Here is a 115,343-nt window from a genome sequence, read left to right as displayed (position 1 = left end):
GCGCTTGATTCAAGATAGCGATGCATCCCTGACCTCCTCTGCTGCAAGCGTCGTTTTGAGATCGGCACAGGCGGCATTAAGCAGTGCAAGCATCCGGTCAATCTCGTCCGCCGCTACATTCAGTGCAGGCATAAACCTGAGCGTATGCTCTCGTGGCGCATTGATCAGTACCCCTGCCGCAAGCATATGCTCCACCAGAGCAGCAGCCGGCAGACTCCCTGTATCCATGGCAAGCAGCAGCCCCTCTCCCCTGACCTCACCCAGCCCATATTTGCCGGATATCTGCGTCAACCCACTGCTCAGTCTCCGGCCCATAACCCTGACATGATGCAGAAAACCCGGAGCAAGCAACGCATTGACCACCGCAAGCCCCACTGCAGTCATCAGCGGGTTTCCGTTGAACGTACCCCCCTGATCACCCGGCTCAAAACAGGAGACCTCCTTTTTAATGGCTAAACCCGCCAGCGGGACACCGCCTCCCAACCCCTTGCCAAGGGTCATGATATCGGGCTCAACACCACTATGTTCATAGGCAAAGAGCGTCCCCGTCCTGCCCATACCGGTCTGCACCTCGTCAAAGATCAGCAGCACTCCGTGTTCATCAGCCAGACGCCGCAATGCACGCAGATAGTCTTCCGGCATCGGATGCACGCCAGACTCTCCCTGTACCAGCTCCAGCATAATGGCAACGGTATTTCTGCCGATGGCAGCCTCCACGGCATCGATATCATGCCGTGCAACCTTGATAAAACCCGGCATTTTCGGTGCATACAACTCCTCCCACCCAGACTTTCCCGAAGCGCACATCGTGGCTAGCGTCCGCCCGTGAAAGCCATGCTGCAGCGTGATGATTTCAAATGCGCCTAGCTTATACATTGCCCCCCACTTGCGTGCCAGCTTGATCGCGCCCTCATTCGCCTCAGCCCCGCTATTGGTGAAAAAGAGCTGATCAAAGCAACTGTGAGCGGCGATCATATCTGCAAGCTCTATCATCGGTGCATTGAAATAGCCGGGGCCCGGATGAATCAGTTGAGCCGCCTGACGGGCCAAAGCTTCGGCCACAATATCCGGCGCGTGACCGAGACAATTCACCGCCCATCCCTGCACAAAATCAAGGTAGGGCTTATCATGGCTGTCCCACAACCATGAGCCTTTTCCCCGCACAAAACAGACATCCGGACGTCTGGCTACAGGCATCACAGACGGGTGCGGATTATCATAGTTTTTCATAGCTACCTCCATTGGCAGTGACATTTGATAGTGATATTCAAGGCATAAAAAAAGGGTCACAGACAGCTGCCTGTGACCCTTTAAAGAACTGGAACCGGTATCAGTTTACGATGTAAACAGACACTTCTTTATTGCACAGACAGATTGATAGCGGCGACGTCGGATATCGGCACCGTTTACCTGCATATAGATGCGGTTGATGATCTGTTCTGTGTACATGCGCGAAGGATTATCTAAAAGCCACACAGGCGTCAAGAGCTCCGCTACTGATTGCCTGCCTATCGGATAGCATACCGCCACTTACAGATTCAGGGTATATAACCCGTACATAAGCATGATAATCACAATGGTCATCAAAAAATCACGACCCGGTTTATCGTGTGAATGTTTACGCTTGGTGAACATGGCAACCTCCAGTCAGTTGATGAACATAAGGCAGCGCCATTTAACCGGTCAGTATCGCCCACGGCTGTGGGCTGGCTCACTATTCTTGTTTTTAACTTCAATGATTTAGATCCTGAACTGATTGCTACGCAGGGTACCGATAGCGACACATCTCATCGGGCAACAGGAGAGTCCGTCAATGAATCGTAAACGCCTTCATTTTTTGCCCCGTATCAGGAGAAGATATTCATCCTCTCGTGATTTCCCGGTCAATCCCGCTAGCTTGCCGCACCGATGCGGCTTATAGCTATAAATAAACAGGGGTTCATTCTGAATGATCATGCGCACCACAAACAGCGAGGCCGGTGAACCGCACACAGCCAAATGTTCTCCCCTGCTTGGACAGCAACCGAACTTCGATCAGCATACACCCCTGATCACCCGCTTTCCGCAACCTCCGGCGGCAGATGAGATCCCCGCACTCATCCCCTCCCCTTTTTCTAATACCCCCCACCCACTAGCCAGACAGGCCAGCCTGATCCTCCAGCAACGGTTGAACAGCAAGGATCTGCAAGCCACGATGAGATCAGAGTGCGGAAAGATGTTCGGAGTTCTGGTCGTGCGCGACAGGCATGGAGAGATCGGTTTCCTCAGTGCATTTTCCGGCATGTTGTTCGGCCACTGGCAGTGGCCCGGCTTTGTACCACCGCTGTTTGAACAGGCAGAACAGGACAGTTTTTTACCCGCCGGCAGAGCCGGACTGGCGGATATGACCCGGAAACTGCAGCAGCTTGAGTCATCTGCCCTGCGTTACGAACTGGGGCAAAAAATCGCAAGCATACAGCAACAGCGTGAGCATGCCCTGACGTTACTGCGACAACGCCACAGTGAGGCAAAATCGCTGCGAAAACAGCAACGACTGACACTGCTTATGCAGCAGGACGATGCCCTGCACCGTAAAGAGATGGCTGCCCTTGCGCTGGCCAGCCAGCATCATAAACGCGAAGCAACCAATGCCAGAGCTCACTGGGATGAAAAACTGCAGGGGCTGCAACAGCAGCTCGAGCTGCATGAGCAGCAGATCAGGCAATTACGGAATGCGCGCTCAGAGAGCTCACGGGTGCTGCATAAACAGGTCTTTGCGACCTATCGCCTGGGCAACCTGTTGCATGAGCAACAGCCCATCAGCCACTTTTATACCGATGCCAGACCGCCGGCAGGCTCAGGCGACTGCGCCGGCCCCAAACTGATTCATTATGCACGTCAGCAGCGGCTACAGCCGCTGGCCATGGCCGAGTTCTGGTGGGGAGCCTCCCCCGCAACCGGCGTCAGGCATCATGGTCACTATTATCCGGCATGCAGGGGAAAGTGCCGTCCTATATTGCCGTTTATGTTGCGCGGTCTGGATGTCGAGCCGGAGCCCTGCCACGGTCGGGCCATGACAACATCCGGGATAGAGATTGTGTATGAGGATGATCAGTTACTGGTGGTCAATAAACCGGCCGGATTGATGTCGACGCCGGGCAGGGAGATTGAAGAGTCGCTCTTCTCCCGACTGGCCCAACGCTACCCCCAAATACCCGAACTGACGCTGGTACACAGACTGGATATGGATACATCAGGCCTGTTGCTGGTGGCAAAAGATCTGCGCACGCACAAGCGGCTGCAGAAGCAGTTTATCGAACGCAGCGTGGAAAAGTGCTATGAAGCGGTGCTGGTGAAGCGCTTACCGGCACAGCCAGATCAGGGGCGTATCGAACTACCGCTGCGCGTGGATCTGGATGATCGGCCGCGCCAGATGGTCTGCTACCAACACGGCAAACCGGCTACGACACGCTGGCAGATTATTGCACGGGAAAATAACAGGACCCGCATCTGGTTTTATCCGGAAACAGGGCGCACGCATCAGTTGCGCGTACATGCCTCGCACCGCGATGGACTTAATGCGGCGATTGTCGGTGACGGTCTCTATGGCCTGCCGGCAGAGCGGCTGATGCTGCATGCCCGACGTCTCTGCTTTACCCACCCGGTCAGTCGTGAGCCAATGGTGTTTGAACTGCCGGCGCCATTTTAAGCGTCTGGCTTACGCCTGTAAGGTTTTCAACCGTTCAACCACCTTGTCAGTCGTGGCTTTGCTTATCATGTAGTTATCGACAAGCACCAATGGCGCATGAGCGCACTGGCTGCGGCAATCGCCCGCGCAAACCTTCAGCCCCATCTCCTCAAGCTCTGCCGCCAGAGCTCGGCCGCCGGAATCGCTGCATTGCGGTCCGTGACAGACTTCTATCGTCGGTGTGTTAACGGTAGTTGATGCACTACTCATGATTCCCTCTCCAAGCGGTGTAAACATTCTGTTGGTTTGCCCGCACACCAAAGCCGGGCAAGCATGGAAAAGGGCCGCCCGTGAAGACAGCCCTTTTAATTGATCTGCTAATCGTATCGCGGTTTTAGTTGCAGCAATCCTCTTCGCCGCAGCACTCGCCGCCATGCACATGACCGTGCTCCAGCTCTTCTTCCGTTGCCTCACGAATAGCTTCCACTGTCACATCGAAGTGCAAACGCATGCCAGCCAGCGGGTGATTGCCGTCCACGGTCACATTATCGCCGTCAATTTCAGTAATGCGTACATACTGGAGCTCGTCTTCATCGGGCATCTCGGCCTCGAACTCCATACCCACCTCGATGTTATCCACGCCTTCAAACATTTCAGCGGATACGACCTCAACCAATGACGGGTCGATCTCTCCATAGGCATCGGCAGCATCCAGCGTCACCTTCAGCTTGTCACCAACGCTCTTGCCTTCAAGTGCAAGTTCCAGTCCCGGCACAATATTCTCTTCACCATGCAGGTAAAGCAGAGCATCTCCGTCGTCGGATGAATCGAGCACCTCTCCGGCATCATTGCTCATGCTAAACTGAAGTGAAACGACTTTATGATTGCAGATCTGCATCAATATCTCCTTGAACCGGCGACTTCTCTCTGCTCACCGAATTCTGATGCGCGGCAACCTACGCATACAAAACCGGATGACAAATGTAAGTCATAGACAGTCAGCGGGTTCGACCCACTGCACCATGCTTTCGGTGCCCTCTGCCGAGGGTATTTGTTTGAAATAAAACGCATTAATCGTTGCCACTATTAAGGCAGAATATATACATACGCAAACAACCAAGGTTGTAATGTACACTGTGACTTCGCTTTAGCACATACTGACAGGCAGCTAAAGAGGTCGGTCACCCAGTCCACACTCGTCGAAACCGCCGTATTGGACATTTCCGCCCCCACCTCTAAAGTTTGTAAGCAAAGAAGCTTAAGGACTTAGGACAGATGGCTCGAAAAACCAGAAAGAAGACACCACCGCCAAGAAAGGTAATTCATCGCCCTCCGCAACCGCCACAGACACAGATCAATGCCATCGCCCAGCGTCTGAACAGCGGTGATCTGGAAACGGCCGAAAAGCTGGCACAATCATTAGCCAGATCGTTTCCCGGTCACGCGCATTCGTGGACAATGCTGGGCATCGTCCTAGCACAAATGGGCAGAGTGGCCGAATCACTTACACCCCTGCAAAAAGCCGTCAACCTGATGCCGGGTGATTCTGGCCCCCATTCCAACTTGGGTAACGCACTCTTACAACTTGGCAGATTACAGGAGGCCGAAGCCTGCTATCGCAAGGCCATTGCAGTGAATCCCAACGACCCTGATTCCCACTATAAACTGGGCAATGTACTGAGCAGTCTGGAACGGCTACCGGAGGCCGAAGTCATTTACCGCCGTCTCCTTACACTGCTACCAGAAAATGATGCGGCAAAACTGGCATATGTACAGTGTGTTGCACTGATGCGATTTAAAAGTTACGGCCCCTTTCTCTATAAAACAGTCGCGCAGGCGCTCAATGACGCCTGGCTTCGTCCGACAGATCTGGTCGGTGTCGCCTGTAATCTGTTGACAATAAACCCGTTGATCGCGCCCTACCTACAGCAAACTGATATGCCACATCATCAAGTCCGCCCGATCAATCAACTCTGCGAAGGCAATACGCTGGCGGAGATCGGCAACGATCCTTTGTACAAAGCGCTGTTACGGTCGGTGCCCGTCTACGACGAAAATCTCGAACAGTGGTTAACAGATGCACGACAGATGCTGCTTAACGCCGCCAACGCAACAACAAATCCGCTCCAAACATCCTGGTTTTCATTTTTCGGTCCTCTGGCTGAACAGTGCTTTATCAACGATTACCTGTTCTATTGCAGTGCCGATGAGATACAAACAGCAAGCGCATTGAAAGACGCCCTGATTACGACACTTGAGAAAGAACCAGAAGAGGTATCCCCGCTCCGGCTTATCGCGGTTGCCAGCTATTTTCCGCTTTACTCAATAGCAGGCTCGCATAAGCTGCTTGAGCGGCAGTGGCCCGATGCCATTCAAAGATTGCTCATCCAGCAGATCAAAGAGCCCCGGGAAGAGATAGCGTTGCGCCCTTCCATCACTTCGCTGACCCCCGTAGAGAATGAGGTGTCACTGGCGGTTCAGGCACAATACGAGGAGAGCCCCTACCCGCGCTGGGTTAAGCTGCCGGCAGCCATTGAGCCTGTAGCCATCAATACCTACCTTCACAGTCTCTTCCCCGGAGTGGTTATTGAACCCATCGAGAACATGATGCAGCCGGATCTGCTTGTTGCCGGCTGCGGTACAGGTCAGCACCCGATTGAAACGGCCCGATTAATCCGCAACGCCAGTGTCCTGGCTGTGGACCTGAGTCTGGCCAGCCTCAGTTATGCCGAGCGCAAAGCCCGGGAGATGGGCATTCAAAACATCGAGTTTGCCCGTGCGGACATTCTGAAGCTGGGTTCATTGGATCGAACCTTCGATATCATCGAATCCGTCGGTGTATTGCATCATCTCGATAGGCCGGAGGAGGGTTGGAAAGTGCTTGTATCCATGCTGCGTCCGAACGGTGTCATGCGCCTTGGTTTCTACAGCGAGGTTGCACGGCGACACGTCGTCAAGGCACGCGAACTGATCGCCCAAAGAAATTTTGCCGCCACGGCAGACGGCATCAGAAAGGCCAGGCCCTACCTGCGCGAAGTTGATCGTAATCAGACACTCGGCTGTGCCGTACGTTCCACCGATTTTTACAGTCTCAGCGCATGCAGGGACCTGCTATTTCATGTGCAGGAGCACCGCCTAACGCTAGCGCAGATCCAGCAATTCATTGACGAGAACGGTCTGACCTTCCTTGGCTTCACGGCCGAACCAATGACGATCCGCGCCTATCATACGCGTTTCCCCGACGACCCGACAGCCACCAACCTGGAGAACTGGGCCATATACGAGCAGGAGAATCCGGATGCTTTTTTTGACATGTACCAGTTCTGGCTTCAAAAGCGTCCTTGATCGCTGCTGTTTGCCGGAAGATGCTTCCGGGATGTCTCAACACGGACACCTTGTAGAAGGATAAAACTTGACCTGCGACGCGTGAGAAACTAAATAAAGGTTAACGGTTTTTTCTTATTGAAGGAGATGGTGCTGCCTTCGTGACACTACCAGCCTTCGATAGAGGAGGATGTCATGAAAACCATGCGAACCATCGCCATCTTCACGCTCTCCGTTCTACTCGCCGGCTGTGCCAACACCGGCACCTTAAGCCAAAAGGATCAAATCGTGCTGGCTGCCACCATTGCAGGCGCCGCCGCAGGTGTTCCGATCGGCAATGCTGCCAGCACCGCAGCCAATGCGGGACTTTACGGGGGCCTGATTGGCGCAGCTGCGGGGTTTGTCGTCGGAGAAACCGCAGTGCAATACCTGGATCGGCAGGAAAAAGCCGTACGTCTGAGTAAGGATGCGACAGCGGGCAATATCGTGGTTCAGCGCGAAACGCCGCAAGCACTGAAGCTGACCCTCTCCCGTGATGCCGCTTTCGCCTCAGGCTCCAACGAGCTGAGCGAACAGGGCAAGCAGACACTCGATGACGTTGCCACCCTGCTCAAACGGTATAAAAAAACCAGACTTACCATTACCGGCCACACCGACAGCACAGGAACAGCCCTGTTCAATCAAAGCCTGTCGGAGCGACGCGCGCTGGCTGTTGCTTCCTACATGATCAGCAAGGGTGTCTCGGCTGACCGCATCGCATCATCTGGCATGGGTGAAAGCAGCCCGGCATACCCCAACGACAGTGCCGCAAACCGCGCCAAAAATCGTCGTGTCGAGATCCTGATCACCACGCCCGATCAGGCCTGACGACACTCTATTCATTTACGCCGTATGGGTAACACCCAGTCCGATCGCGGGTAGTGGCAGGTATAACCGCCGGGATAATGTAACAGATAATCCTGATGCTCCGATTCGGCCTCCCAGAAATCACCTGCCGGCTCAACCTGGGTAACCACCCTGCCCGGCCATATACCGCTTGCTTCAATATCGGCAATCGTGTCGAGCGCGGTCTCTTTTTGCGTCTCATTCACATAATAGATCGCAGAGCGATACGATGATCCCCTATCGTTACCCTGACGGTTGGGCGTCGTGGGATCATGGATCTGGAAGAAGAACTCCAGCAGTTTTCGGTAGGAAAGCAGTTCAGGGTCAAAGATAACCTCAATGGCTTCGGCATGCGTTCCGTGGTTGCGGTAGGTGGCGTTGGATACATCGCCGCCGCTATAGCCCACCCGGGTGGAGACAACTCCGTGAAGTCTGCGTATCAGATCCTGCATGCCCCAGAAACATCCGCCGGCGAGAATGGCGCGCTCCTGTGCCATTCAGCTATCCTCCACCTGATCAAGATATGCCCCATACCCCTGCGCCGCCATCTCATCGCGAGGCACAAAACGCAGCGAAGCCGAATTGATACAGTAACGTAAGCCACCGTGCTCTTTCGGACCATCCGGAAACACGTGCCCCAGGTGACTGTCACCATAGTGACTCCGCACCTCGGTACGGATCATGCCGTGGCTGCTATCGCGCAATTCATCCACATGCGCAGGCTCGATTGGTTTGGTGAAACTTGGCCAGCCACAACCTGATTCATACTTGTCGGTTGAGGCAAACAACGGCTCGCCGGAGACGATATCTACATAGATTCCCGGCTCCCTGTTATGCAGATATTCACCAGTGCCGGGGGGCTCGGTTCCATTTTGCTGCGAAACCCGAAACTGCTCGGGCGATAATCCGGCGATGGCATCTGGTGACTTTTGATATCTCATGGTTTCGTATCATCCTATAAAAAAGCGGTATCTGTCCAGAGCAGAGGCATTTAAGCATGTCCCGCCTCCGGCATCTTTGAGAATATCCTTCATGCCTGAGTTAAATTAGCCTTACCACCTGACATGCGTCATATCGGATATCACGAGCGCTTGAAACAACTGGATCAATTCCTTGTTGCAAGCCAACACCTCTGGCAACCGCACCCGTTCAAAACCGAACGGCCGGCATGGTGTGAATCCCGGCCGGAGCTGACCCGGGCACTGTTGGATCTGGATGAAGCGACACTGGCGCATTATGCCTCCGACAATGAAGCACTGACCTCATTCCTCTCCGGTTTCGTGCCTGAGTTAAGCGTGATCCCTTCGCTCACAACGTTACCCGCAACAAAACAACATCATCGACTCGCAACAGAGCCGCGCTTTAGTGCCGGCATTCCCGGCAGAAAATGGCAGCAGATCAGATCGCTTTATTGCAGCATGGAGAAACCGCAACAACCCATCACCGAATGGTGTGGCGGCAAAGGCTATCTTGGCCGTCTGTTATCCGAAGCGTGGCAACAACAGGTGACCACACTGGAGTATAACCGGGAGCTGGTAGAAGCAGGCAGAGCGCTTGCGGGCAAATTCAATGTAAACCAGCAGTTCAAACATGTGGATGTATTAACCGTTCAGACCGGTGAATACCTGAGTAACCAACACACTATTGCGCTGCATGCCTGCGGTGACCTCCATCGTCAGCTGATCCGCCAGATTATCCGGACAAACGCGCCGGGTTTCACCCTCGTGCCATGCTGTTATCACCTGGGGCGCGATCAGGCTTACACGCCGTTTAATCGTGAGCTGACACTAAAACTCTCCAGAGAAGCCCTGCGTTTGGCCGTCAATGAAACCGTTACCGCCCACCACAATGAGATCAGAAAAAGGAATCAGGACATGGCGTGGAAACTGGGCTTTCAGCTACTCAGGGCGGAGCTTGTCGGCAGCAGTGATTACCACAACTTCAGACCTGTCCCGAGAGCGTGGTTACAGGAGGGTTTTCACTCCTACTGCCGGAAACTGTGTGAGCGCGAGCAACTCATGCTGCCCCACAAAGTGGATTGGCATGGGTTGGAAAGCAGAGCGTGGAAGCGTCAGTTTGAGGTGATGCGCCTGCAACTGCTGCGTCACTGCTTCAGGCGTGTTCTGGAGCTGTGGCTGATCATGGATATGGCGGTTTATCTGGAACGTAGTGGCTATACGGTGAATGTGAGCACGTTTTGCACCAGATCATTAACCCCGCGCAATATCATGATTGAAGGGGTGCTTTAAGCCCCGGTTACCCAGTCTCTGGTTGCAAACCTGAACATGAGTAAAAGTCCCCTGCTTGCGCAGGGGGCTTTTTTGATGACCGTCGCTTCTGTCAGGTCAACTGCCTGATCAGCTGCGATGAACCCGACTGTTTTCTGTTGATGATCTGATCGATGAAGTTCGGCTGTTTCACACTTGTTTTCTGATCTATCAGCACAGAAACAGCGGCAACCGAGCTGGATGACTCACGCACGTCGGCCAACTGCCCGCATGTCCTGCGCAGATTCTGACTCAGTGATTTGGAAAGAGTCTGCAGGAATGCAATGCCGATGCCGGGACGCTTCTCTAAAATATGTTCGAAGCTTTCGCGTGTGATCTTCAGCAACGTGCAAGGTGTACGGGCAATCACGGTGGCATGGCGAGGGAAGTTCTCTACCAGTGCCATCTCACCGACCAGGCGTCCACGGGACAGCGTTGAAACAGAGACCATTCTGCCGTTTTGCGACTCCTTGAGGAGTTCAAGTGTGCCGGAAACGACAAAACACATATAGTCGCTGTTGTCACCCTCACTAAACAGGCGCTGCTGCTCATCCAGACGGGTGATTCTCATATGCGCGGCAAGTGCGCCGACCTCTATAGTGTCAAACTTGTCAAACAACGGAATAGCGCCTGTCATCTCGATAATTTCATCGATCAAAGATTCAGGCTGCTTAAACGGACCGAACAAAGTGTCTGAAGCGAAAACGTAATCCTGACTCTGACTGCTGTCAGCCATCATATTCTCGTCTTTCTGCTCTATAATATCTGAAATCATGGAAGCAAGCTGCATAATAATATCTCCTGACTTTAATAATGCTGATATTACTAATGCAAGGAACCGGCCAAATACTATTTTTTAATAAACTACTTTAAATACAATAAGTTACGGATATTTCACGGGATGGATATTTTTGCCTGTGGGAAAAATATTCCCTGCAGACCGGGATCTTTTTTCCACAACGGGAATCAGGGCCCCTCCGCCAGCTCAATGCAGTTACGGCCACGGGACTTGGCACGGTAAAGCGCGGCATCGGCACGGCCTATTGCCTGAGTCAGCGTCTCTCCGGTTACATCAACGCAGGCAACGCCGAAGCTGGCCGTAACTTTGATGGCCAGATCGTCGAGCGTAACCTCCAGCTGCCCTATCGCGCCCCTGTAACGCTCCGTCAGTGCAGCGGCATCCTGCAGGCTGGTCTGCGGCAGCAGAACGATAAACTCTTCGCCGCCAATGCGTCCAATCGTATCCACAGTCCGGGTCATGCCGCGCAGTGTTTCGACCACAGCAACGAGTACGGCGTCACCGGTAGCATGTCCATAGTTGTCGTTGATCGATTTAAACAGATCAAGGTCGATCATCACAACAGCAAGTGGCGTGTTATAACGTCTGGCCCGGTCAAACTCTGTTTCGCCGGATTCAAAGCAGGCCCGGCGATTTAGCGCTCCTGTCAGCGCATCCGTCCGTGCCAAATGCTCTGTATCTCTCATCGCCTGTTCCAGTGCTGCCGTGCGTTCTAATACTACCCGCTCAAGCGTTTCCTGCTCCTGCTCCAGATGTTCGATATGCATTAGCTCCATCGTCTCCTTCTCATTCATCAGCCGGTTAATACGATCGGCCAGTGCAAACGAAAGCAGTACTCCCTCAATAAAAAAACCCAATGCAGGTGCAAAGCTGGTAGCGAAATCAGACGGGATGACAGCGGTATTGCGCAGCATGGCAATAAGCATAGCCAGGCTCCAGACACTCCATCCGGCCACATAAAATCGGGCATCCAGCCTGCCCCTTCGATATTGCCACAGCCCTATCAGCGGATAAAAGATCGTTAGAAATGCACACAGAAAAACAAGTTTCAGCGCATAATCGCGCCATCCGAAAAGATAACAGAGCAGCGCAAGCCCGCCTGCGATAAAAACCGCCTGCAGCACCCGGTCGATGAAGCGGGAGTCGCGCGTGCACAGAAACATACGCGTAAACTGGGTCGCCAACAGCAGCGTCAGTAGCGGGAATAAAAGCGGCGAAAAATCAGAAAACCAGGTCATGGACGGCCATAAGTAACGATAGCCCAGACCGGTAAGGGTGATCAGACTCATCACGGCCGCCATCACGTAGGAGGTATACCAGATATATTCAGGCATACGTGTGGAGTAACCGATCAGCAGATTATAGAGCACCAGCAGAATACCAATGCCGACAAAGCCTCCGATAACAAAATAACGTTTGGCATAGTGCAGGTAGAAAGCATTCGGCGTCCACAGACGCAGTTGTGTCTCGGCCAGGCCCGGCAGTTGATAGGAGAAATGAACCCAAATGCGCTGCTTTACACCGGGCGGCGTATTCACAGGATAAAGATTACTCTCCGCCGCAACAGCACGCTGTGCAAACGCGACGTGATCGCCGCCGGTAAGCGGCTTTGCCCCGTCCATGTAAAAGGAGACATGATCCCACTGCGGATAAATAGCCTCCAGATACCACGACAGCGGTGTATTGCCGCTGTTTTTTACGTCGATACGCAGCCAGAAGTCGGAGCTGCTGACACCGAAATTACTCTTGCCCTGCGGCAGCGGCGCAAATTTTGCGGCCAACGGTTCACTTCGCACCTGCTCAAGGGTGTAGTCATGCTTTGCATCTTCCAGGTAGCGGACTTCCGCCTGCGTGCTTACCCCCTCCATATCAGATGAGAGATCGATCAACGGCTCAGCCTGGCATAGTGCGCTGACAAACTGTGTAGCAAGCAGCAGCAGGCACATTGTCAGGGTATGATTTCTTGTGGCTCGGGGCTCAGAGCTTATGTTGAACATGCTCACCCTCTGCAGCGCTTACGCGCCATACAGTATCCAGCCATTTCCATGCTTTTACTCATCCTTTTCAGCGAAGTTCTGCTTTACCAGAAACAAAACCACGAAATATGCAAAACCTCTTCATCCACCGGGTTGAAGCGAGCGTAATCTACAGCAAGGGACACCACAACGACTGTAAAATAATATCCTCCTGCTTTCACAGGTGGTTTTAATATACGGACCACAACAGATCGGCACCTATCTCTATCGCCCTGGAACTGACTTCTACAGCTTCAAGTCGCAATAGCTGTGCATACTTATAACTCCATTGCTGCAACACAATCGCGGCCATAGATGCGATACTGCTGCTTGCCTGATGTCTTGGCCAAATACATTGCGGTATCGGCCTGTTTGACTATTTCATTGCAACTACTACTGTCGTCCGACCCAATGGTGATACCAATACTACAACCAATATCGCAGGCAATACCGGCTGCCAGAGTTGGTACGCTGAACCGATTCAGAATTTTCTCGGCTACCTGAATAATTGCTGTATCACTCAACAGCTTTTCCAGAATGATGACAAACTCATCACCGCCAATCCGAGCCACAGTGTCGGCATCGCGAACAAGCTCTGTCAGACTGTTTGCAATGATACAGAGCAGAGCATCGCCGACATCGTGACCATGGTTATCATTTACCGCCTTGAACCCGTCAATATCGATAAACATCAATCCCACTTTATCTTTGTTGCGACTAGCATGAGCAAGTGCATGTTCCAGCCGGTCGATGAACAGGGTCCGATTGGGCAGCCCTGTCAGCTGATCATGATGGGCCATATGCGACAAGCGCAGCTCGATATCCTTCTGCTCGGAAATGTCATTAAAAATACTGACATAGTTGGTGATCTCACCGGCATCATTACATACAGCAGAGATCGACAGGCGTTCGGGATAGACACCGCCATCTTTACGCTTGTTCCATATCTCGCCTGCCCACGCGCCATCGCTGAGCAGAGAATCCCACAAATTGCGGTAGAACTCCGCTGACTGGCGCCCTGATGACAGAATACGCGGATTTCTACCAATCACCTCATCACGAGAGTAGCCGGTGATGACGCAAAAGGCCGGATTAACCAGCAGGATATTGGCCTGATGATCACAAATCATAATAGCATTGGAATCGCTCTCCATCACCTTGGCGGCTAAACTAAGGTCCCGTTCAATACGTTTCTGGCGTGTGATATCGCGACCGGCATGAATAATCTGGCAGACGTTATTCTCCCCGTACTGCATCATCGACACGGTAATCAGCACCGGGATGCTATGCCCGTCTTTGTGCAGGAATTTGCGCTCGATACTTTTGATTTCGCCCTCATCAGCAAGCCGTTTCTCTTCCCCCGCACTCAGCTCTATACCACCGTCGATCAATGCGTCCAGAGGCTTATCTTTCAACTCATGCTGCTGATAACCAAGCGTTGCCAGCACAGCCGGGTTGGTGAGCTGAATTTTATGCTCACTGTCCGTAACAAAAAGCATCTCACCCATGGAGCTCATGATGGTTTCAAAATATTCACGCGATACGGTGGAGTTTTTTAGCGCATCCGTCATGTGGTTGAATGAGTCGCCCAGCATGCCGATTTCACTCTTGTTGCGCATATTGATGCGGGTCTCCAGATTTCCGGCTGCTATATCGGCTGTTGCTTCAGCAACCTGCTCAAGTGGAATCAGAATCTGCCTGCGGATAAACAGGAACAGCAGCAGCCCGATCAACAGTGCGACTGAAATGCCGAATACGATGGTATCATGCAGTGCCCTGGAAATGCGCTGCTGGGCATGGGCAACTGAAGTGGTGATACGCAAGATACCGCGAACCTTTGATTGATCGTAACCATGACAGCCCATGCATGCGTTACGTGCTCTGATCGGCAGCAGAAAGGTCAGCTTGCCGCTGGCCTCATCAAGCTTGCTGAATTCATTACCCGCTACGGCTTTGGCAAAAGCTGCCGGATCCAGATCGGTGATTTTTTTCGCAGGTTTGAGTGCACGGCTGAAACGATTCTCATCCAGATAACTGTTCACCGCATCCAGGGTTTTACCATCCAGAAATGCCTGATAATGGTTCTTGCGGATGACCTGAACAATGAGCAGTTCCGGACTTTTAGAAACGCGTTCGATCCAGTCGGTTGCGTACTCGGCATTACCGGAGAGCATCAGCGTTTGCAGGCTGCGGGATAGTCCGTCAGCCATGAATGCAGCACGTTCCACCTCCTCCTGATAGATTGATGCTTTCTGCTTGCTGAATAACAGATATTGGCTGCTGGCAAATGCTACCAGCAGAACCAGAATCAGCGTGAGCTGAAAGCGGGTATTAAGCCGGTTGGACCAGCTTATTTTGTTTTTAGTGTTGTACGCACTCTTCGCCAACCATGATCCCCTTGTTCCTCTGAGTTGTTATCTATCGGCAATGGTAAGGTAATCATGAATACATTCAGCCCTTATCCTTCCAATACACAAATTATGAGCTGATCGTGTAGGCGGCTATTTTGCTTATATGCGTATAGGAGCGGTTTGATTCTTCATGCCATTGATTAAAGGCCTGCTGAATGGCGGCCAGCTCCTTTTTTGACGTTGGATTATCCTTGATGTCGAGGCCGCTGTTTTGTAAACAGCGAATCACATCTTTGCCAAGATAAAAGCTATCCTTGCCCACATTACGCAGGAACCGCTGACCTGTGTTACCACCGAGCCTTGCACCGCGCTTCTTCAGCAGCTCGAGCAACCCGATCAGATCCGATGCAGGCCAGTCGGCAATAAAGCGACCAAAGCTGCCGGTCTCCAGCGCGATATCCTCAATGAACTGCGCATTGACCCTGACCGAACCGATCTTCTGGCGATTTCGTGCGATGCGCGTATCCGCGCAAATCTCTTCCCAATCCTCCGGCTGCAAACTGAGAACCCTGTTCACATCAAAGCCATGGAACACATCTTCAAAGCCCTGCCACTTTTGATTGATCACCCGCCAGACAAAACCGGCCTGAAAAATGCAGCGTGTCATTTCAGCCAGGAAGCGGCTCTCATCCAGCGACGCCACCGCTTCCACGCTGCTGGCTTCAGGCAGCAACTGCTCCAGCACATCCACGCCACTCTTGTGTTCCGCCGCACGCAGGTAGATCTCTTCAAACTTCAACACAGCCCCTTTCCCCTTGTTTCTTTAATCAACCTCTAAACTGAAGTTGCCTTCCATCAATTTCCACCCATGAGTTCAGAGTATAGGTATAATTCCGTACATGAATCTGGGAAACCCGACCGACACGAAAAAGCCCCCTGCTTTCGCAGGAGGCTTTGATTATCGGATCAGGCTGATAATTAACTCTGGCTGCTTTCGAATTCCTGCATCCAGGCAACCAGCGCATCCACGCCCTCTTCCGGCATCGCGTTGTAGATGCTGGCACGCATACCGCCGACGGAGCGATGTCCCTTCAGGGTAGCCAGGCCGCGCTCTGCCGCACCGGCAAGGAAAGCAGCGTCCAGATCGGCATTAGCCAGTGTGAACGGTACATTCATCCATGAACGTGCATTGATAGCGACCGGGCTGCCGTAGAAATCGGTTGCATCAATTGCAGCATACAACTTGTCGGCCTTGCGCTTGTTGACCACAGCCATCGCCTCAAGTCCGCCCTGCTCCTTGATCCACTCGAAGACGAGACCCGACACATACCAGCTGTAGGTCGCAGGCGTATTGTACATGGAATCGTTTTCGGCATGCGTGGCGTAATTGAACATCGTAGGCGTAATGTCCGACGCCTTGCCCAGCAGATCTTCACGAATAATCACAATGCACAGGCCGGCAGGGCCGATATTCTTCTGTGCGCCGGCATAGATCATGCCGAATCTGGAGACATCAATCGGACGCGAAAGGATGGTGGAAGACAAGTCCGCAATCAGAGGCACGTCGCCCGTCTCCGGAATATAATCGAACTCAACGCCGCCAATGGTCTCGTTCGGCGTGTAGTGTACATAGGCCGCATCGGGATTGAGCTTCAGCTCAGCCTGAGTCGGCACGGTGGTAAAACCGTTACCCGAAGTATCTGCCGCGATATTTACGCTACAGTAGCGCTTTGCCTCGGCAATCGCCTTCTTCGACCACATGCCGGTATTGATATAATCGGCACTCTTCTTCTCGCCCAGCAGATTCAGCGGAATCGCTGCGAACTGGGACGAAGCGCCGCCCTGCAGAAAGAGCACCTTGTAGTTATCGGGGATCGACATCACGTCGCGCAGATCTTTCTCCGCTTTTGACGCGATCGACATATACTCTTTACCGCGATGGCTCATCTCCATCACCGACATACCCGAACCGTTCCAATCCAGCATCTCGGCTTGCGCGCGCTCGATTACGGCGGTCGGCAGCATTGCCGGACCTGCACTGAAGTTAAACTTTCTAGCCATGGTTACATCCTTTTTGGGGCATATTCCGGGGAGACACGATCTGTTTCCCCTCCGATTTTTTTCAACGCGGAGAAGATACTCCGGCAATAACGATTCCTCAATGCGCGAAAAAACTTTCCCCACTTCCATTTTACAGCAACCGCTATTGCCCATGCCTCGCCATGCTTGTTATCCTGTGCCGGAATGCGGGGATCAGTAGTTACCACCTCAAGGATAAAACACCGAATGAACGTCCAACCCAATGTAACGAGAAGCGCATCAGCACCATTACCAACAACAGAATCAGCACAGGTCGACAAGACACAAACGGATGCCCGATATGTTGAGACCGTAATTATCGGTTCAGGGTTTTCAGGCTTGCTGGCGGCCATCCGTTTACAACAACAGCATTGTCATGATTTCATCCTGCTGGAGAGAAGCGCTGAGTTGGGCGGCACCTGGCAGATCAACACCTATCCCGGTGCCGAGGTGGATATTCCAACCAGCCTCTACTCCATCTCCTTTATCCCCTACCCGTTCAAAAAAACATTCGCCCCGCAAAGCGAACTACTCGCATATATGAACCATATCATCGAGAAGTTCGACTTAAGAAAACAGGCAAAAACGAACCAGACGGTCACCAAACTCACCTATGACGAGAGCGAGAGTTTGTGGCGTGTGGAGACGGCGTCGGGCGAGCGCTACAACGCCCGTTTTATTATCGACACCAGTGGTGTGCTGGCGAATCCGCATATTCCCGATATTAAGGGGGCAAAAACCTTTAAGGGTGCGAAATTCCACGCCGGCCACTGGGATCATAGTGTCTCGTATGAGGGTAAACGTGTCGGGGTTATCGGCTCGGGGTGTTCAGGGGCCCAGATTGTGCCGGCCATTGCCGACAAGGTTTCCAGATTAACCCTGTTCATGGGCAAGGCACAGTGGGTGCTTCCGCGTTCAGACCGGCATTACAGTGCTATAGAGCGTTTCGTTCGTACGCTGCCGGGCATCCGCCACCTCATCCGTCTGCTCGTCTTTATCTTTTATGACATCAGGTTTATTGCCTTCCGCCGCTACCCCGGGATATCAATAATCAGTCGGCTGATGAAAAGCTATTACCGGAGAAGGCAGCAAAAGCATCTCGATAAATATATTAAGGACGACAAGCTACGTCAGCACATGATGCCCGATTACGAGTTGGGCTGCCGGCGGGTCATACCGTCAAACAACTATCTCCCCGCTCTCGCCAAAGAAAATGTCGATGTGGATATCAGCGGCATTGAATGCATCACGCCCACAGGCATCAAGACAAAAGACGGTAAAGAGATACCTCTGGATATCATCGTCTACGCCACGGGATATTATGCCTATTCGAATATGAAAAAGGCGCTGACGTTTCAGGTCTATGGTCTGGGTGGCCGCAACCTCAATAGCGAATGGGAAAATGAGGCCGTCTCTTATAAAGGCATCACCGTTGCAGGTTATCCCAACTATTTTAAAGTGAACGGCCCGAACACAGGCTCCGGTCACAGCTCGCAAATATCCTATATGCAGGTGGCGACCGATTATATCACTCAGGCCATCGCTGCTGTGAAGCAGGATAAAAGTATCAAGGCCATCGATGCCAAACAGGAGCTTCAGGATAGATACGTCGCCGAAATGCGCCAAAAGATGCAAAAAACGGTCTGGCAAAATGCCACTGTCACCGCCTTCTATAGAAAAAACATGTCTGAGGAGGTCACCAGCCTGTCGCCGGAACCTGTGACCGGGTTTATCTTTTCACGTAAATGGTTTCATTTGAGTGATTATAACCTGTTAAAGTGAGCTGGTTTCGAGGTCAGGCTGCTACACGAAAGGCTTGAAAAATCACAAGGTATTGAGCGCGAGAAACAGATCGATAGTAGAGCTGCCTCTGTCCCCGGATATCTTTTTTCTGGCATGGTGCTTTCAACTGGGTATACTGTGTCTCGTAAGATATTTGTTTATTGTGTTTTTTAGGCTGATTTAGTACTCCTTGATTGATCTTAATATTAACACTTATAAATACATATTATGCACAAATAATTAATTAAGGATGTTACAAAATGGCAACAGGTACAGTTAAATGGTTCAACGATACTAAAGGTTTCGGCTTCATCTCTCAGGATGATGGTGGCGATGATGTATTCGTACACTTCTCTTCAATTCAGGGTGACGGCTTCAAGTCTCTGGCTGAAGGTCAGCTCGTTGAGTTTGATGTTGAGAATGGCGCAAAAGGCCCACAGGCCTCTAACGTTTTCCCTCAGTAAGGTAAAAACGTTTCGTTCAAACACCCCGCCTGACAGCGGGGTGTTTTTTTTGCTCTATGAACAATGCAGAGAAGCACCTTAAGTCCAAATCTGCTGGATTTAAGTTCAGGTATTTAGAGGGTCACCCGGTATGAATATTAATGTTGGAAATATGTCTTTCAGCACCAGCGATGAAGAGTTGCGCGAACTCTTCTCCAGGTTCGGCACAGTTGCGAGTGCAACAGTGGTAACAAATAATGAAACCAATCAAAGCCGCGGCTTTGGCTTTGTCGAGATGCCCGATGACAACGAAGGAAACAAAGCCATCAGGTCACTCAACGGCAAAGCATTCGCCGGCCGGAAGCTGCGCGTAAACGAGATCAGGTCAGCTGAATAAAAGTGATCGGGTCGTTATGACAGATCAGGACAGATGGTTCACAGCGGCATCCGGCGGTGATGTTGAGGCGTTGAAGCAGGCGCTGAATATCGGTGCTGATGTAAACGCAAGAGATGCAGCGCAAAACACCGCCCTGCATCTGGCTACAATACATGCACATGCAGATGCGATGCGACTGCTGATAGAACATGGCGCTGATCTGGATGCACAGAACAGTGATCTATCAACACCGCTACATCTGACCGCCAAAAACATGGAAACCATTCGCATATTATTAGAGGCCGGAGCCGATCCCAATATCACGGATAAAGACTGGACCTATCCCTATTACTTCGCCTTTTACGGCTCCATGTCACGCGAACTCGCCGAGCTCTATATCAGGCACGGCGCCAAATTGATGATCTTCCCGGATTAAACAAACGAATCAGCCTTTGCCTGGCCGTTCCGAACGCAATCGAGTCCGGCCCATTGATTCCTTAATGAATCGCACCGACCAGAAACTGCTCCTGAAGGCCCGAAGCATTCGCGTCTTCACCCGCCGTTTCACAGATATCAGCGTACTGATTCGAGGTTCTGCGCAAATGCAGGCAAACAATACGTGACAACGCCTTTAAAAAGACAATGCCTGTCTGTGGGTCCGCTTCCAGAATCTGGTCGAAATGTTCACGTTTGAGTACCAGCGTAGTTGTGGCCTCTTTGGCAATCACAGTCGCCGAACGGGAATAGGTATCGATCATTGCCATTTCACCGATACTGGAGCCCCGCGAGATCGTCGATACCGATACCAGCTTGCCACCCACCGAATCCTTGAACACCTCCATACGACCGGAGATGATAAAGCACATATAGTCACCCGCTTCGCCCTCGAAAAACAGGCACTGCCCCTTCGCCATATGAACAATCTGCATATGCGGCACAATCACTCTGAGTTGTGAGGGGTCGAAGCTGTTGAATAGAGGAACCACCGTTGTCATATCAACGATCTCATCGAGGGTCTTTTTACTGTAATTAAACGGGCCGAACAATCGTTCTCCCCCGGAGATAGTGCTATCGAGCTCTATAAGCTCTTCTGAATCCAATACGGAATGCAGAGTCCGGCAATTCTGTTTTTCCATCGTTCACCTCACAGTAGTCCCCACATGCTTCAACACTAATAATGGGCACGGCAAAACTGTACGGTTTCAGTTATCCAAAACATGAGCCTGATCACAAAGCCGCAAACTTTCGCAGAGAGGGACAAATGCCGTTTGATTCCCCCTTATAGGTTTGCCGAATAGAGTTATTCACTACAGGAAATAGCTGCGGATGCAGCGGCTGTAGTGAATCGCTCGTATGAGGAGCAAGCGGCGCTGCCCCGCCGCGCGATAGGCTCAATATTGAATGAGTTGGTCGCTTTGATTCGGCACATCCATATGCCTCACCCTTGCGGGCGAGCTTTTAGCTCGTCCAATTCATCAATCCAGATAAATTGTGATTCGGCACATCCATGTGCTTCATCCTTGCGGGCGAGCTTTTAGCTCGTCCAATTCATCAATCCAGATGAATTGTGATTCGGCACTTCCATGTGCCTCACCCTGAGGGCTGCCTGATGCAGTCCAAATTAGCTATCCTGCAGATTTGTCTTTCACCTCTTTTTTTGATTCAAGCCTCATGGCTTTCACCCTCCGGGCGGCTAATCGCCGTCCAAACGGCTCCTGCCTTTTTGTGCCGCAAAAGAAAGGGGGATGCTCTGCTTTAGCAGAGTAGTATGTAGCTATAAAAAGTATCTGTCGCTTACAGGGGATCAAGGTCTCACCTGCTTTGGTGTTCTTTAAGATATCTTCGGAGGGAGCCCACTTACCTTTTTCATCACCCTATCAATCTCATCAATTACTCTCGATTAAAGCACCCTCCATAGTTTTGATTAAGTCCTATCGCGCGGCGGGACAGCGCCACTTGCTCCTGTCTTGGGCTTTTTTGGTTTCTTTGGTTTTTTAGGTTTTATCGGACGCATATCTAAACGGGATTCGGGCAGAGCATGAACAGGCTCTAAGCCTTCCATGGTTTTTCGCGTAATGAGTTGCTGAATAACGCGCTCGACCGCAGCCAGCTCGTCAAACTCATCGGCGCAAACGAGCGATACCGCCTGACCACTGACACCGGCACGGCCGGTACGCCCTATGCGATGAATGTAATCTTGCGCCACATGCGGTAAATCATAATTCACCACCTGGGGTAGCTGCGGTATATCCAGGCCTCTGGCAGCCAGATCGGTGGCGACTAAAACCTGAACCTGACTGTTTTTAAATTCGCTCAACGCCCTGGTTCGTGCACCCTGGCTTTTGTCGCCATGAATGGCGGCGGCGCTGATAGCTTGTTGTTCAAGGAAACGTACCAGCCTGTCAGCCGCCTGCTTTGTTTTGCAGAAAACCAATACCTGCTGCCAGTCATTGTCCTTGATTAATTTTTTAAGCAAAGCATTTTTTTGTTGTTTATCAACCGGATATAAGCAGTGCTCGATGGTTGTTGCCGTGCTGTTCGCCGGATTCACGCAGATTTCAACAGGGTGATGCACAATGGTTTTCGCCAGCGCTCGAATTTCATCAGAATAAGTTGCGGAGAACATCAGGTTCTGACGCTTCACCGGTAACAGCGCCAGGATTTTTTTCAGCTCGTCCATAAAGCCCATATCCAGCATGCGATCTGCTTCATCCAGCACCAGGATTTCAAGCTGATTAAACCTCACAGCATTTTGTTGATGTAAATCGAGCAAACGCCCCGGTGTTGCCACCAGAATATCGACGCCTTTACGCAGCTTCATCATCTGAGGGTTTATTTTAACACCGCCAAAGACCACAGCAGAGCGTAGCGGCAGGCGCACGCCATAACGCACCACACTATCACCGACCTGCCCAGCCAACTCCCTCGTTGGCACCAGAATAAGCGCGCGCACCTGATTCGCCCGAACTCGTGGCCCTTGCGCCAGAAGATGCAACATGGGCAGGGTAAAGCCGGCGGTCTTGCCGGTGCCGGTTTGTGCGGCGGCCATCACATCCCTGCCTTTTAAAATTGCCGGGATGGATTCGAGCTGAACAGGTGTGGGCTTTGTATAGGTTACCGTGATGGTTTCAAGGATGGGGGCGGACAGGCCCAAAGAGGCGAAAGTCATAATGTACCTTCGTGGCCCGATCTCGTTTCGCGCATTTTGACTACCTGGTTACCTTGAGTTACTAGCTGGCTTGAGCAACAACATCGCCGAGATGGATATAGGTCTCAATGCCTGCTTTGGTGTTCTTCAGGATATCTTCGGAGGGAGCCCACTTGCCCTTTTCGCCGCATAACACAACGGTGCTGCCACCAAAGAGAAAATAGCCTTTTTCATCGCCTTTTTTAAACGGCCCGGATTCATCAAAGGATTGTACGATTTTACCCACACAGGTAGCGCCGACTTCAATATAGGCCAGCTTGCCGAAATGTTCGGTGTCCAGGATCGAGACACGTCTTTCGTTTTTGATGAAAATATCCTGTCTAAACTTTAAAGCCAGTGGATTGACTGAATGCAGATCGCCGGGAACAGTGAACGCTTTAAGCGTTTTGCCGCTATCTGGATAGTGGTAGCGATGATAGTCCACAGGGCATAACCTTGCGATCATCAGCGGGCCTCCGATAAAATCTTTGGCTAATTCATTATCACCGATAAGCTCAACAGCGCGTAACATCGATCCTTTAACCGGGACATTGAGATCATCGCTCATGCTTGCATGGCCGAAGTATCGTGCCTCGGCAAAAGCCCCCATCTCATCGTCATTTGTTGTGAACGTTCTTTGTCCTTCCTGAAACTTGCGAATAAAGAACTCGTTAAATGAGTGATAGGATGTTTCAATCGGATTCTCTTTGAACGATCCCTTCTGATACTGATCAATGGCGATATTGAAGTTTTTAAGAAAGGGCGCGACCTTTTTCGCCGACTTTAAGCTATCCTGAGATTTTCCGTATAGTCTGCTGAGCATTTTGCTTGCAATGACAGGTCCCAGGAGCCGCCCTATGGGGTTGCCATAGGCAAACTTCACCATGCCGTCACCGTAGACCTTTTCGATCTCCATTTTGTTCCGGTAACGGTTAAATACCTGAATTTCAAAGCCTTGACTCATTGTAGGAGGCCCCTTCTCTTTTTATACTTCAATGATGATATCATCTGAATCAAAGCGAGCAAAGAATGATGCCTCGATTCTCGATCCCCCGCTAGCAGGTTGCCGAGACAAGTATAAAATCACGAGCTGGAGCGTGTAAGCGCGACCGTGATTTTATGCGCTGGATCGGGGACCCGCAGGGCAAGCTGCTCTCCGGGGCGTTTTTCTTGGTTCGTTCTTTGTACGCACAAAGAATGAACACAGCAGAAAAAACTGCTGTTATGCTCTTTTTTCATCAGCCAAAGCTTTGCCATAACGATATGTTAATAAAATAAAAAGTTATCGGTGCTGACCTGTCGTTCATTTCTTTTGCACAAAAGAAACGAACCAAAGAAAGGTGCCCGGCAATCTGCTTCTTCCTGCGTATTTATCACTCGATGGGGCGAAACCTTTTTCGCCGCGTCCCATTGAGTAATAAATACTCCGGCGCATCTTGGAACGGGTTTAAAGATCAATCTATAACTACCCTGAAAGCAGAAAAGAGGCAGAGTCCTTTTATGCTTCTTCAAGCGCCATGGATGCCATGTTCATCGTGCTCTCAAATGATTCTGCACCGGCAATAAACAGACCATTATGGCAGAACATCGCATCATCAATACCGGTGAGCTCCTGAAGCTCTTTACCGGACAAACCCGCCCATGCCTGAGGCAGCGATTTCCTGTCTTCGAAAGAACCCGGCTCAACAGGTACGGTTTGAATTCTCCATTCGCCGGTCTGAGACGGGTAAACCACATAGAGCGCCTCTTCAGAGAGAGCGTGAACCGTTCTTTTCCACGGAACATATTTTTCCAATACAATCACTCTTGGATCTGCTGCATCATCAATCGCTTTCGCCACAATGGCTTTCGCACTGATGCCACCGCGAGCTGCTGCAATGAATCGTGTTAACACGCGCGATGCAAATTCAACCGCTTCATCAAAGCATGCATCAACATGGCTATCTTCCTGCCAGGTCGGGTTAAACATGCCAATCGTATGGCTAAGGCTGATGCCTTGTTGCACACCTTCTACATGACCACAATCGACGGCATCAATCGTTGATACCAGACCGGCATCCACAGCATTGGCTACATCCTGGTCACCCTGGCATATATCTGCGCCATATTTCTGCCAGATCAGACCAAACGACGAGTATGGAATACCATTTTCGCGCTCTCCTGCACCACCACGTTGATGATGATCAAAGCGGCCTCGCTCCGGGTCATATTCAAGACCAACATCAATGACGATATCGGCCTTTGCGATCAGCGCTGAATCACGTGTGCGAACAAGCGTAAAAGAAGGGAGTATCATCCCAATTGCAGCGACACTGAAAACATCATCGGCATGAAAGTTACCGTTATGCGTTGCTATCGTTTTATCATTCATTTGTTTTGTTCCATGTTAGAAAGAGATAAGGGTGTCGCGGGTTTAACGTTAATCTGTTGGACGCCTTTGAAGCTGGTTTATCGGCGTACTCTATACGGAAACCGGGAACAGTGTGAGTCTCCCCTTTTCCTCCGCCTTCAAACAATGCATGCCCACCGACACCCGGCTACTACTCAACACGGACCCATGCCCCTGTTGAGCCGGTTGCCAGATTGCACATGGATACATAAGAATCCGCAAAATCCGTCGGAGGTCACATATGAAATCCCAAAGCCGTCCACTGCTCACATTGGCTTGCATGTTTATCTTGTTATTGCACGGCTGCGCGCTTACCCACCATCCGGTAGAAAAAGCCGCCATTGGCAAGCCCTGCAGCAGTGCGGAGATGGAACGTCTTATCGACCAGCCGGGGCCGATTACGCTGGAAACCATCAACAGTGCAGACTGGTCCGCTCCGCTCTCCGGCCTGTTGAATCTGAACAGCCCGGCAGCCGTGCAGGCCGGAGTGACCGACCGGGATGAACCTGTTCACATTTATGCACACCTGCTGAAGCATCCGCAGTACGGTAATTATCTGGTGGATACCGGCGTCTCGCGCAAGGTGCTGAATGATCCCGGCAAGGCAGGGTTAAACTGGATAGTTCAAAAAGCGATGCACATCGATAAAATGCACATCAACAAAAGCACCGGTGAGATACTGCACGACACCAAACTATCCGGCGTATTTTTTTCGCATCTGCACCTCGACCATATTATCGGCATGCCCGACATAGCCAACGATGTACCACTGTATATCGGCGCATCGGAATCCACACACACAACCTTTAAGCATATGTTTGTGCAGGGTGCCACCGACCAGCTGTTCCAAGACAAACAACCGTTCCAGGAGTGGCCGTTTCAACCGGATTCACAACACCGGTTTGAAGGCATCGTAGATGTATTTGGAGACGGCTCACTGTTTGCTATCAGCGTGTCGGGTCACACCGCAGGCAGCACCGCTTATCTTGTCCGCACCACGCACGGTCCGGTGCTGCTGGCCGGCGACACATGCATTACCCGCTGGGGCTGGGATCATACAGTCGAGCCCGGTGATTTCACCGAAGACCATGCGCACAACCTGCAAAACCTGAAGCGCCTAAAAGACCTGGTCGCCCGGCATCCTCAAATTGACGTCCGTCTGGGGCATCAACCATAAAGCACCGAACGGGGGTCAGTTATTATTAGTTTGCTGCTATGCTTATAAAACTTCGGACTAAAGAACTGCCCTCACTCCTGCGGCTATTATGGGCTTTCAAACAACTCAATAACTCATGCCTGACCCCGACTCTGACCCCGACTCTGACCCCGACTCATGCCTGACCCCGACAATATTATCTCTTACAAATAAGTTAGTTAGCATAGCCCTACCCCTTTGATCTTACTCATTCATTAATTCATCTGTCTTGAAGTATGATCGTACATATAATGCAATCTGATCTGCTGTTGGTTTCAGCGTTTTAAAGCGCTCAACATACAGTGTGTGTATCCAGTCGTACGAAGACTGTTGGAGTTTTTCAACAGTAGGGTATTTATCGTCCATTTCTTGAGCCTTCTCCTCCAGCAGTTTTCCAATCATTGTTAAGTTCTCAGCCACAAGATATTGATAAGATTGAATTTGTGTCACTAATTGCAATGGAAGCAAAGGGTTTTCCAATAAATCATTAAGGTTCTTCTCAAAATCTGAGAACTCTTTTGGAATGTGGAGCTCCCCATAAGCATATTTATGCCAGCGTGCAGCCCTAACTCTTAAATCTATTGGCTCGTTATTTTGTTCAATAGAAGAATCATCTTTTAAATGACTATCCATCAATATGAGATTTTCTTCTGCATACTCTTTTGAAAACATGCTGACAGGACATTCATTGCGATTGTATGGGCGACCTTTTGGATCATTTTTTATATCAAAAAAAATCTCTGCATAATCATCATACATCCGGCAAGCATTAACATAGAATATTTTTTCGAAAGAATAATCATCCCGTAACTCAATTTCCGTTTTTCCTGAGAATATCTTAAGAACTTTAGCCATCTCTTCTAATTGCAATTTAAATACTTCAGTTCGAATTGGCTGCAATATAGTACGGCGAGCACGCCTGTAAGTAAGTATTGTAACTATTGAAATAATTAACCAAAATACAATTTGAAAAGAAACCTTAACAATTTCTAACCAGTCCATCATCCCTCCCAAACATATACCATCTCAAGCTGTCACATCGAAACATTGATGCCCCTTAGGGTCAGGCCTATACCTTGTAGTTTTTCTATAAAGTATAGGCCTGACCCTGCGATTTACGATCACCGGAAACTTGGCCTACGGCCAAGTTTCCGGTGTATGATTTTGTTATGCCTTTTTTAAAGATTTGGTTCCTGATAAAATATTCAACATTGTTTTTGCTTTTTGCAGAACATCATCAAATGTAAGAATTTCAAGATTACCACGAAACATAGTATTTCGATGTAGCAGTTTCTGCTTAAGCTTTTTATCGAGCTTGTTTGATCTCCCAATAACCACAAAGCCTACAGGTCTTGTAATGCCGGGGAGTGATTCCCTTGCGTATGGATGGTTTCGTTCAATCCATTGCAACCAATCCATAACTTGTTGCTCTGCATGTGTTAAATATTGAGAAGGATCTCCATTCTTGTTAAACACTTGTAGATTGCTTGATTCAATTTCCAGTACATCTATTATCCCGGAATAACGCTCTAGAGCATAATCCGTTTCATATTCTGACCCCAATCTATATTTTGGAATAATTTTCTGATATTCTAGACCAAAAAGTATTGGATTATTAGTCAGGCATGATTGAAGTTTGTTTTCATTTCTCTTTTTTGCTTTTAGCAATTCATCAAGTTCATTAATTGCTAATTCAAGAATACTAATTAACTGATTTGCTTTATTTAGTTTTCCAAGTTCTTTTTGAACAGCTGCCCGAATTAATGTAAGTTCTGATGGATGTCGTGGTTCATTTAGCAAAATGTCATTTAAATAGTGGATTGTTTCTATTTTTCTCCCTGGTGATTTTGTGAGCTTGAGTCTCATTTTTCCCCCTTTCCCATCGGGGGCTTCAAAACCTTCAATCATCATATCACGGTAGTGTCTTGATAGCTCCTCTGCCAATTCCTCTATATTAGGATAAACTGGCACCTCTTCAATAGAGGCAATTGCCAAGGTGTTTTTTATTTCCTCGCTGATTTCTTTTTCGTCTGTTGATTCTATAATGATATCGATAAGATGACCCAACTCTAATGTTGCTCTGCTGACGTTAAACGAATATCCGATTACGTGGAAAACAGGAGCTCCATTTTTAACGTTGTAGATCAACTCCCTGGCAGCTTTTATGATCCCACTTTGAGAAAACAAGTTGTAGATTTCCTCGGTATCTTCTTTACCTTTGTAACGTTTTTTTACCCTTGTGAGGTAGTTAGACACGTTTTCATCATCTTTGGTGAAATCAGGATTTGAAGACGTGAACGGGATCTCTATAAAATCTCGTTTAGTCCATTTATCAATCCGGGCAGTTTTAGAATTCATTTTGAATTTGTGGTTGAAAACATTTTAAGGGCATAACGTCAAAATCAGCCGCCGCTATCAGCGGTCGGCTGATTTTTCTGGTTATGTGGCTTGGACTTGGGTGCGCCCAAGTTATTAATTGATTCCTGGACGGACAGGATAGCTGACTCTAAATCTCCAATGCTTTCGTTCGACGCTTTCTCAATGTCACCTATTCTTTTCAGTTGGTTCTCAAGCGTAGCAAGGGGTTTAGGGAGATCACTTTTTTCGATCTCAACGGTAGAAGTTACTAATATTGGAATAAATATCGAAACCAAAAGACCTAAAAGTGTAATACCGAGAGCAACTTGAGTCAGGCCGAGTTGCTTCTTCATTGATGAAACTTCCTCTTCATGCCTCAGCTCTTCATCGGTCTTGAAATCATTTTTCTCTAAGATACGCAGGGTTTCAGAGACAAATATTTTCTTTCTAGAGTATTTGAATATTAATGGCTTAAGGTCATTATCCAAAAACTCACACCTTGTGTATTTGGTGTCAGACCAGACTTCTCCTAAACTATTAAGACTTAAGTCTCCAACAAAATACGCCAGCTTTTCCTCTTCTAGATATTGAAATAGAGCAACCACCGTAAGTAATTTCTTCGAAATATCCTCGTCTATCTCTCTTATCCAATCCAGCCCATTTTGAGCCAATGCGTCATCACGAACCTGAATGGAAACATCACGCTCACTCTCTAGCTCTATGTAGCAGTGATCAGGAAGATGAGTCTTTCCATAGAATGAGTCTAGAATGTTGCCCAAAATGTTGAGTGAGCCCACTTTATCCTCAAGCTCTATCATTCTTCGCACTAACTGCTTCTCAAGATTGCTAAAAGCTCTCATCTCTATCCTTGATCACATAACAGTGTTGATACGAGGAAATAATTCCTTGTTTTATTTGCATATATAATTGGACATAATTCCCTCCTATTCATTAGACTCTTGGGGTCGCTCTTGGGGTCAGGTCTTGCATCTTGAATTACCTTTTCCCAGTTTGAACCGAGAGTAGACCACAAACAGAGGTTCCACAACAATCGCAAAAAAGCCCCCTGCTTTCGCAGAGGGCTTTGATCTGGTGAAGCTTCGAAGTGTTACTTGAGCTGATCGAGGTTGCGGACTGCACCCTTATCGGCTGAAGTGGTCAGCGCGGCATAGGCCAGCAGGGCTTTGGAGACCGGGCGCTGGCGATCAACCGGCTTCCAGGCATCCGCGCCCTTGGCATCCATGGCTACACGGCGGTTGGCCAGATCCTCGAATGAGATAAGCAGATTGATCGTGCGATTCGGGATATCGATCTCAATGGTATCGCCATCCTCGACCAGGCCGATGGCACCGCCTTCGGCGGCTTCAGGTGAAGCATGGCCGATGGAGAGGCCGGAAGTGCCGCCGGAAAAGCGACCGTCGGTCAGTAGTGCGCAGACCTTGCCCATGCCCTTCGACTTCAGGTAGGACGTCGGGTAAAGCATCTCCTGCATGCCCGGCCCACCCTTCGGACCTTCATAGCGGATGATGACGATATCGCCGGGGACGATCTTGTCGTTGAGGATGGCGGTCACCGAATCGTCCTGCGATTCGAACACGCGAGCGCGACCGGTAAACTTCCAGATCGATTCATCCACGCCGGCGGTCTTCACGATGCAACCGTTCTCGGCAATGTTTCCATAAAGCACGGCAATGCCGCCCTCTTTCGAGTAGGCATTTTCAAGACTGCGGATACAACCGGCTTCGCGATCGGTATCCAGCGATTTCCAGCGCTCTGACTGAGAGAATGCCGTTTGCGTGGGAATACCACCGGGTGCAGCCAGATACATCTGGCGCGGTGCGACATTCGCCTCATTCATCACATCATTGGCATCCAGACCCGCACCGAGTGTGGCTGCATGCACGGTCGGTACATCGCGATGGATCAGCCCTGCCCGATCAAGCTCGGCAAGGATGCCGATCACGCCACCGGCGCGATGTACATCTTCCATGTGGTAGTGCTGAACAGCCGGTGCAACCTTGCACAGATTCGGCACCTTGCGGGAGAGGCGATCAATATCGGCCATGGTGAAATCAACACCGGCCTCCTGCGCGCAGGCCAGCAGATGCAATACGGTGTTGGAGGAGCCGCCCATGGCGATATCGAGTGCCATCGCATTCTCGAATGCTTCAAAAGTGGCAATCGAGCGCGGCAATGCAGAGAGATCCTCCTGCTTATAGTAGCGCTCGCACAGCGCTACAGCCGTGCGCCCTGCTTCCAGAAACAGCTCCTTACGATCGGCATGCGTTGCCAGCAGTGAGCCGTTACCCGGCAGGCTCAAACCAAGCGCTTCGGTCAGGCAGTTCATCGAGTTTGCGGTAAACATGCCGGAGCAGGAGCCGCAGGTTGGACAGGCCGAGCGCTCGACTGCCGCCACATCTTCATCCGACTCATTGGGATCGGCCGCCATCACCATGGCATCCACCAGATCCAGATGCTTTTCACGATTATTGATCGTGACCTTGCCCGCTTCCATCGGGCCGCCGGAGACAAATACAGCCGGGATATTCAGCCTGAGTGCTGCCATCAGCATGCCCGGTGTGATCTTGTCGCAGTTGGAGATGCAGACCATCGCATCGGCGGTATGTGCGTTACACATATACTCGACCGAATCGGCAATCAGATCGCGGGACGGCAAGCTATAGAGCATGCCGCCGTGGCCCATGGCGATACCGTCATCGATAGCGATGGTATTAAATTCTTTGGCAACACCGCCGGCAGCCTCGATCTCGCGCGCTACCAGCTGGCCCATATCTTTCAGGTGCACATGACCCGGTACAAACTGGGTGAATGAGTTAACCACGGCGATGATCGGCTTTTCAAAATCGCCGTCTTTCATGCCGGTTGCGCGCCAGAGCGAGCGGGCTCCGGCCATATTGCGGCCATGGGTGGATGTGCGGGAACGATATGCAGGCATAAAAACTCTCCGGTAAGGTCTTGGGCGAAGCGTAACTCCGAGCGTGCCCGTATGCACGCGCAGACAGACGAACCGGTTATAACCGCAATGGGCGCAAGATTGACAAGGGCGGAGTACCGCCGGAAACTTTCGCCATGACTACTCAGGCGCTGCTGACGCAGCTATACGAAACCCCGGAAGCCGACATCATCACTGAAATCAAACAGCTGAAAGCCGAACTGGGTGATCAGGTACTGATTCTGGGCCATCACTACCAGCGTGAAGAGGTCTTTGCCTTTGCCGATGTCTCGGGCGATTCGCTGAAGCTATCCCAGCAGGCTGCGGCAACCGACGCGCCTTACATCATCTTCTGCGGCGTCCACTTCATGGCTGAAACCGCCGACATCCTCACCTCGGATGCGCAGACGGTGATTCTGCCGGATCTGGCTGCCGGCTGCTCGATGGCCGATATGGCCAACGATGAACAGGTCAACCGCTCCTGGCAGGAGCTGGCCACGGTAATTAACCCCGATGAGTGCGTTACACCGGTTACCTATATCAACTCCACAGCCGCGCTGAAAGCCTTCTGCGGCGAACATGGCGGCATTGTCTGCACCTCCGGTAATGCACAGCGTGTGATGGAGTGGGCCTGGAGCAACCGCGAAAAGATCCTCTTCTTCCCCGATCAGCATCTGGGTGAGAACACCGCGCTGGCCATGGGTATGGATGAAGCGGATATGATTATCTGGGACCCGTTCCAGCCGCTCGGCGGCAATACGCCTGAAGCGATTGAGGCGGCCAAACTGATTTTGTGGAAGGGATTCTGCTCTGTGCATCAGCTGTTCAAGGCGGAGCATGCGGAAACCATGCGCAACAATCATGCCGGCATCCGGATTCTGGCCCATCCGGAGTGCTCGCGCGAAGTGTGTGAAACAGCCGATTTTGTCGGCTCCACCGAGCGCATTATCGAGCATGTGGCACAAGCTGAAGCCGGCCAGAGCTTTGCCATCGCCACCGAGCTGAATCTGGTCAACCGGCTGCGCATTGAGTATCCGGATAAACCGATCTGGTTCCTCTCGCCGATGATCTGCATGTGCTCAACCATGTTCCGCACCGACCCGCAGCATCTCTGTGCGGCACTCCGCTCGATTCGCGACGGGAATATCACACACCAGATTGAAGTGCCGCACCAGCAGAAACGCTGGGCCAAACTGTCGCTGGAAAGGATGTTGAACCTTGGATAAGCAAACGACTACATCGATAGCGGCGATCGCCGCGCTGCTGATCTGGGCAACCCCCCTCTTTGCAGCAGATACAAACACCGACACCACACGCCGCAACATCGACACCTTCAAACAGAGTAATCTGAGCATCTACGCACCGAAGACCATTGAGCGGGCTGAGGCCTATCTGGGTGCGGCCATGCTGGCCAGCCAGCAGCAGAAGGCGGATGATGAATCTGCAGCACTGGCTCAGGCAGAAGCTTCACTGACTGAAGCCAGGGAGACAGCAACCGACTTTCATCAGCGGTTCAAGTCACTGCTGGAGATGCGTCAGGCAGCCACTTCAATCACAAAAATCATTGCCTCATCCGGTCAGCCCGATGATGCAGCATCCTTTGCACAGATCATGGATCAGGCCAACAAGGCCGTAGCGCAGGCAATCGCCACCCATGAGCAGGGTGACCTGAATCAGACCCAGCGCTTTGCAAACGATGCGCTGACCGACTATCGCAAGGTGCTCAATCAGGCGATGCCGCAGCTGGCTGACATGGCCGACAGCGAGGTCGCTAAAGCAGCCCATGCCGGCGCCAAACAATATTCACCCGTGATGTACGGTATCGCCAAACAAAAAGCCGCTGCCCTGCGCGCCTATGTCGATGGCATCAATCACACAGCTCCGGCTCACCCTGAAGTGGCCTTGTATCTGGCACAGGAGGCCCGGCATATCGCCCAGCAGGTAAAAGTATGGCGCAGAGACACCGGCAGTCATGAAGCTATCATCCTGAAGCAGCGCGATTTCAGGTTCAAACTTGCCACGCTGCTGGATATCGATACCGACTCGAATAATCCGATGCTCTCCCGCACCCAGCCGGCAAAAATCATTGCAGCCGTGCGTGAGATGAAGCAGACCCTCGCTACAGAGCGCAAGGCCCGCAAAGCAGAGCGCGTGCAACTTAAACAGCAGTATGAAACGGAGCTAAAGGCTCGTCTTGCCGAAGAGACAAGTCAGCTCTCCAAAGCCCAGCAGAGTCAGATGAGCAATATCAAGGAGGCCTTCCAGGCCAAGCTTGAGCGGGAAACTTATGAGCAGAAGCGCCAGCAGCGCTTGCGCGCACTGTTCAAACCGAATCAGGTAGAGCTGTTGGCCAATCTGGACGGTTCCATACTGATGCGCCTGAGTGCACTGAAATTCGCCAGCGGCAGCAGCAAAATAAACGCCAAATATTATGATATGCTCGGTCAGGTCAAAGAGGCTTTCGCCATCTATGCCGACCGCAAGATTCGTATCGAGGGCCACACCGACAATAAGGGTGACGTCAAAGTTAATCAGCGACTCTCACTCAAGCGCGCCGAAGCCGTGCGCGACTTCCTGATCGCCGCCGGAGCCGACGGTTCACGCCTGAAGGCACTCGGTTACGGCGAGGTGCGTCCGATTGCCAGTAATGAATTCGATCGTGGCCGCGCAATGAACCGGCGCATTGATGTGGTCATTGAGGCACCGGCCGGCAAGTAGCTGCGGGTATAATAATCCGTGACTGAACTCGAATGCATTGACGATCTGCCTGAACCACTGCGCACGCATGTACACAAGCTGCTCAGCGATTATCAGCATGACTCCCCCTACAAGCGCGCACTGGTAATCGAAACCATGCGGCTTATCAGCAGTGATATCGGCAATGCCGACATCAAGATGCTGGCCCGGACATTGACCGAACTGCGCAAGGGACTGAATGTATTCAAGCCCTACCAGTCCTGGCGCAAGGTCTCGATATTCGGCTCGGCGCGGACCCAGCCGACCCACCCCCGCTACATTCAGACGCGCGAGTGCGCGCGTGCTCTCAAAGAGGCCGGTTTCATGATCATCACCGGCGGTGGCGGCGGCCTGATGCAGGCGGCCAATGAGGGTGCCAGCGAACAGAACTCATTCGCCATCAATATCAACCTGCCGATGGAGCAGCAGGCCAACCCGGTCATGGACGGCTCGCCGCGTCACTTCTACTGCCAGTATTTCTTCACCCGCAAACTCTTCTTCCTCAAGGAGAGCGATGCCGTCGTGCTGACTCCGGGTGGTTTCGGTACGCTCGATGAAGCCTTTGAAACGCTGACGCTGCTGCAAACCGGTCGCAACCCACCCATTCCGGTCGTGCTGCTGGAAGCGCCGGGAGACGATTACTGGGGCCCGCTGACCCGCTCATGGATGCGCAGGCTTGCGCACGATCAATTGATCGACGCCGACGACCACCACCTGCTATATCATACCGATAATATCCACTCGGTCGTTGAATACATCAGCGACTATTACACGAATTATCACAGCTTCCGCTATGTCGGACAGTGCATCCTGCTGCGCATGCTCAATCCGCTGAGTGATGATGTCATGCAGCAACTCAATGCCGAATTCAGCGATGTATTAAGCCAGGGATGCATCGAACAGGTATTCGGCTGGCCCCGCTCCGATGATGCATGCTATAGCCATCTGCCACGCCTGCGCATGCACCTGGATCGCAGGCGGATGAATGCACTACCGCAGATTATCCGGCGCATGAATGCGCTCTATCGGGATCATCTGGCAGACGAGGGACAGGATTAAAAAAAGAAAGCAAAACTCTTTTATTAACATTATCTTGGATGCTTTTATTACAGCTCTTTATCAACCCTTGAACATGGCTTTTATTACTACTCTCCCAGCTTAATCCGAACGGGTATCCTGAAGTTGCTTCTGAAGCTTTTGCAGTGCCGCCTGCGTCTGCTCCAGCTCCTTGATTAAACCGTCGCGGCTTGGCGGCTGACGCAATGAAGCCAGTCGCTCCTGCTTGGCCTCTTCCAGATTGTTGATCACCACGGCAATAAACAGATTGATAATGACAAATGTACCGAGCACAACAAAGGATACGAAATAGATCCAGCTGTAGACATTCATCTCCATCGCCGTGTACATCACATCCGTCCAGTCCTCCAGTGTAACAATGCGAAAGAGCGTCAGCAGCGAGATACCGAGGTTACGCCAGTGCACCGGATCATGCTCATGGAAGAGCTGCTGGCCGGCCACGGCATAGATATAGAAGATCACACCCATCAGCAGCATGATATTGCCCATGCTCGGAATCGAGCGCATCAGCGTGGCCACAATCAGGCGTAGCTCGGGAATCGCAGTAATCAGACGCAGCACCCGCAACAGGCGTGCAAGACGCGCCAGCATGGCCAGCTCACCGGTACTCGGCAGCAGTGCCAGCACAATGATGGTAAAATCGAAGAGGTTCCAGCCGCTACCGAAATAGAGTTTCAGTCTGGGTGCTACGGCATAGATTTTCAGTGCCGCTTCGATGATAAAAATGCCCAGTACCAGGCGATTACCCCATGTGATCCAGTGGCCATAATCAGCAAGCATCTCTTCCGATGTCTCCAGACCGATCAGTACGGCGCTGAGCAAAATGATGCCGATAATAAAATATTCAAACATCCGGTGCTCTACTACTCGTTGTGCTAACTGTTGCATGATTTTGGTACTCCTATGCATTTTCGGGCGCGCATTGTGATAATGCTTCGGGAATGAAGCAACAGAGTCTGCATCTGCAAGCCGGTTAATATGCCACCGGCAGAGCACAAACATCGATCATAGCCGCCCACTCCTGTTGCCATTGAACAGTTGACTGAGCTGCACATGCCCGCAAGCCTGCCGCATCACTTTTTCGGGAGAACATCATGGGATACAATGTATACGGCGTCGGTAACGCCATTATGGATATGCAGGTTCGCTGCGAGGATAACTTCCTGGCTTCCACCGGCATTGATAAAGGCATTATGACGCTGGTCGATGAAGAGCGGCAGAAACAGGTACTGGCCGCATTGACCGGCCATGATGTGAACTACTGCTCCGGCGGTTCTGCTGCCAACACCATCGTCGGCATTGCCGATATGGGCGGCACAACGGCCTATGCATGCAAAACCGGTACAGATGCATTCGGCAGCCGGTATCTCGACGAGATGAAGCAGCTGGGTGTGGCGATCGAAGTAGCTCAGAGCACAGGCCAGACCGGCTCGTGTGTCGTACTGATCACGCCCGATGCACAGCGCACCATGCTGACCAATCTGGGCATCTCCGCTGCCCTGAACGCCGATGACATCTGTGAGGCGGAGATCGCCAAAGCGGAATACGTCTATGTCGAAGGCTATCTGTTTGCCGGTGATTCCACCCGTGAAGCGGCCCTCAAGGCGATTGAGCTGGCCAAGGCCAATAACGTAAAGGTGGCGCTGACCATCTCCGACCCCTTCCTGATAGATATCTGCCGTGACCAGTTTCAGGCACTGATTGAGGGGCCGGTAGACCTGCTCTTCTGCAATGAAGAGGAGGCGCGTTCGCTGACCGGTCTGGAAGATCCGATTGATTGCGCCCATGCCATTCACAAGCACTGCGCCAATGTCGCACTGACACTGGGCAAGAACGGTTCGATCATTATGCATCAGGGCGAGGCCTACCCGATTGAAGGCGTCAGCGTTGATGCTATCGATACCACCGGTGCCGGTGATATGTATGCCGCCGGCGTACTCTATGGCATCACCAACGGCCTTAACTGGCAGCAGGCGGGTCATCTGGGCTCACATGCCGCCGCACGCGTGGTATCGCAACTCGGCGCCCGCCTGCCCAACCCGCTGACTCAGGCTGAAATCCGCGATCTGCTGGCCTGAACTGGCTGCTGACGTTAATCTACCCTTACCATTTTACGGAGGTTTCAATGAAAATCATATTGACCGCAATCGCTTCAATGCTGCTGCTCTTCACCCTCTCCGCCTGCTCACCCGAGCCAGGCACGGAGGCCTGGTGCAACAAGATCAAGGAAAAACCCAAGGCTGACTGGAGCAGCAATGATGCTGCGACCTATGCCAAATACTGCGTGATGGGCCAGTACAAAAAGTAAACCCCCGCGCTCTACGATCAAGGCCGGCCCCGCTCACGCAGGGCCGGCTTTTTGCTTTTACCAGAAGTAACATCAACTGTTTACAGCCTCAGCCTGTAATGTTGAAGTTTGACTACGGAATGCTCACTTGAACTGATTGCCCGACAGAGTTTTTCGCGGGTGAGATATGGAGTCGTTGGGAGGCAGTGTTGTTGTGGTCTCAAGCACCCGGATTTTGGAAAAAAACTGTATTTTAGTATTCTATCCGTGTACCCTTTGAAGCAGGATAAAGTTGCTAACTTGTAGTGGTGTAATCCGGTCAGTTAGTCTTTTCCCACAACGTTTAACACTCCTGAAGAAAAGGATGCAAACATGAAATTAAACATGATCTTCGCCACAGCACTGCTATGCCTCTATACATCGACCGCATGGGCACTTATTCCTCCAACAGCACCGGAAATCGACGGCGGCTTGTCACTGCAGGCAATCGGTCTGCTGGCTGGCGTGCTGATGCTGATGAAGCCGAAAAAATAACAGTCTCAACCGATCTACAGTGATAAACCCGTGATCAGCGCCGCCCCCCCTGCCGGGGGGAACAGCATATGTGCGCAGCACGGAGCCCGGACCTATTTCACGCTGATCTTGTGGTTGGTCGTATTTGCCGAGCTCAGCGGCCTCGATATCCTACTGCAGGCATACCTGACGCCGTTCAAACTGCGCGGCGGCCTACTCTCTAGCATCGGCTACTTCAATCTGTTTCCCGCCTACATTGTGAAAGGCTTTTTTGGCTTCGCCATTATTCTGCTGGCCCGGTTTGGCAACTATCGCGAGCTAATTCTGGGAACGCATCAGAAGAGAAAGGTGTACGTTGCAATACATGGCGTACTACTGGCAGCCATATACTTCCTGCTCGACTATATAAGCGGAGCATCACCGACCGACAACGCCCTGTCCGGCCTCTCAGGCCTGCTGTTGATAGCAATAGCCGCAGCCATGGCAACCGCCATGCTCCTGCTTGCTCCGTTACAATTCTGGCTACGCTTTGTACGCGAACAACGATGGGAGCTGTTTGCGGTCATCGTTTGTCTACTGCTCTATAAAATAGCCACCATCTGGTTCGGACAATACGATAAAATCATAGCCGGTATATTGTTTACACCAACCGTCCAGCTTGCCGGCTGGATTGATCACCTGCTCGGCTATGAGCTGGCGGTCGATATTTCGACCACCATTGTCACCGTTGGTACATTCAGCGTCATAATTGCACCCGGTTGTCTGGGCTATCAGGGCATAGGGTTGATTTTACTGTTTCTGGGCGGTTACATCTATATCATCAGGGCACAGCTGATTTTTCCAAATGTCCTGCTGGTAATACCACTGGCCATTGTTGTTATCTGGCTGCTCAATACGCTGCGCATTGCGCTGCTGATGGCGATCGGTTCCTCATGGTCACCCGAAATCGCGATTCAAGGTTTCCATTCAGCGGCCGGATGGTGGAACTTCACCATTGTAGGCCTATTATCCATTGTTGCGATCAAACGAACAGGGTGGTTCACTAATCGGCCGACGACAAAGATTCTACATCTGGACGATGAAAACAGATTGCTGGTGCCACAGCTGGCACTGATTGCAGCCTCCCTTGCCACGCTGCTGTTCACCGCATCATTCGACTGGTTGTATCCTGTTCGTGTAGTGATTGTCGGTGCTATCCTGTTTCACTATCGTCGGATCATCCGCCCCTGGATGATCCGGCCGCATCCGCTCGCAATTGGCACAGGCATCATAGTATCTGTGATCTGGATTATGATGGTCCCTGCATCGGCAGAAGAGGCACAGGCATTTACCCACACGCTCTTCTCCGCCTCTCTGTTCGCTGCCGCCGGCTGGCTTCTGTTCAGAATCATCGGAGCCGTTATTATCGTGCCACTGGCCGAAGAGATGGCCTTTCGCGGCTTTTTACTGACCTATTGCGAACATGCTCTTGCCCGCTTTTCCACGCCCACCCGACAGATCTGTGCCACCTTGATCTCATCGATTGCCTTTGGTGCACTGCATGGCTCGCTGCTGGCCGGCACACTGGCAGGCATCGCTTTTGCCGCAGCTCGCTACTTCAGAGGAGAGATGATAGATGCCATTATCGCTCATATGACCGCCAATCTGTTACTCGCCGCATATGTCCTTGCCTTTGCGCAGTGGTCCTACTGGTAGCAGAAGAGAGGTGCGTGCTTTAGCGCTCCAGCACTGCAATGCGATTGCGCAGAGACTCCACCTCTTCGAGTAACTCCAGCGCCAGCGCTGCACCGGCGAGATTCAACCCGAGATCCGACTCAAGCCGCTGAATAATACGCACCCGACGCAGACAGCGACCGCTAAACTGCCAGTGTCCGTCCTCACTGCCGACCGGCTCGATCACGCCCTCTTCCACCAGTGCCAGTATCCACTCGGCAGGCATATCGCAGGCACGGCTGAGTTCAGCCAGTGTAAAGCAGTCGTTCTCTTCAACAATGATGCCGGTTAGTACCGTTAAGTTATTCATCGCCTACACCCCCAGCCCGGCTCTCGGGTTGAATGCCAGTTTGCTTTCCATCTCTTTGTATAGCGCTCTGGCCTGCTCACTATCGGCCGGCGGAGCCACCACACTAAGGACAACATAGATATCACCCGCAGGATTGCCCGGGATGCCCCGCCCCTTCAGGCGCAGTTTATTGCCACTGTTTGAACCGGCAGGAATCTTCACCCCTACCGTTCCATTCGGAGTTGGCGTATTTACCGTAGCGCCAAGCGCAGCCTCCCAGGGGGTCACCGGCAGTTGCATATGCAGATCACGTCCCTCCGGGCGATAGAGCGGATGCGGGTTAAAATGGATTTCCAGATAGAGATCTCCCTTGCCCCCTTGCCCCATACCAGCTGCCCCCTGCTCCTTGAGCCGAAGCTGCTGCCCCTCCTTGATCCCCTTGGGAATTTTTACATGAATCGTATGATTGCTGACATGAACCCGCCCGTGCTCATCCAGTTCAGGGGACTGCAGCGTGATGCTGCGCGTTGCACCGTGGAAGGCATCCTCCAGATCGACCATTACCTTGGCATGGTGATCCTGGCCGCGCGCGCTAAAACGGGCTCCGCCAGCCTGGCCGCCATAGCCCTGACCGAATAACTGCTGGAAGAAATCACTAAAACCACTGCCGCCTGCACCGGTAAATCCGCCACCCTGAAACTCAAAACCGCTGTCCCAGTTCGGAGGCGGCTGAAAATCATGGCCGGCCTGCATATTCGGATCCAGTCGATCATATGCCGCCCGCTTTTCCGGATCCTTGAGTACCTCATAGGCCTCGCCTACCTCTTTAAACCGCGCTTCGGCATCCGCTTCCTTGCTGACATCAGGGTGATATTTGCGTGCCAGCTTGCGATGAGCACGCTTGATCTCATCCTGCGTCGCATCGCGCTTTAAGCCCATAATCTTGTAGTAATCCTTATATTCCACGGCAGCTCCATCCTTGTGAAACCCTGCAGAGTCAGCAGAGTCGTTTCATATCACACAAATCCCGGTTATAGCTTTGGTAGATTCGATTATAGACCAAGCCGGCGACATCGCTAACTACTTATCCTGTTTCACCCGGCATACACCCTGTCGAGATCAGTCGGCATGCAGGCCAAAATAGATCAATGCCATATCAACATCACCGTCATTAATCAGCGCATGCATCTCTCCGGGCTCAACCATAAAGCAGCTGCCGGCACCAATATCGACAGGACGCTCCTCCACAATCAACTGACCCTGCCCGCTCAGCACATAGAACACTTCAAACAGACGATCATGTTTATGCATCTCAACAGACTCACCGGGCTTAAACAGCGCATGCGACAGGCGTACGGATGCCGGCAGATCACCCTCCCCCAGCAATATCTTGCGCATGATGCCCGAGGTATGATTCACCGGCCCCGCATCGATTTCCGCCAGTTGCACCAGTTTCATTTCACCCTCTCTCTATCCGGTTTAAACACAGCCGAAGACAGCATTTCTGACAACCGCTAGGCTTGGCGCATGTATGATACCTTTGATGAAGAAAATTATGAACCGGTAGAACGGCTGAATAAAAGCCAGCAGAAGCGTGAGATCAAGGAGTTGCATGAGCTGGCCGTAAAGCTCTCCAAACTCGATATCCTGCCACTGGAGCGTATGCAACTGCCGCCGGAGCTGTTCAAGGCGCTGGTCGACGTACAGAGCATGAAACACGGTGCGGCCAAACGACAGTTTAAATTTATTGTTAAGCTGCTGCGCCAGAATGATACCGAATCACTGGTAGAAACCATTGCCGGCCTCGAAGCCAAAAAGGAGGAAGAGGATAAAAACTTCCACCGTATCGAGCGCTGGCGTGAGCGGTTAATGACCGACGGACAGACCGCCATCACCGAGTTCATGGCCTTATACCCCCATGCCGATGCCGGTCAGATTCGCCAGTTGGTGCGAAATGCTTCTCGCGAGCTGCAGGCTGGCAAACCGCCGAAATCGCATCGCAGCCTGTTTCGCCTGCTCAGGGAAACCATCTCGACAGAATAAGCATCAATCACAATCCCGCCCTTGAATCGGGCGACGTGCGTCCCTATCTATGAACCTGATTAATCCCATCCCCGTTAGTATTGAGGAGAACAGATGACAACAACCAAAGAGACCCGTGCTTTTCAGACGGAGGTCAAACAGCTGCTGGATCTGATGATTCACTCGCTCTACTCCAACAAAGAGATATTCCTGCGCGAATTGATCTCCAATGCCTCCGATGCCGCCGACAAGTTGCGCTTTGAAGCAACTACGGATGATGCGCTGTTTGAAGGCGATTCCGACCTGCATGTATATATCGACGTAAACAAGGAAAACCGCACCATCACCATCCGCGATAACGGTATCGGTATGAGTCGCGACGAAGTGATCGAGCATATCGGCACCATTGCCCGCTCCGGCACCAAGGAGTTTTTCGGACGCCTCTCCGGCGATCAGGAGCAGGATGCCCATCTGATCGGCCAGTTCGGCGTCGGTTTTTACTCCGCCTTCCTGGTTGCCGATCGTGTCACACTGACCACCCGCCGTGCAGGTCTTGAGCATGAGCATGGCGTACGCTGGGAGAGTGCCGGCGACGGCGAGTATGAGCTGGAAACCATCCACAGGGATGGCCGCGGCACCGAAATCACGCTGCACCTGCGTGAAGAAGCCGACGAGTTCCTGGACAGCTGGCGCCTGAAATCGATCATCCATAAATATGCCGATCACATCCCGTTCCCGATCCGCATGCTAGGTACCCCGCTGCCGGCAGCTGAAGGGGAAGAAGAGAAACCGGCTGAAATCGAAACGATCAACCAGGCATCGGCACTATGGACCCGTTCCAAGTCCGACATCACCGATGAAGAGTACAACAACTTCTACAAGCATATCGGCCATGATTTTGAAGACCCGCTGGCAAACCTGCATCAGCGACTGGAAGGTAAATACGAGTACACACTGCTGCTCTACCTGCCAAAGCGCGCACCATTCGATCTCTGGCAGGCGGAAGCCAAACATGGCGTCAAACTCTACGTGCGCCGTGTGTTCATCATGGAAGCCACCGAAGACCTGCTGCCACGCTATCTGCGCTTTGTACGCGGCGTCATGGATACCAACGATCTGCCGCTGAACGTATCGCGCGAAATCCTGCAGCAGAGCCCTGCCATGGATGCAATGAAAAAGGGTGCAACCAAACGCGTTCTCGGCCTGCTTGAAGAGATGGCTGACAAGGCTGGTCAGAGCGATGGTGAAAACCAAGATGCCGCAGCCAATACCGACTTTGCCGACTTCTGGGCTGAATTCGGCAACTGCCTGAAAGAGGGTGTCATCGAGGATGCAGGCAACCGCGAGCGTATTGCCAAGCTGCTGCGCTTCTCCTCCACCACGAGCGATGAGCAGAGTGTATCGCTGAGCGATTACTGCGCACGCATGGTTGAGGGACAGGATACCATTTACTACATCACCGCCGAATCGCTGGCTGCAGCCAAACACAGTCCGCATCTGGAGGTATTCCGCAAGAAGGGTATCGAAGTCATCCTGCTGCACGATCGCATCGATGAGTGGCTGACCAGCCACCTCAACGAATTCGACGGCAAAAAACTGCAGTCGATTGCCAAGGGCGAACTGGACCTCTCCGGTATCGGTGAGAATGCCGAGCAGGAGCAGAAAGAGCACGAGGAGAAGGTCAAGGCTGCTGAACCGGCTGTGAAGAAAATCACCGAAGCGCTGGGCGACAAGGTCAAGGAAGTTCGCGTGACCGATCGGCTGACCGAATCACCCGCCTGCCTGGTTTCCGATCAGTTTGATATGAGCTCCAATATGGAGCGCATCCTCAAGCAGGCCGGCCAGAATATACCGGATATGAAACCAATTCTGGAAATCAATCCGGATCATGAACTGGTCATTCGTCTGGCTAAAATGCGTTCGAAAGAGAAGATCGCAGACTACGCCAGTATCCTGTTCGATCAGGCTATTCTGGCCGAAGGCGCACTGCCGGAAGATCCGGCCGGCTTCGTACGCAAAATGAATGCGCTGCTAGCGCAGTAAAGTCCGCATGTGACGGATCGCCTCATCCGTGATGAGGCGATCCGTCCATTTATTGCGAACGCTATCCCCGGATTTATCTCTGCTTACTCCCGATCAGCTCACAGCTACTCATCCATCTCCCCTGCTCCGCCACGTTGCTTTCACCGTTGACACAGAGTGTGATAATGTTTGCAACCTGTGGATGGGATTTCGGGGGCGGGTATGGGAGAACAGATAAACAGATGGTTTAAACCGATAATCGTACTGCTGTGCGGCTTCGCCTGCACTGCACTCGCAGCAGAACAGCCTCAGCAGAACGACTGGGTACAGTCAGGCTGGCAGGAGCTGGAGATTCAACATCCACAACAGGCTCTTCTGCGCTGGCAGCAGGGCGTCAACAATCAGGCGGACTCCCGCCTCTTTGCCGTGCTCGGCGTCTATCAACAAGCGGAGAATGCCTGGCAGCAACTGCATCAAATCGGTTCGGCTCAACAGACCTTTATCATTCATGTCCGCCAGCGCTACTACCTGCTCAGCGCCAGAGATGTAGCGCTCGCCTGGCCCCTGCGTCAGCAACAGCTGGCTGATCTGAAAGAGGCCGCCGGTATCACTGCAACCCTGCTTGCCACTTCAGCCAAATCACTCAAGCACGACACCCGGATAACAGATGAAGCCGTGCCTGAAGCTGCATCGCCGCCCGTATCAACATCTGCACCCGACTGGCTGATCAGAGGCTGGCAACAACTCGATAGTTATGATGTGGATCAGGCTCTGCAAACCTGGCAGATCGGCCTGAATGACCTTCCCGACAATCGCTTGCTGGTCAGTCTCGGCGTATTTGCCAAACAGGAAAATGCCGTTGCCAAAATCAAACAGATTGGCCGCCGGCAACAGCTGCTCATTGCCATACGACACATTGGCAAGCCGCTCTATTACGTGCTGAGCATGCGTGATGTACCCACCGATACCGAGAGCCGTCAGGCCTCGCTGGCAGACCTTAAAAAGGCTGCCCATATCAACAGCAGGCTGCTGGCATTGGCATCGGTGAACTTCAAGAACCGACTGATACCGGAACATTATCCGGAGGTACTGACTTCAGAGCCAACCACCCGCATAGCCACCCCTGATAAGCGTCATGAGGATTCACAACCGTCGACAGAAAAGCCGTTAACCACTGAGAACTATCCGCCCATCAACAGGGTGGAGGTGACCGGCAACCAACAGGTATCCACCGATACAATCATCCTCGAACTCAGGGATTTTTTCGATATGAGGAATTCGCCCGCCAATCAGACCCTGATCAAGCGACGTGTGAGCGATCTCTATCACGATACCGGACTGCATCACGCCCGCATCGATATTCCGGCAGGTATTCTCGATGATACGGTAAGAATCTCCATCCACGAGGATGCCCGCCAGTAAGAGTTACTCCTCTTACAGCTCCAGCGTAAGACTACCCGGATACTCCAGCGTCTCCTTTACCGTCACCAGAAAACGTACGGCTTCGGAGCCGTCAATCAGCCGGTGATCGTAAGAGAGTGCCAGATACATCATCGGACGAATGACCACACTATTATTCTCCGCCACAGGTCGCTGCTGAATCGTGTGCATACCGAGAATACCGCTCTGCGGCGGATTCAGGATCGGAGTGGATAGCATCGAGCCGTAGATACCGCCGTTGGTGATCGAAAAAGTGCCGCCTTTCAGATCATCCGGCATCAGACCGCCACTGCGCGCCCTGCCCGCCAGATCGGCGATACCCTTTTCAATATCCGCCAATCCGAGCAGATGTGCATCACGCAATACCGGCACAACCAGCCCTTTATCGGTACTCACCGCGATGCCGACATCGACGTAATTATGGTAAGCGATCTCATCGCCATCGATGAATGCATTGAGCGCCGGATGCTTCGTCAGCCCCTGACATACAGCCCGCACAAAGAAGGACATAAAACCGAGCTTAACACCGTGCTGCTCCTGAAATGCCGCACCATAACGGCTACGCAGATCCATCACCGCCTGCAAATTCACTTCATTAAACGTGGTCAGCATCGCCGCCGTGTTCTGGGCCTCTTTCAGACGCGTGGCAATACGACGGCGCAATCCGCTCATGGGTACACGTTGTTCGCTACGCTCGCTATCGGACGTCGGAGCCGGTTTCTCCGCTTGTTTGGTACCGACCGCCGGCTCGGCTTCAGCTGGCGATGAAGGCGTTACTTTCGCCTTGCCGGCAGGGGCTTTTTCAGCCCTGGCTGCCGGCGCAGGGGCTTTTTCGGCCCTGGTTTCCGGCGCAGGAGCAGCAGGCATCTCCTGCTGCCCGGCATCCGTTTTTACTGTTGCAGGCTTGATGCTGTCATCAACAATAGCGATCACCTCGCCCGGCTCTACAGTGGAGTCTGCCTGTTTGATAATCTGCTTGAGCACGCCGCTATCGAGCGCCGTGATCTCCATGGTGATTTTGTCGCTCTCAATCTCAGCCAGCACATCATCCACGGCAACATCATCACCCTCCTGCTTGAGCCAGCTGATCAGCGTGGCCTCGGTTTCCGACTCGCCCAGACTGGGTACCTTAATCTCAATATCCATCGATCACTCCAATCACACTTCGTTTTCCTCTGAATGTAGCCGCACACAGCCTCATCAAACCAGCATACCTTCAACACTCTTGCCGAGCGCCTGATCCAGCAGCACGGAGAGCTCCATTTGATGGCGCTTGATAGAGCCCACCGCCGGCGCCGCAGCCTCGGGACGGGTCACGGCATACACTTTCTGTTCAGTCAACAACAGTTTTCTGATCTGGTTGTTCATATACAGCCATGCACCCTGATTTTCAGGCTCCTCCTGAACCCAGCACACTTCCCTGACACCTTCATATTGCGCCAGCGCCGATCGTAATTGATTGACAGGGAACGGGTAGAGCCGCTCGATACGGATGATGGCGATATCACTGATGCCACGTTCGTTACGCGCCGCAAGCAGGTCATAGTAGACCTTGCCTGTGCACAGCAGCACGCGTCGGGTCGCCGCCGGAACAATCTCCTGCTCAGGCAACACCGGCTGAAAGGTGCCGGCAGTAAACTCATCCAGCGACGAGAAAGAGAGCTTCTGGCGCAACATGCTCTTCGGCGCCATCATGATCAGCGGCTTACGCACTTTCGATAACAACTGACGTCTGAACAGGTGAAACAACTGCGCCGGCGTCGATGGGTAAACCACCTGCATATTGTTCTCTGCGCACAACTGCAGATAGCGCTCCATCCGGGCCGATGAATGCTCAGCTCCCTGCCCTTCATAGCCATGCGGCAACCACAACACCAGCCCTGACAAGCGCTTCCACTTCGATTCGCCGGCTGCAATAAACTGATCGATCACCACCTGCGCCACATTGGCGAAATCACCGTACTGGGCTTCCCATATGACCAATGCCCTCGGTTCGGCCACCGAATAGCCGTACTCATAGCCCAGAACCGCCATCTCCGAAAGCATGCTGTCCACGACAATGAAATGTGACAGCGTCCCGTTCTCCACCTGCCGGAGGGGAATCATGCTCTTGCCCGTCTGCTGATCGTAAACCACGGCATGACGATGAAAAAAAGTGCCGCGTCCCGAATCTTCACCGGATATACGTACCCAGCCACCCTCATAAACCAGTGAGGCATAGGCCATACTTTCAGCGCAGCCCCAGTCTACCGCTTCCAGTCCGTCCATCATCCCTATACGTGCTTCGTAAATCTTTTCCACCCGCGGATGCAGCGAGAATTCAGCCGGCAGGCGATGCACCTTGCGCACCAGCATGCCAAGCAGATCAGCGCTCACACCGGTATCCGGCTCATCCATCCCCTCGGATAAAAATCCTTCCCAACGCCCCTGCAGACTGTTCAGAACATTCGGTGCCGGACGGTTTTTGGCACGTCTGACCTTATCCATGCAATCACGGTACGCCTCCACCATGGCATCGGCGCCCTCTGCAGTCAGAACACCTGCGGCGATCAGGCGATCGCGATACACCTGCTCGACAGTTGGATGCTCGGCAATACGCCGGTACATCAGCGGCTGAGTGACTTCCGGTGAATCGGTCTCATTATGACCGTGCCGTCGATAGCAGATCAGGTCGATGACAATGTCTTCGTGAAATGTATTGCGGTAATCGACGGCAATTTCCACAGCCTGACAGCAGGCCTCCGGGTCATCGCCATTCACATGCAGAATCGGTGCATGAATAATTTTGGCGATATCCGTGCAGTAGGTCGTGGAACGTGCGTCATGCGGATTAACGGTGAAGCCGATCTGATTGTTCACAACAATATGGATTGTGCCGCCGATACGAAACCCGTTGAGTTTGGATAGCTCCAGCGACTCAGCTACCACGCCCTGGCCGGCAAATGCAGCATCGCCATGCACCAGTACGCCCATTACCTCGCGCCGAGCCTTGTCACCGCGACGGCACTGACGCGCCCGCACACTGCCCAGGACTACCGGTGTAATGATCTCCAGATGCGACGGATTGAACCCCAGCGACAGATGCACCACACCGCCCGGCGTTCGCACATCGGATGAAAAACCCATATGATATTTCACATCACCCTGTCCGTGCGCCTCCTCCTTCAGTTGAGAGCCCTCAAATTCGGTGAAGATCTCAGCCAGCGACTTGCCCATGATATTGGCCAGTACATTCAGACGGCCCCGATGCGCCATACCAAGGATAATCTCACGGGTACCATTGCTGCCGGCATTCTGAATCAGCGCATCCAGCATCGGAATCAGGCTTTCGCCACCCTCCAGCGAAAACCGTTTCTGCCCGACATAGCGGGTATGCAGAAAACGCTCAAACTCTTCGGCATGCATAATACGGCCGAAAATATGGCGACGGGTATCATCATCCTCATCCGGCCTGAAGGCATTACGCTCCAGGCGGGACTGAATCCAGTGCTTACGCGCAGAATCGGTGATATGTCTGAATTCCGGCCCGATACAACCGCAATAACTCTTTTTCAGATGCGACAGAATATCGCGCAACGGCCTGTTGCGCTCTCCGATCAGATCACCGGCCGGAAACACCTGATCCAGATCAGCTTCTGACAGACCGTAATAGGCCAGCTCCATTTCCGGAGTGACTGGACGGGGATTCAAATGCAGGGGGTCCAGATTCGCATGCAGGTGCCCGTGTACCCGATAGGCATGGATCAGATACATCGCTCGAGACGGGTACTCTACATCCCCCTCACGCAGTGGCTGCTGCTGAGCCGCACTGGCAGCGGGCGCCATGCGCGTGAGCATCTGCTGATGTGCAGGTGGAGCGTCGTCACCCTGCTCTTCGGCCAGTGAAGCAAAATAGGCGCCCCACTCTGCCGGCAGCGACCCCGGATCCTGCCGGTATTGATCAAGTAACTGCTCCAAATAACTGCTTCCGGCGGCAAACAACTCATCCGGCAATGCAGTCTGCTCCGACTCTGAACGGCTCACGCCACCTCCTAAGGATCCTGCTATAGCCATTTCTAATCCTGTTTAATCGCCTTGACCAGCATCATGACAGCAGATGCATTCTGTCACACATCATCGCTTCGTAAAAAGTCATCAACGCACCGATATATGAACTTTCACACCTCATCATACTTTATTCACTGATATGCCAGCCGGTACCAGAGCAGACCAAGATACTCATGCAATCCGTCGCCTGAATCCGACAGCACATTCCAGCGGGGCAGATAGCTGCGCAGATCATACGCCTGTCGCCCGGCCCTGTAGGAGCACGGGGCGGCTATCACGTGCATGCCCAGCGATTCAAATACCCGGACAGATCTGGGCATATGCCACGCTGTAGTCACCAGAATGATCCGATGTATACCGGCTTTTTTCATCATATCCCTGATATAGAGACCATTTTCCCAGGTCGTACGAGCCCGGTTTTCTGAATGAATATGTTCAGGGTCAACGCCAAAGCGGATCAGCATCCGCGCCATGATCAACCCTTCCGGTTCCGCCTGACCCGGCTTGAACGCTCCGCCTGTTGCATAGACATCCAGATTACTTTTCAGCGCCAGATCTGCGGCATAGAGCGTGCGCATCAGTCCATCATCATGCAGAGAATCCTGACCACCATATTCCGGCGCCCGTGGATACAGCCCCCCACCGAGTACGACAATCGCACTATCGTCTGCTTTCATCTGTTGTAATTGTGATATATCAAGCGCCGGATAGCGCTGCTCCAGAGGGTTGAGCAGCAAATCGCGAACAGGTGCAGTAGAGAGCAACCACAGCAGGGCCAATGCCAGTATAACGATGGCCCGTCCCCAGGATCGTTTCCAGAAAACAAGCCCTGTGGCTGCCAGCACTATCAACCCGCCGGGCGGCAACAGCAGCTCGGTAATCATCTTGCTGAGTAACAGGTTCAATACGGGTTCAGCTCATGAATCCGGATAAAGTGGCGTTTTAGTTGATGGTATCATCTTTTTCATCATAGTGATCATCATCGGTAATCCAGTGGTACGGTGCAGTAATAACATCCATCGTCGTCACCATAGCCGATCGCACCAGACTGCAAGATGTCAGTAGTAGCAAAGAAAAAACCATCATCACAGCCAAACGCATAGGCAAATACCTCTTCCCTTACCCGGATGAGTGAGACCATCCGGGTTATTCAATACGGCTACCCTAGCCTGCATATATAACAAATAAAGCGATATTAAATCAGCTTCAACATGCCCTTGAGCACCATATCCGTATGGCTGACGATACCGATAATTTCACCGCTGCCATTGACAACCGGAGCGCGCGAGAGTCCCAGGCGGGCAAACAGCCTGCTGGCATGACGAATATTCATCTCCGGATTTACCGTCACTGCCGGCTTGGTCATGATCTCGTAGACACTGACACGGTCGGGCGATTTGTTCACGGCCAGCACATGCCGGGCGATATCGGCCAGCACGACAATCCCGTATTCATCATTGCCATCCCGTTTGTCCACAATGACGCATTTGGTTTCAACATGACGCATATGCACCAGCACATCGCGCACGGTACTCAGGCCGTCCACCACATCGTATTTTTCCTTCATCACATCGACTACACGGATAATCTTGCGTTCGTCTGTCATAGAATCTCCTCCACATCATCTTCAATGGCCTTGATCTGTCTGGCCAGACCAATGGTATCTTCCACATCCAGCTGGAAAGCCACCCCGCTGCCCGGGTTATCATCAAATCCGCCGATCATGGCAATATGCTCCAGCACCTCCCGGCTCAGGTGCTCCTCAACAATGAACATCAGCATATCACGTTGCGACTCCAGGTTCAGCCCGAAGAACGTTTTTTTCGGCGACAACCCTTCACCCCGCGCCGAACCAATTACGGTTGCACCGGTAGCACCCACTTCACGCGCTGCAAGCATGATACTCTTGGTCTGTCCTTCATCCACCAATGCAATAATCAGTTTAAAATGCATATCACTCTCCTCCTACACAATTCATCACTTCTGTCTGCGAATCAGCCAGGCCGAAAACTGGGCATAGGCAAGCACGGCCATTATGGGAAACACGCTGGCAAAGGCGATCAGACCGAACCCGTCGATTACCGGACTGCGTCCGGGCACGGTACTGGCCAGCCCCAGACCGAGTGCTGCCAACAGTGGTACGGTGACGGTTGACGTCGTAACGCCGCCTGAGTCAAAAGCCAGAGGGACTATCATTTTCGGGGCCATCATGGTTTGTAACAATACCACAACATAGGCCACGACAATATATGTCCACAACGAGGTACCGCTGACAATGCGGAAACAGCCGATGGATACGCCGATCGCCACACCGGTTGCCACAGCCATCCGCAATCCGAAAGCGGAGATGGCGCCACCGGAAATCTCTTCCGCCTTGATCGAGACGGCAATCAGCGCAGGCTCGGCAACCGTCGTCGCAAAACCGATTGAGAACCCGAAAATATAGACCCAGAAATAATCATTCCACAGATACGTCGGCGTCTGGCCGGGCTCATAGAGGAAGGCGGGGTTGGTCAGCTGACGCGCCATCGCATCCCCGAGCGGAAAGATCGCCTCCTTCAGTCCCACCAGAAACAGGGTCAGTCCGAGCACAACCATAAACAGACCGATCAAAATACGATCGAGATTCGCCAGCGGCTTTTTGAGTACCACATACTGAAAAAAGAACAGTGTGCCGATGATCGGAGCGACATCATCGAGCGTGTTGCGGAAAGTATCGAAAATATCCAGCAATAGTGACATCATCCGAGCACGACCAGCCCGTAGATCATGACGAAGACCATCGGCAACAATGAAGCCAGTGCGATCAGCCCGAAACCGTCCAGCACGGGATTGCGCCCCTCAATGGCCGAAGCCAGACCCACACCCAGAGCCGCAACCAGCGGTACGGTAATCGTCGATGTGGTTACGCCGCCTGCATCATAAGCGATACCGATAATCTCTTCGGGCGCAAAAGGAGTCATGATTTCAATTAACAGATAGCCGCTGACTATCAACCAGGGCAGCGGCCAACCGCGCAGAATACGCATCACACCGATCAGGATGGCCAGGCCGACCGACAGTGCCACACTGAGCCTCAGCCCGTTGGCGTATCCATCGCGTGCAAGCTGGTCGCTTCCGATCAGGCCGGCAGACGCTGCAATATCGGCAGCCTTGCCGGCAATGGCAATCAGCGCAGGCTCGGCAACCGTGGTACCAAAACCGAGCAAAAAGGAGAACAACAGCAACCAGAACACGCTGCCCTTATAGGCGAATGCGCTGGCCAGATTCTCACCCAGCGGGAATAGCGCACTCTCCAGTCCCCGTACAAACAGGGCCAACCCCGCAAGCACACAGAGAAAACCGACAATCATGCCGCCCAGATGCGGAATCGGCTGTTGCAGAACCAGTGTCTGAAACACAACAATAACAACCAGAATGGGAGAAATATCCCGCAGAGCCCCCAGAAGCGGACGCACCATCAGTCGCAACGACACCAGAATAGCGTTCATTTATTCACCACACCGCCTTATGGTCGGGAATTCCACATATAAGGACTCTATTCGGCAGCGCACCATGCGCAAGCCACAAACTGACCGTGACATTCTGCCCTGACAACGTATAAGCTTCGCTCATCCTGAAAGACGGTACCACCAAGGTGGACCGAAGCGGAAAGGAAGCGATGACCAGACAAAAACAGATTACTGCAGCGACGCTATTGCGCGCCAAGCAGCATAACGAAAAAACCGTATGGCTGACGGCTTATGATGCCGTAAGTGCCCAAATTGCCGAAACGGCCGGATGCGACGTCCTGCTCGTTGGCGACTCGCTGGGCATGGTCTGTCTCGGTTATGACTCCACGATTCCCGTTACCCTGGACCAGATGATCCACCATACCGCTGCTGTCGTACGCGGTCGCAGCCATGCATGGGTAGTATGTGATCTCCCCTTCGGTACCTACCAGCAATCAAAAGAGCAGGCCTTTGCCAGCAGCGTGCGCGTACTGCAGGAGACCGGCTGCGACGCCGTCAAAATCGAGGGTGGCGAACATATGGCCGAAACCATCCGCTTTCTGTCCGATCGTGGTATCGCTGTCGTGGCGCATATCGGACTGACACCGCAGTCTGTGAAGAAATTCGGCTCCTACGGCAAGCGCGGCAAGAGTGAAGGCGAGCGGTTGCAACTGCTCAAGGATGCCGAATCTGTATGCAATGCCGGTGCAGTAAGTCTTGTACTGGAAAATATACCAACCGATCTGGCCGGTGAAATAACAGGCACGCTCCCGGTTCCGACGGTAGGCATAGGTGCAGGCAGCGACTGTAATGCACAGGTGCTGGTGTGGAATGACCTGCTCGGCATATCCGCATCCAATCCCCCGTTTGCTCCGGCTTACGCCAATCTGCGCCAGATCATGAGCGATGCCGTCAGTCGCTGGGCCGATGATGTGAAGTCCGGTCGGTTTCCCGAATGAGAATCGCACACACCCCTGCTGAAATCCGGCGTCAGCTGAAGTCGCTGCGCGCCAGTAAAACCATCGCCTTTGTGCCGACCATGGGCTGCCTGCATGCAGGCCACATGAGCCTGATCCGCAAGGCAAAACAGCTTGCCGATATCGTTGTCGTCAGTATCTATGTAAATCCGCTGCAGTTCGGTCCGAATGAGGATCTGGATAACTATCCGCGCACCTTTGATGCCGATGCCAAACTGTGTGCCGATGCCGGTGTCGATTTTCTCTTCAACCCGGCCACACTTTACCCGGCAAGCGGTCCGAAAATAACCCTCAAAGCCACACAGCTCTCCGAACACCTGTGCGGTAAAGCCCGTCCCGGCCACTTCGATGGCGTGGTCACGGTGGTCAATATCCTGTTCAATATCGTACAGCCGGATATCGCCCTGTTCGGTGAAAAGGACTGGCAACAACTGGCCATCATCCGCCGCATGGTCAGTGATCTGCAAATGGCTGTGGAAGTACTCGGCGTTGAAACCGTACGCGAACCCGACGGGCTGGCCATGAGCAGTCGCAACCGTTATTTATCCGAAACTGATCGCAACCGGGCTGTTGCCCTGTCAAAGGCCCTGCGTGCCATGCAGCAACTGGCAACTGCCGGCGAGAGTGATATTGGTGTGCTAAAAGATCGGGCCAACGCCATCCTCGCCGCTGCCGATATCAGTGCCGAATATCTGGATGTTCGCAACCCGAACTCTTTGAAAAATAAAAACCGGCTGAACAGTCGACCGGCGCGCGCGTTTATCGCCGCCAGAGTCGGCAGTGCACGCCTGATCGACAATATACCGCTCCATCAAACGGAGGAATCCCAATGAAACTGACCATGCTGAAATCCAAGGTACACCGCGCCACAGTGACCCACGCCGAGCTCGACTACGAGGGTTCATGCGCCATCGACCAGGACCTGCTGGATGCAGCCAATATCCTGCAATTTGAGCAGCTGCATATCTACAATGTGGCCAATGGTGAGCGCTTTACCACCTATGCCATCACCGCACCACGCGGTTCGGGCACAATCGGCGTGAACGGCGCTGCCGCACACAAGGCAAGCCCCGGTGATCTGCTGATCATCTGCACCTATGCCGAACTGGACGCGGCAGAAGCGGCTCATTTTAACCCGACGCTGGTTTATGTGGATCACGACAACAGCATTACCCACACCAGTCACGGTCACCTTGCTGCAGCGTGAGTGTGCGCTACGCAATCGCCAATGTCCCGGTCAAGCTGAACGAAACAGATGAATCGGTCATCCGATATCTGGCAGCGCACCTGAAGCTGGATGCAGCCGCGATCATCACTGCGGTTTGTGTCCGCCGGGCTCTTGATGCACGCAGAAAAAACGAGATTCATTTTGTCTGCACCTATGAAGTTGAGCTGAATCAGCCGCTTGACCCCCTACCCGGCAACTGCCGGCTGATCGAGCACTCCGCACTGACACCAACCACTCCGGAGATATTCACACGCAGACATGACGGCAAGCAACACGCTATTGTCATCGGAGCAGGGCCGGCCGGCCTGTTTGCCGCCCTGTCACTGGCCGAAGCCGGCATCCGCGTCACGCTGCTGGAGCGTGGCAAACCGGTGGAGACGCGCATGCGCGATATCGGTCGCCTGCGCTCACGTGGCGAGCTGAACAGCGAGAGCAATATCTGCTTCGGCGAAGGCGGTGCAGGCACCTATACCGATGGCAAACTCTACACCCGCATCAAGCACCCCTATTTGCGCTGGGTATTGCATACCTTTGTCCGCTTCGGTGCCAGAGCCGATATTCTTGTGGATGCCCATCCTCATCTGGGCACGGACAAACTGGTGCGCATCGTGCGCAACATGCGCGAGCACCTGTCCGGACTGGGTGTCGATTACCGCTTTGAAAGCCGCGTGGATGATCTGCTGATCAGCGCAGGCGCAGTGACCGGTGTGCGTATTACAAATGGCGAAGAGATAGATGCCGACCACGTGGTTCTGGCTACCGGCCATTCGGCCCGCGATACCTTTGAACGTTTGCAGCAACTGGGCATACGCATGGAAGCCAAAGCCTTTGCCGTGGGCCTGCGCGCCGAACACCCACAGTCACTGATCAACAGCATCCAGTTCGGCGCCCATGCTGCAGAGCCTGCACTCGGTGCTGCCGAATACAGCTTGACCCATCAGGCGGCAGATCCACATCTGGGCCATCGCGGCATCTACTCTTTCTGCATGTGTCCGGGCGGCTTGATTGTACCCTCACCAACCGAAGCCGGCGGCATGGCCGTCAACGGCATGAGCAATGCCAAACGCGGCGGTCAGTGGGCCAACTCCGGCATTGTCGTGCAGGTCACGCCCGATGATATCTCCCGTCACGGTATTCCGGATGACCCGTTAATGGGCATTGCTTTCCAGCGCCAGCTGGAGCAGGTCACCTTTCAGGCAGCCGGCGGACAATATGCCGCTCCCGCCATGCGCCTGACCGACTTCGTTAACAGACAGGCGACAGGCAGACTCGCCCCCACCCGCTTCAAACCGCAAGCCATTGCATCCGATCTCCACGCCCTGCTGCCCGTATGGGTAGCAACGCCGCTGGCTGAAGGGTTACGGGGATTTGATCGCAAGATGCGCGGCTTTATCACCGATGAAGCCAATCTGCTGGCCAGTGAAACCCGCACCTCTTCACCTATCCGCATCGAACGCGGTGATGACATGCAAAGCGTCAGCATCAGCGGCCTCTATCCGGTCGGTGAAGGCGCAGGCTATGCCGGCGGCATTGTCTCGGCTGCCGTCGATGGCCTGAAAGCGGCAGCTGCCATTATTGAGCAGCATCACAGATAAAGCCTGATTTGCTGTCACGATTCGTCGCATGAAACTCACACCACACCTGTTCATCGCCCTGATTGTACTCCTCTCCGGCTATAGCGAGGCTTTCGCCAGAGGCGGGCACAAACTCCACGTGCAGGCCAGCGCCTATAACTCGCTCAAATCGCAGACCAACGGCAATCCGTCCGTCGGTGCCTGGGGTGATCACATCAAACCGGGCATGAAGATTATAGCAGTCTCCCGCGACCTGATTAAAATGGGACTCCGGCACAATACACGTGTAAAAATAGACGGCCTACCCGGCTATTATCTGGTCAAAGACAAGATGCACAAACGCTGGCGCCGCAAGATAGACATCTATATGGGTCGCGATGTCAAAGCCGCCCGACGCTGGGGCAAACGCGACATAATCATCCGCTGGTAAACACGCCATCAGGTGATCTTTTGCAAACCGGATTATTGCCCTGCACGCTGTTGACTCTACCAGTAGGCAAACAGGTTTCACCCTATGTATAACCTCATGAAATCAAACAGTTGTCAATCAGACCAAATCAGGCGGACGTAACTGCGTACAGCACGTCAGTAATCCCCTGTGTTCAATTTATACTGAAGATAGAAGGACTCTTCTGTCTAATAAAGAAAGGATTTATTTCTTTTTCTTTTTTCTTTTTTTGGATTTGTCAGTTTTGGCCGCTTTTTTACCTGCATTTTTGCTGGTTTTTTTTGCATCCTTCTCCGCAGCTCTGGCCAGTTTTTTTGCCTCTTCCCGAGCTTTTCTGGCGTCCTTTTTGACATCCTTCCCAGCCTGCATGGCCTCTTTTGCCGCCTTCCGTGCACACTTGTCCGCGTCCCGCCTGGCAGCTTTGTCAGCATCCTTCAAGCGTTCAGCGGCGGCCACTGTTGCCGCTGCGCGAATTTCACCAAAACCAGGCACCCGACACAGCTTTTTCACACCGCACTTGCGCAGCATCTTGACCGAATCAATACCATACTCAGAAAGTCGTGCAGCCGTGCTTTCTCCGATACCTGAAATATCCGTCAGTAAATGTTTCATTGAATCCTCCGCTCCACAGAGTGTTTACGCCCAAACAGCAGCATGGCTCTATAACTGCGAATATACCCCTGTAACTAACGAATATTCAAGGGCTACATAGTCACCTCCTCTCCTTTTTGCCTGCTTCGGCACCTGCCCGGTCCTGTCCTGATGTAATTTATAACACAGCATATCTACGACGGTCTGTTATACTTGCCCAAGCGCCGATGCAGGAGAGAGAGATGAACAAACTTCGCCTACTCACCATTTATTCCGTCATGACACTCCTGTTACTCACCGCCGGCTGCGCCTCATTCAAGCAAGCCTATGATCTTTCGCAGGTAAAATTCAAACTCGACCATATATCTGCAGTGCGGGTAGCCGGAATTGATCTGATGCATATCGATTCACCGGATCAGTTGAATGTGTATCAGATGGCACGCGCCACACTGGCCGTATCAAGAAACAACCTGCCACTTGATCTGACGCTGCATTTAACAAGCGAAAATCCGCTGGCCAATCGTATCGCCACCACGCTGAGTCGCATGGACTGGACTCTGATTCTCGATGGCCGTGAAACCATCAGCGGTACGCTGGAGGAGGATATATCACTGCCCGCCGGACAGGTACTCGATATCCCGCTGCACCTTAAACTGAATATGCTTGAGTTCTTTGACGCTGAAAATGCAATGGAACTACTGGATATGGCCCTGGCATTTGCCGGTGAAAATGGTCGGATTCCACAAGGTGTTGCGCTGAAAATCCGGCCGGTTATCAACACACCCTTCGGCCCCATGCATTACGGCAAACCACTGCTCATTAAACCCGATATTCCAAAAAAAGCGCAAACATACTCATTCTGATCCCTGCCCTGTCCATCAGGAAATATAATCACCCCACTATGAAGTGCGAGTGAGGCGAAGCTGCATCTTATTCGACCCTAAAAATTGCTCGTAATCAAGAATATGACCACGAATATATATACATCCGGCTCACTGTTATGCATGATTTCAGGCAACAATCCACATATCAGGGGACGTCAATGAAGCGGTTTGCAAAGCCGGGGCAGAATGAAGCACTACTGGCCCTTATCGGCGCACTGGACTCGCGAGCTGCCTATCACAGAGATCATGTTTCGCGCAGTAATCAGCATGCGTTTGTCGTCAAGCTGCTGAAGCGCTTTAATATCGAACCTGAAGTGAAGCAACAAATCTGCAATGCAACATTGATCCATGATATCGGGATGATCAGTGTGCCCGATTATATTCTACTCAAACCCGGCCGACTGAACCTGGATGAACGCAAGGTCGTGGAACATGCCCCGCAAATGGCGGGGAATATTCTGGCCATGGTTCCATCACTTGCTGCTGAGCGCGAAATGATTATTCACCAAAACGAGTGGTGGGACGGAAACGGTTACCCTGGAAAGTTGAAAGGCCGTGAAATTCCAATCGGCTCACGCTTTATCGCTATCGCTCAGGCCGTGGATGCCATGACATGTGATCGCGCCTACCGGCGAGCCCGTCCCATCTCCTATTGCCTGCAGGAATTGCGTCTCAATGCAGGCGTTCAGTTCGATCCCACCATCGCTCAGGTGGCCGCCACCCTGCTGTGTAATCGGGAAGACAGCGCGGACAATTGAGGAGGACAAAAACAGTAATCCTCAGCCTGATGAGCGTGGACTCTACCTGCTACGCCTGTGCAGGTCGGAATATCAGACAGGAGAGTGGCGGTAGTGTCAGACTGACCGAGTATGGCTGATTCATCCAGGGCTTCTCTTCTGCTGCAACACCACCGGCATTACCCTGATTGCTGCCGCCATAGGTTTTGGCATCACTATTCATGATTTCATTGTAATGGCCGGCCAGGGGCACACCAAGGCGGTAATGATCACGGGGAACCGGAGTAAGGTTGAGCACAACCACCACCGGCCCTCCATTTTTATCGCGGCGGATATAGCTCAACACTGACTGCTCCGCATCATTACAATCAATCCACTGAAAACCGGCACCATCGAAATCCACCTCATGCAGGGCCGGCACGTCCCTGTACAGATGATTAAGGTCCCGCATCATCAGTTGCAAACCACGGTGCGGCATAAAGTTGGCCTGATCCCATGACAACGACACATCGAAATTCCATTCCGGCCACTGACCGAATTCCAGGCCGTTGAACTGCAGTTTCTTGCCCGGATGGGTATACATATAGGTGTATAACAGACGCAGATTAGCGAATTTCTGCCAATCATCCCCCGGCATTTTTTGCGGCATCGAACCCTTGCCATGCACTACTTCATCATGTGAAAATGGCAGGATAAAATTCTCAGTAAAGGCGTAGACCATGGAAAAAGTCAGCGCGTGGTGATGATAAGAGCGGTAAATCGGCTCATTCTCGAAATAGGAGAGGGTATCGTTCATCCAGCCCATATTCCATTTCATGGTAAAGCCCAGCCCCCCCAGATAGACAGGCCGCGACACCATCGGCCATGAGGTGGACTCTTCAGCCATGGTCACAGCACCCGGAAAACGCTCATGTATCAGACAGTTGAACTGTTTGATAAATTCAACCGCCTCCAGATTTTCACGGCCACCGTATTTATTGGGCATCCACTCGCCCTCTTCACGTGAATAATCCAGATACAGCATCGATGCCACGGCATCCACACGCAGTCCATCCAGATGATATTCATCCAGCCAGAACAGCGCCGAGGCAATCAGGAAATTACGCACCTCATTACGACCGAAGTTGAAGATATAGGTGCCCCAATCCTTGTGCTCGCCAAGTCTCGGGTCTTCATGCTCATACAACGGCGTACCGTCAAAGCGCGCCAGTCCGTGCGCATCCTTGGGAAAGTGCGCCGGCACCCAGTCAAGAAACACACCGATGTTATTCTGATGACAATAATCGACAAAATAGCGGAATTCATCGGGCGTGCCGAATCGGCTGGTCGGAGCAAAATAACCGACCGTCTGATAACCCCAGGAGCCGTCAAACGGGTGTTCGGTGACCGGCATCAGTTCGATATGTGTATAACCCATCCACTGACAATATTCGACCAGCTGATGGGCAAGTTCCCGGTAGTTCATATACTCGCTGCCATCATCAGCCTGACGACGCCACGACCCCAGATGTACTTCATAAATACTCATCGGCTTGTCGGCTGCCTGAAGCACCGCTCTGTTATCTACCCATGCATCATCAGACCAGGTATAAGCTTTGGCATTATGCACAACACTGGCAGTAGCCGGACGCAGCTCCATCTGCTGAGCATACGGGTCTGCCTTTTCAAATACCTCTCCGTGCTGCGAACGGAGTTCAAACTTGTAGGTTTCTCCTTCGCACAGGCCGGGAATGAAGAGCTCCCACACGCCGGATCCGCCGCGCACACGCATCTGGTGTTCGCGCCCGTCCCAGTGATTGAAATTACCTACAACAGAGACACGTCGTGCCGACGGCGCCCATACAGCAAAGCTGACGCCCGACACACCTCCATGCTCGCGCACATGTGCACCCATAATCCGGTATTTTTCGAAATGGTTGCCCTCACCGATCAGATGCAGGTCCATCTCACCGAGAATCGGGGCAAAGCGATAGACATCCTCCTCTTCCCAGCTGTGACCGTCGGCCTGTTCTATACGCAATCGATAATTCCGGTCCAGATCACCGCTCTTCCATTGCTTTTCAAAAAAATCGGTACCCTCGATACGAGCCATCGGCATGGCTTTACCACCCTCAGGCAGCAGCCACATTTTTTCCGCTCGAGGTTTGAATGCCCGCACCACCACGCCGCTACCTTCAGGATGCCGTCCCAGATAAGCGAACGGATCATAACTACGGGCTTCCAGAACCGCCCATGCTTCATCACTAAGGTTGATCTTTTTCATACATTCCTCTCATTGGGCTGTATTTTCTAGTGCTACGGCGTGCGGCAAATCTCAGGTAATCACGGTGGGCTTGTCCCGACCTGTACGATCAATCAGGCCCGACAGGCGTGAGGCTGCAACAATCATATCTGCCAGCGCATCCTGCGCATCCAGCCCGTGCTTGCTGCTGTCCGCTTCATACGACTCCAGATACAGACGAATCGTTGCACCACTGGTGCCCGTACCGGAGAGACGAAAAATCATGCGCGAGCCATCCTCAAACAGCACACGTACACCCTGATTACGGCTGACACTGCCATCCACCGGGTCGGTATAGGAAAAGTCATCACATGCACTGATTCTGCGTCCGGCCAACATCGTCCCCGGTAGTGTAGCAAACTGATCACGTACCTGCTCCAGTACGGCCTCGGCGGCAACGGAATCAACACCTTCATAGTCATGGCGCGAGTAATAGTTGCGCCCGAACTGCTGCCAGTGCTTTTTCAGAATATCAGCAACCGGTTCGTTGCGGACAGCCAGAATATTCAGCCAGAACAGCACAGCCCACAAACCATCTTTTTCACGCACATGATTCGATCCTGTGCCGAATGACTCCTCACCGCACAGGGTAACCTTCCCCGCATCCATCAGGTTACCGAAAAACTTCCACCCGGTCGGCGTCTCAAAGCAGGGCAAACCCATGGACGCCGCCACACGATCTGCCGCAGCCGAGGTCGGCATCGAGCGGGCCACCCCGGCAATGCCGCCGGCATAGCCGGGAGCAAGCGTTGCATTGGCAGCCAGCACTGCCAGCGAATCACTCGGCGTCACAAAGAAATGGTCGCCCAGAATCATATTGCGGTCGCCATCACCATCAGAGGCAGCACCAAATGCCGGCGCATCATCACCATACATGATCTCCACCAACTCATGCGCATAGGTCAGGTTCGGATCTGGATGACCACCACCGAAATCCTCTTTCGGCTCGCCATTCATCACAGTACCGGCCGGTGCACCGAGCAGCCCCTCGAGAATCGCTGTTGCGTAAGGGCCTGTAACGGCGTGCATGGCATCAAACTTCATGCTGAAACCGGAGGCCAGCAGCTTGCTAATCGCGTCGAAATCAAACAGTGACTGCATCAGTGCGGCATAATCGGATACAGGATCAATCACCTCCACCTGCATGCCTGCCAGTACAAAAGAGCCGGTTTGATCCAGATCCACGTCATCACAATCGGCAATCTTGTAGTGATCAATATCCAGCGTGCGCGCATACATCGCTTCGGTAATCTGTTCGGGTGCAGGGCCGCCATTGCCGATGTTGTATTTGATACCAAAATCTTCATCCGGGCCGGCCGGATTATGACTGGCTGAGAGAATCAGCCCTCCATAGGCCTGATGCTTCCTGATCACGCAGGAAGCTGCCGGAGTTGACAGAATGCCGCCCTGGCCGACCAACACTTTACCAAAGCCGTTGGCTGCAGCCATCTTCAAAATAATCTGGATGGCTTCGCGATTGTAAAAGCGACCATCGCCACCAACAACCAGCGTCTGACCATGAAAATCGCCGATCGAGTCAAATACTGCCTGTACAAAATTTGCCAGATAGTGTGGCTGCTGAAACACATTCACTTTCTTGCGCAAGCCGGACGTACCCGGCCTCTGCCCGTCGAATGGCTTGGTATATACAGTTTGCATTAGCATAATGACTATATCCTCCCCTGCTCCGCGGCCATACTAGCGCGAAGACGCCATGAAATCACTACATGGCAGAACACAAATTTTGCTGCTAGTATGCGTTCACGATATGAAAACCACCACAGGGGGGGGATGCAACAATGGCACCGCAAACCGACAATAGTATGGGCCCGCAAATGGAACGAAATATCAGTAAGCTCACAGCCAACACGGTGGCTCTGGTTCTGGCTGGTGGCCGCGGATCAAGACTGAAAGATCTGACCAACTGGCGCGCCAAACCGGCTGTACCGTTTGGCGGCAAGTTTCGCATCATCGATTTCCCGATGTCCAACTGCATCAACTCCGGCATTCGCCGCATCTCTGTCCTCACCCAGTACAAATCGCACTCCCTTCAACGCCATCTGCAACGCGGCTGGAGCTTCATGTCCGGTCAGTTCGGCGAGTTTGTCGAAGTTCTGCCCGCCCAGCAGCGCAAGGGCGAAGGCTGGTACGCAGGCACCGCCGATGCCGTTTACCAGAATCTGGATATTATCCGCCACTACAACCCCGAATATGTCGTCATCCTCGCCGGTGATCATATTTACAAGATGGATTACGGTAAAATGATCGCGGCTCATGTCGCCAAGGGTGCCGATATTACTGTTGGTTGTATTCCTGTTCCGCTGGAAGAAGCCAAGGCATTCGGTGTGATGGGCATTGACGATGATTCCCGTATTACTGAATTTGCCGAAAAGCCATCAAACCCCAAGCCGATACCCGGCGATGAGGGCCAGGCTCTGGCCTCCATGGGCATCTATGTCTTCTCCAAGCAATACCTGCGTGACCGGCTTGTTGCCGACGCGATAAATAAAGCATCCACACATGATTTCGGTCATGATCTGATCCCCCATTCCATCAAACATGCCAACGCATTTGCCTTCCCGTTTATGGCCGGCAATACCAGCGCATCGGGATACTGGCGCGATGTCGGAACCATTGATGCCTATTGGGAAGCCAATATTAACCTGTGCGACATCGCGCCTGAGCTGAACCTGTATGACAAAAACTGGCCGATATGGACCCATCAGGAGCAGCTGCCGCCGGCCAAGTTCGCTTTTGATGATGATGAGCGCCGCGGTCATGCCATTGATTCTCTGGTATCAGGCGGCTGCCTCGTGACCGGTGCTACCATCCGGCATTCGCTGCTGTTCTCCAGCGTTCGCGTTCATTCGCATACGCTGGTCGAGGATTCCGTGATTCTACCGGATGTGGAAATCAGGCATAACTGCCGCATCAAACGCTGCGTCATCGGCAAGAGCACGATCATTCCCGAAGGAACCGTGATTGGTGAAGATCCGGTTGAGGATGCCAAACGTTTCCATGTATCGGAAGGTGGCATTGTACTTGTCACGCCTGAAATGCTCGGGCAGAACATGCATGAAGCATAATCCACATAATCCACCTGCTGTCAGGGGTTGCTGTTGAACCCTGACCAGCCACATAATTCGACAAACACCAGCGCTGATGACATTGTCCATGAGGGCGACCACGAAGGTGGAGCGCAAGGAGAGACTATGAGTCGACCACTTTCTGTGATTTTTTACTGGCATATGCATCAGCCGTTTTATCGCGATGCCGATTCAGGGCGCTATCATCTGCCGTGGGTCTACCTGCATGCCATCAAGGATTACACCGATATGGCGGAGATCATCTCGCAACTGCCGGGCGCCCGCGCTGTAATCAATTATGTGCCCTCGCTAACAGCGCAGATTGAAGATTATGCAGCACATCTGCGCGATTTTCTTAACGGCGACCAGGACCAGTTGAATGACCCGCTACTTGCGGCACTGGCAGACCAGCATGGTCAGTACGATGCGGCAGGCCGCGCCTTTTTGCTGGAGAGCTGCTTTCGTCTGAATCACGAGCGCAATATGCATCGCTACCCTGCCTATTCACTGCTCTGGCAGATGGCTGAACATGCAAAAAGCCACGATGCAACCGGTTATCTGGGTAACAGTTATTTCACTGATCTGGTCACCTGGTATCATCTTGCATGGCTGGGTGAAACAGTACGGCAGCACAACTTTGTCGCCCGCCGCCTGATCGAAAAAGCCAAGGACTTTACCTATCAGGACAGACGCGACCTGATCACGCTGATTGCATCCCTGCTGGATAAAATCCCGGCCACCCACCGCAAGCTGGTGGAAGATGGCAAAATTGAACTGACCACGACCCCTTACGCACATCCGATTATTCCGCTGATGCTGGATTTCAACACCGCACATGAAACAGTAGCGGATGCCCTGCTGCCGGCTGAACCCTACCCCGGCGGCCGTGAACGGGCTGAAGAGCATATTGCCATGGCCCGTACCCATCATGAACAGGTCTTTGGCCAAACTCCAAGTGGCTGCTGGCCGGCCGAAGGGGCTGTCTCCGATGCAACGCTGGGCCTACTCGGCAAAGCCGACTTCCAGTGGTGCGCCACGGGCGAAGCCGTACTGCATCATTCGCTGAAATACAATCTGCGCGAGCAACAGGGCAACCGCGATCTCTATCACCCCTGGCTGGTTGGCAAAGGCAAAGAGCAGATCACCTGTTTCTTCCGCGATGACCGTCTGTCAGACCTGCTCGGCTTTGAATATTCGCGCTGGCACACCCAGGATGCGGTAAATAACTTCATGCACGAACTGGCCGGCATCCATCACCGTACCCAAGGCATGGATGCACCGGTTGTTACCATCATTATGGATGGTGAAAATGCATGGGAGCATTATCACGAAAATGCACTGCCATTTCTGACCAGGCTCTATCAGTCAATTGCTGAAAATGATGATTATAATCTGACTACATGCAGTGATTATCTGGCAGCGCACCCGACAACAGACAAACTGGATCATCTGGTATCGGGATCATGGGTATATGGCAATCTCTCCACATGGATTGGTGACACAGCCAAAACGCGCGGCTGGGAATTATTGATCGAAGCAAAACATGCCTATGACAAACATATCGACGCCCTGAGCCCCGAGCAGCAGGAAGCGGCAAAAGAGCAGCTGCGTATTTGTGAAGGCTCGGACTGGTGCTGGTGGTTTGGTGATTATAATCCGGGGGCTGCCGTACGTGATTTTGACAGTCTCTACAGACGCCATCTCGGCAAACTCTATCAACTGCTGGGTTGTCCGGTTCCTGTATCGCTACATGCTTCCATTTCACATGGCGGCGGCGATGCTGAAGGCGGCGGTACCATGCGCAGAGGCGGCGCAGATTCCTGAGTGCCACATGTCATCCACCCTTCCCACCAGGATGTGAGGCCATGCGTGGCTGATAGAGCTAAATAAAGGACACGATTATGGTTACATGGATTGACCGCCGTAAATCGGCAGTGCTTTTGCACATTACGTCCCTGCCCGGCCCGTTTCATAAAGGTGTCCTGGGCAAGGAAGCGTTCGCCTTTATTGATGCCATCGCAGCAGCCGGTTTCAGCGTCTGGCAGTTTCTGCCGCTGGGACCGACGCACGGGCATGGCTCACCATACGAGTCGCTCTCTTCATTTGCCGGCAACCCGGAACTGCTGGATTTGCGCGAGTTCACCAGCAAAGGCTGGCTCGATGAGACGGATCTGGATGATGAACTGACGGCTGAACGCCATGCCGAACTGCGCACAAAAGCATCACTGAATTTCTGGCAGCAGGCGGCAGCCGATACGCAGCTGCAGCAGGATGTGCAAGCCTTCTGCCAGCAACATAGCAGCTGGCTGGAGGATTACTCACTCTTCTCCACGCTGAAATCGATCCTGGCTGATCGCGCCTGGTGGCACTGGCCGCAAACCTTGCGGGATCAGGACACCGAGGCACTGGCCACAACGCGCGCCTGTAATACCGTGCGAATTCAACAGGTTATATTCGAGCAGTTCATGTTCGACTGTCAGTGGAAAGCCATCAAATCCTATGCTGAAGTCAGCGGGATAGAATTATTCGGAGATCTGCCCATCTATGTAGCTCATGACTCTGCAGATGTCTGGGCCGCCAAACAGATGTTCACCGTTTCTGACATCGGACTGTGCGATGAAGTTGCCGGCGTACCACCGGATTACTTCTCTGCTACCGGGCAGCGCTGGGGTAATCCGCTCTATCGCTGGGATAAAATGGTTGAAGATCATTTCGCATGGTGGGTTGAACGTGTCAGACACCAGATGGAGCGCATGCACCTGTTGCGTATCGACCATTTTCGCGGTCTGGAAGCCTACTGGGCTATTCCGGGCGAAAGTGGTGACGGCATCATCGGCGAATGGCGCAAAGCGCCCGGCCGTGCACTGCTGGAAACTCTGCAGCAGCAACTGGGAGCGCTGCCGCTGGTAGCGGAAGATCTGGGTATTATCACCGATGAAGTGACAACCCTGAGAAAGGATTTTGGTCTGCCCGGCATGAAAATATTGCAGTTTGCGTTTGGCGGCGATGATCATAATCCCTATCTGCCTTGTAATCATGACGTCGACAGCGTTGTCTATACCGGCACCCATGACAACGATACGACCGTAGGCTGGTTTAACCATGCAGACGAGCATATACGCCAGCATGCACTTCAAGTGCTGGACACCAGGCCTGCCGACATTGCCTGGGCCATGATAGAAGCGGCCCTTGCTTCGCCGGCCATGCTTGCCGTCATTCCGATGCAGGATCTGCTGGAGCTGGACAGTGATGCAAAATTCAACACGCCAGGCACACTGGAGAACAACTGGTGCTGGCGCCTGGACAGTATTCCGGATGCAGAAAACGGTTGCTGGCAAAAAGCAGCCCGGCTCAACCGCAAATACGACCGCAGCACAGACTAACATCCCGATGACCGGGACGTGACTCCCGTCATATTTCACCCGCGCGCCCTTAAGCATAGTGGCGGCATGAATATTCGAGATATACGCACTGTTATCCTGCTGGCCAGCCTCACGACGTTCTCTGCCTGCGCCCAATTCAACGGCGGAAGCAGCTTCAGCGACTGGTTTCGCCCGCCACCTCCCCCTGCCACCGCAGTCGCAACACCTCCTCCCAGCCCCTTTCTTGCAGATCTCTCCGAGGGAGAGATCGCGTCGGTAAAGGCCGAGGCCATGCGTGTCTACGGCCCCTCCTGGCAGCGTATTAGCGAGCGCTCCCGCTATGTGAGGCAGCCACTGGTTGAGACACTGGCGCGCTACGGTGCGCCGATTGCACTGCAGATGATCCCGGTCGTGGAGTCCGGATATAACCCCTATGCTAGATCGGAAGTCGGCGCTACAGGCCTGTGGCAGTTAATGCCTGAAACGGCGACCGACCTGCGCATCAGGAGCAACAAACTGGTGGACGGTCGACGCGACATTGAGGCCAGCACACGCGGTGCCGCCCATTTTTTATTAAAGCAATACGCCCGTTTCGGCAGCTGGCCGCTGGCATTCGCCGCCTATCATCTCGGCCCGAGCGGCGTACAGCGCCGGATCGATCGACACCCGTGGCACAACGGCGACGGACTCAGGCGGTTGCCACTGCCGCCCATCACCAAAACCTATATCCGTCATATTCTCGGCCTGATTGCACTGCAACGAGATGGTCAGCTACTGCTGCCCCCACCTTACCCGACCAGCACCGTGGTGATTCACTCACCGGTGGATCTGGAGCGACTGCACAACGTTGCCGGCATGCGGAAAAACCAGCTGTTCCGCTTCAATCCGAAACTGGCCCGCATGCAATATTATCACGACAGGCCGAAACAGCTGAGCTTGCGTATTACACAAAAGGGAGCAAAACGCGTGCATCACATCATCCCGTCTGCGGCGTCGAACAAATTGTATATCCGCGTACAACGCGGGGAATCCATCGCTCAGATCAGCAGACACTATCGTGTGTCCGTCTACGTATTAAAAAAAGAGAATCCGGAGCTGGTAGCCAGGGGACTCAGGCAGGGCATGCGACTGAATATACCGGTGAAAGATCTGAGCCGTGCCAAAATCACAGCCAATCCGCTGATCAAGAAGCCATCACCTGAGTTGGCAGAAATCACAACCGTCGCCACAGCTGATCTGTAACACTTATTTATCCTCACCATAAAACAGCGTCGGATTCAGCTGCCAGAGGATGGACCAGCCGTTGTCGCAGCGCTCCAGGCAAACCACGCCGCCATTGCGAAAACGAACCACCTCACGCCCGGGGTCTGCACAGAGCATCAACCCGGCCAGACGCTGCAGGTGCGGCAGGTGCCCGATGAGCAACAGATCCTCGTCCATCGCGTTCAAACGATCCGCCCAGATGGATAGATCATCATCGGGCGACAAACCCGCCGCCTGTGTAACAGGAATATTACCCCATGCTTCGCTAAACATCTCCGCCGTCTGCTGCGCACGCAATTTTCCGCTGTGCAAAATCCGCGCCGGCCGTGGCTTCTCAAACAGGCCGAGAAACCCGGCTATGCGGGTCACATCCTCCCGTCCCTGAGCAGAGAGCGGTCGGGCCGCATCCTGATCTTTCTCTTTTGCCAACCCGTGTTGCACCAGATATACCCGCATAACTCCCCCCCCCTATCATCACTCACCACGAAAGGCATACAAACAAATAACGACAAGCCTGTCGGATCACCCTTTCGACCATTACGCTCATCTTTGTGGTGAAAGCTTGTCAATAATGACCTTGCACGGAGTTTAGTACAGAGTAGCGGGCACACCAACAGGACACAGACGGAGTTACCATGGTTCAGATCAAATCAGCAGCAGATATCGAGGCAATGAAACCCGCCTGCCGGCATGCCGCCGATACACTGGTGATGATCGAACCCTACATCCAGCCCGGGATCACTACCGATGAGATCAATGATCTGGTTCACGCGTTTACAATTGAGGCCGGCGGCATCCCTGCCCCGCTCAATTATCACGGTTTCCCGAAGTCGGTATGCACCTCGGTCAATCACGTTGTATGCCACGGCATCCCCGGCGACAAAAAGATTCTCGAAGGCGATATCATCAACGTCGATGTCACCACCATCATCAATGGCTGGCATGGCGATACCAGCAAAACCTTTTATGTCGGCGAGCCGAAAATCAAGGCACGGAAAGTAACCGAGGTGGCACGGCGCGCACTGGAGATCGGTATTGCGGTTGTGCGCCCCGGCGCCACGCTGGGCGATATCGGTCATGCCATTCAAACCTATGTGGAAGGCGAAAAATGTTCCGTCGTGAAAGAGTACTGCGGTCACGGTATCGGTCGGGTATTTCACGAAGATCCGCAGGTACTGCACTATGGCAAACCCGGCGCCGGAATGATGCTGAAACCGGGCATGGTTTTCACTATCGAACCGATGGTCAATTTCGGTAAAGCTGCGGTCAAGGTTCTGGCAGACCACTGGACAGTGGTCACGCGTGACAAATCGCTCTCGGCGCAGTTCGAACACACACTTGCAGTGACCGACACCGGCTACGAAATTCTCACCGTTCCCAGCACAGAAGCATAGGTATTCCTCACTTAACAAACCTTCGAACGGGCTTCATCCGCCGTTTTATTGCGTTGTGAGGCTTTACTCCAATCATGCAGAACCAGACCCGGGCAACTCGACCTGTTCGCCCGCAACGCCATAAACCCCTATTCAGGGTGCTGCAGCATTCAGAGGGCATTCGCGTTAGAGTTTGCCGATGAACAACAACGCACCCGTTACCGATATGGAGACTCCACGGCCGATCACATCAATGCCGCGCTACCGGCCCGAACTGACTACGGCCGAGCAGTTGCCAATGAGCCGGGCCGAGATGGATGCACTCGGTTGGGATGCCTGCGACATCATCATTGTCACCGGCGATGCCTATGTGGATCACCCGAGTTTCGGCATGGGCGTGATAGGGCGTGTGCTGGAGGCGCAGGGTTTCCGGGTCGGCATTATCGCCCAACCGGACTGGAAATCGGCCGATGATTTTCGCGCGCTCGGCAGACCGAATCTCTTTTTCGGTGTCACCGCCGGCAATATGGACTCAATGGTCAACCACTACACCTCCGAGCGCCGTATCCGCTCGGACGATGCCTATACTCCGGGCGGTGTAGCCGGTAAACGACCGGATAGGGCTGTTACCGTCTATGCCCAGCGCTGTCGTGAAGCATGTAAGGGTGTACCGGTGATTATCGGTAGTATCGAAGCCTCACTGCGTCGCATCGCCCAATACGATTACTGGTCGGACACCGTACGTCGCTCGGTACTGCCCGATTCCAAGGCCGACCTGCTGGTCTTCGGCAATGGCGAGCGTCAGATCATCGAGATTGCCCACCGACTGGCAAACGGCGAGTCGATCCGGGATATAAACGATATTCGCGGCACCGCCCTGATGCGTAACAGCGTACCCGATGGTTGGCATGAAATTGATTCCACCGAGGTGGACACACCCGGTAAACTGGTCGAACATCCCGACCCGTATGCCATGAAGGAGGCGAATACGTCGCGCTGTGCGGAGCAAAACAGCGCAACAGAAGCACAACCAATACGACTGATGTCCCGCAGCCTGAACAGTAAGAATACGGTGATTCGTCTACCGTCGTTTGAAACTGTAAAAGCCGACCCGGTGCTCTATGCACATGCCTCACGCCTGCTACATCTGGAGACCAATCCGGGCAATGCACGCGCACTCATGCAGCGTCACGGCACACGTGAGGTATGGCTCAATCCACCGGCCATACCCTTGACGACTGACGAGATGGATTACGTCTTCGGTCTGCCCTACTCACGCATACCGCATCATGCCTACAGCAAGCAGCGTATTCCTGCTTACGATATGATCAAACATTCGGTGAATATCATGCGCGGCTGCTTCGGCGGCTGTACATTCTGCTCGATCACCGAGCATGAGGGGCGCATCATCCAGAGCCGCTCTGAAAATTCTATCATCCACGAAATCGAGCAGATTCGGGATAAAACACCCGGCTTTGCCGGCACAATCTCAGACCTCGGCGGCCCCACGGCCAATATGTACCGTCTGGCCTGCAAATCAACCGAGATTGAAGCAGCCTGCCGCAAGCCCTCATGTGTGTTTCCGGATATCTGCAAAAACCTGAATACCGATCATACGCCCCTGATCAGGCTTTACCGGCGTGCGCGGAGCCTGCGCGGTATCAAGCGCATCTTTATCGCATCGGGCCTGCGTTACGACTTGGCCGTAACTTCACCTGAATATATCGAGGAGTTGGCCACCCACCATGTCGGTGGCTACCTGAAGATTGCGCCCGAACACACCGAAGACGGACCGCTGGAGAAAATGATGAAGCCGGGCATAGGCAGCTTCGACCGCTTTAAACAGATGTTTGAGGCCGCCTCGCTAAAGGCCGGCAAGAAGCAATATCTGATCCCCTATTTTATCGCCGCGCACCCCGGCACAACGGATGAGGATATGCTCAATCTGGCCATGTGGCTGAAAGCCAACAGTTTCAGGCCCGATCAGGTGCAGGCATTCCTGCCCTCTCCGATGGCAACAGCATCGGCAATGTATTATTCGGGCAAAAACCCGTTACGAAAAATCAGTCAGCAGAGTGAATCGGTATTCACGCCGAAGCGGAAAAAACAGCGGGAACTGCACAAGGCCTTCCTGCGTTATCATGACCCGGAAAACTGGCCGATATTGCGCGATGCCCTGATCAAAATGGGCAGAGCGGAGCTGATCGGCAATGATGTCACATCATTGGTGCCGCCGGCCCGTGGCGGCACAAGCGGCACGGGCCGGGACACACGCAAGCGCAACCCGATCACTCGTCCCGCCAGATCAGAATTGCGCGGCAGGAAAGTGACGCCCCGAAGGCGCAAGCCCAAACAGTAGAATGCATGCGGAGTTAGTACTCACAGCGTGACTCCCTCTCTTTGAGCGGATCTGTACCACCTATTTATTGGTAAACAGCGGGCGCGGGAACGGGTAGTTCACCTTGCCGCTGGCATTGTCTCTGGTTGCAGGTTTTGTCGTACTTTTGTCTTCATGAATACGAATCATCATAGCGAATCTCCTGTCTTTTTCTGCAGCGGCATCATGACCGGCTGGCTTTGAAGACTAAGCCCCGGAAAGAGGCAGATCAGTGACAGGCAGCACAGCTTCCTGTTCAGCCATCACTCTCTTTTGCAACGGTTACAGAGCAGGATAATTAAAGCTGGATCCGCCCGACATCCAAGCCTATGTACGCCATGGCATTAACCCACATCAGCAGAAACACATCGTCTGAATCGCCTTCCACCTCCGGCTTTGTTATCGTTCGCTTAAAAGATATCGGCATATCACAAAGGGGACACCGTGAGCACAACAGATCTGACACAGGTAACATCCAAACGCATCCTTTCCGGCATGCGCCCCACAGGCAAACTGCACCTGGGCCACTACAAGGGTGTACTGGAAAACTGGCTGCAACTGCAGGAGCAGCATCAGTGCTATTTTTTCGCCGCCGACTGGCATGCCCTGACAACCGAGTACGCCAATCCCTCTATAGTCAAGGATACCATCTGGGATATGCTGATTGACTGGCTGGCTGTCGGTATCGACCCGGAGAAGGCGGTTGTATTTATCCAGTCGGAAGTGCCCGAGCATGCCGAGTTGCACCTGCTGTTTTCATTTATGACGCCACTCTCATGGCTGGAGCGGGTACCCACCTACAAGGATCAGATCGAACAGTTGCGTGAAAAGGATCTTGGCACCTATGGCTTTCTCGGCTATCCGCTGCTGCAGTCGGCCGATATTCTGATGTACCGTGCCGACGGCGTTCCGGTAGGTGAGGATCAGATTCCCCATATCGAACTAACCCGTGAAGTGGCCCGTCGCTTTAACCACCTCTATCGTCAGGGCATCCCACCTCTGTTCCCCGAACCGGAGTCATTGCTGATGCCTGCGGCAAAACTGCCGGGACTGGACGGACGCAAGATGAGCAAGTCGTATAACAACACGATCGAGCTGGGTGAAGAGTGGAAAATCACCGAAAAGAAAGTGAAAACCATGCCGACAGATCCGGCGCGCGTGCGTCGCGATGATCCCGGCACACCGGAAGCGTGCCCGGTATGGGATTTTCATAAGGTTTATTCCACCGAAGCAGAGCGCGAATGGGTGCAGGATGGCTGCACCACCGCTTCGATCGGCTGCATTGATTGCAAAATGTGCATGCTCAAACATCTGGAAGCGGAACTGCAACCCATCCGCGACCGGCGGGCGGAGATTGCCTCCAGGCCGGATGATCTGCGCGATATCGTCAAGCTCGGCAACGAGAAAGCCCGCCATGAAGCATCACGGACTATGGAAAAGGTACGTAAATCTCTGAAAATGGGCTACCGCGTATGAACACAGCTGTGCAGGCCGAGCTGTTTCCCGCCGCAGGCGATAAACAGCCGACCATGCCAGCTGTGCACCTGGATCAGTTCGAGGGGCCGCTGGATGTGCTGCTGCATCTGATCCGCAGTCAGAAGATGGACATCTTTAATGTCCCTATTGCCGAGCTGACCCGCCAGTATCTCACACTGTTACAGCAACCTTCTGATCAACAATCAGAAGATGATGAAATCAGTCTCGATCTGGATATCGCCGGAGATTATCTGGTCATGGCCAGTACGCTGATGCAGTTAAAATCGCGGATGCTGCTGCCGCGCCCCGAACTCGATGATGAGGGCAATGAGATTGATCCGCGTGCAGAGCTGGCCGCCCAGCTGATTGCTTATGAACAATACCGTTTACTGGCTGAGCAACTGGGTGAGAGGCCACGTCTGGGACGCGATCTGTTTGCCCGCTCCGTCTTCCCGGAGGCAGCCAATATCGTTCGGCCATTACCCGAGGGCGATCTGGATGCGCTGCTGATGGCCTTCCGTCACGTGCTTAAACGGGTCGGCGGTGAAGTGCGCCATCAGATCTTTGCCGAAACCATGAGCGTGCGCGAGCAGATGCGTGCGGTACTCGAGCGCCTGACATCCGGCAGCCTGCAACTCGATGAGTTGCTGCAAGATACGCCCGGTCGGGAAGCACTGGTTACCACGGTGCTGGCAATTCTGGAGTTATGGCGACAACAGAACATCAGCGTGGTGCAGAGTGACTGCTACGGCCCGGTCACACTGTTAGCCAAACAGAGTATTCATTGAGCGACATGGACACGCTGACCTCACGCATTGAGGCTATCCTGTTCGCCAGCGATGAGCCGCTGACAGTGAAGCGACTGGCAGTCATTCTCGATGATGAGACCACAGGCAGTGATATTCACACATCGCTGATGGCACTGGAAGCACATTACAGTCAGCGCGGCATCCACCTGATACAGGTGGCCGGCGGATGGCAGTTTCGCACCGCCGATACCCATGCAGAATATGTGCAGCGCCTATGGCAGGTCAGGCCCGCGCGACTGTCGCGCTCTGCGCTGGAGACGCTGGCCATCATCGCCTATCGCCAGCCAACTACGCGGGCTGAAATCGAAGCGCTGCGCGGAGTCAAAACATCCGGTAGCATCATCGCCACTCTGCAGGAGCGCGAGTGGATCAAGGTACTGGGTCGCAAGGATGTACCGGGACGGCCGCATCTGTATGGCACAGGTCGCCAGTTTCTGGTCGACTTCAACCTGAATTCACTGGACGATCTGCCCGAAGCCAGCCAGTTGCTGGATGAAGATGAAATTCAACAATTGGTCAGCCAATCAACCGAGGCGAATAACAATGAGTAACAAACCAGCGCATAAGCCGCAAAAACAGAGACCACAGAAGCAGCCACGGCGAAAGAGTCTGCCCGGCACGCGCAAATCCGCGCCAAAGTATGCGGCAGAGCCCTCCCCCGGTAACCCGGAGCGCATCAACCGCTATCTGGCCCATTGCGGCCTCTGCTCCCGTCGTGAGGCCGATCGATGGATTCAGGCCGGGCGTGTCAGCATCAATGGCCAACTGATAGAAGCGCCGGGCGTTATCGTGAAAAGCGGCGATACCGTCATGGTGGACGATAAACTGGTCGAACCGCAACAGGGACACACCTATATCCTCTACAACAAACCGAAAGGTCAGCTCTGCTCACGCCTGGACAAGAAAAAACGACCGCTGATCTATGACTTCATTGACGTTGCACCCAACGTGCAGTCAATCGGACGGCTGGATATGGATACCGAGGGGCTGTTGATGCTGACCGATGATGGTGCGCTGACGCGGGCACTGACACATCCGGCAGCAAAAGTGCCACGAGAATACCGCGCCCGCGTAGCCGGCATCGTAGAGTTGGAAACACTGGCCAAGCTGCGCCGTGGCGGCATGGATATCGGTCGCGGTGATACCAGCGATGCGTGGGAAGTCACGGTAGATTCGGAGAGTGCCGGCCACACATGGCTGAATATCATCATCCTGCGCGGCCGCTGGCGGGAAGTCCGGCGTACGCTGGAGGAGTGCGGCCATCCGGTTCGCCGTCTGATGCGCACCCGCTTCGGGCCGATCAAGCTCGATGAAGATATGCCCAAGGGTACATGGCGCGCACTCAACCGCGGCGAAATCCGTAAGCTCAGGGATCGCGTGATCAACCCGGATGCAAAAACTGACTCCGATTGAGGTCTATGAGCGGCTCTTTACCGCTTATGGACCGCAACACTGGTGGCCGGCAGAGACCCCGTTTGAGGTCATGCTCGGCGCAATTCTGACGCAGAATACAAGCTGGCAAAATGTGGAAAAAGCCATCACCAACCTGAAGGCACACGATATGCTCCACTGCGAATCTATTGCCGCCAGCAATCTGCATCAGCTGGCGGAGATGATCCGATCATCCGGCTCCTACCTGCAGAAGGCACGCTATCTGCAACATTTCTCCCAGTTCTATGTGCAAAACGGCCAACGCAGCGGACTGATAAATCGCCCGCAGAGCCTGCTACGCAAGCAGTTGCTGGCGCTGTATGGTATCGGTCCGGAAACGGCCGACTCGATCCTGCTCTATGCGTTCGATAAACCGGTGTTTGTCGTTGATGCCTATACAAAGAGACTGTTTACCCGGCTTGAGCATTTCGATCACCAACTGGCATATGACAATATACAGCACTATTTCCAGCAGCGTCTGCCGGAAAGCCTGCCGCTGTTTCAGGAGTTTCATGCCCTGATCGTCGAACATGCCAAGCGGTATTGTCGAACAAAGCCGCTGTGCAGCCAGTGCCCGCTGCTCGATCATTGCCCTACTGCCGCATGCTCAACGCTTGAGATCGGCAGCAATACAGATACCTGATGTGGGTTGAACCACCGATTGCATTAACCGCACTGCCACGCGAACCCGGTGTTTACCGCATGCTCGATCATGCGCGCAAAGTCATCTATGTCGGCAAGGCGCGCAACCTGAGAAAGCGCGTATCCAGCTATTTCCAGCGCCAGCCGGAGTCGCCGCGCACCATCGCCATGGTCAGGCAGGTCAGGGATATCGCTTTTTCCGTTACGCCATCGGAAGCCGAGGCGTTGGTGCTCGAACATAACCTGATCAAGCAGCTTAAACCGCGCTATAACGTGCTGATGAAGGATTCCAAGACCTATCCCTACATCCTGTTAAGCGATGAACCCTTTCCGAAGCTGACAATGTACCGCGGCAACCGCACTCTCCCCGGCGAATATTTCGGTCCATTCCCCAATGCAGGCGCCGTGCATCAAACGCTGCACATCATGCAGAGCATGTTTCTGCTCAGGGATTGTGAAGATGCCGTATTCAACAACCGCTCCCGCCCCTGTATGCAGCACCAGATCGGCCGCTGTTCGGCACCCTGCTGCGATATTGTGTCTAAGGCCCAATATCGAAGACAGGTGGATGAAGTTCGACAATTTCTCCGTGGCCGGGACAATGATCTGCTCAAAGGCTGGGAGCAACAGATGCAACAGGCGGCTGATGCCATGCAGTTTGAGCAGGCGGCCATATTGCGTGATCGCATTCGTGCCCTGCGCTCGGTTTTGGCCGGATCTGAAGGCGGAGATCTGCCCGACGATGCCGACGGCATCGTGCTGATCCGGCATACCACGGCTGTACTGGCCTGCATCGGCGTACGCAGAAGTGGTCGAGATCTGGGGACGCACAATATTCGTATTGATCAGGCCACTGATGCCGGGGAGCTGGAAATATTGCAGTCACTATTGATTGAGCGTTATGAAAAAGAGCTGCCGCCCGCAGATATCCTCGTCAACACATGCAAGGAGAATATTCAGGAGTTGAACCGCCTGATCGCCCTGATCAAACCCGGCAAGAAAACCGCCGTACACAGCCCCGTGCGCGGCTCCAGGCTGCAATGGTTGCAGCAGATCGGTCACTCCGGTGCGCAGATCATTGCCAGTCGCAAACAGGAAAGCCAACAACCTGCCTTTGCGGCACTGGCCGAGATGTTGGCGATGGAGGTCGTACCCGAACGTATTGCCGCAGTCGATAATGCGCATCTGGGCGGTACACAGATGGTTGCGGCCATCACCTATGCCGGCTGGCAGGGAGCCGAGAAGGATTATTATCGCCGCTACAAACTCGACGGCATCGCAGGCCAGGTCATCGAAGGCGATGATTACGGGGCCATGCAAGCCGTGCTGGAGCGCTTCTTCCGCGCCATTCGGGAAGATACCATCCCCTGCCCCGACCTGATGCTCATTGACGGCGGTCGGGGGCAACTGGGTGTAGCACTGCAGTGCGCCACAGATGCCGGTCTGCATGAGTTAAAATTGGCAGGTGTAGCCAAGGGCGACGCGCGCAGGGTTGGCGAGGAGACCATCTGGCCCGGCTGGACAGATAGTGGTGCCATCGGCATCGGCAAACCGCTTAAGCCCGGCCGCCATTCAGCGGCACTGCTGCTGATCGCCCGCGTACGCGATGAGGCGCATCGCTTTGCCGGAGCCTATATGCGCAAGCGCAAGAAGCAGAGTATGTTCACCTCGGTACTGGACACGGTTGAGGGGATAGGGCCTGCCAAGCGCATATCGCTACTCAAACATTTCGGCGGCATTGAAGGGGTCAAGAAGGCCGGTCGCAAACAGCTGGCGCAGGCCCCCGGCATATCGGATAAGCTGGCCGAGAAGATATTTCTGTCACTGCACAAATAACAGCCCAGCGATAACATCATCTGTTTGTGTTTCCAGTATTGAAATGTTTTTGAATTACTCCAGACCAAGCATTTTGCGCATGGCCGCCATGTGGTCCTGCGCCTCTTCATGCGCCTCTTCGCTGTCGGCATCCTTGTCCACCCAGCGCAGCACGGACTGATCCGGCTCCTTCAGAAACGGCGATGGCGCGCACTTTTCGATCGTGCCGAAGCGGCGACGGGTTAGCGAATAGCTGAGCGTCAGCAAAAACCGGGCGCGGGTCATCGCAACATACATCAGTCGACGCTCCTCCTCCATACGGTTTTCATCCAGCGCATTACGATGCGGGAAAATGCCCTCTTCCATCCCGATCACATAAACCTGGTCGAACTCCAGCCCCTTGGCCGCATGCACCGTCATCAAACGCACCTGTCCGGACGGATCATCATCCTGCTTCTCGGCCAGCAAAAAGATATGCTGCAGAAACTCCGTCAGGTCGCCACCGCGCTCGGTATGTATCACCCACCAGCGACGCAGCTCAAGCACATTGCTCATCCGGCGCTCAGCCACCTCCTGGTCATCAGCCTCGGCGCGAATCGCCGCTTCCAGGCGGGTCAGATCCAGCACGGCATCAAACGCATCATCCGGCTCACCGTGACGAAACTGGTGCTCCAGTCCGACGATCATATCGCCGAATTCTCGCAGTGCCTCCGCCCGCTTGTGATCGAGCTCCTCTTTCAGGCATGCCTCAAGCAACGAACAATCCTCGGCCATGGCAAAAAAGCCCAGATCACCCAACGCTTTGGAACCTATGCCGCGTCGCGGCCGGGCAATCGCCCGCATAAAAGCCAGATCATCACTGAAATTGGCGATCAGTCGCAGATAGGCCAGAATATCCTGAATCTCGGCCCGATCAAAAAAGGACATGCCGCCGCTGACATGATACGGGATGCCGGCTTCGCGCAGCGCCAGCTCAATAGAACGGGACTGGAATGAGGCGCGATAGAGCACACAATAGGCATCCCATTGACCGCCGGAGCGCGCATGATGTGATTTGATGTCGCCAGCCAGACGCCGCGCCTCTTCTTCCGGATTGGGACTGCCCCATACCCGGATCGGTTTGCCCTGACCGAGCGTGGAGCGCAGTGTTTTACCCAGCCTCTCGCTATTATTGGCAATCAGGGAGTTGGAAGCCTGCAGAATCGAGCCGGTGGAGCGGTAGTTCTCCTCCAGCCGTACCACATGCAGATTGGTGTAATCCCGCTCCAGCTGAAACAGGTTTTTCACTTCAGCCCCCCGCCAGCCGTAAATGGACTGATCATCATCGCCCACCACCGTCAGGTTACCGTCATCCGGCACCAGCAGGCGTACCAGCTGATACTGAATGCGGCTGGAATCCTGATACTCATCGACCAGGAAATAACGCGCCCGCTCACGCCAGATCGCACGCACATTGTCATGTTCGCTCAACAGTCGAAGCGGCAGCACCAGCAGATCGTCAAAATCCACGGCATTCATTTTTTCCAGCAGCGCATCATAGGTTTCACGAATCGCAGCCAGCTGATTTTCATGCACCTCCAGCAGGCCACTCTTCAGCGATGAAACACGCGATAACATGCGGTCCACCTGATCAGCATCGGCTGCCAGTTTCATCTCGGAGAGGACCGAGCGCATGACCGTTTTCTGCTCGGCTCCGGCAAACACGGAAACATTGGCCTTGCGACCGACCAGATCGGCATGCTCACGCACCATGGCCAGCCCGAGCGCATGGAAGGTACAGATGCGCAGCCCATTCGCTTTATCGCCCAGTCGCTGCTGCAGACGTTCCCGCATCTCCTTCGCAGCCTTATTGGTAAAAGTCACAGCAGTAATGGCATGATCAGGCACGTCACGCTCCACCAGAGCGGCAATGCGCTCGGTAATGACGCGTGTTTTACCGGAGCCTGCACCGGCAAGAACCAGCAATGGACCGTTGCGATAGTAGACAGCCTGATACTGGGCTTCATTCAGACCGGAAGATGAGGGAGTAGACATGGCCGTGCAGCTTAAGTCCCGTCTTTCGTATCGCAAGCAGTGTGTTTATACTCCCGGTAGAATCACAAGCGTTCACCCCAGATGATACAGCGGAAAGACGAAACAAACCGCATGCGTATGATCTGATAATAACCGGGTGGCTTGTTCAAAATAATACCAGGGACGGGTTTTTGAAGCAGTTTCCACATCACACGTTTCGTGAATACGATATTCGCGGCATTGCCGGCCGGGAAATCACCCCCGAGCTGGGCTACCGGCTGGGTATGGCATTTGCCAAAACCCTGCCCGCAGGCGAGCAGCGCCCTGTCATCGTTGGTCGTGATGTGCGCTTAAGCGGGCCGACTCTGCAGCGGGCAGTCATGCAGGGGCTCAATGACGCCGGCATTGATGTACTGGATATGGGGATGGGACCAACGCCTCTGGCCTACTATGCCGTCTTCCACCGGGATGGCGCCGGTTGTATTCAGGTCACCGCCAGCCATAACCCGGCTGATCACAACGGTTTCAAAATGATGCGGGGACGCGACAGCCTGCATGGCCATGAGATTCAGGCGCTAAAAGAGCTGATGCAGCAACAGTTACCGAAAGCGGACAAACCCGGCGTGATCACGACCATCGATATTCGCGATATTTATCATCGCCTCATCGTGGCGGATTGCCCGCTATCTCGTCCACTGAAGGTCGTAATCGATGCCGGCAACGGCCCCTCGGGTATTGTTGCAGCTCCCGCCTATCGCAGCCTGGGTTGCGAGGTGATCGAGCTCTATTGTGAGCCGGACGGCACTTTCCCGAATCACCATCCCGACCCGACCGTGGAAGCGAATATGCGTGATCTGGCAGATGCCGTGCGCGCCCATCAGGCTGATATCGGTATCGGCTTTGACGGTGATGGCGACCGTATCGGTATTGTCGATGAATGTGGCAGTTTGATTGCCGGCGATATATTACTGTTATTGCTGGCCAAACAGCTGCTCACCCGTTATCCGGGCGCTACTGTCATTTCCGAAGCCAAATCCTCACAGCACCTGTATGAAGGTATCCGGGCGGCAGGCGGCAATGCTGTTATGTGGCGCACCGGCCACTCGCTGATCAAAGCCAAAATGAAGGAGACCGGCGCACTGCTGGCCGGTGAGATGAACGGTCATTTCTTCTTTGCTGACCGGTTTTTCGGCTTTGATGACGCCGTCTATGCCGGTGCACGCATCATGCAGCTGCTGGCTGGGGGTCACCAACCTCTGTCCGGGCTGGTCGCAGCACTGCCCCGCTCCGAAACGACACCGGAGATCCGTCTGCCTTTCCCTGATGATGAAAAATTCGGCCTGGTTGCAACAGCCCGAACACACTTTGAGTCACGCGGCTATCAGATTAACAGCGTGGACGGTCTGCGCATTCAGTATGGCGACAAGGAGTCCTGGGGCTGGGCTCTGTTACGCGCTTCCAATACGGAAGCTGCAATTGTGCTGCGCTTTGAAGCGGCCAATAAAGCTCTGCTGCACGCCATAAGGGAAGAAGTGGAACAGTGGCTCAACAGCCAGATACATTTTACTGATGGTAGATCGTTGTAACCAAGTCCCTGCTACGCCGGGCCGCCTTCTCTCCGGCTTCCAGACTGGCGATATCCTCAGTCACTGCCGCCATCTGGCGGGAGAGCGTGCGCATACACCGCCTATGCCGTATATCCAGCTGTACTATTTCTTCCGCCACGGATGCCGGCGTTCCGATCTCACCCAACATGGCCAGCATGGCGGCATAATCAGCTGCAATAACAGCCGCCTCCTGCCACTGTTGCCGCTTCACCGCCCTGTTCAGATCATCCAGCCGGGTACGGCATTGAGCAAGCAACTGCGTTGCATCCGTCACTGCGAGCTGATCATCGGACGCATTCATCCAACGGCAACCTTCAGGTGTGAGCGCTGCTGTCCTGCTTGCTGCTGAGCAGACAGCTGCATCCAACCCTCACGCAGCTCCTGCACCAGACGTATCACTTCATCCACATGCTCGGTTGAAGCTGAGCACAGCCCGTTTGACAAACGATTCATCATATATATATACAGACTGGCCAGGCTCTGGGCAATATCACCACCGGCTTCCATGTTCAGACTACTGTTCAATTCGATCAGTGCCTCCACCGCTCTGCTTGTATGAGTGGCTTCAGCAGACATATCCGCAGCCAATATCGCCATTCTCGTTCTGCCCAGTGATTTAAACAGTGCCTCATAGGTCAGCAGCACCAATCCAAGCGGCCCTGCCCCTTCTACCTGATTTCCCTGATATGCCTGATAGCGTGTCATTTTTGCCTCCGTGCGGTTTGTTTGATTGAGCGATCATCGCTCTGTCCGGTTATACATATCTATCGGTAGGAAAACACTGAACTAAAATAAAAACTTCAACTATTTGCGTTTACCGGCAACCTGAAAAAGACAGCCCATATGCGACATGGCCGCATGCATTTTAATAACTAATATATGAGAAATCATCAGAACAACAATGTGTGGCCTGTATTAGCGGTCAATGATCAGGCAGCACGCGCACTGGCCAACCCGCTTGCCTGAGATAGGAAGCTGCTGGAATTCTGCAGTGAGGCCATTGCCTGCTGCATCGAACTAAACTGATTAGTAAGGGATACTCGCTGCTGCTCCATCTGCCTGGTCAGTGCATCTATTTTCGCTGTCATACTGTCAAATGTCGCCTGTTCCTGGGTCATGCTATTCTGGATCAGGCCTGTTACAGGATTCGAGTACTGATTCAGGATACCGTCAAGGGCTGATGCAATGCCTATGCCTACAGTAAGGTTACCCACAGCACCTGTTGTTGTTCCGGTATACAGCAGAGACAATCCATCCACATTCCCGGATATGCCGGTCAGCATCTGGCCGCTCCCCGTCGCAGCCAGCCCGTTGATGCTTCCGGCAACATCGGTTCCGGCAATGGTTTGATTAGCAATACCCAGGCCGTTCGCACTTTGCGAAAGACTGAATCCACTACCGCCGCCATAGGATTTTGACTCGATTGAGATCATGTTTCCGGATGCCACCGCCTGCTCTGGCAGCGCGTAACGACCATTTGTAACAATGGTATCAGCACCAAATGCCAGCGTACCACCACCCTGATTGTTGGCAGTCAGGGCAACGGAAAGTTGGCTGTCTCCCGTAGTGATGTCCGTCAGCGTCACTTTGCCGGTCGCATCTATGGTTGCACCAACTTCCTGATTAAAGGCGGACTGTATGGCTGTGAGCAGCGTCGAAACTGTATCAGTAGCAGGATTCAACACGGTAAAGCTGCTGTTTACCGCTACGCCTGAACGCCGCGTGCCGCTGATACTGATCGTATCGCCGGCAGCAACACCGAGCCCCAGAGCAGATAGCGTGGTGGAGCCGGTAGCCGGCAGTCCGCCGGCAGTCAGGGCTGTAGAAAGCTGGTGCTGCTCGGTGTAATCAGTCGATAGCTCTGCATTGAGTGCCGAAATTATCTGACTCTGCGTCTGTCCGGCAGTCAGATTTATGGCTGCCTGACGCGAGGTGCCGGTATCGGTGATTGTAACGGTTTCATTCGCGGCCAGACCTGGCGTCAGATCGGTAGTTCCCGTCAAGACAGCCTTGCTGGCCGCTTGCGTCACATTGACGCTGTAAGTACCCGATGGCGTGGTCAGTCCGTTGGTTAAAAACTGTAAACTGTTATTGGTGCTGCTACCCTGAGCGACAAAGACATCACGAATGGCCGTCGGATCATTCGCCAGAAATGTGCCAAAACGATTTTCATTAATCATCAACTGCCCGTTCATATCCGGCTCAACACCAATCATCACCAGACTGTTTCTGTCGGATGCCAGACCGGGCACGCTCTTGAACAGGCTATTCGACAAGTTGCTCTGGATCGTCGTCAGCAGTGGATCCCCTGACAGCAGACCACTGGTATTAGTCTTCGGATCGAATTTAAACTGATCGCTGATCATAGTCTGTAGACTGTTATAGGCGTCCACAAAGGACTGAACATTGGCCCGCAAAGCCTGCTGATCGATGCCGATATTCATGCTTACTGTCACAGCCGGATCGGCCTGCTTCAGGCTCAGCGTAACACCGGAAAGCGCATCGGTAATAATATTTGTAGAGCGTGTCAGACTCAGCCCGTCAATCGAGATCTGCGCATCCTGCGCAAGCTGCAAAGATTGATAGGCGTTAGTTTGTCCGGTCGCGCCCAACTGCAATGCCGCCAGTGGCCCAGCCGCATCCAGATTGGCGCCGGAAAGTGTAAAGCCAGTCGCACCGGTAGTATCGGATGCCAGAATCAGGCGGAAATCATTGGTGCCTACCTTCATCACCGAAGCACTTACACCTGTCGCGCTTGCCCCGGTATTCAACTGGTTGATATTGGCTGCAATGTCATTAAGGGAATCAGAAGGGCTGACGGTCACCGTGGAACCAGCCAACTGGAACGAACCACTCAGGTTCATAACTGTAGAAGCGCTGGCCACAGCCGTACCTGTACTGTCTTTAACGGCAACAGACGATGAAATGCGCTCAGCCTGTGCCACCTGTGAAACAATGATATTATGCTGACCCGCCGACACGCCGGATGTACCACTGACATCCAACAGGGAAGAGGCGGAAACCGCAGAAGAGCTGCTGGCAAGGCTGGCAGTGTATCCGAAAAAGGCGGTACTGTCCGCCATGCCGATGGCCGTACTGCGCAGACCGCTCACTGCATTATTTATCTGCAGCAACGCATCCTGCCTGGCCGTGATCGTGTCCTGCTTCTTCTGCAGTTGGCTGATCTCGAATTTTCGGACACCCAGCAGCCCGTCAACAGCTCCCTGAGCATCAAACCCGGCCACCTGGCCGGATATCAGACTTGCGATTGAACTCGTTGTAGCCACTTGGTCAGGCCTTTCTATCCAGCAGCAGGCCTATCATTTCACGCATAAACACGCTGTGCTGAATAAATTCCTTGGACGGTATTTCACGAATCACAGCACCGCTGTGTTTGTCCGTCACCTGAACATATAACTGTCCGAGTTTTTCTTCATAACCGAACGAAATCGCTTCATTTGAGCCTGGAAGTGATGCATTGGCTTGTTGTACCGCCTGCTGCACATCCTTTAGTGAAGCCTTTTGCTCGGGTTTGGCCTGCGCCTGTTCAGCCGAGACGGGGGGAGTTGCCTGTTGCTGATTCCCCGATCTGACTACAGCTGCCCCCATAGTCGGCGAAGAAAGCACAGGACTGCGTGGTATGCTTGAATCTATAACAGCCATGTCATTAACCTCCTTTGCCTTTATTGGGACTTAACCCTCTCCCGTTACCGGGAGAGGGTTAACCTGTCTCTTATCTGAACAGTGTCAGAACGTTCTGGGAAGCCTGGTTGGCCTGTGCCAACATGGACGTACCAGCCTGAGTCAAGATCTTGTTCTTGGTGAAGTTAGCCATTTCAGCAGCCATATCGGCATCCTTGATAGCTGATACTGAAGCAGTCGTCTGCTCGATACTGGTAGCCAGATTAGCCTGTACGAAGCCCAACTGGTTCTGGGTAGCACCAAGGTCGGCACGTTGAGTAATCAGCTTATCCAACGCAAAGCTAGCCTTGTCGATATAGTTCTGTGCATCAGTATTAGTGGTCAGGCCAGCAGTTGCCACACCACCGTATCCGGTAAACAGGCTGGCCGTGGTATAACTGTTACTCAGATTAATACTGACACGGTTCGTAGCAGCATTGTCGGCACCCACCTGGAAGCTGGATGAAGCACCGGCTGTAACATTGACTGTGCCAGCGCCACCAGTCACCAGGTTACTGTCAACCGAGAGTGTCAGACCGATATCATTGAATGCAACTGAGGACGTGGTACCGGCAGCAGGTACGGTAACGTTCACCGTCTGGGCAGTACCAGCAGCATTGGTCAGGGTGATATCAATGCCACCACCGGCATTGGTCAGCGTGCTAAGGGTGACTGCACCGCTAGCTGCACCTGTGGCCTGCACTGTAGCGCTTATACCAGCGACAGGGGCGGCCAGGGTTGCCGAGGAGCCGGAAGTACCATTGAGCAAACTGACACCATTGTAATTGGTGCTGTTAGCAATATTGTCGATCTGTGTTTCCAGCTTGATGCGCTCTGCATCCAACTTGGCCAGTTCCCCTGCATTGTTTCCAGAGGAGGCCTGGGTAGCCAGAGTCAGGATACGATTAAACATATTCTGGATTTCGTTCACACCTGCATCTGCCATCTTTACCATGGCAGTTGCCTGAGTTGCATTTTGACTGGCAGCTTTCAAACGACCAGCCTGCGCATCCAGCTTGGATGAGATCGCAAAACCGGATGAGTCATCCGCCGCACTGTTGATGCGGAAGCCGGATGACAGACGGTTCAACGACTGATCCTGTGCCATGCTGTTGGTGTTGAGGTTTTTCAGGGCGGTCATTGCCGCGTTATTGGTTTGGACTGATAGCATTTGTTCTCTCCTTAGTTTGTGTTAAACGTGAACGACATCATGCCCTGTCACGGTGGGGATTTTCCCCTTGAAGGATGTTCCTCAGCCTTCGTGTTTAAGTGTATCGGAGAGAAAAACCCGGACTTTAGAAAAAAATGCAATTATTTTTCAAAACATTTTTCTCGACGTGCAATATCCGCTTTCTTCCAACTGATATCCGACCACTGTACCATATAGTATATCGGCTCATTCCCCTGCCTACTTTAATAACTGCCAACTACTCCGGAGCCCCCCTCCTATCGGTATATATTTACTAATATATATAACCAGACATAGCGCATCCCTACGGGGTATGCAGCACAACTGATATCCGCTGCAATTAAAATTAAAGTCGACTTCAACCTGTCCGATATAATCAAGCGTAAGCGTATAAACGGTGGTACATGGACTCCTCCGCACAAGATGCAGCTCCCATTGGCAGGATGTCAGACGGGATCTGATTTTACAGGAGAAAACCATGATTATTTTACCTGCTTCCACACCTGCTGCCGTTGTCGATTTCGGCAATCTCAATCAGTCACAGCAAAATCAGGTCAGCCAGTCAGAGCAGTCGAGAAAAGCCACGGATACCGTGCAACTATCTCCCCAGTCCAGACAACTGGCCGGTGCTCAGCTGCATAACAGTCCGACACAGAATAGTCAGCCGGTCGAACTGCATATCGCCGCTGAAAAAGAGGCGACTGAAAAAGTGGCTGATAATGAGGCTGTTGAACAGGCGCGCCCTGTCAATCCGCAGACACAAAAACCGGAAACTACAAAAATAGACCTGCTCGCCTGACCGGAGTCACACTCCCCGCGGCAGAAAATCCTTACCTAGTCGACCCGGCTGACAATACCGCCACCGAGCAGTTCATCTCCGGCGTAGAAGGCTGCCACCTGCCCCGGTGCACTCGGCTTCTGCGGCTGCGCAAATGTTACGCGCAGGCTCTCATCAAAATGCTCCAGCACACAGGCTGCAGGTTGCATCTGATAGCGCACTTTTGCAGTTACCGCTTCGCCTGATTTCGGCTCTCTGATCCATACCGCCTCACTCACATCCACGCCCCCGATCATCGCATCTTCCGGGTGCGCTACTGTTACGCGCGCTGTCGCACCATCGAGCGCAACGACATGCCATGGGCCATCGGGTAATCCAAGTCCCTTGCGCTGCCCGAGCGTGTAATGCGCGATACCCTGGTGACGACCGAGAATGCGGCCTGTTGTATCGACGATATCGCCTTCCCTGAATCCGGCCTCGGCACCCTCACGTTTGAGAAATGCAATACGATCACCGGCAGGAATAAAACAGATATCCTGACTCTCATGTTTATCTGCTGTCGGCAGTTTATAAAAATGGGCCAGCCTGCGCGTATCATCCTTCTCCAGACCACCGACAGGAAACAGGATGCGCTCCGCCTGAGCCCTGTTTGTGGTTGCCAGAAAATAACTCTGATCCTTGCGTGCATCATTGCCTTTGAACAGGTGTATACCATCGTTATCGTCGCGCCGCCGTACATAGTGACCTGTTGCCACATAGGCAGCCTCGAGCTTGTCTGCAGCCTCAAGCAGCGCACCGAATTTCACAAAACGATTGCACCGCTCACAAGGATTGGGGGTACGCCCTGTTTCATAATCCTGAATAAAAGGGTCGATCACATCCCGCCGGAACTCATCTCTCATATCCATAGCATAAAATGGAATGCCGATGTGGTCGGCTACTCGCCGTGCATCATATGAGTCTTCCAGAGAGCAGCAGGAGCCGTGGCGGTTAACCTCGTCACGTGAATAATCCCAGACATTGAGAAACACCCCGATCACATCCACACCGGCCTCTTTGAGCAGCACCGCCATCACCGATGAGTCCACTCCGCCACTCATCGCGGCAATCACCCGCACGCCCTTCAACGGCGCCAGTTCCTTAATAATATTCCGTGCAATCTCTGCAATTTCATCACTCATTCGCGCAAGCTAGCATAAATGCAACACTGCAATCACCACAGCTATATTGCGCTGTTTAGACAGCTGCATTGCCGACCGAACAAAGATTCCCTCTCCGCTCGTATGTGATCATCATTGTTCGCTCTCTGCTGCTTGACAGCTTTGACGCAGATGACAATGCTTCGCGGCGTCTTCGAAACATCAGATATGCCGGAGTGATGGAATTGGTAGACGTGAAGGATTCAAAATCCTTTGCCCGCAAGGGCGTGCCGGTTCGAGTCCGGCCTCCGGTACCACTATCCAGGCTTCTCCACAATCTGACAAAGCCCGTTGAACGTTATCGTTGCGGGCTTTTTTTCTTGCCTTATTCAGCAATAACAAACTATTGTATGATCTCTGTATTCGACTAGCGTCAAAATTAATACCCTGGTCGAGCTAACAATATCGATTTAATGAATTACAAGGATGGAGATCATGAACGAGAACAAGGCTAAGTTTACTGTCGGCGAGTTGAAATCCTATCTGGCCGATCTTCCCGATGAGACGCAGCTGGTTTTTGAACATGGCCTGACTTTTTATCGCATCACTACCCGCGGAGAAAACCTGGAGCAGCTGGAATTCAAGGAGCGGTTTCTTGTCCTTGATAACGAACCTCTTTTGATTCACGCTGACGACAAATAATCTTCCGCCGCATAGACTCTACCAACAGGCATTTCCATACCTGTTGACATCAGACCAACTCCTGCACTTCCGGACCTGTGGTGATATGAATTACATCATCATGCTTTCCATGACTCATACTCCATTTCCCAACGAGGAAACAGGAGGTCATCATGGCAACAGCTTTTCATATCAAGGATCACAAAGAGCATTTAAACTTCATTCCAGAGGAATACAGAAATGAAGTAAAAATCGTGTTGTTAACGTCACTTGGGCTGGCATGTTTGAATCTGCTTTTCTTGCTCTCCTAACATACGTGAGCAGCGCCGAAGATAAATCAATATTATGATTCCATAGCCGGGTGCCTGACCGGGTCTGTTCATGACCCTCTCCTTATCCGGTTATAAAAATTTGGCAGCAACTTTGCTCTACTCCCAATCAGCGTCGGGCAGTTGTGAACTCGCATCCTTGCCGACACCATACGACACAACTATGCTCTGCATAGCTGTCAACATATCTACCGGGGAGCCAACATGGAAGTATCGGAACTGCTTGCATTTACCGTCAAAAACAAGGCATCGGATCTGCACCTGTCGTCCGGAGAGCCGCCGATGATCCGTATCAACGGCGATATGACTCGCATCAAAATGCCATCAATCGACCACCGTGAAGTGCAGGCGATGGTTTATGACATCATGAACGATGGACAGCGAAAGCATTTTGAAGAACACATGGAAATCGATTTTTCCTTCGCGCTCGGTGATATTGCCCGCTTCCGTGTCAATGCCTTTGAACAGCGTCGCGGTATGGGCGCGGTATTCCGCGTTATTCCCACCGAAGTTCTAACCCTCGACCAGCTAAACAGCCCCCAGATATTTCGCGATATCGCCATGACACCACGCGGCATCTGCCTGGTCACCGGCCCCACCGGCTCAGGTAAATCGACCACGCTGGCAGCCATGGTCAATCACCGCAATGAGAGTGAGCGCGGTCATATTCTGACCATCGAAGATCCGATCGAGTTCGTTCACCAGTCAAAAAATTCGCTGATTTCCCAGCGTGAGTTGGGACCGCACACCCACTCCTTCGCCAATGCCCTGCGCAGTGCTCTGCGTGAGGATCCAGACGTCATTCTGGTCGGCGAATTACGCGACCTGGAAACAATACGTCTGGCACTGACTGCAGCAGAGACCGGTCATATGGTATTCGGAACATTGCATACCTCATCGGCCCCCAAAACCATTGACCGTATTATCGATGTATTTCCTGCTGCTGAAAAAGAGATGGTGCGCTCGATGCTTTCCGAATCACTGCGTGCGGTCATTTCGCAATCGCTGATCAAAACTGCCGATGAAACCGGCCGTGTTGCCGCCTTTGAGATCATGCTGGGCACGCCGGCCATTCGCAACCTGATCCGTGAAAACAAGATCGCCCAGATGGTTTCAGTCATGCAGACCGGTATGCGTGAGGGCATGCAAACGCTGGATTCACACCTGCAATTGCTGGTGAAGTCGCGTAAAATAACGCTCCAGGCCGCACTGGAAAAAGCCAATAACAAGAAGTTGTTCGGTGGTGGCATGGCCTGAAAAATTGATCATCAGCCTATCTCAACAATTTAAGGAGTGCCGGGCATGAGTGCCACCAGCCAGACCAATCCCATATCGATCAAACAGTTACTCGCATTGATGGAGAAGCGCGATGCTTCCGACCTGTATATCACAGCAGGTATGGCCCCATCCTACCGGATCAATGGTTCCGTTTTCACATTGAAACAACCCCCGCTGACCGCCGCCGAGTGCGAAAGACTGGCCAGTTCGACCATGACGGAACGACAGAAGGCGGCATTTTCCGCTGAATACGAAATGAACCTCGCCCTCTCCTATCCGGACATCGGGCGTTTCCGGGTTAACATCTTCCGTCAGCGAAGCCATGTCGGTATGGTCATTCGTAAGGTAAAAACGGATGTCCCGACGATTGATCAGCTGGGCCTGCCCGAAATATTCAAGGATATCGTCATGGCATCACGCGGGCTGGTCCTGATGGTCGGTTCTACCGGCTCCGGAAAATCCACCTCTCTGGCTGCCATGATCGACTGGCGCAACTCGCATCAACCCGGTCATATTATCTCGATCGAAGATCCGATCGAATTTGTCCATGAGCATAAAAAATCCGTCATTACCCAGCGCGAAGTCGGTACCGACACGCTGGAGTATAAGGCTGCATTAAAAAATGCGCTCAGGCAGGCACCTGATGTGATTCTGATCGGCGAGATCAGGGATCGTGAAACCATGGAGCATGCACTGGAGTTCGCTGAAACAGGCCATCTGTGCATGGCAACGTTGCATGCGAACAATGCCAATCAGGCACTCGAACGGGTCATGAACTTCTTCCCGGAGGAGATGCACGCTCAGGTATGCCTGAATCTGGCTATGAATATGAAGGCAATTCTCTCCCAGCGCCTGGCTAAAACACCCGATGATGTACGTATGCCGGCAGTCGAAATCCTGATAAACACACCGCGTATTGCCGATTTGATCGGAAAATGGGACATCAGCGAGATCAAGGAAGCGATGGCAGCCGGCAAGAATTATGGCATGCAAACCTTCGATCAGGCCCTGCTGAATCTGTGGATGGAGGGGTATATCACCGAAGATGAGGCGCTTCGCCATGCCGATTCGGTCAACAATCTGCGCCTGCAGATCAAAATGGTAGACCTCAAAGACTCGAGTAGCGGAGAGAGTGACCTGGATCAGCTCACCGGCGGCAAGGACTCATCCGGACTACGCATCTGATGGAAAAACCGGCGCTGATTGATGAGCTGCTGCTCGTTGCCGGAAAAAATGGCGCTTCGGACCTGATTGTACGCACAGGTGACCGGGTGCGCATGCGCATCAATGGCGACATTGTCACCGTGCCGGCGGACAAAGTAACCGTCCCTGATCGCAACAAAACCATCGAGATGATTCGCCACCTTGTACGCGCTCTGCCTACGCAAACAGAGATCGAAACCATCAGGAATCTGGATTTTCATTACACCCTGCCGGGAGCGGCTCACTTCCGCATTCATGTGCTGCGCACCCACAACGACTTCGGCATTGTTGCGCGCCTGATTCCGGTTGATATTCCCGATTTCGCCGCCCTGCGTTTGCCGCCGGTATTCGAAGAGATTACAGGCTACCGCAACGGACTTATTCTGATGGCAGGCGCCGCCGGATCCGGAAAATCCACCTCTATGGCAGCCATGCTTAACCACATGATCCGCCACAGACCTGTGCATGCTGTATCACTGGAGGACCCGGTCGAATTTCGTTACAACAACAGCTATCGTGGCACCGTCAGCCAGCGTGAGCTGGGCAGTGATGTCGCCAGTTACAAGCAGGGGTTGAGCGACGCACTACGCGAAACACCGGATATTATCGTCGCAGGTGAAGTACGCGGCCGTGAAGAGATTCAACTGGCACTACAGGCAGCTGAAACGGGACACCTGGTCATGTCCACCGTTCACGCGACTACAGCCATCGGCACCATGCAGCGCATCATGTCCTCATTCCCACATGATGAGCAGGCTGGTATTCGCGAACGCCTGTCTGAAAACCTGCGTGCCATTATCGTTCAAAAACTGCTACCGATGAAACAGGGAAAAGGCCGTATTGTCGCACTGGAAATCATGATCAGAAACTCGGTAATCCGTCACTATATTCTCGATCCGGATCACTGGGGTGATATTGTACGCGCCATGGAAGAGGGCCATAGCCTTTACGGGTCACAAAGCTTTGACCAGCACCTCAGGCAACTGGTTGAAGATGATCTGGTCAGTTACGAACAGGCATTGGCCCATGCTGTCCACAGGGAAGATTTTGCCATGCACTTCGGCAAGTCGTAGATTCTATTTCGGCGCTGGCGGCAACGACTGCCAATGCCCCGGCACAATCTCGCCCTGCTCCCCCATATGCGCAGGCACATATACCCTGCGTTCACTATCCACCGTCTGCAGATACATAAAACCGGCAACCGCAGAAGCCACACCGAGCACAGCCGCCACCAGATAAAACCAGCGCGGGGCGCGATTGCGTTCCACCGGCGTGATATCGATAACGTCCTGCTGCTGATTGCGCTGATTTCGTACAACCAGCCATATGCGCAGTAACAATATGATATTGCGCAACATGAACATCAGCAGCGCTGGTCCGAAAAAGAAAAACAGTGCCAGAAACAGGTTACGTATCATGGCGTCACCATCTCCCGCAGACCACGGGCATAGGCTGCCACATCCGGCTCTCCCCCTGCCCGCTGGGCATAAAAGACGGTCTCGGCCAGCAACTCAAGGATTTTATGCAGCGCATCATGGCGTTCCATCCGTTTTACACTAATCAGGTGATCCAGCGCCCTCGCCATTTCAGGCGGATGTTTGGTGGCGGCCTGCTCTTCCAGAGCCAGATGCAATGAGAGATGAAGATAGGGGTTCATACCATCATCCACTTCAAAGTCGCGATCCAGAAATGTCTCCATATCATCAAAGTAGTGATGATATTCCGGATGCATTTCAATCACGCGGGCAATGCGCACCTCCAATGCATTCAACGGCAGATTGGCCTGCGCCTTATGCCATGCATCCCAGAATACCTGCCTGTGCGCCCGCAATTGCTCCCGACTCGGCCTGTTTGTTGTACCTGTATCGCTCATTCTCTCTCCGTTACCGTACCCGGCTTATACTAACACAGTAGCGCGTGCAATAAACCGGCACGATACCTGATCAGAACAGCATGCAATGCGCGTCTGGACTGGGAAAATTTCGACACTAGATTTCGCCAATGACAACAGTTGATGTAAAAGACGATAAACTAAGTCTGGATGCGACGATTGAATCGGCTATTACCCTGCTTAAAGAGCGCCATTCGGGCATTAGCGGCAACCATCTGGATATCGGTAGCGGCACCGGCAACCTGATCCGTCGTGTACAGCAGACATTCGATGTTACCAGCTCCGCGCTGGACTACAGCAATGAATTCATGGAGCTCAACCACATCGAAGTCGATGTCGTTGACCTGAACCAGGGCGCATTACCCTATCCGGACACTCACTTTGACCTGGTTACCTTCACCGAAGTAGCCGAACATCTGGAAAATTACCGGGCAATTGTGCGCGAAATATATCGCATATTGAAACCGGGCGGCGTGGTCATCATCACCACGCCCAATGTACTGAACATGAAATCGCGCATGCGCTTTCTGACCACCGGCTTCTGGAGTATGTTCGGCCCCCTGCATGTCGGCGAGACAGCTATTGAAAGTACAGGAGGCCACATTACACCGATCCCCTATCCCTATCTGGCTCATGCGCTAATGAGCGCGGGCTTCGACATGCCGCATGTAACCACTGACAAGATGCAGTTTCCTTCGCTCTATTGGCTTATTCTGTTTTATATTCCGATCCGGCTGTTCGCATCACTTGCATGGAAAAAAGAGCGCGGCAAATACAAAACGCTGGATCGCTTCAACGAACCGGTTATCAATCAGATCAACACAGTCGGGATGCTGCTGGGCAGGAGTATTGTGGTCAGCGCAACAAAACCCATATAACGATCATGCGAAGAATGAGGCTGCCAGCGAAAGCTTGACTGCCTTATTACCATGCCAACATGACAAAGCCGGCGAGTAGTCAACCGCAGAAAGGTACTCCATATAACTATTTACTGTTCAGCCATCCACGAATGGCTTCTCGCGCCGGCTCCGTGACCTGATCGATGACAGGACGGATATCAAAATCACGGTTCCTGTCCCATGTTTCGGCGATTGCATTACCACAACGCTCCAGCAGCCGGTCATACTGATCGGCATCGGATGCCAGACAAATCAGAGCAGCCAGAATCATCGGATCATCCATATGCCCCAAGTACACGGCGGCATTTTCCCTAAGACAGGCATCTTCATCCTTGTCAGCCAGCACCGTCAATAAGAAACCGGCATGTGAACTCTGCGAATCATCGTCAGTCATCAGCGCTCCTGGTAAACGTTTCATTTATCATCTTGTCCCATGTAAGACTGCATGAGACTCATACTATCAACAGATTATGGCGTATTATGCATAGAATGAAAAATAAAAAGCGCGGAGATTTCCCCCCGCGCTTCTCTATTTAAATCTGCTCCCTACTTATGCGGATGCTGGCCGAATGGACTGCAACTTCCAGATCTCGCGATTATAATCTTCCATCGTCCGATCGGTAGAGAATTTGCCGCTGTAGGCGGTGTTAAGGATACTCATCTTCACCCAGGACTCCTGATCGCGATAAGCCTCAGCAGCACGCTGCTGTGCATCGACATAGGAGCGGAAATCGGCTGCAACCAACCACGGATCATTACAGCTGCGAATAGCTCCGCAGATACCTGCGAACAAACCAGGTTCAAACTGACTGAAGTGACCGCACTCCAACAAGTTCATTACACGCAGAAAATCTTCATCTGAGGCAATAATGGCGTTCGGGTCGTAGTGCCCGCGCGATTTTTCCACCTCTTCTGCCGTCAGTCCGAACAGGAAGAAGTTTTCGTCGCCGACTTCTTCACGGATTTCAATATTGGCACCATCAAGTGTACCAATCGTCAAAGCGCCGTTCATCATGAACTTCATATTTCCGGTGCCCGATGCTTCCTTGCCGGCAGTGGAAATCTGCTCGGACAAGTCTGCCGCCGGGCAAATGACTTCCATCGCCGAGACCCTGTAATTAGGGAAGAATACCACTTTCAGCTTGTCGCCCACGGCAGGGTCATGGTTGACCACATCAGCCACATTGCTAACCAGCTTGATAATCTGCTTGGCCATGTAGTAACCCGGTGCAGCCTTGCCGCCAATCAATACGCAGCGAGGCGTCCAGTTTTCCGTATCCCCGCGTTTGATACGATCATACAGGTGAATCACATGCAGCACATTCAACAGCTGGCGCTTGTATTCATGAATACGCTTCACCTGAACATCGAACATGGCATCCGGAGCAAAATCCACACCGCATGTACTCTTCACCAGTTTAGCCAAACGCACCTTGTTCTCGCGTTTACAATCCGCCCACTGCTTGCGGAATTCGGCATTTTCAATGGATGGGGCCAGCTTGCGCAACTGCTGCAGATCGGTAATCCAGGCATCGCCAATCGTGTTATTAATCAAACTGGAGAGCGGCTTGTTGCACCATGCCATCCAGCGACGCTGAGTTACGCCATTGGTCTTGTTATTGAATTTTTCCGGCCACATGTCGTAAAAATCCTTGAACAGGCCCTCAACCAGCAGATCCGAGTGCAACTGCGCCACACCATTTACTGAAAAGCTGCCGATAATCGCCAGGTATGCCATGCGCACCTGCTGTACATCACCCTCTTCGATAATCGACATACGACGCTGACGCTCCACGTCACCCGGCCACTTTTCCGCCACTTTGGACAGGAACTGGGCATTGATGCCATAAATGATATCCAGCAAGCGAGGCAGCAGGCGACCAAACAGGTGAACCGGCCAGCGCTCCAGCGCCTCCGGTAACAGCGTGTGGTTAGTATAAGCCATTGTTTTTGTCGTAATGGCCCAGGCATCATCCCACTCCAGACGATACTCATCCATCAACAGGCGCATCAACTCCGCCACAGAGACAGTCGGATGCGTATCATTCAATTGAAAAACGTTCTTATCGGCAAATGTACTGAAATCTTCGCCATGCTCTCTGGTCCATTGACGAAGAACATCCTTGATGCTGGCCGAAGCGAGGAAGTATTGTTGCCTGAGGCGCAACTCCTTGCCATTTTCACTGGCGTCATTCGGATAGAGCACCATAGAAATATCTTCAGCATGGTTTTTCGCCGACACCGCCTCGGTATAATCACCAGCATTGAATTCACTCAGATCAAACTCATCGGTAGCCGCAGATTTCCACAAGCGCAAAGTATTCACCGTGTGATTCTTGTAACCCGGAATCGGCGTATCATAAGGAATAGCCAGCACATCCTGGGTATCTGTCCAGCGCATACGCACTTTACCCTGATCATCATGATAACGTTCTGAGCGCCCGCCAAAATGGACGCGTTGGGTATATTCCGGGCGGGTAATCTCCCAGACATTACCGTAATTCAACCAGTGATCCGGTTCTTCAACCTGATACCCGTTGTGAATCAGCTGGCGAAACATGCCATATTCATAGCGAATCCCGTAACCGGTAACCGGTAAACTCAATGTTGCGCAGCTATCAATAAAACAGGCAGCCAAACGCCCAAGACCGCCATTACCAAGGCCCGCATCACGCTCCAACTCGACTTTTTCCTCGTAGCTCAAACCAAGCTGGTGCATGGCATCTGCCACATTATCGTCCAGTCCCAGATTAAGAATGGCATTGCCCAGCGCACGCCCCATCAGAAATTCAAGCGACATATAATAGGCGCGCTTGCCATCTTTTTTGAGGTATGCGTCCTTGGTATCCTTCCAGTTTTCCATCAGATGATCGCGGATGGTGTAAGCAAGCGCCTGATACTTATAGTGATTGGCATGGCTCTCGGTATGCTGTCCCAGCGTGCGCAAATAGTGGCGTTGAATTCCTTTAACCAGGCTGGCGGCATCTTTGTCCAGTGGCGGAACGTCGGTTATTTCTTGCTGGTGTGATACGATATCATCTGACATTGAATAGCTACCTTTGGTGATACATTTATGTGCCGGGCAGGCTGGCCATGCAGCTGTTTCAAGTCAATGCAACAGACACATATGAAACAAATCAACGCACCTGAGCTATGCGTTGAATGCCTTGCAACATCGCACCTTTGAGCTGCTTGTCTGCCGACCTGTTGCCCAGCCAGATCTCCAGCAGAGCATTCATAAAAGTCAGCCCCATAACACAACACAGCCCATGACACCGATGCCTGTTCTCCATCTCCCGGCCATGTTCATGCACTGATACTCCTGGCATCTAATATCTAAAAACCATACTTATTTTAGGTTTGACAAAAAAAGTGCATGTCATCTATAAGCCGGTAAGACCAATTTTTTGCAAATGTGGAATTTATCCACGGCAGGAGATAGTCATGATTATAGATACCATCATTGTTGCTCTGTTCTGTGCCGTAGTATTTGTACTTGGACTGATATTATGGCGCGCATCGGAACCCAAGTTCTATGAACCGGAAAAGCTACTCTCACGTGGTGCCTTCGACTCGCGTCATCACCACTTCACGCCGCATGAACCGCACCCTGTAGCAGAGCACCACAATGCCCCCCCGGCCCCCGTCGCACCCGTTGTGGCATCAAACACAAGAGGCACAACAGACCCTCTCGCTGATGTGGAATGGCTGAAACCGCAAACCCCCACTGTCCAACCTGCCACAATAAGCAGTAAGAGCAGTGATCGTCGCCGATGTCCGGACCGCAGAACGACTCAGGTAGAGGTCGCCATTGATCGCAGACAGGGTAACCGCAGGTCGGTAGCGCCGGCTTATGCCTGACCTGTCCTCTGTGCGAAGTTTATCGACCGGCGCAGATTGCGATAACAAACATAAACACGAACTGTTCTGATTCGCTCTGATCTGCATAGAGTGGCGCATGCTCTATTTCGATCGACTCACCCTGCGCCGCGGCAGCAAACTGCTCTTTGAAGAGGCCAGCTTCACTATCCATGCCGGCGACAAGCTGGGCATCACCGGTGCCAACGGCTGCGGAAAATCATCACTGTTCGGGCTGATTCTCAATCAACTGGAGGAGGATAGCGGCCAACTCCGGATGGAGAGAGGCATCATCATCGCTCATGTCGCACAGGAAACACCCGCACTGCCGATTTCAGCCCTTCATTATATCCGGCAAGGCGATGCCGAACTGACCGAACTGGAGACGCAGCTCGGCCATGCTGAAAGCAGTGGTGACGGCGAGGCACTGGCCAGGCTGCATGAACGCATAGCCGCCATTGACGGCTACGCCGCGACAGCCCGGGCAGCCCGCCTTATGCACGGACTCGGCTTTGCTCCGGGTGAAGAAGAGTATGCTGTAGCCAGCTTCTCCGGCGGCTGGCGCATGCGTCTGAATCTGGCGCGCGCACTGATGTGTCGCTCGGATCTGTTACTGCTGGATGAGCCCACCAACCATCTGGATCTGGAAGCCGTCATCTGGCTGGAAAAATGGTTGCGCGCCTACACCGGCGCCATGCTGCTGATTTCGCACGATCGTGACTTTCTCGATCGCTGTGTCACCCACATCGGCCATATCGAGCAGCAGCGCATGAACCTGTATAGCGGCAACTACTCGGCTTTTGAACGCATGCGAACAGAACAACTGGCCCAGCAGCAGGCAGCACATGAGAAGCAACAAAGCCAGATTGAACACATGAACAGTTACATTAACCGCTTTAAGGCCAAGGCCAGTAAGGCAAAGCAGGCACAGAGCCGCATCAAGGCACTGGAGCGCATGCAGCTGATTGCCCCGGCTCATGTCGATTCACCCTTTTCTTTCAGTTTCAGCTTCCCCGGCACGGTACCCAACCCGCTCTTGCGCCTGCACAAGACATCTGCCGGCTATAACGACAGAATGATCCTGCAAAACATATCCTTCAGCCTGTTACCCGGTGAGCGTATCGGCCTGCTCGGCCCCAACGGAGCGGGTAAATCCACCCTGATCAAACTGCTGGCGGGCGAGTTGTTGCCGGAGAGTGGCAACAGAGAAACGGCAAAAGAGTTGCGGATCGGCTATTTCGCCCAGCATCAACTGGAGCAATTGCACGATGAGCTATCCCCTGTTCAGCACCTGCAAATGCTGGATGATCAACTCTCGGAGAAACAGGCTCGCCAGTATCTGGGCGGTTTCGCCTTCCACGGCGATATAGCGACCGCTCCGGTTGCCCCGCTCTCCGGCGGTGAGAAGGCACGACTGGTACTGGCTGTTATCGTCTACCAACGGCCCAACCTGCTCCTGCTGGATGAACCGACCAACCATCTGGATATGGATATGCGTCATGCCCTGTGTATGGCCCTGCAGGATTTTGAAGGCGCCATGATTCTGGTCTCGCATGATCGCCATCTGTTGCGTACGGTCTGTGATGAACTGGTTCTGGTTGCCAATGGCGCAGCAGATCCTTTCCCCGGCGATCTGGATGAGTATGCGCGCTGGTTGCTCGCTTCAAGAGACGATGAGGAGACAACTACTACATCTGCTCAGCCAGCTTCGCGTAAGGATGAACGCCGCAACCGCGCAGAACAACGAAAGTCGCTGCAACCGCTGCGTAACCGGGTCAAGAAACTGGAAGCGGAACTCGATGCGCTGCATAGCAAAAAATCCGCACTGGATGCGCAACTGGCCGATCCGGATCTGTATAACGGCACGCGCGTTGATGAGCAGAAGAAGCTCACTATGGACGCTGCCCGGCTGACACAGAGCATCGATGATATAGAGAGTCAGTGGCTGGAAGCGGGAGAAGCGTTGGAAGCCGCCGAACGCTCTGCCTGATGGATAGTGATGCATGTCGATGTGGTTCGGTGGCTATGCTATTAACCCCGGTTATTTTTTCTCTGTTGAGAATTAGTTTATAGTGCGGCCATCCTCTGTTTCACGACCTGTAAGGAAGCCACTGATGAAAAACACACGAGAAACCCCGACATCCAATGAAGGTTGGATCATTGAAATCATGGACGCATATCAGGATGCAAAAGCCGCCCTCCCCTTTGCCGCAGCGGCAGGAAGAGAGATGCACGAAGCTGATCTGTTTCATATGGCACCGCTCGTCTGCCTGAAGTTTCGCGATCTCGGCAATTCGGATGAGCTTAGGAAAAAAGCAAGAGATGCGGCCATCGGCAGCTATATCGCCAATCATGAAGCAGGCAACCGTAACCTGTACGATCCGGTCATGGCATTTGCATTCTGTTATATGCTTGCCCATTACGGGATCGGACTGGTAGACGAAGATAAGTGTCAGAATATCCTGATGTTTGTTGAACTGAATCTGGCGAAAATCAAAACAGCTATTGCCAGCCTGACAGTATCACCGGCTGCATAGATGCGTCCGAGCGCGATCAGTGGTGTGGTCGAGGACCAAACCAGCGTCGCCATTGAATAGTTACCAGTCTACCGTAGATTGTTTATACATGGATCATTCAGAAGTCATTCTTCAGCGCCTCGTGCCGGACAAAAAACGCACCCTTCACAAAGGGGATCGCCTGTTTGGTCAAGGCGATCAGGTCGAGAATCTGTATCTCCTGCGCCAGGGCATGGTCAAGCTGATTCGCCATTCCATCGATGGCAATGATATCGTATTACAAACTGCCACTCCGAATGATATTATTGCCGAAGCCTCTCTATTCGCTGATGCATATCACTGCTCAGCCATCGTGCAGAGTCAATCTGCAGAACTATCCTGCTTTGACAGAAAAAACCTGCTTACTGCCCTTAAGGACAACCCTGATACATTGATGGAGATAGTAGAATTATTCGCTCACAGGATGCGTAAGCTGCGAGCACTGCTTGAAATCAAAAGTATCCGCTCTGCCAAACAGCGCATGTACAGCTACTTTCAACTTGAGGCAGATGCCAATAATGAGCTTAAGCTGCAACTCTCTTACAAGGAGATGGCTTATCAGCTTGGCCTGGCGCATGAAACATTTTACCGCAACTTAAAATGCCTTGAGGATGAAGGAAAACTGATACGAAAAACATCATCCATTCAATTGATCTGATATGATCCAAATCATATGGAGGGGTATGATGCTCTGGCAGTATTCGGTACCCTGCTGTTCCCCACAAAGTCCAGCCTGCAAGAAGCCATATACCGTGATATACAAACAAGGAGCATGACATGAAAAAAGCGATGCTAGCTACTTCCACAATAATATTGATGGGCTTTTCTATTTACGCCTATGCTGCAGATCATGATCCGGCGAATCATGGGATGAAGATGATGCACCAGACACATATGGCTGCGGATCAGGATACTCGTATTTCTCTTCAGTTATCTCAGGCAATGAAACAACACCAGTTGTCAAACATGCGCTCACATGTGGAAGCGATACAGTCCATCATAGGGCTACTGGCCGAAGAGAAGTATAACGAAGCCTCGGATGTTGCGCACAACAAGCTGGGAGCAACGCCTGAAATGCAGAAAATGTGTAATATGTTCGAGAACAAGGATTTCAAACAAAGGGGGCTGGCATTCCATAAAAGCGGTGATGAACTGGGCGATGCATTGAAAACAGGAGATCTCAAACAATCCCTGCGAGCGTTACATACAACCATGAACTACTGTGTAAGTTGCCATGCCACTTATCGCCAATAGTTGAGTATTGCCGCCTCCGGGCCTTCGGTCATCCCCCCGTCCCGGATCACTTCAACACAGGCGAGTGCTCTGGATTCATATCCCGTTCAGCAATACCATCTGCTATAACTGCGGCTGCAGTAATATCTGTTTGCCATTCGCCGCTTCAGGGGGAGTATCAGCGAGCAGACGGGCCCCACCCGCCGGTCTATAATGGCAACACACCGGTCAGGTGCTGGAGGAAACCATGAAGAAAGGCCTTCGTCTGCTGATTCCGCTTGTTGTGCTGGCTATCGTTGCCGGCATATGGATATGGCGGGATGAACAACAGAAGCAGGAAAGCGACACGCTGAAATTGTACGGCAATGTCGATATGCGCGAGGTACAGTTGGCCATCAATGGCAGCGATCGTATTGCCCGCATGCTCGTACAGGAAGGCGATCATGTGCACAAAGGGCAACTCCTTGCAGAGCTTGAAACCCAGCGACTGCAGGCACTGGCGGATAGCGCAGCCGCCCGCCTCGAGGCCCAGCAGGCAGTGGTTGCACGCTTGCAGGCCGGCAGTCGTCCTGAGGATATCCGCAAGGCCCGGGCCGACCTGGCGGCCACCGAGGTGCAGGCACGTGATGCCGAGCGTACCTATCTGCGCCTGCGCAAGCTCAGTGACAGGAATATGGTCTCCAAAGAACAAAGCGATAACGCCGCCACTGCCGCCGCCGCCGCGCGCGAGCGGGTCAAGGCATCCACCCAACTGCTGCAACTGGCCATACAGGGGCCGCGTCAGGAAGATATCGATGCCGCCCGGGCACAGCTGAAGGCCGAACAGGCCCAATTGGCGCTGGCCAGGCACAATCTGGGCGAAGCCAGCCTCTACGCGCCGATCGACGGTATCATCCGCAATCGCGTTCTTGAGCCGGGCGACATGGCAACACCTCAACAGCCACTCTATACCCTGGCCATCACCAACCCGATGTGGGTCCGCGCCTACCTGTCTGAAACCGACCTCGGTCGTGTCTCCTCCGGCATGCAGGCCCAGGTGGAGAGCGACAGCTTTCCCGGCAAGCATTACCGGGCCTGGGTAGGCTATATATCCCCTTCAGCCGAGTTTACACCCCAATCGGTACAGACCGAGGAGATACGCAGTCATCTGGTTTATCAGGTGCGCGTGCACGTTTGCAATCCGGACGGTGAACTGCGTCTGGGTATGCCGGTGACAGTCCTGCTTTCGCTCAAACAGCCCCGGCATGAAAGCAACAAGCCATGCGATCAGGTTGCCGATGCCGGACAGCAGTGATGTCGCATCCGGTGCCGTCGTCACTCTTAGCGGGGTAAGCCGGGCATTCAACACAGCCGGCGGTCCCGTGCAGGCACTGGATAACGTCGATGCCATCATTACACGCGGACGGGTAACCGGACTGATCGGGCCGGACGGAGCCGGCAAGACTACGCTGATGCGGCTGATCAGCGGCCTGCTGATGCCTGATACAGGCAGCGTGAATACGCTCGGTTTCGACGTGAAAGAGCAACCACTGCAGGTACAGGCATCCATGTGCTACATGCCGCAACGCTTCGGTCTCTATGAAGATCTCACCGTACAGGAAAATCTCGATCTCTATGCCGATCTGCAACAGCTGCCTTATGCCGGTCGCCCGGAACGCTATGCAGAGTTAATGCACATGACAGGATTGGCTGCATTCGCAGCCCGACTGGCCGGCCAGCTATCCGGCGGCATGAAACAGAAACTGGGGCTGGCCTGCACCCTGGTCGGCTCACCGAAACTGTTGCTGCTTGATGAGCCCACAGCCGGTGTGGATCCGGTTTCCCGACGTGAGTTGTGGGAGATCGTCTACAGACAGGTTAGCAAAACCGGCATGAGCGTCGTATTCAGCACCGCCTATCTGGACGAGGCGGAGCGCTGTGATGAGGTGCTGTTGCTGCATCAGGGGCGTCTACTGGGCCAGGATACACCTGCGGCCTTCAGCAGCCGCATGCAGGGACGAACCTGGCATAGAAGCCTTGACGAAGGCGTATCCAAACGCGCGCTGCAACACCGGCTGTCGCAGCTACCCGGTGTCATTGATACCACCATTCAGGGCGAGCAGATACGGCTGGTTATGGCCGCTGATACCGCAGCACCGGATGAAGCGAATCTGCAAGCGACTCCACCCCGTTTCGAGGATGCATTTATCGCCATGCTCGGCGGCGCAGACACGGCTGCAATCGTATCGGATCAGCAGCCAGTCCATATCCGCACAACCGATAACGATCAGCTCCCTGTCATTGAAGTATCCGGACTCACGCGCAATTTCGGCACCTTTCAGGCCGTCAAGGGGATCGACTTCAGCATCCGGCGTGGCGAGGTATTCGGCCTGCTCGGCGCCAACGGAGCCGGAAAATCAACCACCTTCCGCATGCTGTGCGGCCTGCTGCCTGCCAGTCATGGCGAGCTGACGGTGGCCGGCGTCAATTTGCGCGAAGCGCCATCAAGCGCCCGCTCCCGGATTGGTTATATGTCACAGCGGTTCTCTCTCTACGGCTCACTCAGTGTGCTGGAAAATATGCGTTTTTTCAGCAGTGCCTATGGACTGGGCCGACAGCAACGGAAGATGCGTATCGACTGGGCTTGCAAGCAGTTCGAACTGGGTGAGGTGATAGCGACTGCAGCCAACGATCTGCCTTTGGGTTACAAACAACGGCTGGCCATGGCCTGCGCACTGTTGCACGAGCCCGATATCCTGTTTCTGGACGAACCGACCTCCGGTGTCGATCCGCTGGCCAGGCGCGAATTCTGGCACCGCATCAATCTGCTCGCCGAGCAGGGCGTGACGGTGCTGGTCACCACCCATTTCATGGAGGAGGCTGAATACTGCGATCGCCTGGTCATCATGGCCGAAGGTACGATTCTCGCCGCCGGTACGCCGCACGACATTCGTATGGAAGCCGCCGCGACAGGACGACCGGCTGACACCATGGAAGATGCCTTTATTACGCTGATTCACCGACAACCGGAGTTTGCCACAGCATGAACGCTGCGCATCTGAATGAGGGCGGCATCAGCGCCATGCGACTGCGCGGACTGATGCGTAAGGAGTTCCTGCAAATTCTGCGCGATCCGAGCAGCATCGCCATCGCTTTTGTGCTGCCGGTGATACTGCTGTTGCTCTTCGGCTATGGCGTATCACTGGATGCGAAACACGTGCCCATAGCACTGGTCGTGGATGAGCCGGGAGCAGCAACGGCCTCGTTTACCGGCTCCTTCCGCCACCTCCCCTATTTCGACCCGCTAACGCTGCCGGATATGCGTAGCGCCGAGATCGCCATGCGCGAGGGACGTGTAGAGGCTATCGTGCATCTGCGCACTGATTTCGGTCGCAAGTTGTATCAACCCGGCGGTACGCCGGTGCAGATCATCGTCAATGGTGTCAATGCCAATACCGGCAGGCTGATTCTCGGCTACGGCAGCGGCATCTGGATCAACTGGCTGCATCAGTATGCGCAGATCAACCATATCCACCTGCCTGCATCGGTGCAGGTAGAGCAGCGGGTATGGTTCAACAGCGAATTGAGAAGCCGTAACTATCTGGTGCCCGGTCTGATTGCCGTAATCATGACGCTGATCGGAGCATTGCTGACTGCGCTGGTCGTCGCACGCGAGTGGGAACGCGGCACGATGGAAGCGCTGATGGCCACACCGGTCACCATGAATGAAATCATTATCGGCAAGATGGCTCCCTACTTCGTGCTTGGCTCCGGCGGCATGCTGATATCCGTGGGCATGGCCGTATGGCTCTTCGACGTGCCGCTACGCGGCTCAATCTGGCTCTTGTTCGGTGTGGCGGCACTGTTTCTGCTCGTCGCACTCGGCATGGGCCTGCTTATCTCCACACTGGCCCGCAATCAGTTTGTCGCCTCCCAGATTGCACTGATCGTCACCTTTCTACCCGCCTTCCTGCTCTCCGGCTTTATTTTTGAAATCAGCAGCATGCCGCAGGTGGTACAGATCATTACCCATATTATTCCGGCTCGTTATTTCGTAGCGCTGCTGCAAACCCTGTTCATGGCCGGAGATATCTGGTCAGTGATCTGGCCCAATGCTCTGGCGCTGGCTGTGATGGCACTCATCTTTCTGGTACTGGTCCGGCGCATTTCGCGTAAAAGGCTGGATTGATACGATGATCGCTTCCTTATCCGCCGCATGGCGGCGTATTGTTGCACTGGTCGGCAAGGAGTTTCTGGCCCTGCTCAAGGATAAAAAGAGCCGCTTCGTGCTGATCGGACCACCGATCATCCAGCTATTGGTGTTCGGTTATGCCGCCACCTTCGATCTGAATCATGTGCCCTATGCGCTCTATAATGAGGACGGAGGCGCCGTCTCCCGTCAGCTGGCCGCCCGTTTTGCCGGAGCGCCAGTCTTTGACCTGATCTCCACTATCCGGCGCGATGCAGATATCCGGCCACTGATCGATGATCGGCAGGCGCGCCTGATTGTGCATATCTCTCCGCAGTTCAGCCGGGATCTGGCACTGGGAAAACCTGCTCCCGTACAACTGATTGTGGATGGTCGAAACTCGAATTCGGCGCTGATTGTACTCAATTACGCCAGTAGCATCGTACAGCAGTTCAATGCCGACCGGCTGCAGCGCTCCGGCATGGGAGGGCCGCCCGTACACCTGGAGGTACGCGCCTGGTTCAACCCCAACCTGCAGAGCCGCTGGTTCCTGATTCCGGGCATCGCCGGGTTGATCACGCTGATCGTCACGATGCTGGTCACAGCCCTGTCCGTGGCCCGCGAGCGCGAACAGGGCACGTTCGATCAGCTGCTGGTGACACCGCTTCGTCCCGTTGAAATTCTGCTCGGCAAGGCGCTGCCCGGTTTCATTATCGGCATGTTTGAGGCAACGGTGATCATTGCGCTGGCCGTATTCTGGTTCGATATCCCGCTACTCGGCTCACTGGTGACGCTCTATACGGGCCTTGCCCTGTTTCTGCTATCGGCCATCGGCGTAGGACTGATGATCTCGTCACTGGCAGTCACGCAGCAGCAGGGTTTTCTCGGTGCATTTCTGTTCATGGTGCCGGCAGTTATTCTCTCCGGCTTTGCCACGCCGATCGAGAACATGCCGGAAGCGGTGCAGTACATCACACTGATCGACCCGTTGCGCTATTTTGTCGTCATCCTGCGCGATGTGTTTCTCGAGGGCACTCCGTTTCATCTGCTGATTCCCCAGTTCTGGCCGCTGGCCCTTATCGGGACAATCAGCCTTAGCATCGCCGGCTGGCTGTTCCGCCACCGTATGTACTGACATCCATACATCTCCTTTCCGGTGGTATAATTGGATTTTTTTACATTTTAGTGGCACACTTACTACTGTACGAACAAGGTGTCCAAATAGAGGGGGTTGCATGAAAGCTTCAAATGCGATCAATATGATCTGGTTGGCCATCCTCCTGGCATTTGTCTATTGGTTTCTGGAGCCGACCATTTATGCATTCGTGCTCCAAAAGGGTACGTTTACCGACAAGTGGTTGCATCCCGATGCTGAAGAATTGCGCACACGAATGAGTGTGGTTTCCCTGCTTCTGTTGTTTGGTGTTTACGCCCAGACAATGCTCAAGCGACAACAGCAGATCATGGAAAGCCTGCAAGCAAGTAAACAAAAAATCCGCCAGATTATTGATACGGCAAATGATGCATTCATCACCATCGACGCTGAGGGCAGCATCTCGGACTGGAATCCCATGGCCGAAATGATTTTTGGCTGGCCTGAGGATCTGGCCATCGGAAAGAGTATGATGGATCTGATTATGAATCAGGCTCCGCGCAATGCACTGATTGATGATATTCAGGAGTTTATAAACACGGGTTCGGCTCCATTTACACAAGGGCAGATTGTCATTACTGCACTCCATCGCGACGGCCATGAATTTCCGGCAGAAATGTCGATATCTCCGCAAGCGGTGGGCGCTTCCTTCATATTCAATATATTCGTGCGCGATATCAGCCAACGTAAAGCCGATGAGGAAAAGCTGGAAACACTGGCTACCAGAGACGAACTCACCGGATTGATCAATCGTTTTTCCTATAATCATTTACTTAAAAAGGAAGTAGCACTGGCAAAACGTCATATGGAGTCTCTGGCCGTTCTGTTCCTTGATCTGGACGGCTTCAAAAACATCAACGATTCCCTGGGCCATGATGTCGGCGATCAGTTATTACGCGAAACGGCCAACAGGCTCTCCGCCTGTATTCGTGAATCTGATACCGTGGCACGCATTGGCGGCGATGAATTTTTAATCATCATGCCCGGTATTAAAGATGTTCATGACCCCCGATTTTTATGTGAACGTATTTTAAACATGATCGGACAACCCTATCTTATTGGAACTCAGGAATGTTTTGTCGGTGCCAGCATCGGCATCAGCCTCTATCCATTGGATGGCGATAATGTGGAATCCTTGGTCAAGAATGCCGATACCGCCATGTATCAGGCCAAGGATAGCGGACGCAATGCTTACAAATTTTTCACTCCGGCCATGGGTGAGGAGGCGTTTAAACGCATGGAGATGGAGCGTGCCCTGCGCTATGCGATTGAAAAAAATCAGTTTAAATTACTCTATCAGCCGCAGGTGGAGCTGAGTTCCGGGCGGATACTTGGCGTGGAGGCACTGTTGCGCTGGACCCACCCCGAGTGGGGGCCAATTTCGCCATCCGTATTCATCTCCCTGATCGAAAATACCAATCTGATCCTGCCGATCGGCGAATGGGTACTCGATGAGGCATGCAAACAGAACAAGGCCTGGCAAGCATTGCATCCCGGGTTCCCTCTGCGCATGGCCGTTAACTTTGCCGCCCGCCAGTTTGCTCAGGCCGACCTTGTCGAAACAGTGGCAAAAGCCCTGCAGAAAAGCGGTCTGGCAGCGGAATTCCTCGAACTGGAAATTACCGAAGGTAGCGCCATGAACGATATTGAGCTAAATATCCGTAAAATGCAGGCCTTGAAGGAGTTGGGTGTATCCATTGCCATTGATGATTTCGGTACAGGCTTTTCCTCGCTTGCTTATCTGAAACGCTTTCCCATCGATATTCTGAAAATCGACAAATCATTTCTTGATGAAATACAGCATGGCAAGAAAGACGCCGCCATTGTCGCAACGATCTCCGAGATGGCCCACAGCCTGGGTATGGAGGTCATCGCCGAAGGCGTGGAAACAAAATATCAACTGGAATTTTTGCGTGGCCATGGCTGCGATATGATCCAGGGATACCTGTTCAGCAGACCGGTTCCTCCCGAACAGATCGCGGAGATCTTGCAAAAAGGCGGGAAGATCAAGGTTTAATCAACACTGATCAGGCAGCAGATCATACCAGTCTTCACGGCACCACCTGCTCCGTTGCAACATGCTGTTTTACCTGTTCATACCACTAGCCAGCACATTGCCATCACCTCTGCCCTCCGGCGCATCTGTTGATGCCTAGGCCACTTGACCTGATTAATACTGTCACCATATAGTACGCATTGCTTACTACTTACGTACAGGATGACACATGCAATCAGAACATGACAACAGTCTTGGCTTTCTACTGGCCGATGTTTCGCGCCTGATGCGGGCGGCCTTCAATGAGCATCTGCAAGGCAGCTCACTTACACTGGCTCAGGCCAGAGCACTTATTTACGTATCCCGCCATGAGGGTTGCCGCCAGGTCGAGTTGGCGGCCCTGCTGGAGATACAGCCCATCACGCTCGCTCGCCTGCTTGATCAGCTGGCTGAACAGGATCTGGTAGAACGCCGTCCGGATCCGGCAGACCGGCGGGCCTATCGTCTGTTTCTAACCCCTGCCGCCCCACTTCAACTGCGCGCAATCAAACAGGTCACGGATCTCATTTGTGCCGATGCCCTGCGCGATCTGGATGAGCAACAAATCAATACCCTGATGCAGGCACTGAACAAGATGCGCAACAACCTGGGTATCAGTGATTGTTCACCTGATAACACTGCACCTGTGGCGGTCGGATCATGAGCGATACTGCAAACAACGAGACTCCGTCCGCCGACACGATTACGAACCCAAAGCTACGGCTGCGCCGGTTGACTCTGATGATCGTTATACCCTGCATCGCAGCCATCGTTGTCGGGATTGTTTATCTCAAGGGCGGACGTTATATCGAAACGGATAACGCCTATGTCAAAGCGGAAAAAGTCGCCGTCAGCCCTCAGGTATCGGGCCAGATCACAGATCTGCTGGTTCACGAAAATCAGCCCGTCAAAGCCGGCCAGCTGTTATTCCGCATCGATCCTGCCCCGTTTCAGGTGGCGTTAGACAAAGCCGAAGCAAAACTGGCACAGGTACGTACGGATCTGGCCGTGCTTAAAGCCAGCTATAGCGAGAAAGAGGCGGAGATTGCCCTTGCGCGCACCAACCTTGTTTTTGCCCGCCATGATCAACGGCGCAAATCAACCCTGGCTGCAAACAAGTTTATCTCGGCATCCACCCTCGACAACGCACAACAGAGTACCGACACCGCCGAACAGCGAATCAGCGTACTGGAGAAGAGTCTGGCGCGGATCGCCGCAACACTGGGCGGCAGCATCGATGTGCCGATCGAAGATCATCCGGACTATCGCATCGCTATGGCCGAGGTCGATCAGGCCAGGCTCATGCTGGCCCGCACCGAGATACGTGCAGCCCAACCCGGCATCGTCAGCAAGCTGCCCAAAATAGGTCAGTATGTCAGCGCAGGATCGGCCGCGTTAATGCTGGTTGTGAGCAACAACTTCTGGGTGGAAGCGAACTTTACCGAAAAGGATCTGACCTACGTTCATCCTGGGCAACCGGTCACGATTCATATCGATACCTACCCCGATACGGCCTGGACGGGCGTCGTGAAGAGCCTGAGTCCGGCTACCGGCGCAGAGTTTTCTGTCATCCCGGCACAGAATGCCACCGGCAACTGGATCAAGATTGCCCAGCGTCTGCCTGTGCGAATCAGTATTAAAACGACAGCAGGAAAGCCGCAGCTGCTGGCGGGCCTGAGTACCACCGTGGAGATCGATACCAGTCACCACCGTCATATTCTGGGGCTCTCACTCTGAGCACAGCTGCCGTGACAAGTGCTACCATGCCTGTCGGAATACAGCGTGCCATGATCACCGTATCGGTCATGCTGACAACCATTATGCAGGCGCTGGATACCACGATTGCCAACGTGGCTATACCCCACATGCAGGGGGCGATGGGCGCAAGTCTGGACCAGATATCCTGGGTGCTTACCTCGTATATCGTCGCAGCGGCGATTTTTATGCCGCTGACCGGTTTTCTTACCTCTCGCTTCGGGCGCAAGCGCGTTTTTCTCTGGGCAGTTGTCGGCTTCACCCTCACATCGATGCTCTGCGGCGCTGCGCAGAATTTGCCGGAGATTGTGTTCTTTCGCCTGCTGCAAGGCATCTTCGGCGCCAGTCTTGTACCGCTGTCGCAATCCGTACTGCTCGATAGCTATCCGCGCGAACAGCACGGGTCGGCCATGGCGATATGGGGCGTCGGCGTCATGGTAGGCCCCATTCTGGGCCCCTCACTCGGCGGCTTTCTGACCGAGTACTACAGCTGGCGCTGGGTATTCTATATCAACCTGCCATTCGGCATGCTCGCATGGTTCGGACTGACCGCCTTTCTGCGTGATACGCCGATTAACCGATCCAGGCGTTTTGATATGCTCGGTTTCGGGCTGCTGAGTCTGGGCTTGGGCGCACTGCAGTTGATGCTGGATCGGGGTGAGTCACTGGACTGGTTTACCAGCCGGGAGGTGATCATCGAGGCCATGCTCGCCTGTCTGGCCCTCTATCTGTTTACCGTGCACATCTTCACGCATGCACACCCGTTTATCGAACCGGCTATATTCAGGGACCGGAATTTCAGTGTCGGACTGCTGTTCATCTTTATCGTTGGCATTATTCTGCTGGCTACCATGGCGCTGATGCCACCCTATATGCAGAACCTGCTGGGTTATCCGGTCATTGATGTCGGCAACCTGCTTGCTCCGCGCGGCGGCGGTACCATGGTCGCAATGCTCATCGTCGGCAGGCTCTCCGGAAAAGTCGACCTTCGCCACCTGATACTGCTCGGTCTGCTGATGACCAGCCAGTCGCTGTGGGAGATGTCCCGCTTTAGTACCGACGTCACGGACTGGGACATCATCCGCACAGGTATCACACAAGGCCTGGGCCTGGGATTCATCTTCGTGCCGCTCTCCACGATCACCTTTTCGACGCTGGCGGCACACTTCCGTGATGAGGGTACAGCGCTATTCAGTCTGATGCGCAACATCGGCAGCAGTATCGGCATTTCATTCGTCGTGGCTTATCTGGCGCAGCGCAGTCAGGCGAACCACGCCAGCCTGGCGGACTATATCAACCCGTTTAATCAGGGCCTTGAACACGCCGTTGAAGCCGGTGTATATAATCTGAGCACGCCGCAGGGGCTCTCAATGATCAATGCCGAGGTAACACGTCAGGCCACCACACTGGCTTACCTGCAGGATTTTCAGATGATGATGTTTATTACGCTGGCTGCCATCCCGCTGCTTATCCTGCTCAAAGCGCCTGCAAAGAAAGCATTGCCGGCATAACGTTGGTGGTAAGTGGACCAATAAAAGGAGCCAAACGACGCGGCAGTAGGTCCACTTGAACGCCCTTGTCAGGCAGCGTGCATCCCGGTTGGAGCTCAATCTCTGATCCGGGAGTTCCACCTCTCGACTCTCTCAGTATATCCCGGGAATCAAGCGATAGCGCACGCGTTGTGCATATCCCCGGTAGCCCGACAACTCTTCCTGCAAAGCCCGATCCTCAAGTGCGGTTCTGATTACCGCTATGATCAATGCCACGACCGCAGGAATGAGTGTCCACAGCGAGCTCAGCGCAAGCACAATACCGAATAGTGCAAGCATATTTCCGG

General features: G+C 53.2%; 106 protein-coding genes, 1 tRNA gene and 1 pseudogene (2 of these 108 cut by a window edge). 60 read left to right on the top strand and 48 right to left on the bottom strand.

Features of this window, described 5'->3' with window-relative positions; all coding sequences use genetic code 11:
* The 3 genes from SPV1_RS08625 to SPV1_RS08615 form a co-directional block, all read right to left on the bottom strand.
* A protein-coding gene (locus SPV1_RS08625; protein WP_009850778.1) for a transglutaminase-like domain-containing protein crosses the window boundary here: on the bottom strand, positions 1-26 show its 5' end (the start). Its footprint begins 562 nt before the window's first position; the window shows 26 of its 588 coding nt (coding positions 1-26); its start codon is at positions 24-26; its stop codon lies off the left edge, out of view.
* The gene (locus SPV1_RS08620; protein WP_040881771.1) at positions 10-1,230 is read right to left on the bottom strand and encodes an acetylornithine transaminase; all 1,221 of its coding nucleotides are present in this window, start codon (positions 1,228-1,230) and stop codon (positions 10-12) included. The genes SPV1_RS08625 and SPV1_RS08620 overlap by 17 nt, the downstream gene beginning before the upstream one ends.
* A gap of 300 nt (positions 1,231-1,530) precedes the next feature.
* Complete coding sequence (locus SPV1_RS08615; protein WP_009850775.1) at positions 1,531-1,635, bottom strand: hypothetical protein; 105 nt, start codon at positions 1,633-1,635, stop codon at positions 1,531-1,533.
* Between the two features lie 319 nt (positions 1,636-1,954).
* Here SPV1_RS08615 and SPV1_RS08610 point away from each other — a divergent pair, with 319 nt between their 5' ends.
* Positions 1,955-3,688 carry an RluA family pseudouridine synthase gene (locus tag SPV1_RS08610; protein ID WP_231288355.1) on the top strand — a complete coding sequence of 578 codons (1,734 nt, stop codon included), beginning with the start codon at positions 1,955-1,957 and terminating at the stop codon, positions 3,686-3,688.
* A gap of 9 nt (positions 3,689-3,697) precedes the next feature.
* Here SPV1_RS08610 and SPV1_RS08605 read toward each other — a convergent pair whose 3' ends face one another.
* Together SPV1_RS08605 and SPV1_RS08600 are read right to left on the bottom strand one after the other, a co-directional pair.
* On the bottom strand, positions 3,698-3,937 hold the full coding sequence (locus tag SPV1_RS08605) for a thioredoxin domain-containing protein (protein ID WP_040881911.1): 240 nt from the start codon (positions 3,935-3,937) through the stop codon (positions 3,698-3,700).
* A 124-nt stretch (positions 3,938-4,061) separates the two neighbouring features.
* Positions 4,062-4,565 carry an FKBP-type peptidyl-prolyl cis-trans isomerase gene (locus tag SPV1_RS08600; protein WP_009850772.1) on the bottom strand — a complete coding sequence of 168 codons (504 nt, stop codon included), beginning with the start codon at positions 4,563-4,565 and terminating at the stop codon, positions 4,062-4,064.
* Positions 4,566-4,942: 377 nt separating this feature from the next.
* Here SPV1_RS08600 and SPV1_RS08595 point away from each other — a divergent pair, with 377 nt between their 5' ends.
* Together SPV1_RS08595 and SPV1_RS08590 are read left to right on the top strand one after the other, a co-directional pair.
* The gene (locus SPV1_RS08595; protein ID WP_009850771.1) at positions 4,943-7,012 is read left to right on the top strand and encodes a tetratricopeptide repeat protein; all 2,070 of its coding nucleotides are present in this window, start codon (positions 4,943-4,945) and stop codon (positions 7,010-7,012) included.
* A gap of 174 nt (positions 7,013-7,186) precedes the next feature.
* A complete protein-coding gene (locus tag SPV1_RS08590; protein ID WP_009850770.1) occupies positions 7,187-7,858 on the top strand; it encodes an OmpA family protein in 672 nt (223 codons plus the stop codon).
* An 11-nt stretch (positions 7,859-7,869) separates the two neighbouring features.
* Here SPV1_RS08590 and msrA read toward each other — a convergent pair whose 3' ends face one another.
* Positions 7,870-8,373: a peptide-methionine (S)-S-oxide reductase MsrA gene (gene msrA, locus SPV1_RS08585; protein WP_009850769.1), complete on the bottom strand. Its 504-nt coding sequence runs from the start codon at positions 8,371-8,373 to the stop codon at positions 7,870-7,872.
* Positions 8,374-8,817, bottom strand: a complete 444-nt coding sequence (gene msrB / locus SPV1_RS08580) for a peptide-methionine (R)-S-oxide reductase MsrB (RefSeq protein WP_009850768.1) — start codon at positions 8,815-8,817, stop codon at positions 8,374-8,376. It abuts the gene before it with no gap.
* A gap of 123 nt (positions 8,818-8,940) precedes the next feature.
* On the opposite strand from msrB, the gene SPV1_RS08575 reads away from it, so the two are divergent.
* Positions 8,941-10,125 (top strand): methyltransferase, encoded by a 1,185-nt coding sequence (locus tag SPV1_RS08575; RefSeq protein ID WP_009850766.1) that lies wholly within the window; start codon positions 8,941-8,943, stop codon positions 10,123-10,125.
* 91 nt (positions 10,126-10,216) lie between these two features.
* On the opposite strand, the gene SPV1_RS08570 is transcribed toward SPV1_RS08575, so the two are convergent.
* The 5 genes from SPV1_RS08570 to serC all read right to left on the bottom strand — a co-directional run bounded on the left by SPV1_RS08570 (position 10,217) and on the right by serC (position 17,369).
* On the bottom strand, positions 10,217-10,918 hold the full coding sequence (locus SPV1_RS08570) for a cyclic nucleotide-binding domain-containing protein (RefSeq protein ID WP_231288354.1): 702 nt from the start codon (positions 10,916-10,918) through the stop codon (positions 10,217-10,219).
* 191 nt (positions 10,919-11,109) lie between these two features.
* Positions 11,110-12,888: a sensor domain-containing diguanylate cyclase gene (locus SPV1_RS08565; RefSeq protein ID WP_009850764.1), complete on the bottom strand. Its 1,779-nt coding sequence runs from the start codon at positions 12,886-12,888 to the stop codon at positions 11,110-11,112.
* A gap of 347 nt (positions 12,889-13,235) precedes the next feature.
* On the bottom strand, positions 13,236-15,344 hold the full coding sequence (locus SPV1_RS13950; protein ID WP_009850763.1) for a diguanylate cyclase domain-containing protein: 2,109 nt from the start codon (positions 15,342-15,344) through the stop codon (positions 13,236-13,238).
* 91 nt (positions 15,345-15,435) lie between these two features.
* Positions 15,436-16,110 (bottom strand): DNA-3-methyladenine glycosylase I, encoded by a 675-nt coding sequence (locus tag SPV1_RS08555; RefSeq protein WP_009850762.1) that lies wholly within the window; start codon positions 16,108-16,110, stop codon positions 15,436-15,438.
* A gap of 176 nt (positions 16,111-16,286) precedes the next feature.
* Complete coding sequence (gene serC, locus SPV1_RS08550; protein ID WP_040881768.1) at positions 16,287-17,369, bottom strand: 3-phosphoserine/phosphohydroxythreonine transaminase; 1,083 nt, start codon at positions 17,367-17,369, stop codon at positions 16,287-16,289.
* Between the two features lie 225 nt (positions 17,370-17,594).
* On the opposite strand from serC, the gene SPV1_RS08540 reads away from it, so the two are divergent.
* From SPV1_RS08540 to SPV1_RS08525, 4 genes are all read left to right on the top strand, one after another.
* Entirely contained in the window at positions 17,595-19,169 is a 1,575-nt protein-coding gene (locus tag SPV1_RS08540; protein ID WP_231288353.1) for a flavin-containing monooxygenase, read from the top strand.
* Positions 19,170-19,429: 260 nt separating this feature from the next.
* Positions 19,430-19,633: a cold-shock protein gene (locus SPV1_RS08535; protein ID WP_009850758.1), complete on the top strand. Its 204-nt coding sequence runs from the start codon at positions 19,430-19,432 to the stop codon at positions 19,631-19,633.
* Between the two features lie 130 nt (positions 19,634-19,763).
* Entirely contained in the window at positions 19,764-20,009 is a 246-nt protein-coding gene (locus tag SPV1_RS08530; protein ID WP_009850757.1) for an RNA recognition motif domain-containing protein, read from the top strand.
* 16 nt (positions 20,010-20,025) lie between these two features.
* Entirely contained in the window at positions 20,026-20,424 is a 399-nt protein-coding gene (locus SPV1_RS08525) for an ankyrin repeat domain-containing protein (protein ID WP_009850756.1), read from the top strand.
* Between the two features lie 61 nt (positions 20,425-20,485).
* On the opposite strand, the gene SPV1_RS08520 is transcribed toward SPV1_RS08525, so the two are convergent.
* The 4 genes and pseudogenes from SPV1_RS08520 to SPV1_RS08500 form a co-directional block, all read right to left on the bottom strand.
* Positions 20,486-21,088, bottom strand: a complete 603-nt coding sequence (locus tag SPV1_RS08520) for a cyclic nucleotide-binding domain-containing protein (protein ID WP_231288352.1) — start codon at positions 21,086-21,088, stop codon at positions 20,486-20,488.
* An 860-nt stretch (positions 21,089-21,948) separates the two neighbouring features.
* Positions 21,949-23,157: pseudogene (locus tag SPV1_RS08515) on the bottom strand (DEAD/DEAH box helicase); the annotation flags it as partial.
* A gap of 61 nt (positions 23,158-23,218) precedes the next feature.
* Positions 23,219-24,139 (bottom strand): phosphatidylserine decarboxylase, encoded by a 921-nt coding sequence (locus SPV1_RS08510; protein WP_009850753.1) that lies wholly within the window; start codon positions 24,137-24,139, stop codon positions 23,219-23,221.
* A 534-nt stretch (positions 24,140-24,673) separates the two neighbouring features.
* Positions 24,674-25,546 (bottom strand): MYG1 family protein, encoded by an 873-nt coding sequence (locus SPV1_RS08500; protein ID WP_009850751.1) that lies wholly within the window; start codon positions 25,544-25,546, stop codon positions 24,674-24,676.
* 259 nt (positions 25,547-25,805) lie between these two features.
* Between SPV1_RS08500 and SPV1_RS08495 the strand changes: the two genes are divergently transcribed.
* Entirely contained in the window at positions 25,806-26,741 is a 936-nt protein-coding gene (locus SPV1_RS08495; RefSeq protein ID WP_231288351.1) for an MBL fold metallo-hydrolase, read from the top strand.
* A gap of 222 nt (positions 26,742-26,963) precedes the next feature.
* On the opposite strand, the gene SPV1_RS08490 is transcribed toward SPV1_RS08495, so the two are convergent.
* The 4 genes from SPV1_RS08490 to ilvD all read right to left on the bottom strand — a co-directional run bounded on the left by SPV1_RS08490 (position 26,964) and on the right by ilvD (position 32,073).
* On the bottom strand, positions 26,964-27,761 hold the full coding sequence (locus SPV1_RS08490) for a hypothetical protein (RefSeq protein ID WP_053322592.1): 798 nt from the start codon (positions 27,759-27,761) through the stop codon (positions 26,964-26,966).
* A gap of 165 nt (positions 27,762-27,926) precedes the next feature.
* Positions 27,927-29,117: a Shedu anti-phage system protein SduA domain-containing protein gene (locus tag SPV1_RS08485; protein WP_009850748.1), complete on the bottom strand. Its 1,191-nt coding sequence runs from the start codon at positions 29,115-29,117 to the stop codon at positions 27,927-27,929.
* A 44-nt stretch (positions 29,118-29,161) separates the two neighbouring features.
* Entirely contained in the window at positions 29,162-29,935 is a 774-nt protein-coding gene (locus SPV1_RS08480; RefSeq protein ID WP_196795118.1) for a hypothetical protein, read from the bottom strand.
* Positions 29,936-30,225: 290 nt separating this feature from the next.
* Positions 30,226-32,073 carry a dihydroxy-acid dehydratase gene (gene ilvD, locus SPV1_RS08475; protein WP_009850746.1) on the bottom strand — a complete coding sequence of 616 codons (1,848 nt, stop codon included), beginning with the start codon at positions 32,071-32,073 and terminating at the stop codon, positions 30,226-30,228.
* A 134-nt stretch (positions 32,074-32,207) separates the two neighbouring features.
* On the opposite strand from ilvD, the gene nadA reads away from it, so the two are divergent.
* From nadA to SPV1_RS08460, 3 genes are read left to right on the top strand one after another with little or no spacing between them, the layout of a single operon-like run.
* A complete protein-coding gene (gene nadA / locus SPV1_RS08470; RefSeq protein ID WP_009850745.1) occupies positions 32,208-33,296 on the top strand; it encodes a quinolinate synthase NadA in 1,089 nt (362 codons plus the stop codon).
* Positions 33,289-34,788 (top strand): OmpA family protein, encoded by a 1,500-nt coding sequence (locus tag SPV1_RS08465; protein WP_009850744.1) that lies wholly within the window; start codon positions 33,289-33,291, stop codon positions 34,786-34,788. Before nadA ends, SPV1_RS08465 begins: the two co-directional genes overlap by 8 nt.
* Before the next feature lie 18 nt (positions 34,789-34,806).
* Positions 34,807-35,865 carry an LOG family protein gene (locus tag SPV1_RS08460; RefSeq protein WP_009850743.1) on the top strand — a complete coding sequence of 353 codons (1,059 nt, stop codon included), beginning with the start codon at positions 34,807-34,809 and terminating at the stop codon, positions 35,863-35,865.
* A gap of 99 nt (positions 35,866-35,964) precedes the next feature.
* On the opposite strand, the gene SPV1_RS08455 is transcribed toward SPV1_RS08460, so the two are convergent.
* Positions 35,965-36,771, bottom strand: a complete 807-nt coding sequence (locus SPV1_RS08455) for an ion transporter (protein ID WP_026195311.1) — start codon at positions 36,769-36,771, stop codon at positions 35,965-35,967.
* Between the two features lie 206 nt (positions 36,772-36,977).
* Here SPV1_RS08455 and SPV1_RS08450 point away from each other — a divergent pair, with 206 nt between their 5' ends.
* From SPV1_RS08450 to xrtE, 4 genes are all read left to right on the top strand, one after another.
* On the top strand, positions 36,978-37,961 hold the full coding sequence (locus SPV1_RS08450; protein WP_009850740.1) for an adenosine kinase: 984 nt from the start codon (positions 36,978-36,980) through the stop codon (positions 37,959-37,961).
* Between the two features lie 47 nt (positions 37,962-38,008).
* On the top strand, positions 38,009-38,191 hold the full coding sequence (locus SPV1_RS08445) for a DUF3012 domain-containing protein (RefSeq protein WP_009850739.1): 183 nt from the start codon (positions 38,009-38,011) through the stop codon (positions 38,189-38,191).
* Positions 38,192-38,542: 351 nt separating this feature from the next.
* Positions 38,543-38,704, top strand: coding sequence for a hypothetical protein (locus SPV1_RS14340; protein ID WP_009850738.1), 162 nt, complete (start codon positions 38,543-38,545; stop codon positions 38,702-38,704).
* 108 nt (positions 38,705-38,812) lie between these two features.
* Complete coding sequence (gene xrtE, locus SPV1_RS08440; protein WP_040881766.1) at positions 38,813-40,378, top strand: exosortase E/protease, VPEID-CTERM system; 1,566 nt, start codon at positions 38,813-38,815, stop codon at positions 40,376-40,378.
* A 19-nt stretch (positions 40,379-40,397) separates the two neighbouring features.
* On the opposite strand, the gene SPV1_RS08435 is transcribed toward xrtE, so the two are convergent.
* The 3 genes from SPV1_RS08435 to SPV1_RS08425 all read right to left on the bottom strand — a co-directional run bounded on the left by SPV1_RS08435 (position 40,398) and on the right by SPV1_RS08425 (position 42,143).
* Complete coding sequence (locus SPV1_RS08435; protein WP_009850736.1) at positions 40,398-40,706, bottom strand: chaperone modulator CbpM; 309 nt, start codon at positions 40,704-40,706, stop codon at positions 40,398-40,400.
* A gap of 3 nt (positions 40,707-40,709) precedes the next feature.
* On the bottom strand, positions 40,710-41,651 hold the full coding sequence (locus SPV1_RS08430) for a DnaJ C-terminal domain-containing protein (protein ID WP_009850735.1): 942 nt from the start codon (positions 41,649-41,651) through the stop codon (positions 40,710-40,712).
* 153 nt (positions 41,652-41,804) lie between these two features.
* Complete coding sequence (locus tag SPV1_RS08425) at positions 41,805-42,143, bottom strand: cupin domain-containing protein (RefSeq protein ID WP_009850734.1); 339 nt, start codon at positions 42,141-42,143, stop codon at positions 41,805-41,807.
* A gap of 69 nt (positions 42,144-42,212) precedes the next feature.
* Here SPV1_RS08425 and yjgA point away from each other — a divergent pair, with 69 nt between their 5' ends.
* The 3 genes from yjgA to SPV1_RS08410 all read left to right on the top strand — a co-directional run bounded on the left by yjgA (position 42,213) and on the right by SPV1_RS08410 (position 46,151).
* On the top strand, positions 42,213-42,728 hold the full coding sequence (gene yjgA / locus SPV1_RS08420) for a ribosome biogenesis factor YjgA (protein ID WP_009850733.1): 516 nt from the start codon (positions 42,213-42,215) through the stop codon (positions 42,726-42,728).
* Between the two features lie 93 nt (positions 42,729-42,821).
* Positions 42,822-44,750, top strand: a complete 1,929-nt coding sequence (gene htpG / locus SPV1_RS08415; protein ID WP_009850732.1) for a molecular chaperone HtpG — start codon at positions 42,822-42,824, stop codon at positions 44,748-44,750.
* 201 nt (positions 44,751-44,951) lie between these two features.
* Entirely contained in the window at positions 44,952-46,151 is a 1,200-nt protein-coding gene (locus tag SPV1_RS08410; RefSeq protein ID WP_009850731.1) for a hypothetical protein, read from the top strand.
* Between the two features lie 12 nt (positions 46,152-46,163).
* On the opposite strand, the gene sucB is transcribed toward SPV1_RS08410, so the two are convergent.
* From sucB to SPV1_RS08375, 7 genes are all read right to left on the bottom strand, one after another.
* Positions 46,164-47,315, bottom strand: a complete 1,152-nt coding sequence (gene sucB / locus SPV1_RS08405) for a dihydrolipoyllysine-residue succinyltransferase (RefSeq protein ID WP_009850730.1) — start codon at positions 47,313-47,315, stop codon at positions 46,164-46,166.
* A 54-nt stretch (positions 47,316-47,369) separates the two neighbouring features.
* Positions 47,370-50,192, bottom strand: coding sequence for a 2-oxoglutarate dehydrogenase E1 component (locus SPV1_RS08400; RefSeq protein WP_009850729.1), 2,823 nt, complete (start codon positions 50,190-50,192; stop codon positions 47,370-47,372).
* Between the two features lie 155 nt (positions 50,193-50,347).
* Positions 50,348-51,121, bottom strand: coding sequence for a YdcF family protein (locus SPV1_RS08395; RefSeq protein WP_009850728.1), 774 nt, complete (start codon positions 51,119-51,121; stop codon positions 50,348-50,350).
* A 290-nt stretch (positions 51,122-51,411) separates the two neighbouring features.
* Positions 51,412-51,822 carry a CBS domain-containing protein gene (locus tag SPV1_RS08390; RefSeq protein ID WP_009850726.1) on the bottom strand — a complete coding sequence of 137 codons (411 nt, stop codon included), beginning with the start codon at positions 51,820-51,822 and terminating at the stop codon, positions 51,412-51,414.
* Positions 51,819-52,169 (bottom strand): P-II family nitrogen regulator, encoded by a 351-nt coding sequence (locus tag SPV1_RS08385; protein WP_009850725.1) that lies wholly within the window; start codon positions 52,167-52,169, stop codon positions 51,819-51,821. Before SPV1_RS08385 ends, SPV1_RS08390 begins: the two co-directional genes overlap by 4 nt.
* 24 nt (positions 52,170-52,193) lie before the next feature.
* On the bottom strand, positions 52,194-52,961 hold the full coding sequence (locus tag SPV1_RS08380; RefSeq protein WP_009850724.1) for a DUF1538 domain-containing protein: 768 nt from the start codon (positions 52,959-52,961) through the stop codon (positions 52,194-52,196).
* Entirely contained in the window at positions 52,958-53,707 is a 750-nt protein-coding gene (locus SPV1_RS08375; RefSeq protein ID WP_009850723.1) for a DUF1538 domain-containing protein, read from the bottom strand. The genes SPV1_RS08380 and SPV1_RS08375 overlap by 4 nt, the downstream gene beginning before the upstream one ends.
* Positions 53,708-53,877: 170 nt before the next feature.
* On the opposite strand from SPV1_RS08375, the gene panB reads away from it, so the two are divergent.
* The 5 genes from panB to SPV1_RS08350 are packed head-to-tail and all read left to right on the top strand — an operon-like array spanning position 53,878 to position 57,916.
* Positions 53,878-54,666: a 3-methyl-2-oxobutanoate hydroxymethyltransferase gene (gene panB, locus SPV1_RS08370; RefSeq protein ID WP_009850722.1), complete on the top strand. Its 789-nt coding sequence runs from the start codon at positions 53,878-53,880 to the stop codon at positions 54,664-54,666.
* Complete coding sequence (gene panC, locus SPV1_RS08365; protein ID WP_009850721.1) at positions 54,663-55,517, top strand: pantoate--beta-alanine ligase; 855 nt, start codon at positions 54,663-54,665, stop codon at positions 55,515-55,517. Before panB ends, panC begins: the two co-directional genes overlap by 4 nt.
* Positions 55,514-55,891: an aspartate 1-decarboxylase gene (gene panD / locus SPV1_RS08360; protein ID WP_009850720.1), complete on the top strand. Its 378-nt coding sequence runs from the start codon at positions 55,514-55,516 to the stop codon at positions 55,889-55,891. Before panC ends, panD begins: the two co-directional genes overlap by 4 nt.
* The gene (locus SPV1_RS08355) at positions 55,888-57,507 is read left to right on the top strand and encodes an NAD(P)/FAD-dependent oxidoreductase (RefSeq protein ID WP_009850719.1); all 1,620 of its coding nucleotides are present in this window, start codon (positions 55,888-55,890) and stop codon (positions 57,505-57,507) included. Before panD ends, SPV1_RS08355 begins: the two co-directional genes overlap by 4 nt.
* Before the next feature lie 28 nt (positions 57,508-57,535).
* The gene (locus tag SPV1_RS08350) at positions 57,536-57,916 is read left to right on the top strand and encodes a 3D domain-containing protein (protein WP_009850718.1); all 381 of its coding nucleotides are present in this window, start codon (positions 57,536-57,538) and stop codon (positions 57,914-57,916) included.
* A gap of 222 nt (positions 57,917-58,138) precedes the next feature.
* On the opposite strand, the gene SPV1_RS08345 is transcribed toward SPV1_RS08350, so the two are convergent.
* On the bottom strand, positions 58,139-58,546 hold the full coding sequence (locus SPV1_RS08345; protein WP_009850717.1) for a helix-hairpin-helix domain-containing protein: 408 nt from the start codon (positions 58,544-58,546) through the stop codon (positions 58,139-58,141).
* Between the two features lie 221 nt (positions 58,547-58,767).
* Between SPV1_RS08345 and SPV1_RS08340 the strand changes: the two genes are divergently transcribed.
* Positions 58,768-59,388, top strand: a complete 621-nt coding sequence (locus SPV1_RS08340; RefSeq protein ID WP_152909290.1) for an LEA type 2 family protein — start codon at positions 58,768-58,770, stop codon at positions 59,386-59,388.
* Positions 59,389-59,567: 179 nt separating this feature from the next.
* Complete coding sequence (locus tag SPV1_RS08335) at positions 59,568-60,167, top strand: HD-GYP domain-containing protein (RefSeq protein WP_009850715.1); 600 nt, start codon at positions 59,568-59,570, stop codon at positions 60,165-60,167.
* Positions 60,168-60,216: 49 nt separating this feature from the next.
* Here SPV1_RS08335 and glgB read toward each other — a convergent pair whose 3' ends face one another.
* Together glgB and SPV1_RS08325 are read right to left on the bottom strand one after the other, a co-directional pair.
* Positions 60,217-62,409 carry a 1,4-alpha-glucan branching protein GlgB gene (glgB, locus tag SPV1_RS08330; RefSeq protein ID WP_009850714.1) on the bottom strand — a complete coding sequence of 731 codons (2,193 nt, stop codon included), beginning with the start codon at positions 62,407-62,409 and terminating at the stop codon, positions 60,217-60,219.
* 51 nt (positions 62,410-62,460) lie between these two features.
* Positions 62,461-64,092: an alpha-D-glucose phosphate-specific phosphoglucomutase gene (locus SPV1_RS08325; protein ID WP_009850713.1), complete on the bottom strand. Its 1,632-nt coding sequence runs from the start codon at positions 64,090-64,092 to the stop codon at positions 62,461-62,463.
* Positions 64,093-64,226: 134 nt separating this feature from the next.
* Here SPV1_RS08325 and glgC point away from each other — a divergent pair, with 134 nt between their 5' ends.
* The 4 genes from glgC (at position 64,227) to SPV1_RS08300 (ending at position 70,117) form a co-directional block, all read left to right on the top strand.
* The gene (gene glgC / locus SPV1_RS08320) at positions 64,227-65,513 is read left to right on the top strand and encodes a glucose-1-phosphate adenylyltransferase (protein ID WP_009850712.1); all 1,287 of its coding nucleotides are present in this window, start codon (positions 64,227-64,229) and stop codon (positions 65,511-65,513) included.
* A 126-nt stretch (positions 65,514-65,639) separates the two neighbouring features.
* On the top strand, positions 65,640-67,337 hold the full coding sequence (locus tag SPV1_RS08315) for a glycoside hydrolase family 57 protein (RefSeq protein ID WP_040881763.1): 1,698 nt from the start codon (positions 65,640-65,642) through the stop codon (positions 67,335-67,337).
* 77 nt (positions 67,338-67,414) lie between these two features.
* Positions 67,415-68,896 (top strand): 4-alpha-glucanotransferase, encoded by a 1,482-nt coding sequence (malQ, locus tag SPV1_RS08310; RefSeq protein WP_009850710.1) that lies wholly within the window; start codon positions 67,415-67,417, stop codon positions 68,894-68,896.
* Between the two features lie 66 nt (positions 68,897-68,962).
* Positions 68,963-70,117, top strand: coding sequence for a lytic transglycosylase domain-containing protein (locus SPV1_RS08300; RefSeq protein ID WP_009850709.1), 1,155 nt, complete (start codon positions 68,963-68,965; stop codon positions 70,115-70,117).
* Positions 70,118-70,120: 3 nt separating this feature from the next.
* Here SPV1_RS08300 and sixA read toward each other — a convergent pair whose 3' ends face one another.
* Positions 70,121-70,594, bottom strand: a complete 474-nt coding sequence (sixA, locus tag SPV1_RS08295) for a phosphohistidine phosphatase SixA (protein WP_009850708.1) — start codon at positions 70,592-70,594, stop codon at positions 70,121-70,123.
* Between the two features lie 179 nt (positions 70,595-70,773).
* Between sixA and map the strand changes: the two genes are divergently transcribed.
* The 8 genes from map (at position 70,774) to uvrC (ending at position 80,082) form a co-directional block, all read left to right on the top strand.
* On the top strand, positions 70,774-71,532 hold the full coding sequence (map, locus tag SPV1_RS08290; RefSeq protein WP_009850707.1) for a type I methionyl aminopeptidase: 759 nt from the start codon (positions 70,774-70,776) through the stop codon (positions 71,530-71,532).
* A gap of 205 nt (positions 71,533-71,737) precedes the next feature.
* A complete protein-coding gene (locus SPV1_RS08285; protein ID WP_040881905.1) occupies positions 71,738-73,870 on the top strand; it encodes a YgiQ family radical SAM protein in 2,133 nt (710 codons plus the stop codon).
* 462 nt (positions 73,871-74,332) lie between these two features.
* Entirely contained in the window at positions 74,333-75,364 is a 1,032-nt protein-coding gene (gene trpS, locus SPV1_RS08280; protein ID WP_009850703.1) for a tryptophan--tRNA ligase, read from the top strand.
* A complete protein-coding gene (locus tag SPV1_RS08275) occupies positions 75,361-76,152 on the top strand; it encodes a segregation and condensation protein A (protein WP_009850702.1) in 792 nt (263 codons plus the stop codon). The genes trpS and SPV1_RS08275 overlap by 4 nt, the downstream gene beginning before the upstream one ends.
* A gap of 5 nt (positions 76,153-76,157) precedes the next feature.
* Positions 76,158-76,724 (top strand): SMC-Scp complex subunit ScpB, encoded by a 567-nt coding sequence (scpB, locus tag SPV1_RS08270; protein ID WP_009850701.1) that lies wholly within the window; start codon positions 76,158-76,160, stop codon positions 76,722-76,724.
* Positions 76,717-77,586: a pseudouridine synthase gene (locus tag SPV1_RS08265; RefSeq protein ID WP_009850700.1), complete on the top strand. Its 870-nt coding sequence runs from the start codon at positions 76,717-76,719 to the stop codon at positions 77,584-77,586. The genes scpB and SPV1_RS08265 overlap by 8 nt, the downstream gene beginning before the upstream one ends.
* Positions 77,564-78,247 (top strand): endonuclease III domain-containing protein, encoded by a 684-nt coding sequence (locus SPV1_RS08260; protein ID WP_009850699.1) that lies wholly within the window; start codon positions 77,564-77,566, stop codon positions 78,245-78,247. The genes SPV1_RS08265 and SPV1_RS08260 overlap by 23 nt, the downstream gene beginning before the upstream one ends.
* The gene (uvrC, locus tag SPV1_RS08255; RefSeq protein WP_009850698.1) at positions 78,247-80,082 is read left to right on the top strand and encodes an excinuclease ABC subunit UvrC; all 1,836 of its coding nucleotides are present in this window, start codon (positions 78,247-78,249) and stop codon (positions 80,080-80,082) included. Before SPV1_RS08260 ends, uvrC begins: the two co-directional genes overlap by 1 nt.
* Before the next feature lie 54 nt (positions 80,083-80,136).
* Here uvrC and SPV1_RS08250 read toward each other — a convergent pair whose 3' ends face one another.
* Entirely contained in the window at positions 80,137-82,095 is a 1,959-nt protein-coding gene (locus SPV1_RS08250) for an ATP-dependent helicase (protein WP_009850697.1), read from the bottom strand.
* Between the two features lie 170 nt (positions 82,096-82,265).
* Here SPV1_RS08250 and SPV1_RS08245 point away from each other — a divergent pair, with 170 nt between their 5' ends.
* Entirely contained in the window at positions 82,266-83,660 is a 1,395-nt protein-coding gene (locus tag SPV1_RS08245) for a phosphomannomutase/phosphoglucomutase (protein ID WP_009850696.1), read from the top strand.
* Here the strand turns inward: SPV1_RS08245 and SPV1_RS08240 are convergent.
* The 5 genes from SPV1_RS08240 to SPV1_RS08220 all read right to left on the bottom strand — a co-directional run bounded on the left by SPV1_RS08240 (position 83,638) and on the right by SPV1_RS08220 (position 88,533).
* Complete coding sequence (locus tag SPV1_RS08240; RefSeq protein WP_009850695.1) at positions 83,638-83,982, bottom strand: hypothetical protein; 345 nt, start codon at positions 83,980-83,982, stop codon at positions 83,638-83,640. The genes SPV1_RS08245 and SPV1_RS08240 overlap by 23 nt on opposite strands.
* On the bottom strand, positions 83,979-84,386 hold the full coding sequence (gene fliS, locus SPV1_RS08235) for a flagellar export chaperone FliS (RefSeq protein WP_009850694.1): 408 nt from the start codon (positions 84,384-84,386) through the stop codon (positions 83,979-83,981). Before fliS ends, SPV1_RS08240 begins: the two co-directional genes overlap by 4 nt.
* A 224-nt stretch (positions 84,387-84,610) precedes the next feature.
* Complete coding sequence (gene fliD / locus SPV1_RS08230; protein WP_009850693.1) at positions 84,611-86,968, bottom strand: flagellar filament capping protein FliD; 2,358 nt, start codon at positions 86,966-86,968, stop codon at positions 84,611-84,613.
* A 4-nt stretch (positions 86,969-86,972) separates the two neighbouring features.
* Positions 86,973-87,344, bottom strand: a complete 372-nt coding sequence (locus tag SPV1_RS08225; protein WP_040881760.1) for a flagellar protein FlaG — start codon at positions 87,342-87,344, stop codon at positions 86,973-86,975.
* A gap of 70 nt (positions 87,345-87,414) precedes the next feature.
* Complete coding sequence (locus tag SPV1_RS08220) at positions 87,415-88,533, bottom strand: flagellin N-terminal helical domain-containing protein (RefSeq protein WP_081441981.1); 1,119 nt, start codon at positions 88,531-88,533, stop codon at positions 87,415-87,417.
* 496 nt (positions 88,534-89,029) lie between these two features.
* Here SPV1_RS08220 and SPV1_RS08215 point away from each other — a divergent pair, with 496 nt between their 5' ends.
* Positions 89,030-89,350 (top strand): hypothetical protein, encoded by a 321-nt coding sequence (locus tag SPV1_RS08215; protein ID WP_009850690.1) that lies wholly within the window; start codon positions 89,030-89,032, stop codon positions 89,348-89,350.
* Positions 89,351-89,385: 35 nt separating this feature from the next.
* Here the strand turns inward: SPV1_RS08215 and mnmA are convergent, their stop codons facing one another.
* On the bottom strand, positions 89,386-90,510 hold the full coding sequence (mnmA, locus tag SPV1_RS08210) for a tRNA 2-thiouridine(34) synthase MnmA (RefSeq protein WP_009850689.1): 1,125 nt from the start codon (positions 90,508-90,510) through the stop codon (positions 89,386-89,388).
* 188 nt (positions 90,511-90,698) lie between these two features.
* Here mnmA and SPV1_RS08205 point away from each other — a divergent pair.
* The 6 genes from SPV1_RS08205 (at position 90,699) to SPV1_RS08185 (ending at position 95,032) form a co-directional block, all read left to right on the top strand.
* Positions 90,699-90,785: transfer RNA gene (locus SPV1_RS08205), tRNA-Leu, on the top strand.
* Between the two features lie 178 nt (positions 90,786-90,963).
* Positions 90,964-91,170: a hypothetical protein gene (locus SPV1_RS08200; RefSeq protein ID WP_152909243.1), complete on the top strand. Its 207-nt coding sequence runs from the start codon at positions 90,964-90,966 to the stop codon at positions 91,168-91,170.
* Positions 91,171-91,322: 152 nt separating this feature from the next.
* A complete protein-coding gene (locus tag SPV1_RS14335; protein WP_155806657.1) occupies positions 91,323-91,460 on the top strand; it encodes a hypothetical protein in 138 nt (45 codons plus the stop codon).
* 222 nt (positions 91,461-91,682) lie between these two features.
* Positions 91,683-92,735 (top strand): type IV pilus twitching motility protein PilT, encoded by a 1,053-nt coding sequence (locus SPV1_RS08195; protein WP_009850687.1) that lies wholly within the window; start codon positions 91,683-91,685, stop codon positions 92,733-92,735.
* A gap of 45 nt (positions 92,736-92,780) precedes the next feature.
* On the top strand, positions 92,781-93,941 hold the full coding sequence (locus tag SPV1_RS08190; RefSeq protein WP_009850686.1) for a PilT/PilU family type 4a pilus ATPase: 1,161 nt from the start codon (positions 92,781-92,783) through the stop codon (positions 93,939-93,941).
* Positions 93,941-95,032: a type IV pilus twitching motility protein PilT gene (locus SPV1_RS08185; RefSeq protein WP_009850685.1), complete on the top strand. Its 1,092-nt coding sequence runs from the start codon at positions 93,941-93,943 to the stop codon at positions 95,030-95,032. The genes SPV1_RS08190 and SPV1_RS08185 overlap by 1 nt, the downstream gene beginning before the upstream one ends.
* 3 nt (positions 95,033-95,035) lie before the next feature.
* Here the strand turns inward: SPV1_RS08185 and SPV1_RS08180 are convergent, their stop codons facing one another.
* Positions 95,036-95,377, bottom strand: coding sequence for a hypothetical protein (locus SPV1_RS08180; protein WP_009850684.1), 342 nt, complete (start codon positions 95,375-95,377; stop codon positions 95,036-95,038).
* Positions 95,374-95,832 carry a DUF1841 family protein gene (locus SPV1_RS08175; protein ID WP_009850683.1) on the bottom strand — a complete coding sequence of 153 codons (459 nt, stop codon included), beginning with the start codon at positions 95,830-95,832 and terminating at the stop codon, positions 95,374-95,376. Before SPV1_RS08175 ends, SPV1_RS08180 begins: the two co-directional genes overlap by 4 nt.
* Positions 95,833-95,960: 128 nt before the next feature.
* Here SPV1_RS08175 and SPV1_RS08170 point away from each other — a divergent pair, with 128 nt between their 5' ends.
* Positions 95,961-96,728 carry a class I SAM-dependent methyltransferase gene (locus tag SPV1_RS08170; RefSeq protein ID WP_009850682.1) on the top strand — a complete coding sequence of 256 codons (768 nt, stop codon included), beginning with the start codon at positions 95,961-95,963 and terminating at the stop codon, positions 96,726-96,728.
* A gap of 106 nt (positions 96,729-96,834) precedes the next feature.
* On the opposite strand, the gene SPV1_RS08165 is transcribed toward SPV1_RS08170, so the two are convergent.
* The 3 genes from SPV1_RS08165 to SPV1_RS14515 all read right to left on the bottom strand — a co-directional run bounded on the left by SPV1_RS08165 (position 96,835) and on the right by SPV1_RS14515 (position 100,003).
* Positions 96,835-97,143 carry a hypothetical protein gene (locus SPV1_RS08165; protein WP_018293463.1) on the bottom strand — a complete coding sequence of 103 codons (309 nt, stop codon included), beginning with the start codon at positions 97,141-97,143 and terminating at the stop codon, positions 96,835-96,837.
* A 156-nt stretch (positions 97,144-97,299) separates the two neighbouring features.
* Positions 97,300-99,795 carry a glycogen/starch/alpha-glucan phosphorylase gene (locus SPV1_RS08160; RefSeq protein WP_009850680.1) on the bottom strand — a complete coding sequence of 832 codons (2,496 nt, stop codon included), beginning with the start codon at positions 99,793-99,795 and terminating at the stop codon, positions 97,300-97,302.
* 91 nt (positions 99,796-99,886) lie between these two features.
* Positions 99,887-100,003: a chalcone isomerase family protein gene (locus SPV1_RS14515; protein ID WP_009850679.1), complete on the bottom strand. Its 117-nt coding sequence runs from the start codon at positions 100,001-100,003 to the stop codon at positions 99,887-99,889.
* Positions 100,004-100,193: 190 nt separating this feature from the next.
* Here SPV1_RS14515 and SPV1_RS08155 point away from each other — a divergent pair, with 190 nt between their 5' ends.
* From SPV1_RS08155 to SPV1_RS08095, 13 genes are all read left to right on the top strand, one after another.
* Entirely contained in the window at positions 100,194-100,610 is a 417-nt protein-coding gene (locus SPV1_RS08155; RefSeq protein WP_009850678.1) for a hypothetical protein, read from the top strand.
* Positions 100,611-100,707: 97 nt separating this feature from the next.
* Positions 100,708-102,597 carry an ATP-binding cassette domain-containing protein gene (locus tag SPV1_RS08150; RefSeq protein WP_009850677.1) on the top strand — a complete coding sequence of 630 codons (1,890 nt, stop codon included), beginning with the start codon at positions 100,708-100,710 and terminating at the stop codon, positions 102,595-102,597.
* Positions 102,598-102,721: 124 nt separating this feature from the next.
* Positions 102,722-103,144, top strand: coding sequence for a hypothetical protein (locus tag SPV1_RS08145; RefSeq protein WP_009850676.1), 423 nt, complete (start codon positions 102,722-102,724; stop codon positions 103,142-103,144).
* Between the two features lie 88 nt (positions 103,145-103,232).
* Positions 103,233-103,820, top strand: a complete 588-nt coding sequence (locus SPV1_RS08140) for a Crp/Fnr family transcriptional regulator (RefSeq protein WP_009850675.1) — start codon at positions 103,233-103,235, stop codon at positions 103,818-103,820.
* 119 nt (positions 103,821-103,939) lie between these two features.
* Positions 103,940-104,416, top strand: a complete 477-nt coding sequence (locus SPV1_RS08135) for a cytochrome c (protein WP_040881757.1) — start codon at positions 103,940-103,942, stop codon at positions 104,414-104,416.
* Positions 104,417-104,642: 226 nt separating this feature from the next.
* Positions 104,643-105,689: an efflux RND transporter periplasmic adaptor subunit gene (locus tag SPV1_RS08130; protein ID WP_040881754.1), complete on the top strand. Its 1,047-nt coding sequence runs from the start codon at positions 104,643-104,645 to the stop codon at positions 105,687-105,689.
* Positions 105,673-107,421, top strand: a complete 1,749-nt coding sequence (locus SPV1_RS08125) for an ATP-binding cassette domain-containing protein (RefSeq protein ID WP_009850672.1) — start codon at positions 105,673-105,675, stop codon at positions 107,419-107,421. Before SPV1_RS08130 ends, SPV1_RS08125 begins: the two co-directional genes overlap by 17 nt.
* Positions 107,418-108,563: an ABC transporter permease gene (locus SPV1_RS08120; RefSeq protein WP_009850671.1), complete on the top strand. Its 1,146-nt coding sequence runs from the start codon at positions 107,418-107,420 to the stop codon at positions 108,561-108,563. The genes SPV1_RS08125 and SPV1_RS08120 overlap by 4 nt, the downstream gene beginning before the upstream one ends.
* A gap of 4 nt (positions 108,564-108,567) precedes the next feature.
* A complete protein-coding gene (locus tag SPV1_RS08115) occupies positions 108,568-109,698 on the top strand; it encodes an ABC transporter permease (protein WP_009850670.1) in 1,131 nt (376 codons plus the stop codon).
* A gap of 100 nt (positions 109,699-109,798) precedes the next feature.
* On the top strand, positions 109,799-111,733 hold the full coding sequence (locus SPV1_RS08110; RefSeq protein WP_009850669.1) for a putative bifunctional diguanylate cyclase/phosphodiesterase: 1,935 nt from the start codon (positions 109,799-109,801) through the stop codon (positions 111,731-111,733).
* Positions 111,734-111,941: 208 nt separating this feature from the next.
* Complete coding sequence (locus SPV1_RS08105; protein WP_009850668.1) at positions 111,942-112,415, top strand: MarR family winged helix-turn-helix transcriptional regulator; 474 nt, start codon at positions 111,942-111,944, stop codon at positions 112,413-112,415.
* The gene (locus tag SPV1_RS08100) at positions 112,412-113,488 is read left to right on the top strand and encodes an HlyD family secretion protein (RefSeq protein ID WP_009850667.1); all 1,077 of its coding nucleotides are present in this window, start codon (positions 112,412-112,414) and stop codon (positions 113,486-113,488) included. Before SPV1_RS08105 ends, SPV1_RS08100 begins: the two co-directional genes overlap by 4 nt.
* A 26-nt stretch (positions 113,489-113,514) precedes the next feature.
* Positions 113,515-115,017: a DHA2 family efflux MFS transporter permease subunit gene (locus SPV1_RS08095; protein WP_009850666.1), complete on the top strand. Its 1,503-nt coding sequence runs from the start codon at positions 113,515-113,517 to the stop codon at positions 115,015-115,017.
* Positions 115,018-115,149: 132 nt separating this feature from the next.
* On the opposite strand, the gene SPV1_RS08090 is transcribed toward SPV1_RS08095, so the two are convergent.
* Positions 115,150-115,343: the end of a methyltransferase family protein gene (locus SPV1_RS08090; RefSeq protein WP_009850665.1), read on the bottom strand. The gene runs 526 nt beyond the window's last position; only the last 194 of its 720 coding nucleotides appear in the window; its start codon lies beyond the right edge, outside the window; its stop codon occupies positions 115,150-115,152.

Source organism: Mariprofundus ferrooxydans PV-1 (assembly GCF_000153765.1).
GTDB lineage: Bacteria > Pseudomonadota > Zetaproteobacteria > Mariprofundales > Mariprofundaceae > Mariprofundus > Mariprofundus ferrooxydans.
This window is presented reverse-complemented; position numbering and strand designations above follow the sequence as displayed.

Excerpts from the sequence above, each read along its gene's own strand:
- SPV1_RS08115 (WP_009850670.1), top strand. The coding sequence starts at position 108,568 with ATGATCGCTTCCTTATCCGCCGCATGGCGGCGTATTGTTGCACTGGTC.
- SPV1_RS08215 (WP_009850690.1), top strand. The coding sequence starts at position 89,030 with ATGATTATTTTACCTGCTTCCACACCTGCTGCCGTTGTCGATTTCGGC.
- SPV1_RS08620 (WP_040881771.1), bottom strand. The coding sequence starts at position 1,230 with ATGAAAAACTATGATAATCCGCACCCGTCTGTGATGCCTGTAGCCAGA.
- SPV1_RS08345 (WP_009850717.1), bottom strand. The coding sequence starts at position 58,546 with ATGAAACATTTACTGACGGATATTTCAGGTATCGGAGAAAGCACGGCT.
- SPV1_RS08135 (WP_040881757.1), top strand. The coding sequence starts at position 103,940 with ATGAAAAAAGCGATGCTAGCTACTTCCACAATAATATTGATGGGCTTT.
- SPV1_RS08325 (WP_009850713.1), bottom strand. The coding sequence starts at position 64,092 with ATGCTAATGCAAACTGTATATACCAAGCCATTCGACGGGCAGAGGCCG.
- SPV1_RS08340 (WP_152909290.1), top strand. The coding sequence starts at position 58,768 with ATGAACAAACTTCGCCTACTCACCATTTATTCCGTCATGACACTCCTG.
- SPV1_RS08535 (WP_009850758.1), top strand. The coding sequence starts at position 19,430 with ATGGCAACAGGTACAGTTAAATGGTTCAACGATACTAAAGGTTTCGGC.
- SPV1_RS08495 (WP_231288351.1), top strand. The coding sequence starts at position 25,806 with ATGAAATCCCAAAGCCGTCCACTGCTCACATTGGCTTGCATGTTTATC.
- serC (WP_040881768.1), bottom strand. The coding sequence starts at position 17,369 with ATGGCTAGAAAGTTTAACTTCAGTGCAGGTCCGGCAATGCTGCCGACC.
- SPV1_RS08240 (WP_009850695.1), bottom strand. The coding sequence starts at position 83,982 with ATGAATGCGTCCGATGATCAGCTCGCAGTGACGGATGCAACGCAGTTG.
- SPV1_RS08170 (WP_009850682.1), top strand. The coding sequence starts at position 95,961 with ATGACAACAGTTGATGTAAAAGACGATAAACTAAGTCTGGATGCGACG.
- SPV1_RS08450 (WP_009850740.1), top strand. The coding sequence starts at position 36,978 with ATGGGATACAATGTATACGGCGTCGGTAACGCCATTATGGATATGCAG.
- SPV1_RS08610 (WP_231288355.1), top strand. The coding sequence starts at position 1,955 with ATGCGCACCACAAACAGCGAGGCCGGTGAACCGCACACAGCCAAATGT.
- SPV1_RS08485 (WP_009850748.1), bottom strand. The coding sequence starts at position 29,117 with ATGAATTCTAAAACTGCCCGGATTGATAAATGGACTAAACGAGATTTT.
- SPV1_RS08435 (WP_009850736.1), bottom strand. The coding sequence starts at position 40,706 with ATGAATAACTTAACGGTACTAACCGGCATCATTGTTGAAGAGAACGAC.
- uvrC (WP_009850698.1), top strand. The coding sequence starts at position 78,247 with ATGTGGGTTGAACCACCGATTGCATTAACCGCACTGCCACGCGAACCC.
- SPV1_RS08200 (WP_152909243.1), top strand. The coding sequence starts at position 90,964 with ATGAACGAGAACAAGGCTAAGTTTACTGTCGGCGAGTTGAAATCCTAT.
- nadA (WP_009850745.1), top strand. The coding sequence starts at position 32,208 with ATGACTACTCAGGCGCTGCTGACGCAGCTATACGAAACCCCGGAAGCC.
- SPV1_RS08285 (WP_040881905.1), top strand. The coding sequence starts at position 71,738 with ATGGAGACTCCACGGCCGATCACATCAATGCCGCGCTACCGGCCCGAA.
- sixA (WP_009850708.1), bottom strand. The coding sequence starts at position 70,594 with ATGCGGGTATATCTGGTGCAACACGGGTTGGCAAAAGAGAAAGATCAG.
- SPV1_RS08565 (WP_009850764.1), bottom strand. The coding sequence starts at position 12,888 with ATGTGCCTGCTGCTGCTTGCTACACAGTTTGTCAGCGCACTATGCCAG.
- SPV1_RS08120 (WP_009850671.1), top strand. The coding sequence starts at position 107,418 with ATGAACGCTGCGCATCTGAATGAGGGCGGCATCAGCGCCATGCGACTG.
- SPV1_RS08160 (WP_009850680.1), bottom strand. The coding sequence starts at position 99,795 with ATGTCAGATGATATCGTATCACACCAGCAAGAAATAACCGACGTTCCG.
- SPV1_RS08540 (WP_231288353.1), top strand. The coding sequence starts at position 17,595 with ATGAACGTCCAACCCAATGTAACGAGAAGCGCATCAGCACCATTACCA.
- SPV1_RS08265 (WP_009850700.1), top strand. The coding sequence starts at position 76,717 with ATGAGTAACAAACCAGCGCATAAGCCGCAAAAACAGAGACCACAGAAG.
- panB (WP_009850722.1), top strand. The coding sequence starts at position 53,878 with ATGACCAGACAAAAACAGATTACTGCAGCGACGCTATTGCGCGCCAAG.
- msrB (WP_009850768.1), bottom strand. The coding sequence starts at position 8,817 with ATGAGATATCAAAAGTCACCAGATGCCATCGCCGGATTATCGCCCGAG.
- SPV1_RS08425 (WP_009850734.1), bottom strand. The coding sequence starts at position 42,143 with ATGAAACTGGTGCAACTGGCGGAAATCGATGCGGGGCCGGTGAATCAT.
- SPV1_RS08335 (WP_009850715.1), top strand. The coding sequence starts at position 59,568 with ATGAAGCGGTTTGCAAAGCCGGGGCAGAATGAAGCACTACTGGCCCTT.
- scpB (WP_009850701.1), top strand. The coding sequence starts at position 76,158 with ATGGACACGCTGACCTCACGCATTGAGGCTATCCTGTTCGCCAGCGAT.
- SPV1_RS08110 (WP_009850669.1), top strand. The coding sequence starts at position 109,799 with ATGAAAGCTTCAAATGCGATCAATATGATCTGGTTGGCCATCCTCCTG.
- SPV1_RS08150 (WP_009850677.1), top strand. The coding sequence starts at position 100,708 with ATGCTCTATTTCGATCGACTCACCCTGCGCCGCGGCAGCAAACTGCTC.
- SPV1_RS08615 (WP_009850775.1), bottom strand. The coding sequence starts at position 1,635 with ATGTTCACCAAGCGTAAACATTCACACGATAAACCGGGTCGTGATTTT.
- SPV1_RS08390 (WP_009850726.1), bottom strand. The coding sequence starts at position 51,822 with ATGACAGACGAACGCAAGATTATCCGTGTAGTCGATGTGATGAAGGAA.
- SPV1_RS08575 (WP_009850766.1), top strand. The coding sequence starts at position 8,941 with ATGCGTCATATCGGATATCACGAGCGCTTGAAACAACTGGATCAATTC.
- SPV1_RS08165 (WP_018293463.1), bottom strand. The coding sequence starts at position 97,143 with ATGACTGACGATGATTCGCAGAGTTCACATGCCGGTTTCTTATTGACG.
- malQ (WP_009850710.1), top strand. The coding sequence starts at position 67,415 with ATGGTTACATGGATTGACCGCCGTAAATCGGCAGTGCTTTTGCACATT.
- SPV1_RS08105 (WP_009850668.1), top strand. The coding sequence starts at position 111,942 with ATGCAATCAGAACATGACAACAGTCTTGGCTTTCTACTGGCCGATGTT.
- msrA (WP_009850769.1), bottom strand. The coding sequence starts at position 8,373 with ATGGCACAGGAGCGCGCCATTCTCGCCGGCGGATGTTTCTGGGGCATG.
- SPV1_RS08570 (WP_231288354.1), bottom strand. The coding sequence starts at position 10,918 with ATGATTTCAGATATTATAGAGCAGAAAGACGAGAATATGATGGCTGAC.
- SPV1_RS14515 (WP_009850679.1), bottom strand. The coding sequence starts at position 100,003 with ATGGGGCTGACTTTTATGAATGCTCTGCTGGAGATCTGGCTGGGCAAC.
- fliS (WP_009850694.1), bottom strand. The coding sequence starts at position 84,386 with ATGACACGCTATCAGGCATATCAGGGAAATCAGGTAGAAGGGGCAGGG.
- SPV1_RS14340 (WP_009850738.1), top strand. The coding sequence starts at position 38,543 with ATGAAATTAAACATGATCTTCGCCACAGCACTGCTATGCCTCTATACA.
- SPV1_RS08145 (WP_009850676.1), top strand. The coding sequence starts at position 102,722 with ATGAAAAACACACGAGAAACCCCGACATCCAATGAAGGTTGGATCATT.
- SPV1_RS08130 (WP_040881754.1), top strand. The coding sequence starts at position 104,643 with ATGAAGAAAGGCCTTCGTCTGCTGATTCCGCTTGTTGTGCTGGCTATC.
- yjgA (WP_009850733.1), top strand. The coding sequence starts at position 42,213 with ATGTATGATACCTTTGATGAAGAAAATTATGAACCGGTAGAACGGCTG.
- SPV1_RS08275 (WP_009850702.1), top strand. The coding sequence starts at position 75,361 with ATGAACACAGCTGTGCAGGCCGAGCTGTTTCCCGCCGCAGGCGATAAA.
- SPV1_RS08380 (WP_009850724.1), bottom strand. The coding sequence starts at position 52,961 with ATGATGTCACTATTGCTGGATATTTTCGATACTTTCCGCAACACGCTC.
- SPV1_RS08140 (WP_009850675.1), top strand. The coding sequence starts at position 103,233 with ATGGATCATTCAGAAGTCATTCTTCAGCGCCTCGTGCCGGACAAAAAA.
- SPV1_RS08250 (WP_009850697.1), bottom strand. The coding sequence starts at position 82,095 with ATGTCTACTCCCTCATCTTCCGGTCTGAATGAAGCCCAGTATCAGGCT.
- sucB (WP_009850730.1), bottom strand. The coding sequence starts at position 47,315 with ATGGATATTGAGATTAAGGTACCCAGTCTGGGCGAGTCGGAAACCGAG.
- SPV1_RS08180 (WP_009850684.1), bottom strand. The coding sequence starts at position 95,377 with ATGATACGTAACCTGTTTCTGGCACTGTTTTTCTTTTTCGGACCAGCG.
- SPV1_RS08350 (WP_009850718.1), top strand. The coding sequence starts at position 57,536 with ATGAAACTCACACCACACCTGTTCATCGCCCTGATTGTACTCCTCTCC.
- panC (WP_009850721.1), top strand. The coding sequence starts at position 54,663 with ATGAGAATCGCACACACCCCTGCTGAAATCCGGCGTCAGCTGAAGTCG.
- SPV1_RS08300 (WP_009850709.1), top strand. The coding sequence starts at position 68,963 with ATGAATATTCGAGATATACGCACTGTTATCCTGCTGGCCAGCCTCACG.
- SPV1_RS08220 (WP_081441981.1), bottom strand. The coding sequence starts at position 88,533 with ATGCTATCAGTCCAAACCAATAACGCGGCAATGACCGCCCTGAAAAAC.
- SPV1_RS08600 (WP_009850772.1), bottom strand. The coding sequence starts at position 4,565 with ATGCAGATCTGCAATCATAAAGTCGTTTCACTTCAGTTTAGCATGAGC.
- SPV1_RS08525 (WP_009850756.1), top strand. The coding sequence starts at position 20,026 with ATGACAGATCAGGACAGATGGTTCACAGCGGCATCCGGCGGTGATGTT.
- glgC (WP_009850712.1), top strand. The coding sequence starts at position 64,227 with ATGGCACCGCAAACCGACAATAGTATGGGCCCGCAAATGGAACGAAAT.
- glgB (WP_009850714.1), bottom strand. The coding sequence starts at position 62,409 with ATGAAAAAGATCAACCTTAGTGATGAAGCATGGGCGGTTCTGGAAGCC.
- SPV1_RS08500 (WP_009850751.1), bottom strand. The coding sequence starts at position 25,546 with ATGAATGATAAAACGATAGCAACGCATAACGGTAACTTTCATGCCGAT.
- SPV1_RS08510 (WP_009850753.1), bottom strand. The coding sequence starts at position 24,139 with ATGAGTCAAGGCTTTGAAATTCAGGTATTTAACCGTTACCGGAACAAA.
- SPV1_RS08490 (WP_053322592.1), bottom strand. The coding sequence starts at position 27,761 with ATGGACTGGTTAGAAATTGTTAAGGTTTCTTTTCAAATTGTATTTTGG.
- htpG (WP_009850732.1), top strand. The coding sequence starts at position 42,822 with ATGACAACAACCAAAGAGACCCGTGCTTTTCAGACGGAGGTCAAACAG.
- SPV1_RS08095 (WP_009850666.1), top strand. The coding sequence starts at position 113,515 with ATGCCTGTCGGAATACAGCGTGCCATGATCACCGTATCGGTCATGCTG.
- ilvD (WP_009850746.1), bottom strand. The coding sequence starts at position 32,073 with ATGCCTGCATATCGTTCCCGCACATCCACCCATGGCCGCAATATGGCC.
- SPV1_RS08385 (WP_009850725.1), bottom strand. The coding sequence starts at position 52,169 with ATGCATTTTAAACTGATTATTGCATTGGTGGATGAAGGACAGACCAAG.
- SPV1_RS08185 (WP_009850685.1), top strand. The coding sequence starts at position 93,941 with ATGGAAAAACCGGCGCTGATTGATGAGCTGCTGCTCGTTGCCGGAAAA.
- SPV1_RS08225 (WP_040881760.1), bottom strand. The coding sequence starts at position 87,344 with ATGGCTGTTATAGATTCAAGCATACCACGCAGTCCTGTGCTTTCTTCG.
- SPV1_RS08375 (WP_009850723.1), bottom strand. The coding sequence starts at position 53,707 with ATGAACGCTATTCTGGTGTCGTTGCGACTGATGGTGCGTCCGCTTCTG.
- SPV1_RS08530 (WP_009850757.1), top strand. The coding sequence starts at position 19,764 with ATGAATATTAATGTTGGAAATATGTCTTTCAGCACCAGCGATGAAGAG.
- SPV1_RS08155 (WP_009850678.1), top strand. The coding sequence starts at position 100,194 with ATGATTATAGATACCATCATTGTTGCTCTGTTCTGTGCCGTAGTATTT.
- SPV1_RS08125 (WP_009850672.1), top strand. The coding sequence starts at position 105,673 with ATGCCGGACAGCAGTGATGTCGCATCCGGTGCCGTCGTCACTCTTAGC.
- SPV1_RS14335 (WP_155806657.1), top strand. The coding sequence starts at position 91,323 with ATGGCAACAGCTTTTCATATCAAGGATCACAAAGAGCATTTAAACTTC.
- SPV1_RS08595 (WP_009850771.1), top strand. The coding sequence starts at position 4,943 with ATGGCTCGAAAAACCAGAAAGAAGACACCACCGCCAAGAAAGGTAATT.
- SPV1_RS08190 (WP_009850686.1), top strand. The coding sequence starts at position 92,781 with ATGAGTGCCACCAGCCAGACCAATCCCATATCGATCAAACAGTTACTC.
- SPV1_RS08410 (WP_009850731.1), top strand. The coding sequence starts at position 44,952 with ATGGGAGAACAGATAAACAGATGGTTTAAACCGATAATCGTACTGCTG.
- map (WP_009850707.1), top strand. The coding sequence starts at position 70,774 with ATGGTTCAGATCAAATCAGCAGCAGATATCGAGGCAATGAAACCCGCC.
- SPV1_RS08195 (WP_009850687.1), top strand. The coding sequence starts at position 91,683 with ATGGAAGTATCGGAACTGCTTGCATTTACCGTCAAAAACAAGGCATCG.
- SPV1_RS08315 (WP_040881763.1), top strand. The coding sequence starts at position 65,640 with ATGAGTCGACCACTTTCTGTGATTTTTTACTGGCATATGCATCAGCCG.
- SPV1_RS08445 (WP_009850739.1), top strand. The coding sequence starts at position 38,009 with ATGAAAATCATATTGACCGCAATCGCTTCAATGCTGCTGCTCTTCACC.
- SPV1_RS08100 (WP_009850667.1), top strand. The coding sequence starts at position 112,412 with ATGAGCGATACTGCAAACAACGAGACTCCGTCCGCCGACACGATTACG.
- SPV1_RS08455 (WP_026195311.1), bottom strand. The coding sequence starts at position 36,771 with ATGCAACAGTTAGCACAACGAGTAGTAGAGCACCGGATGTTTGAATAT.
- SPV1_RS08590 (WP_009850770.1), top strand. The coding sequence starts at position 7,187 with ATGAAAACCATGCGAACCATCGCCATCTTCACGCTCTCCGTTCTACTC.
- panD (WP_009850720.1), top strand. The coding sequence starts at position 55,514 with ATGAAACTGACCATGCTGAAATCCAAGGTACACCGCGCCACAGTGACC.
- SPV1_RS08260 (WP_009850699.1), top strand. The coding sequence starts at position 77,564 with ATGCAAAAACTGACTCCGATTGAGGTCTATGAGCGGCTCTTTACCGCT.
- SPV1_RS08175 (WP_009850683.1), bottom strand. The coding sequence starts at position 95,832 with ATGAGCGATACAGGTACAACAAACAGGCCGAGTCGGGAGCAATTGCGG.
- SPV1_RS08605 (WP_040881911.1), bottom strand. The coding sequence starts at position 3,937 with ATGAGTAGTGCATCAACTACCGTTAACACACCGACGATAGAAGTCTGT.
- SPV1_RS08480 (WP_196795118.1), bottom strand. The coding sequence starts at position 29,935 with ATGATAGAGCTTGAGGATAAAGTGGGCTCACTCAACATTTTGGGCAAC.
- mnmA (WP_009850689.1), bottom strand. The coding sequence starts at position 90,510 with ATGAGTGATGAAATTGCAGAGATTGCACGGAATATTATTAAGGAACTG.